Annotated in this window: 99 protein-coding genes and 3 tRNA genes (2 of these 102 cut by a window edge); 56 read left to right on the top strand and 46 right to left on the bottom strand. The window is 65.0% G+C overall.

Annotated elements, in window-relative coordinates; translation table 11 throughout:
- Positions 1-492, bottom strand: partial view of a flagellar protein MotY gene (locus V0R62_RS04945; RefSeq protein WP_330102964.1) — the 5' portion only. Its footprint begins 486 nt before the window's first position; the window shows 492 of its 978 coding nt (coding positions 1-492); its start codon is at positions 490-492; the stop codon falls past the left edge of the window.
- A 130-nt stretch (positions 493-622) separates the two neighbouring features.
- On the opposite strand from V0R62_RS04945, the gene pyrC reads away from it, so the two are divergent.
- Positions 623-1,669 carry a dihydroorotase gene (pyrC, locus tag V0R62_RS04940; protein WP_050704025.1) on the top strand — a complete coding sequence of 349 codons (1,047 nt, stop codon included), beginning with the start codon at positions 623-625 and terminating at the stop codon, positions 1,667-1,669.
- Between the two features lie 59 nt (positions 1,670-1,728).
- Positions 1,729-2,340 (top strand): ribonuclease T, encoded by a 612-nt coding sequence (gene rnt, locus V0R62_RS04935; protein WP_225933324.1) that lies wholly within the window; start codon positions 1,729-1,731, stop codon positions 2,338-2,340.
- Between the two features lie 75 nt (positions 2,341-2,415).
- On the opposite strand, the gene V0R62_RS04930 is transcribed toward rnt, so the two are convergent.
- Positions 2,416-3,018: a peroxiredoxin gene (locus V0R62_RS04930; RefSeq protein WP_023629028.1), complete on the bottom strand. Its 603-nt coding sequence runs from the start codon at positions 3,016-3,018 to the stop codon at positions 2,416-2,418.
- A gap of 214 nt (positions 3,019-3,232) precedes the next feature.
- Between V0R62_RS04930 and V0R62_RS04925 the strand changes: the two genes are divergently transcribed.
- Complete coding sequence (locus V0R62_RS04925) at positions 3,233-3,454, top strand: bacterioferritin-associated ferredoxin (RefSeq protein ID WP_046854452.1); 222 nt, start codon at positions 3,233-3,235, stop codon at positions 3,452-3,454.
- Between the two features lie 202 nt (positions 3,455-3,656).
- On the top strand, positions 3,657-4,130 hold the full coding sequence (gene bfr, locus V0R62_RS04920) for a bacterioferritin (RefSeq protein ID WP_028690081.1): 474 nt from the start codon (positions 3,657-3,659) through the stop codon (positions 4,128-4,130).
- 65 nt (positions 4,131-4,195) lie between these two features.
- On the opposite strand, the gene grxD is transcribed toward bfr, so the two are convergent.
- Both grxD and V0R62_RS04910 read right to left on the bottom strand, forming a co-directional pair.
- A complete protein-coding gene (gene grxD, locus V0R62_RS04915) occupies positions 4,196-4,531 on the bottom strand; it encodes a Grx4 family monothiol glutaredoxin (RefSeq protein ID WP_016713741.1) in 336 nt (111 codons plus the stop codon).
- 91 nt (positions 4,532-4,622) lie between these two features.
- Positions 4,623-6,731, bottom strand: coding sequence for a molybdopterin oxidoreductase family protein (locus V0R62_RS04910; RefSeq protein ID WP_330102963.1), 2,109 nt, complete (start codon positions 6,729-6,731; stop codon positions 4,623-4,625).
- A 364-nt stretch (positions 6,732-7,095) separates the two neighbouring features.
- Here V0R62_RS04910 and argF point away from each other — a divergent pair, with 364 nt between their 5' ends.
- Both argF and V0R62_RS04900 read left to right on the top strand, forming a co-directional pair.
- Complete coding sequence (argF, locus tag V0R62_RS04905; protein WP_050704023.1) at positions 7,096-8,016, top strand: ornithine carbamoyltransferase; 921 nt, start codon at positions 7,096-7,098, stop codon at positions 8,014-8,016.
- Complete coding sequence (locus V0R62_RS04900; protein ID WP_330102962.1) at positions 8,013-9,122, top strand: ABC transporter ATP-binding protein; 1,110 nt, start codon at positions 8,013-8,015, stop codon at positions 9,120-9,122. The genes argF and V0R62_RS04900 overlap by 4 nt, the downstream gene beginning before the upstream one ends.
- A gap of 131 nt (positions 9,123-9,253) precedes the next feature.
- Here V0R62_RS04900 and V0R62_RS04895 read toward each other — a convergent pair whose 3' ends face one another.
- Together V0R62_RS04895 and ybaK are read right to left on the bottom strand one after the other, a co-directional pair.
- Positions 9,254-10,033: a PhzF family phenazine biosynthesis protein gene (locus V0R62_RS04895; RefSeq protein ID WP_330102961.1), complete on the bottom strand. Its 780-nt coding sequence runs from the start codon at positions 10,031-10,033 to the stop codon at positions 9,254-9,256.
- A 99-nt stretch (positions 10,034-10,132) separates the two neighbouring features.
- Positions 10,133-10,603, bottom strand: coding sequence for a Cys-tRNA(Pro) deacylase (ybaK, locus tag V0R62_RS04890; RefSeq protein ID WP_050704020.1), 471 nt, complete (start codon positions 10,601-10,603; stop codon positions 10,133-10,135).
- A 306-nt stretch (positions 10,604-10,909) separates the two neighbouring features.
- Here ybaK and V0R62_RS04885 point away from each other — a divergent pair, with 306 nt between their 5' ends.
- The 4 genes from V0R62_RS04885 (at position 10,910) to glpD (ending at position 16,005) form a co-directional block, all read left to right on the top strand.
- The gene (locus V0R62_RS04885) at positions 10,910-11,761 is read left to right on the top strand and encodes an MIP/aquaporin family protein (RefSeq protein WP_330102960.1); all 852 of its coding nucleotides are present in this window, start codon (positions 10,910-10,912) and stop codon (positions 11,759-11,761) included.
- Positions 11,762-11,840: 79 nt separating this feature from the next.
- On the top strand, positions 11,841-13,340 hold the full coding sequence (gene glpK / locus V0R62_RS04880) for a glycerol kinase GlpK (RefSeq protein WP_050704018.1): 1,500 nt from the start codon (positions 11,841-11,843) through the stop codon (positions 13,338-13,340).
- A gap of 113 nt (positions 13,341-13,453) precedes the next feature.
- Positions 13,454-14,209 carry a DNA-binding transcriptional repressor GlpR gene (gene glpR / locus V0R62_RS04875; protein ID WP_198744026.1) on the top strand — a complete coding sequence of 252 codons (756 nt, stop codon included), beginning with the start codon at positions 13,454-13,456 and terminating at the stop codon, positions 14,207-14,209.
- A 257-nt stretch (positions 14,210-14,466) separates the two neighbouring features.
- On the top strand, positions 14,467-16,005 hold the full coding sequence (gene glpD, locus V0R62_RS04870) for a glycerol-3-phosphate dehydrogenase (RefSeq protein ID WP_330102959.1): 1,539 nt from the start codon (positions 14,467-14,469) through the stop codon (positions 16,003-16,005).
- On the opposite strand, the gene V0R62_RS04865 is transcribed toward glpD, so the two are convergent.
- Both V0R62_RS04865 and V0R62_RS04860 read right to left on the bottom strand, forming a co-directional pair.
- Entirely contained in the window at positions 16,006-19,395 is a 3,390-nt protein-coding gene (locus V0R62_RS04865; protein WP_330102958.1) for an NEL-type E3 ubiquitin ligase domain-containing protein, read from the bottom strand.
- A 99-nt stretch (positions 19,396-19,494) separates the two neighbouring features.
- On the bottom strand, positions 19,495-20,139 hold the full coding sequence (locus V0R62_RS04860; RefSeq protein ID WP_330102957.1) for a dermonecrotic toxin domain-containing protein: 645 nt from the start codon (positions 20,137-20,139) through the stop codon (positions 19,495-19,497).
- A gap of 330 nt (positions 20,140-20,469) precedes the next feature.
- On the opposite strand from V0R62_RS04860, the gene V0R62_RS04855 reads away from it, so the two are divergent.
- From V0R62_RS04855 to V0R62_RS04825, 7 genes are all read left to right on the top strand, one after another.
- Positions 20,470-21,387, top strand: a complete 918-nt coding sequence (locus V0R62_RS04855) for a glutamate/aspartate ABC transporter substrate-binding protein (protein WP_186713046.1) — start codon at positions 20,470-20,472, stop codon at positions 21,385-21,387.
- A 147-nt stretch (positions 21,388-21,534) separates the two neighbouring features.
- On the top strand, positions 21,535-22,281 hold the full coding sequence (locus V0R62_RS04850) for an amino acid ABC transporter permease (RefSeq protein ID WP_023629014.1): 747 nt from the start codon (positions 21,535-21,537) through the stop codon (positions 22,279-22,281).
- The gene (locus V0R62_RS04845) at positions 22,282-22,953 is read left to right on the top strand and encodes an amino acid ABC transporter permease (protein WP_011532506.1); all 672 of its coding nucleotides are present in this window, start codon (positions 22,282-22,284) and stop codon (positions 22,951-22,953) included.
- Positions 22,950-23,684, top strand: a complete 735-nt coding sequence (locus V0R62_RS04840) for an amino acid ABC transporter ATP-binding protein (RefSeq protein WP_038706667.1) — start codon at positions 22,950-22,952, stop codon at positions 23,682-23,684. The genes V0R62_RS04845 and V0R62_RS04840 overlap by 4 nt, the downstream gene beginning before the upstream one ends.
- Positions 23,685-23,744: 60 nt before the next feature.
- The gene (gene aauS, locus V0R62_RS04835; protein ID WP_330102956.1) at positions 23,745-25,649 is read left to right on the top strand and encodes a two-component sensor histidine kinase AauS; all 1,905 of its coding nucleotides are present in this window, start codon (positions 23,745-23,747) and stop codon (positions 25,647-25,649) included.
- A complete protein-coding gene (aauR, locus tag V0R62_RS04830; protein WP_050704012.1) occupies positions 25,646-26,974 on the top strand; it encodes a two-component response regulator AauR in 1,329 nt (442 codons plus the stop codon). Before aauS ends, aauR begins: the two co-directional genes overlap by 4 nt.
- Positions 26,975-27,001: 27 nt before the next feature.
- Complete coding sequence (locus V0R62_RS04825; RefSeq protein WP_050704011.1) at positions 27,002-27,337, top strand: GlpM family protein; 336 nt, start codon at positions 27,002-27,004, stop codon at positions 27,335-27,337.
- Between the two features lie 244 nt (positions 27,338-27,581).
- On the opposite strand, the gene V0R62_RS04820 is transcribed toward V0R62_RS04825, so the two are convergent.
- Positions 27,582-28,577, bottom strand: coding sequence for an alpha/beta fold hydrolase (locus V0R62_RS04820; RefSeq protein ID WP_330102955.1), 996 nt, complete (start codon positions 28,575-28,577; stop codon positions 27,582-27,584).
- Between the two features lie 197 nt (positions 28,578-28,774).
- Between V0R62_RS04820 and metR the strand changes: the two genes are divergently transcribed.
- The gene (gene metR, locus V0R62_RS04815; RefSeq protein WP_050704009.1) at positions 28,775-29,692 is read left to right on the top strand and encodes a transcriptional regulator MetR; all 918 of its coding nucleotides are present in this window, start codon (positions 28,775-28,777) and stop codon (positions 29,690-29,692) included.
- Here metR and V0R62_RS04810 read toward each other — a convergent pair.
- Positions 29,676-30,089 carry an NUDIX hydrolase gene (locus V0R62_RS04810; protein ID WP_330102954.1) on the bottom strand — a complete coding sequence of 138 codons (414 nt, stop codon included), beginning with the start codon at positions 30,087-30,089 and terminating at the stop codon, positions 29,676-29,678. The two genes, metR and V0R62_RS04810, sit on opposite strands and share 17 nt — an antisense overlap.
- Before the next feature lie 175 nt (positions 30,090-30,264).
- Here V0R62_RS04810 and V0R62_RS04805 point away from each other — a divergent pair, with 175 nt between their 5' ends.
- The gene (locus V0R62_RS04805) at positions 30,265-34,551 is read left to right on the top strand and encodes a DEAD/DEAH box helicase (protein ID WP_330102953.1); all 4,287 of its coding nucleotides are present in this window, start codon (positions 30,265-30,267) and stop codon (positions 34,549-34,551) included.
- 186 nt (positions 34,552-34,737) lie between these two features.
- On the opposite strand, the gene V0R62_RS04800 is transcribed toward V0R62_RS04805, so the two are convergent.
- Positions 34,738-34,995, bottom strand: a complete 258-nt coding sequence (locus tag V0R62_RS04800) for a type B 50S ribosomal protein L31 (RefSeq protein WP_330102952.1) — start codon at positions 34,993-34,995, stop codon at positions 34,738-34,740.
- A gap of 180 nt (positions 34,996-35,175) precedes the next feature.
- Between V0R62_RS04800 and V0R62_RS04795 the strand changes: the two genes are divergently transcribed.
- Positions 35,176-36,795 (top strand): FMN-binding glutamate synthase family protein, encoded by a 1,620-nt coding sequence (locus V0R62_RS04795; RefSeq protein ID WP_330102951.1) that lies wholly within the window; start codon positions 35,176-35,178, stop codon positions 36,793-36,795.
- Positions 36,796-36,881: 86 nt separating this feature from the next.
- Here V0R62_RS04795 and V0R62_RS04790 read toward each other — a convergent pair whose 3' ends face one another.
- The 6 genes from V0R62_RS04790 to V0R62_RS04765 all read right to left on the bottom strand — a co-directional run bounded on the left by V0R62_RS04790 (position 36,882) and on the right by V0R62_RS04765 (position 41,188).
- Entirely contained in the window at positions 36,882-37,385 is a 504-nt protein-coding gene (locus V0R62_RS04790; RefSeq protein ID WP_330102950.1) for a hypothetical protein, read from the bottom strand.
- Positions 37,386-37,411: 26 nt separating this feature from the next.
- Entirely contained in the window at positions 37,412-37,900 is a 489-nt protein-coding gene (locus V0R62_RS04785) for a hypothetical protein (protein WP_330102949.1), read from the bottom strand.
- A 12-nt stretch (positions 37,901-37,912) separates the two neighbouring features.
- Positions 37,913-38,317: a glycosyltransferase family 39 protein gene (locus V0R62_RS04780; protein WP_330102948.1), complete on the bottom strand. Its 405-nt coding sequence runs from the start codon at positions 38,315-38,317 to the stop codon at positions 37,913-37,915.
- Complete coding sequence (locus V0R62_RS04775; protein WP_330102947.1) at positions 38,314-39,279, bottom strand: glycosyltransferase family 2 protein; 966 nt, start codon at positions 39,277-39,279, stop codon at positions 38,314-38,316. Before V0R62_RS04775 ends, V0R62_RS04780 begins: the two co-directional genes overlap by 4 nt.
- Positions 39,264-39,647 (bottom strand): GtrA family protein, encoded by a 384-nt coding sequence (locus tag V0R62_RS04770; protein ID WP_330102946.1) that lies wholly within the window; start codon positions 39,645-39,647, stop codon positions 39,264-39,266. The genes V0R62_RS04775 and V0R62_RS04770 overlap by 16 nt, the downstream gene beginning before the upstream one ends.
- A 119-nt stretch (positions 39,648-39,766) precedes the next feature.
- Positions 39,767-41,188, bottom strand: a complete 1,422-nt coding sequence (locus tag V0R62_RS04765; protein WP_330102945.1) for an amino acid permease — start codon at positions 41,186-41,188, stop codon at positions 39,767-39,769.
- Between the two features lie 425 nt (positions 41,189-41,613).
- Here V0R62_RS04765 and V0R62_RS04760 point away from each other — a divergent pair, with 425 nt between their 5' ends.
- The 3 genes from V0R62_RS04760 to V0R62_RS04750 all read left to right on the top strand — a co-directional run bounded on the left by V0R62_RS04760 (position 41,614) and on the right by V0R62_RS04750 (position 46,129).
- The gene (locus V0R62_RS04760) at positions 41,614-44,733 is read left to right on the top strand and encodes a transglycosylase domain-containing protein (RefSeq protein WP_330102944.1); all 3,120 of its coding nucleotides are present in this window, start codon (positions 41,614-41,616) and stop codon (positions 44,731-44,733) included.
- Positions 44,734-44,837: 104 nt separating this feature from the next.
- Positions 44,838-45,371, top strand: coding sequence for a PadR family transcriptional regulator (locus V0R62_RS04755; RefSeq protein WP_330102943.1), 534 nt, complete (start codon positions 44,838-44,840; stop codon positions 45,369-45,371).
- Positions 45,368-46,129 (top strand): siderophore-interacting protein, encoded by a 762-nt coding sequence (locus V0R62_RS04750; protein WP_330102942.1) that lies wholly within the window; start codon positions 45,368-45,370, stop codon positions 46,127-46,129. The genes V0R62_RS04755 and V0R62_RS04750 overlap by 4 nt, the downstream gene beginning before the upstream one ends.
- Positions 46,130-46,301: 172 nt before the next feature.
- On the opposite strand, the gene V0R62_RS04745 is transcribed toward V0R62_RS04750, so the two are convergent.
- Complete coding sequence (locus V0R62_RS04745) at positions 46,302-46,928, bottom strand: Pr6Pr family membrane protein (protein ID WP_330102941.1); 627 nt, start codon at positions 46,926-46,928, stop codon at positions 46,302-46,304.
- Positions 46,928-47,149: a VF530 family protein gene (locus V0R62_RS04740; protein ID WP_028690109.1), complete on the bottom strand. Its 222-nt coding sequence runs from the start codon at positions 47,147-47,149 to the stop codon at positions 46,928-46,930. Before V0R62_RS04740 ends, V0R62_RS04745 begins: the two co-directional genes overlap by 1 nt.
- A gap of 293 nt (positions 47,150-47,442) precedes the next feature.
- On the opposite strand from V0R62_RS04740, the gene V0R62_RS04735 reads away from it, so the two are divergent.
- The 7 genes from V0R62_RS04735 (at position 47,443) to cmoB (ending at position 58,526) form a co-directional block, all read left to right on the top strand.
- Positions 47,443-49,494, top strand: coding sequence for a TonB-dependent receptor (locus tag V0R62_RS04735; protein WP_330102940.1), 2,052 nt, complete (start codon positions 47,443-47,445; stop codon positions 49,492-49,494).
- Between the two features lie 248 nt (positions 49,495-49,742).
- Complete coding sequence (locus V0R62_RS04730; protein WP_050703999.1) at positions 49,743-51,089, top strand: carbohydrate porin; 1,347 nt, start codon at positions 49,743-49,745, stop codon at positions 51,087-51,089.
- A gap of 31 nt (positions 51,090-51,120) precedes the next feature.
- A complete protein-coding gene (locus V0R62_RS04725) occupies positions 51,121-53,532 on the top strand; it encodes a glucose/quinate/shikimate family membrane-bound PQQ-dependent dehydrogenase (RefSeq protein ID WP_330102939.1) in 2,412 nt (803 codons plus the stop codon).
- Between the two features lie 167 nt (positions 53,533-53,699).
- The gene (gene lon, locus V0R62_RS04720; RefSeq protein ID WP_186732052.1) at positions 53,700-56,120 is read left to right on the top strand and encodes an endopeptidase La; all 2,421 of its coding nucleotides are present in this window, start codon (positions 53,700-53,702) and stop codon (positions 56,118-56,120) included.
- Positions 56,121-56,346: 226 nt separating this feature from the next.
- Positions 56,347-56,739, top strand: coding sequence for a protease inhibitor I42 family protein (locus V0R62_RS04715; protein WP_330102938.1), 393 nt, complete (start codon positions 56,347-56,349; stop codon positions 56,737-56,739).
- 90 nt (positions 56,740-56,829) lie between these two features.
- Positions 56,830-57,573, top strand: coding sequence for a carboxy-S-adenosyl-L-methionine synthase CmoA (gene cmoA, locus V0R62_RS04710; RefSeq protein WP_050703993.1), 744 nt, complete (start codon positions 56,830-56,832; stop codon positions 57,571-57,573).
- Positions 57,570-58,526 carry a tRNA 5-methoxyuridine(34)/uridine 5-oxyacetic acid(34) synthase CmoB gene (gene cmoB / locus V0R62_RS04705; protein WP_330102937.1) on the top strand — a complete coding sequence of 319 codons (957 nt, stop codon included), beginning with the start codon at positions 57,570-57,572 and terminating at the stop codon, positions 58,524-58,526. Before cmoA ends, cmoB begins: the two co-directional genes overlap by 4 nt.
- 70 nt (positions 58,527-58,596) lie before the next feature.
- Here cmoB and V0R62_RS04700 read toward each other — a convergent pair whose 3' ends face one another.
- On the bottom strand, positions 58,597-58,800 hold the full coding sequence (locus tag V0R62_RS04700) for a hypothetical protein (protein ID WP_062364203.1): 204 nt from the start codon (positions 58,798-58,800) through the stop codon (positions 58,597-58,599).
- A gap of 311 nt (positions 58,801-59,111) precedes the next feature.
- On the opposite strand from V0R62_RS04700, the gene V0R62_RS04695 reads away from it, so the two are divergent.
- Together V0R62_RS04695 and V0R62_RS04690 are read left to right on the top strand one after the other, a co-directional pair.
- Positions 59,112-59,786 carry a heavy metal response regulator transcription factor gene (locus V0R62_RS04695; protein ID WP_050703990.1) on the top strand — a complete coding sequence of 225 codons (675 nt, stop codon included), beginning with the start codon at positions 59,112-59,114 and terminating at the stop codon, positions 59,784-59,786.
- Complete coding sequence (locus tag V0R62_RS04690) at positions 59,783-61,168, top strand: heavy metal sensor histidine kinase (RefSeq protein ID WP_330102936.1); 1,386 nt, start codon at positions 59,783-59,785, stop codon at positions 61,166-61,168. The genes V0R62_RS04695 and V0R62_RS04690 overlap by 4 nt, the downstream gene beginning before the upstream one ends.
- A gap of 74 nt (positions 61,169-61,242) precedes the next feature.
- Here V0R62_RS04690 and pdxJ read toward each other — a convergent pair whose 3' ends face one another.
- From pdxJ to rpoE, 10 genes are all read right to left on the bottom strand, one after another.
- The gene (pdxJ, locus tag V0R62_RS04685) at positions 61,243-61,965 is read right to left on the bottom strand and encodes a pyridoxine 5'-phosphate synthase (protein WP_189656959.1); all 723 of its coding nucleotides are present in this window, start codon (positions 61,963-61,965) and stop codon (positions 61,243-61,245) included.
- A gap of 62 nt (positions 61,966-62,027) precedes the next feature.
- Positions 62,028-62,711 carry a DNA repair protein RecO gene (recO, locus tag V0R62_RS04680; protein ID WP_330102935.1) on the bottom strand — a complete coding sequence of 228 codons (684 nt, stop codon included), beginning with the start codon at positions 62,709-62,711 and terminating at the stop codon, positions 62,028-62,030.
- A 167-nt stretch (positions 62,712-62,878) separates the two neighbouring features.
- Complete coding sequence (gene era, locus V0R62_RS04675) at positions 62,879-63,781, bottom strand: GTPase Era (protein ID WP_028690122.1); 903 nt, start codon at positions 63,779-63,781, stop codon at positions 62,879-62,881.
- Positions 63,774-64,463, bottom strand: a complete 690-nt coding sequence (gene rnc / locus V0R62_RS04670; protein ID WP_028690123.1) for a ribonuclease III — start codon at positions 64,461-64,463, stop codon at positions 63,774-63,776. Before rnc ends, era begins: the two co-directional genes overlap by 8 nt.
- A gap of 161 nt (positions 64,464-64,624) precedes the next feature.
- Positions 64,625-65,479, bottom strand: a complete 855-nt coding sequence (gene lepB / locus V0R62_RS04665) for a signal peptidase I (RefSeq protein ID WP_110739523.1) — start codon at positions 65,477-65,479, stop codon at positions 64,625-64,627.
- Between the two features lie 5 nt (positions 65,480-65,484).
- Positions 65,485-67,284 carry a translation elongation factor 4 gene (gene lepA, locus V0R62_RS04660; RefSeq protein ID WP_110739522.1) on the bottom strand — a complete coding sequence of 600 codons (1,800 nt, stop codon included), beginning with the start codon at positions 67,282-67,284 and terminating at the stop codon, positions 65,485-65,487.
- Positions 67,285-67,590: 306 nt separating this feature from the next.
- Positions 67,591-68,997, bottom strand: coding sequence for a DegQ family serine endoprotease (locus V0R62_RS04655; RefSeq protein WP_408005628.1), 1,407 nt, complete (start codon positions 68,995-68,997; stop codon positions 67,591-67,593).
- Between the two features lie 200 nt (positions 68,998-69,197).
- Entirely contained in the window at positions 69,198-70,163 is a 966-nt protein-coding gene (locus tag V0R62_RS04650) for a MucB/RseB C-terminal domain-containing protein (RefSeq protein WP_330102933.1), read from the bottom strand.
- A gap of 13 nt (positions 70,164-70,176) precedes the next feature.
- Positions 70,177-70,767 carry a sigma-E factor negative regulatory protein gene (locus tag V0R62_RS04645; protein WP_050703985.1) on the bottom strand — a complete coding sequence of 197 codons (591 nt, stop codon included), beginning with the start codon at positions 70,765-70,767 and terminating at the stop codon, positions 70,177-70,179.
- Between the two features lie 31 nt (positions 70,768-70,798).
- The gene (gene rpoE, locus V0R62_RS04640) at positions 70,799-71,380 is read right to left on the bottom strand and encodes an RNA polymerase sigma factor RpoE (protein WP_010220971.1); all 582 of its coding nucleotides are present in this window, start codon (positions 71,378-71,380) and stop codon (positions 70,799-70,801) included.
- A gap of 436 nt (positions 71,381-71,816) precedes the next feature.
- On the opposite strand from rpoE, the gene nadB reads away from it, so the two are divergent.
- Complete coding sequence (nadB, locus tag V0R62_RS04635) at positions 71,817-73,418, top strand: L-aspartate oxidase (protein WP_330102932.1); 1,602 nt, start codon at positions 71,817-71,819, stop codon at positions 73,416-73,418.
- A 59-nt stretch (positions 73,419-73,477) separates the two neighbouring features.
- Here nadB and V0R62_RS04630 read toward each other — a convergent pair whose 3' ends face one another.
- Positions 73,478-74,440: an NAD(P)H-quinone oxidoreductase gene (locus V0R62_RS04630; RefSeq protein ID WP_330102931.1), complete on the bottom strand. Its 963-nt coding sequence runs from the start codon at positions 74,438-74,440 to the stop codon at positions 73,478-73,480.
- A gap of 144 nt (positions 74,441-74,584) precedes the next feature.
- On the opposite strand from V0R62_RS04630, the gene V0R62_RS04625 reads away from it, so the two are divergent.
- Positions 74,585-76,666: a carboxy terminal-processing peptidase gene (locus tag V0R62_RS04625; RefSeq protein WP_330102930.1), complete on the top strand. Its 2,082-nt coding sequence runs from the start codon at positions 74,585-74,587 to the stop codon at positions 76,664-76,666.
- Positions 76,667-76,774: 108 nt separating this feature from the next.
- A complete protein-coding gene (locus V0R62_RS04620; RefSeq protein ID WP_330102929.1) occupies positions 76,775-78,532 on the top strand; it encodes a GGDEF domain-containing protein in 1,758 nt (585 codons plus the stop codon).
- Between the two features lie 70 nt (positions 78,533-78,602).
- Here the strand turns inward: V0R62_RS04620 and V0R62_RS04615 are convergent, their stop codons facing one another.
- The 6 genes from V0R62_RS04615 to V0R62_RS04590 all read right to left on the bottom strand — a co-directional run bounded on the left by V0R62_RS04615 (position 78,603) and on the right by V0R62_RS04590 (position 82,017).
- Positions 78,603-78,971: a hypothetical protein gene (locus V0R62_RS04615; RefSeq protein WP_050703980.1), complete on the bottom strand. Its 369-nt coding sequence runs from the start codon at positions 78,969-78,971 to the stop codon at positions 78,603-78,605.
- The gene (locus V0R62_RS04610; RefSeq protein ID WP_330102928.1) at positions 78,968-79,312 is read right to left on the bottom strand and encodes a helix-turn-helix domain-containing protein; all 345 of its coding nucleotides are present in this window, start codon (positions 79,310-79,312) and stop codon (positions 78,968-78,970) included. Before V0R62_RS04610 ends, V0R62_RS04615 begins: the two co-directional genes overlap by 4 nt.
- Before the next feature lie 90 nt (positions 79,313-79,402).
- The gene (locus tag V0R62_RS04605) at positions 79,403-79,843 is read right to left on the bottom strand and encodes a YkvA family protein (RefSeq protein ID WP_028690135.1); all 441 of its coding nucleotides are present in this window, start codon (positions 79,841-79,843) and stop codon (positions 79,403-79,405) included.
- Between the two features lie 279 nt (positions 79,844-80,122).
- Positions 80,123-80,845 (bottom strand): FKBP-type peptidyl-prolyl cis-trans isomerase, encoded by a 723-nt coding sequence (locus tag V0R62_RS04600; RefSeq protein ID WP_050703977.1) that lies wholly within the window; start codon positions 80,843-80,845, stop codon positions 80,123-80,125.
- 192 nt (positions 80,846-81,037) lie between these two features.
- Positions 81,038-81,817, bottom strand: coding sequence for a type I methionyl aminopeptidase (map, locus tag V0R62_RS04595; protein WP_330102927.1), 780 nt, complete (start codon positions 81,815-81,817; stop codon positions 81,038-81,040).
- A complete protein-coding gene (locus V0R62_RS04590) occupies positions 81,814-82,017 on the bottom strand; it encodes a ParD-like family protein (RefSeq protein WP_050703975.1) in 204 nt (67 codons plus the stop codon). Before V0R62_RS04590 ends, map begins: the two co-directional genes overlap by 4 nt.
- A 308-nt stretch (positions 82,018-82,325) precedes the next feature.
- On the opposite strand from V0R62_RS04590, the gene V0R62_RS04585 reads away from it, so the two are divergent.
- The 6 genes from V0R62_RS04585 to V0R62_RS04560 all read left to right on the top strand — a co-directional run bounded on the left by V0R62_RS04585 (position 82,326) and on the right by V0R62_RS04560 (position 93,874).
- On the top strand, positions 82,326-86,306 hold the full coding sequence (locus tag V0R62_RS04585; protein WP_330102926.1) for a bifunctional nitrate reductase/sulfite reductase flavoprotein subunit alpha: 3,981 nt from the start codon (positions 82,326-82,328) through the stop codon (positions 86,304-86,306).
- A gap of 273 nt (positions 86,307-86,579) precedes the next feature.
- Positions 86,580-89,132, top strand: a complete 2,553-nt coding sequence (gene nirB, locus V0R62_RS04580) for a nitrite reductase large subunit NirB (RefSeq protein WP_330102925.1) — start codon at positions 86,580-86,582, stop codon at positions 89,130-89,132.
- Entirely contained in the window at positions 89,132-89,494 is a 363-nt protein-coding gene (nirD, locus tag V0R62_RS04575) for a nitrite reductase small subunit NirD (protein WP_330102924.1), read from the top strand. The genes nirB and nirD overlap by 1 nt, the downstream gene beginning before the upstream one ends.
- 49 nt (positions 89,495-89,543) lie before the next feature.
- The gene (pcaQ, locus tag V0R62_RS04570; RefSeq protein WP_330102979.1) at positions 89,544-90,476 is read left to right on the top strand and encodes a pca operon transcription factor PcaQ; all 933 of its coding nucleotides are present in this window, start codon (positions 89,544-89,546) and stop codon (positions 90,474-90,476) included.
- A 63-nt stretch (positions 90,477-90,539) separates the two neighbouring features.
- Positions 90,540-91,232, top strand: coding sequence for a DUF1266 domain-containing protein (locus V0R62_RS04565; RefSeq protein WP_028690154.1), 693 nt, complete (start codon positions 90,540-90,542; stop codon positions 91,230-91,232).
- Complete coding sequence (locus tag V0R62_RS04560) at positions 91,229-93,874, top strand: molecular chaperone DnaJ (RefSeq protein ID WP_330102923.1); 2,646 nt, start codon at positions 91,229-91,231, stop codon at positions 93,872-93,874. The genes V0R62_RS04565 and V0R62_RS04560 overlap by 4 nt, the downstream gene beginning before the upstream one ends.
- Here V0R62_RS04560 and V0R62_RS04555 read toward each other — a convergent pair.
- From V0R62_RS04555 to V0R62_RS04545, 3 genes are all read right to left on the bottom strand, one after another.
- On the bottom strand, positions 93,868-95,574 hold the full coding sequence (locus V0R62_RS04555; RefSeq protein WP_330102922.1) for a molecular chaperone HscC: 1,707 nt from the start codon (positions 95,572-95,574) through the stop codon (positions 93,868-93,870). The genes V0R62_RS04560 and V0R62_RS04555 overlap by 7 nt on opposite strands.
- 157 nt (positions 95,575-95,731) lie before the next feature.
- Positions 95,732-95,808, bottom strand: a tRNA-Asp gene (locus tag V0R62_RS04550).
- Between the two features lie 13 nt (positions 95,809-95,821).
- Positions 95,822-95,897: transfer RNA gene (locus V0R62_RS04545), tRNA-Val, on the bottom strand.
- 216 nt (positions 95,898-96,113) lie between these two features.
- Between V0R62_RS04545 and rdgC the strand changes: the two genes are divergently transcribed.
- The gene (gene rdgC / locus V0R62_RS04540; protein WP_232855770.1) at positions 96,114-97,034 is read left to right on the top strand and encodes a recombination-associated protein RdgC; all 921 of its coding nucleotides are present in this window, start codon (positions 96,114-96,116) and stop codon (positions 97,032-97,034) included.
- 3 nt (positions 97,035-97,037) lie between these two features.
- Here the strand turns inward: rdgC and V0R62_RS04535 are convergent, their stop codons facing one another.
- Positions 97,038-97,490, bottom strand: coding sequence for a protein YgfX (locus V0R62_RS04535; protein ID WP_330102921.1), 453 nt, complete (start codon positions 97,488-97,490; stop codon positions 97,038-97,040).
- Entirely contained in the window at positions 97,474-97,728 is a 255-nt protein-coding gene (locus V0R62_RS04530; protein ID WP_028690159.1) for an FAD assembly factor SdhE, read from the bottom strand. Before V0R62_RS04530 ends, V0R62_RS04535 begins: the two co-directional genes overlap by 17 nt.
- A 133-nt stretch (positions 97,729-97,861) precedes the next feature.
- Here V0R62_RS04530 and ygfZ point away from each other — a divergent pair, with 133 nt between their 5' ends.
- Both ygfZ and V0R62_RS04520 read left to right on the top strand, forming a co-directional pair.
- Positions 97,862-98,803, top strand: coding sequence for a CAF17-like 4Fe-4S cluster assembly/insertion protein YgfZ (gene ygfZ, locus V0R62_RS04525; protein WP_330102920.1), 942 nt, complete (start codon positions 97,862-97,864; stop codon positions 98,801-98,803).
- Positions 98,804-98,858: 55 nt separating this feature from the next.
- A complete protein-coding gene (locus tag V0R62_RS04520; RefSeq protein WP_050703963.1) occupies positions 98,859-99,665 on the top strand; it encodes an HDOD domain-containing protein in 807 nt (268 codons plus the stop codon).
- 23 nt (positions 99,666-99,688) lie between these two features.
- Here V0R62_RS04520 and V0R62_RS04515 read toward each other — a convergent pair whose 3' ends face one another.
- Complete coding sequence (locus V0R62_RS04515) at positions 99,689-101,068, bottom strand: sensor histidine kinase (RefSeq protein ID WP_096048587.1); 1,380 nt, start codon at positions 101,066-101,068, stop codon at positions 99,689-99,691.
- The gene (locus V0R62_RS04510) at positions 101,061-101,732 is read right to left on the bottom strand and encodes a response regulator (protein WP_028690163.1); all 672 of its coding nucleotides are present in this window, start codon (positions 101,730-101,732) and stop codon (positions 101,061-101,063) included. The genes V0R62_RS04515 and V0R62_RS04510 overlap by 8 nt, the downstream gene beginning before the upstream one ends.
- 199 nt (positions 101,733-101,931) lie before the next feature.
- On the opposite strand from V0R62_RS04510, the gene V0R62_RS04505 reads away from it, so the two are divergent.
- The 5 genes from V0R62_RS04505 (at position 101,932) to V0R62_RS04485 (ending at position 107,404) form a co-directional block, all read left to right on the top strand.
- A complete protein-coding gene (locus V0R62_RS04505; RefSeq protein ID WP_330102919.1) occupies positions 101,932-103,221 on the top strand; it encodes an OprD family porin in 1,290 nt (429 codons plus the stop codon).
- A 31-nt stretch (positions 103,222-103,252) separates the two neighbouring features.
- On the top strand, positions 103,253-104,233 hold the full coding sequence (locus V0R62_RS04500) for a Bug family tripartite tricarboxylate transporter substrate binding protein (protein WP_028690165.1): 981 nt from the start codon (positions 103,253-103,255) through the stop codon (positions 104,231-104,233).
- A 170-nt stretch (positions 104,234-104,403) separates the two neighbouring features.
- The gene (locus V0R62_RS04495; RefSeq protein ID WP_186713085.1) at positions 104,404-104,862 is read left to right on the top strand and encodes a tripartite tricarboxylate transporter TctB family protein; all 459 of its coding nucleotides are present in this window, start codon (positions 104,404-104,406) and stop codon (positions 104,860-104,862) included.
- 3 nt (positions 104,863-104,865) lie between these two features.
- Positions 104,866-106,380, top strand: coding sequence for a tripartite tricarboxylate transporter permease (locus V0R62_RS04490; RefSeq protein WP_330102918.1), 1,515 nt, complete (start codon positions 104,866-104,868; stop codon positions 106,378-106,380).
- On the top strand, positions 106,373-107,404 hold the full coding sequence (locus tag V0R62_RS04485) for an AbrB family transcriptional regulator (RefSeq protein WP_330102917.1): 1,032 nt from the start codon (positions 106,373-106,375) through the stop codon (positions 107,402-107,404). Before V0R62_RS04490 ends, V0R62_RS04485 begins: the two co-directional genes overlap by 8 nt.
- Positions 107,405-107,451: 47 nt before the next feature.
- Here V0R62_RS04485 and ung read toward each other — a convergent pair whose 3' ends face one another.
- Positions 107,452-108,144 (bottom strand): uracil-DNA glycosylase, encoded by a 693-nt coding sequence (ung, locus tag V0R62_RS04480; protein WP_330102916.1) that lies wholly within the window; start codon positions 108,142-108,144, stop codon positions 107,452-107,454.
- 128 nt (positions 108,145-108,272) lie between these two features.
- Here ung and V0R62_RS04475 point away from each other — a divergent pair, with 128 nt between their 5' ends.
- Positions 108,273-109,379 (top strand): enoyl-CoA hydratase/isomerase family protein, encoded by a 1,107-nt coding sequence (locus V0R62_RS04475; protein WP_330102915.1) that lies wholly within the window; start codon positions 108,273-108,275, stop codon positions 109,377-109,379.
- Between the two features lie 13 nt (positions 109,380-109,392).
- Here the strand turns inward: V0R62_RS04475 and V0R62_RS04470 are convergent, their stop codons facing one another.
- Positions 109,393-109,830, bottom strand: a complete 438-nt coding sequence (locus V0R62_RS04470) for a hypothetical protein (protein ID WP_062572988.1) — start codon at positions 109,828-109,830, stop codon at positions 109,393-109,395.
- 212 nt (positions 109,831-110,042) lie between these two features.
- Between V0R62_RS04470 and V0R62_RS04465 the strand changes: the two genes are divergently transcribed.
- The 6 genes from V0R62_RS04465 to V0R62_RS04440 form a co-directional block, all read left to right on the top strand.
- Positions 110,043-111,533, top strand: coding sequence for a sensor domain-containing diguanylate cyclase (locus V0R62_RS04465; protein ID WP_330102914.1), 1,491 nt, complete (start codon positions 110,043-110,045; stop codon positions 111,531-111,533).
- Positions 111,526-111,747 carry a cysteine-rich CWC family protein gene (locus V0R62_RS04460; protein WP_330102913.1) on the top strand — a complete coding sequence of 74 codons (222 nt, stop codon included), beginning with the start codon at positions 111,526-111,528 and terminating at the stop codon, positions 111,745-111,747. The genes V0R62_RS04465 and V0R62_RS04460 overlap by 8 nt, the downstream gene beginning before the upstream one ends.
- Before the next feature lie 34 nt (positions 111,748-111,781).
- Positions 111,782-112,474 (top strand): pseudouridine synthase, encoded by a 693-nt coding sequence (locus tag V0R62_RS04455; RefSeq protein ID WP_330102912.1) that lies wholly within the window; start codon positions 111,782-111,784, stop codon positions 112,472-112,474.
- Between the two features lie 379 nt (positions 112,475-112,853).
- Positions 112,854-113,738: an alpha/beta fold hydrolase gene (locus V0R62_RS04450; RefSeq protein WP_330102911.1), complete on the top strand. Its 885-nt coding sequence runs from the start codon at positions 112,854-112,856 to the stop codon at positions 113,736-113,738.
- Positions 113,739-113,853: 115 nt separating this feature from the next.
- Positions 113,854-113,927, top strand: a tRNA-Gly gene (locus V0R62_RS04445).
- Positions 113,928-114,115: 188 nt separating this feature from the next.
- A protein-coding gene (locus V0R62_RS04440) for a SulP family inorganic anion transporter (RefSeq protein WP_330102910.1) crosses the window boundary here: on the top strand, positions 114,116-115,343 show its 5' portion. 473 nt of this gene lie beyond the right edge of the window; 1,228 of the gene's 1,701 nt are visible here — the first part of the coding sequence; it begins with the start codon at positions 114,116-114,118; the stop codon falls past the right edge of the window.

The following is a 115,343-nucleotide window of genomic DNA, read 5'->3' as shown; positions in this document are numbered from 1 at the left end:
CAGCTTGGCGGCGCACAGCTGGTAGTCGCTGTAGGCCTTGGCGAAACTGACCGGCATCACATGCACTTCCATCGGCCGGCCACCTTCGCCGCGGTAGTTGCGCACCACGGTGCTGCGACCATCGAGCAGGCCGTTGATCAGGCGGCTGGCCTGGCCCTGGCTGGAGGTGAACAGCACGCCGGTACGGGCCATGTGCACCGCACCGAGGTTGATGTCACCGCGCCCGGGCTGCCAGGGCGCGGCGGCGGCCAGCAGGGTGGCGGAGCCGGCGCCCAGGACATTGCTGTCCGAACGCAGCTGGAAGGTCGGCTGCTCGCCAGCGCGACGCACGAACTCGCCGCTGCCGAAACCGTCGATCGGCTGGATCAGGCGACATTCGAACTGGTCACCCTCGACTTTCCAGGCGACGTTCTCCACGCGGGTCTGGAAGGTCATTGCCCCGGCCGGCAGGCTGGCAACGAGGGTGAACAGGGCTAGGTAACGCTGGCGCACGGGCGGCTCCACAAATTTCGACGGCTTACCTGAACGCTATCGGTCGCCCGCCGGAAAACTTGATAGCCGTGCTCCAACAGGGGTTTTCCGGTAGCATTGGCTTCTGAGTTCGACCCGCCTGGAATCTCCAATGTCCGATCGCCTGACCCTCCTGCGCCCCGACGACTGGCACATCCATCTGCGCGATGGTGCCGTCCTGCCCCACACCGTCGGTGACGTGGCGCGCACCTTCGCCCGCGCCATCATCATGCCCAACCTGGTTCCGCCGGTGCGCAACGCCGTCGAAGCCACTGCCTACCGCGAGCGCATCCTTGCCGCACGCCCTGCCGGCAGCCGCTTCGAGCCGCTGATGGTGCTCTACCTCACCGACCGCACCAGCGCCGACGATGTGCGTGCCGCCAAGGCCAGCGGGATCGTGTACGCCGCCAAGCTCTACCCGGCCGGCGCCACCACCAACTCCGATTCGGGCGTGACCAGCATCGACAATATCTTCCCGGCGATCGAGGCCCTGGCCGAAACCGGCATGCCCTTGCTGGTGCACGGTGAAGTCACACGCAGCGAGATCGACGTGTTCGACCGCGAGAAACGCTTCATCGACGAGCACATGCGCCGCCTGGTCGAGCGCTTCCCGACCCTGAAGGTGGTGTTCGAACACATCACCACCAGCGACGCCGCGCAGTTCGTCAGCGAAGCGCCGGCCAACGTCGGTGCGACCATCACCGCCCAGCACCTGCTGTACAACCGCAACCACATGCTGGTCGGCGGTATCCGCCCGCACTTCTACTGCCTGCCGATCCTCAAGCGCAATACCCACCAGGTGGCGCTGCTGGATGCCGCCACCAGCGGCAACCCGAAGTTCTTCCTCGGCACCGACTCGGCGCCCCACGCCAAGCATGCCAAGGAAGCCGCCTGCGGCTGTGCCGGCTGCTACACCGCTTACGCCGCCATTGAGATGTACGCCGAGGCGTTCGAACAGCGCAACGCGCTGGACAAGCTCGAGGGCTTCGCCAGCAAGCACGGCCCGGACTTCTACGGCCTGGCGCGCAACACCGACACCATCACCCTGGTGCGTGAGGAATGGACCGCACCGGACAGCCTGCCATTCGGCGACAATACCGTGATCCCCCTGCGCGCCGGTGAGAAGTTGCGCTGGCGCCTGCTGGAGGACAACGCGTGAGCGAAGATCTTTACGAAGACGACCAGGACAGCCAGGTCAGCAGCGGCTCACGCCACCCGATGGCCGAGCGTTTCCGTGGCTACCTGCCGGTGGTGGTGGATGTCGAGACCGGCGGTTTCAACAGCGCCACCGACGCACTGCTGGAGATCGCCGCCGTCACCATCGGCATGGACGAGAAGGGCTTCCTGTTCCCCGAGCACACCTACTTCCACCGGGTCGAACCGTTCGAAGGGGCCAATATCGAGGCGGCAGCACTGGAGTTCACCGGCATCAAGCTGGACCATCCGCTGCGCATGGCGGTGAGCGAGGAAAGCGCGCTGACCGATATCTTCCGCGGCGTGCGCAAGGCGCTGAAGGCCAATGGCTGCAAGCGGGCGATCCTGGTCGGGCATAACAGCAGCTTCGACCTGGGCTTCCTCAATGCCGCGGTGGCGCGCAACGACATCAAGCGCAACCCGTTCCACCCGTTCTCCAGCTTCGATACCGCCACCCTTGCCGGCCTCGCCTACGGCCAGACCGTGCTGGCCCGGGCCTGTCAGAGCGCGGACATCGACTTCGACGGTCGCGAGGCGCATTCGGCGCGCTACGACACCGAGAAGACCGCCGAGCTGTTCTGCGGGATCGTCAATCGCTGGAAAGAAATGGGCGGCTGGCGCGATTTCAACGATTGAGCCCGCCTACCGCGACATGCTCGCAGGGCATAAAAAAACCGGCCACCAGGGCCGGTTTTTTTATGCGCGTGGCAATTACAGCTTGCCAGCGTTCTCGCTCAGGTAGGCGGCAACGCCTTCCGGCGAAGCGTTCATGCCCTTGTCGCCTTTCTTCCAGTTGGCCGGGCAGACTTCGCCGTGCTCTTCGTGGAATTGCAGGGCGTCGACCAGACGCAGCAGCTCGTCCATGTTACGGCCCAGTGGCAGGTCGTTGACGATCTGCGAACGAACGACACCATTGGTGTCGATCAGGAAGGCGCCACGGAAGGCCACGCCGCCTTCGGACTCGACGTCGTAGGCCTTGCAGATTTCGTGGGTCATGTCGGCCGCCAGGGTGTACTTGACCTGACCGATACCGCCGTTGTTGACCGGGGTGTTGCGCCAGGCGTTGTGGGTGAAGTGCGAGTCGATCGACACGCCGATCACTTCCACGTTGCGCGCCTGGAAGTCAGGGATGCGGTTGTCCAGGGCGATCAGCTCGGACGGGCAGACGAAGGTGAAGTCCAGCGGGTAGAAGAATACCAGGCCGTACTTGCCCTTGATGGCCGAGGCCAGGTTGAAGCTGTCGACGATCTCGCCGTTGCCCAGCACGGCTGGAACGGTGAAGTCCGGGGCTTGTTTGCCAACGAGTACGCTCATTCGATCTCTCCTGATGAGGGGTGATAAACCTTGCCCGGGCGGAACACGTTCCCCCGGATCCAGCAAAGGCCGACCATCATACACAGCTTTGCGTGACAGGCCGAATCTCGACCGCCGGTCGCTCTGGGGCGCACCTTACACAAAGTGTTTTGACAAGCATTCTCATTACCATTACTCTCCAACGCATCGACTCAACCCGCGACGGTCAGCCTTTATGTATGTGTGTCTCTGTGTCGGTGTCACCGATGGACAGATCCGCGATGCGATCTACGAAGGATGCTGCAGCTACAAGGAAGTGCGAGCCGCCACCAATGTGGCCAGCCAGTGCGGCAAGTGCGCCTGCCTCGCCAAGCAGGTGGTGCGCGAAACCCTCACCGAACTGCAACTGAGCCAGCAGGCCGCCCTGCCCTACCCCGTTGAATTCAACGCGGCGTAATTTCCCCAAATTCGAAGAACCGGACCCCGTGTCCGGTTTTTTTATGCCTGCAATTCAATAAGTTAGCGCTCGAACGCGGTTCACAAACATTCTTATTCCGATTAATTTTCACTTATTATTCAATAACTTAGGTTTGACATAGGGATAGGTCGGGCTCAAACTTCTCTGTATTGGCTCAACTTCTACAGGGCAGGACCCCATCATGAAAGGCGACGTAAGCGTCATCCAGCATCTCAACAAGATCCTCGGAAACGAGCTGGTCGCAATCAACCAGTACTTCCTGCACGCGCGCATGTATGAAGATTGGGGCCTGAACAGAATCGGCAAGCTGGAGTACAAAGAGTCCATCCAGGCGATGAAGGACGCTGACAAGCTGATCAAGCGCATCCTCTTCCTCGAAGGCATCCCCAACGTCCAGGACCTGGGCAAGCTGATGATCGGCGAGCACACCAAGGAGATGCTCGACTGCGACCTGAAGCTTGAGAAAAAGGCCCATGCCGACCTCAAGGCTGCCATCGCCCACTGCGAAACCGCCGGCGACTTCGGCTCGCGCGATGTGCTCGAAGACATCCTCGAAGACCAGGAAGAACACATCGATTGGCTGGAAACCCAGCTGGGCCTGATCGACAAGATCACAATCGAGAACTACCTGCAGTCGCAGATGGGCGAAGAATAAGTTTCGCCAGCAACGAAAAAGCCCCGCCTAGGCGGGGCTTTTTGCTACCTGCGGCAAGCGCCGGATCAGGCCTCGGAAGCCTTGGCCTTGGCGGCCGCTTCCTTGATCAGGGTCTGCAGCTCACCCTTTTCGAACATTTCCAGCATGATATCGCTGCCGCCGACCAGTTCACCGGCCACCCACAGTTGCGGGAAGGTCGGCCAGTTGGCGTACTTGGGCAGGTTGGCGCGGATTTCCGGGTTCTGCAGGATGTCGACGTAGGCGAACTTCTCGCCGCAACCCATCACTGCCTGCGAAGCCTTGGCCGAGAAGCCACACTGCGGCGCATTCGGCGAACCTTTCATGTAAAGCAGAATGGTGTTGTTGGCAATCTGCTCTTTGATTGTATCGATGATATCCATGAAGCACCTCGGCTGAACTTTCCGACAGGGTCGTCGGCACGGTGACGCATTGTATCGGAAAGCCGAGCAGCGTGCTCGGCCTTGCCGTGCTTCATGCGGCCTCGACCTGTACCGGGACGCCATTGAGGGCGGCATTGCCGGAAACGCCATCACGCAGGTGTTCGTCGGTCAGGTCATTGGCACTCGCCCCCGGCTGCGCACCGGCTACCTGCAAGCGCGCGCCCTGGCGTCCATGGCCATAGCCATGGGGCAGGCTGACCACGCCCGGCATCATTTCCTCGCTGGCCTGCACCGTCACCTCGATCACCCCCGTGCGCGAGCGCACCCGCACCATCTGGCCGTCCTGCAACTGACGCCGGCGCAGGTCGTCCGGGTGCATCAGCAACTGGTGGCGCGGCTTGCCTTTGACCAGCCGATGGTAGTTGTGCATCCACGAATTGTTGCTGCGCACGTGTCGACGGCCGATCAGCAGCAACTGGTCATCCGCAGGCACGGTCATACGGGCGAGGCGCCGCAGGTCCTCGAGCAGTACACCCGGGGCCGCCTCGACCTTGCCGCTGGCCGTGCGCAGGCGCGTCGCAAGGTTGGCGCGCAGCGGTCCGAGGTCGAGGCCATGGGGATGCGCGTCCAACACGCCTAACGAGAGCTTCCAGGGCGTCTCCTCGCCATAAGGCCCCTTGCGCAGGGCGAAGTCGATCATCTGGGCCGGTGGCACGGTGGCCTTGAGCTCTACCTGGCCGCGCTCAGCGAAGGCCCTGGCCAGGCCCACGAAGATCTCCCAGTCGTGCAGCGCGCCTTCGGGCTTGGGCAGGATCGCCCGGTTGAAGCGGGTGACATTACGTACCGCCAGCAGGTTGAAGGTGGAATCGTAGTGATCGTTCTCCAGGGCCGAGGTCGACGGCAGGATCAGATCGGCATGGCGCGTGGTCTCGTTGATGTACAGGTCGATGCTGAGCATGAAGTCGAGGCCGGCCAGGGCGTCGTCCAGGCGACGCCCGTTGGGTGTGGACAGCACCGGGTTGCCCGCCACGGTCACCAGCGCCCGCACCTGCCCGTCGCCGGGCTCGAGGATCTCTTCGGCCAGGGCCGAGACCGGCAGCTCGCCACCATACTCGGGCAGACTCGAAACGCGGCTACGCCACTGATCGAAATGCCCGCCAGAGGTGCTGGCGACCAGGTCGACCGCAGGCGCCGTACACAGGGCGCCACCCTCGCGATCGAGATTGCCGGTGACCAGGTTGATCAACTGCACCAGCCAGTGGCACAGCGAACCAAAGGCCTGGGTCGATACCCCCATCCGGCCATAGCACACTGCCTTGTCGGCAGCGGCGAAATCCCGCGCCAGCTGGCGGATCGACTCGGCCGGAATACCGCACAACGCACTCATGGCAGACGCATCGAACGGCAGGATGGCTTCGCGCACCTGCTCCAGCCCCGCGACCGGCAGATGCGAGCCCCGGGCCAGGTTCTCGCTGAACAGCGTATGCAATAGCCCACACAGCAGCGCCGCGTCGCCACCGGGGCGAATGAACAGGTGCTGGTCGGCAAGCGTCGCCGTCTCGCTGCGTCGCGGATCCACCACCACCAGTTGCCCGCCCCTGGCTTTGAGCGCCTTGAGGCGCTTTTCCACATCCGGCACGGTCATGATGCTGCCATTGGAGGCCAGGGGATTGCCGCCCAGGATCAACATGAACTGCGTTTGGTCGATGTCCGGAATCGGCAGCAACAAGCCATGGCCGTACATCAGGTGGCTGGTCAGGTGCTGCGGCAACTGGTCCACCGAGGTCGCCGAGAAACGATTACGGGTCTTGAGCAGGCCGAGGAAGTAGTTGCTGTGGGTCATCAGCCCATAGTTGTGCACGCTGGGATTGCCCTGGTACACGGCGACCGCGTTGCGCCCGTGGGCCTGCTGGATCGCCCACAGCCGCTCGGCGGCCAGGGCGAAGGCTTCGTCCCAACTGATTGGCAGCCACTGGTCACCGATGCGCCGGTGGGGCTGGCGCAGGCGGTCGGGGTCATCCTGGATGTCCTGCAGGGCGACCGCCTTGGGGCAGACATGGCCGCGGCTGAACGGATCCTGCGGGTCGCCCTTGATCGAGCTGATCCGCGCCGGGCCTTCGGCTTCGTGGGTGACTTCGATGTTCAGGCCGCAGATGGCCTCGCACAGGTGACAGGCTCGGTGATGCAGGGTCTTGGTCATGGCCGCCTCTGCCTTGTTATTGTCGAGATTCGACTATGCGCCTGGCGACCGGGGCTCGCCAGCGAGGTTCGCGTCGTGAATCGGACGACATCAGGCGGGCGATTCGCGACAACGGGTTTGCCAAATACGCTCCGAGCCGTGTACAACCGCTGTAGCAAATAAAAAACAGCCAGCCGGCAAGGGCTTACGACACCCTTTGACACAGTGGCGCTGTTTCCCCTCTTGGTTTTAGGCGACATTTAATTATAGTATTGCGCCTTCCCCTATTCCGTCCGCCCCGTGCGGCTTACGCCGCAGGTCACCCCCGTTGTCAACAAAACCCATACGGTCGACCTGCAGAACGTTGCAGATAAGGTAGTCAATCATGAGCGCAAGGCACTTTCTCTCCCTGATGGATTTCACCGCTGACGAATTGCTCGGCGTGATCCGTCGAGGCATCGAGCTGAAGGACCTGCGCAAACGAGGCGTGCTGTTCGAGCCACTGAAGAACCGCGTGCTAGGCATGATCTTCGAGAAATCCTCGACCCGCACCCGGGTGTCCTTCGAAGCCGGCATGATCCAGCTCGGCGGCCAGGCCATCTTCCTGTCGCCACGTGACACCCAGCTGGGCCGCGGCGAGCCGATCGCCGACAGCGCCATCGTGCTGTCGAGCATGGTCGACGCGGTGATGATCCGCACCCACGCCCACAGCACCCTGACCGAATTCGCCGCCAACTCGAAGGTGCCGGTCATCAACGGCCTTTCCGACGAGTCGCACCCCTGCCAGCTGCTGGCCGACATGCAGACCTTCTTCGAGCACCGTGGCGCGATCCAGGGCAAGACCGTGGCCTGGGTCGGCGACGGCTTCAACATGTGCAACTCCTATATCGAAGCTGCCGTGCAGTTCGATTTCCAACTGCGTATCACGTGCCCTGAAGGCTACGAGCCTGATCAACGCTTCCTGGCGCTGGGTGGTGACCGTGTGCAGATCATCCGTGATCCGAAAGAAGCCGTGCGCGGCGCTCATCTGGTGACCACGGATGTCTGGACTTCCATGGGCCAGGAAGAGGAAACTGCACGGCGCCTGGCGCATTTCGCGCCTTACCAGGTCACCCGCGAACTGCTCGACCTGGCGGCACCCGATGCCCTGTTCATGCATTGCCTGCCCGCCCACCGTGGCGAGGAAATCAGCCAGGACCTGCTCGACGACCCCCGTTCGGTCGCATGGGACGAAGCTGAAAACCGCTTGCATGCGCAGAAGGCCCTTCTGGAATTCCTTGTAGAACCGGCTTACCACCACGCATGAGTCAACAGCTACTGCTCAACCTGCGCAACCTCGCCTGCGGCTATGGCGAGCAGCGCATCGTCCAGAACCTCAACCTGCACCTGAACGCAGGCGACATCGGTTGCCTGCTTGGGTCCTCCGGTTGCGGCAAGACCACCACGCTGCGCGCCATCGCCGGCTTCGAGCCAGTGCACGACGGCGAGATCCAGCTGGCCGGGGAAGTCATTTCCCGCGCCGGGTTCACCCTAGCCCCGGAAAAGCGCCGGATCGGCATGGTGTTCCAGGACTACGCCCTGTTCCCCCACCTCACCGTGGCGCAGAACATCGCCTTCGGCATTGGCAAGCACCCGCGCCAGGCGGCGGTAGTCGACGAGATGCTCGAGCTGGTCAAGCTCGGCGGCCTGGGCGGGCGCTACCCGCACGAGCTGTCCGGCGGCCAGCAACAGCGCGTGGCCCTGGCCCGGGCACTCGCGCCCGAGCCGCAGCTGCTGCTGCTCGACGAGCCGTTCTCCAATCTCGATGTGGAGCTGCGTCGGCGCCTGAGCCATGAGGTGCGCGACATTCTCAAGAGCCGCGGCACCAGCGCCATCCTGGTCACCCACGACCAGGAGGAAGCCTTTGCCGTCAGCGACCATGTCGGCGTTTTCAAGGAGGGTCGCCTGGAACAGTGGGACACGCCTTACAACCTCTACCACGAGCCACAGACCCCGTTTGTCGCCAGCTTCATCGGCCAGGGTTACTTCATTCGCGGCCAGATGAGCAGCCACGAGGCGGTAACCACCGAACTCGGCGAGCTGCGCGGCAACCGCGCCTACACCATGGCTCCTGGCAGTTCGGTGGACGTGCTGCTGCGTCCGGATGACATCATCCATGCCCCCGACAGCCCGTTGCGGGCGCGGATCATCGGCAAGAGCTTCCTCGGCGCCTCGACGCTGTATCGCCTGCAACTGCCCACCGGCAGCCAGCTCGAGGCGATTTTTCCCAGCCACAACGACCATCAGGTCGGCCAGGACGTCGGTATCGCGGTAGCGGCGGACCACCTGGTACTGTTCGCGGTGCCCGGCAGCGTCGCCGCGCAGCTGGCCAGTCATGAGCAGGGCGTGCGACGCGTGAGTTCCGCGCATTGATGCAGGCGGCCTGACATCACTCTGTAGGAGCGGCTTGTCCCGCGATTGCGCAAGATCTGGCTACAACTGTGCCGGATCGGACGCAATCGCGGGACAAGCCCGCTCCTACAGGGACACATGCCTATGCAGGTTCACAGCATCAGCGTACCGCTGGCCACCCGCCGAGCCATCCCACCGATCTTCACCCGCTCCCCTTCTAGGCGACAGAACAGCTCACCACCCCGGGCCGAACACTGGAAGGCCTGCAATTCGTGCTTGCCCAACCGCGCCGCCCAGTAAGGGATCAGCGAGCAATGGGTGGAACCGGTGACCGGGTCCTCCGGGATGCCGATCCCCGGTGCGAAATAGCGCGACACGAAATCATGCCGCTCGCCAGGAGCCGTCACGATCACCCCCAAGCCCGGCAGGCGAGCCAGCGCCGCCATGTCCGGCGCGCAATCGCGTACCGCCTGCTCCGAGTCGAGCACCACGAACAGCTCGCGGGTCTGGTAGACCTCGCGCACCTCGCACCCCAGCGCCTCGGCTACCGACACTGGCTCGGCCAGCGGCTGCGGGTCGATGCGCGGGAAGTCCAACCACAGGCGATCGTTCTCACGACTGACGCTGAGCAGGCCCGAACGGCTCTGGAAGTCCAGGCGCGGCGCCTGCTCACCATAGACGTCGAACAGGACATGGGCGCTGGCGAGGGTGGCGTGGCCGCACAGGGGGACTTCGGTGCTCGGGGTGAACCAGCGGATCCGATAGCCATCACCCTCGGCCACCACGAAAGCGGTTTCGGCGAGGTTGTGCTCGGCGGCCACCTGCTGCATCAGGCTATCGTCGAGCCACTGTTCCAGGTGGTAGACCATGGCCGGGTTGCCAGCGAAGGGACGGTCGCTGAAGGCGTCCACCTGATGAAAATGCAACTGCATGCCACGACTCCTGTATCTGGCGGGAAAGGCCCCGAGCATGCGGCATGCCGCCAGGACCCGACAGTGACAGAGTCGTGGAATTTCAATCAGTACAGATGATCAGCCGCGACCGATCTCGGCGAACTGTCCCTGGGTATGGGTGGCCAGCACCACGGCGGCCAGTTCCACTTCGAGACCACGGCGACCAGCACTCACATGAATCGTTTCATGTTGTTGCGCGGATTGATCGATAAAGGTGCGCAGGCGCTTCTTCTGCCCCAGCGGGCTGATCCCTCCGACCAGGTAGCCCGTGGCGCGCTGGGCGGCCTGCGGATCGGCCATTTCGCACTTCTTCACCCCCGCCGCGTGGGCCAGTGCCTTGAGGTCGAGCGTGCCGACCACCGGCACCACGGCCACCAGCAGCTCGCCCTTTTCACTGCTGGCGAGCAGGGTCTTGAACACCCGCAGCGGGTCAAGGCCCAGCTTTTCCGCCGCCTCCAGGCCATACGAGGCAGTTTTCGGATCATGTTCGTAACTGTGCACGCGGTGCTCGGCGCGCGCCTTCTTCAAGAGGTCCAGGGCGGGGGTCATCAACGGCTCCAGTCGATCACAAGTCGCCCGGTACTTTAGGGCAATTCCACCCGTGCAGCCAGCGCAGGTCCCAGGCTAGAGCAGCGGCCATGAATTCACGACCCGGCGTGCCAGTCAGATTATGGCCAGGCGTTCATTTTCGACCTTTGACATCAGCGTTTCTTGTCTATATTTTTTCGTTTATGAATACAAGGTGCACCTATAAGGTGCACTTCCTGTACCCGCCCGGCGTCAATGGGGATCGACTCCGGGCTTTTTTGCTGTCGAGCGCCCAGCGCCTCACAACAACAAGAACCGAGGTCACACATGACAACTGCTCTACGCGAACCCACGTTATCCGCCCAATGCCTGGCCGAGTTTCTCGGCACCGCCCTGCTCATCTTCTTCGGCACCGGTTGTGTCGCCGCGCTCAAGGTCGCTGGCGCCAGCTTCGGCCTGTGGGAGATCAGCATCATCTGGGGGGTCGGCGTGAGCATGGCGATCTACCTGACCGCCGGTGTCTCCGGCGCGCACCTGAACCCGGCAGTCAGCATCGCCCTGGCCGTATTCGCCGGTTTCGACAAGCGCAAACTGCCGTTCTACATGCTGGCCCAGGTGTGCGGCGCGTTCTGCGGCGCCGCCCTGGTGTACTTCCTGTACAGCAACCTGTTCTTCGATTTCGAACAAAGCCACGCCATGGTACGCGGCAGCCAGGCCAGCCTGGAGCTGGCCTCGGTGTTCTCCACCTACCCGCACCCGGCGCTGTCCACCGGCCAGGCCTTCCTGGTCGAAGTGATCATCACCGCCATCCTGATGGCCGTGATCATGGCCCTGACCGACGACAACAACGGTCTGCCACGCGGCGCCACCGCCCCCCTGCTGATCGGCCTGCTGATCGCCGTGATCGGCAGCGCCATGGGCCCGCTGACCGGCTTCGCGATGAACCCGGCGCGGGATTTCGGGCCTAAACTGATGACCTTCCTGGCCGGCTGGGGCGAAGTCGCCTTCACCGGCGGGCGCGATATTCCATATTTCCTGGTGCCGGTGTTCGCGCCGATCCTCGGTGCCAGCCTGGGCGCGGCCCTGTACCGCGGGCTGATCGCCCGCAACTTGCCAGCCACCCAGGCCGCGACCCAACAGACAGACGATAATCCTCAGGGCGATACCCAGGTTTCCTGATGCCCGCGCCGGGCCCGGACCGCAAGGCCGGCGCCCGCCACGCCCTGACCTACCCCCTTATTCGTGCAAGGCTACCGACATGACCGATACCCTGGACAAGAACTACATCATCGCCCTGGACCAGGGCACCACCAGTTCGCGCGCCATCATCTTCGATCGAGACGCCAATGTGGTGGGCACCTCGCAGCGTGAATTCGCCCAGCACTACCCACAAGCGGGCTGGGTCGAACACGACCCGATGGAAATCTTCGCCACCCAGAGCGCGACCATGGTCGAGGCCCTGGCCCAGGCCGGCATCAGCCACGCCCAGGTCGCCGCCATCGGCATCACCAACCAGCGTGAGACCACCGTCGTCTGGGACAAGGAAACCGGCCGCCCGGTGTACAACGCCATCGTCTGGCAATGCCGCCGCAGCACTGACATCTGCGCCCAGCTCAAGCGCGACGGCCATGAGCAGTACATCCGCGAGGCCACCGGCCTGGTCACCGACCCGTACTTCTCCGGCACCAAGCTCAAGTGGATCCTCGACAATGTCGAAGGCGCCCGCGAACGCGCCGAACGTGGCGAGCTGCTGTTCGGCACCATCGATACCTGGCTGATCTGGAAATTCTCCGGCGGCAAGGTGCATGTCACCGACTACACCAACGCCTCGCGTACGCTGATGTTCAACATCCATACGCTGCAGTGGGACGAGAAACTGCTCGATATCCTCGGCATTCCGCGTCAGATGCTGCCTGAGGTACGCCCATCGTCCGAAGTCTATGGCAAGACCAAGAGCGGCATCGACATCGCCGGTATCGCCGGCGACCAGCAGTCGGCGCTGTTCGGCCAGATGTGCGTGGAACCGGGCCAGGCCAAGAACACCTACGGCACCGGCTGCTTCCTGCTGATGAACACCGGCGACAAGGCGGTCCAGTCGTCCCACGGCCTGCTCACCACCATCGCCTGCGGCCCACGCGGCGAGGTGGCCTACGCCCTCGAAGGCGCAGTGTTCAATGGCGGCTCCACCGTGCAGTGGCTGCGCGACGAACTGAAGATCGTCAACGACGCCTACGACACCGAATACTTCGCCAGCAAGGTCAAGGACAGCAACGGCGTCTACCTGGTGCCGGCCTTCACCGGCCTGGGCGCGCCCTACTGGGATCCTTACGCCCGTGGCGCGCTGTTCGGCCTGACCCGTGGCGTCAAGGTCGACCACATCATCCGCGCCGCCCTGGAATCGATCGCCTACCAGACCCGCGACGTGCTCGACGCCATGCAGCAGGACTGCGGCCAGCGCCTGAGCGAACTGCGGGTGGACGGTGGCGCGGTGGCCAACAACTTCCTCATGCAGTTCCAGGCCGACATTCTCGGCACCTGCGTCGAGCGCCCGAAAATGCGCGAGACCACGGCGCTGGGCGCGGCCTACCTGGCAGGCCTGGCCTGCGGCTTCTGGAGCGGTCTGGACGAGCTGCGCGACAAGGCGATCATCGAACGCGAGTTCAGCCCGCAGCTGGATGAAGCGGCGAAAGAAAAGCTGTACAAGGGCTGGCGCAAGGCTGTCGATCGCACCCGCGACTGGGAAGATCACGACGCCTGATTGAGGAAGGCCGGGGCTGCTGCGCAGCCCCAGTTGACCAAAGGCCTACTGGTCGTCATCCCCTTCCTACGGCATCATTGCAGAATTTGTCCGGCTGCCCCAAAGGACCGCCCATGAATCTGCCCCCACGCCAACAACAAATCCTCGAGCTCGTCCGCGAACGCGGCTACGTCAGCATCGAGGAGATGGCGCAGTTGTTCGTCGTCACCCCGCAGACCATCCGCCGCGATATCAACCAGCTCGCCGAGGTCAACCTGCTACGCCGTTATCACGGTGGCGCGGCCTACGACTCGAGCATCGAGAACACCGCCTACGCCATGCGCGCCGACCAGATGCGCGACGAGAAGCAGCGCATCGCCGAGGCCGTGGCCCGGCAGATTCCCGACCATGCCTCGCTGTTCATCAACATTGGCACCACCACCGAATCCATCGCCCGCGCCTTGCTCAACCACAACCACCTGAAGGTCATCACCAACAACCTGCACGTGGCGGCGATCCTGGCGGCCAAGGACGATTTCGAGGTGCTGGTGGCCGGCGGCACGGTTCGTCGCGACGGCGGCGTGGTCGGCCAGGCAAGCGTCGACTTCATCAACCAGTTCAAGGTCGATTTCGCCGTGGTCGGCATCAGCGGTATCGACGAGGACGGCAGCCTGCTGGACTTCGACTACCAGGAAGTACGGGTATCCCAGGCGATCATCACCAACGCCCGTCAGGTGCTGCTGGCGGCGGACTCGAGCAAGTTCGGTCGCAATGCCATGGTTCGCCTCGGGTCTATTAGCTTGATCGACTGCCTGGTGACCGATCAGGCCCCCTCTCCTGCCCTGACTCAGTTGCTCAACCAGTACAAGATTCGTCTCGAGGTGGTTTGACGCCTTTGGCTTGACCGCATGCCTCCCCCCTTGTGTCACCCATGAGATCGAGCGCCACCCGCGCGGCGCTCGATTTCGGCGACCCTGAAGATCACCTACTTTTCACCCCACCTTTTTCACAAATGTTCATTTCCCTGTCATCCGATCAGTTTTTTCTATAAAGACTGACTGGCAGCCGCCTGTTCATTGCGCTAGTATTTTCGAAAACGAACATCAATGTTCATATTCGATGTGAACAGCCTCAGGAGGCCTTGCCCGTGTCCCAGCCCGTTTCGTCCCAGCCACCGCTCCAGGATTGCTACGACCTCGCCGTGATCGGCGGTGGCATCAATGGCGTCGGTATCGCTGCTGATGCCGCCGGGCGCGGCCTGAAGGTGTTCCTTTGCGAAAAGGACGACCTGGCGCAGCACACCTCCTCGGCCAGCAGCAAGCTGATCCACGGCGGCCTGCGCTACCTGGAGCATTACGAGTTCCGCCTGGTGCGCGAAGCACTGGCCGAGCGTGAAGTCCTGCTGGCCAAGGCGCCGCACATCGTCAAACCCATGCGCTTCGTGCTGCCGCACCGCCCGCACCTGCGCCCGGCCTGGATGATCCGTGCCGGCCTGTTCCTCTATGACCACCTGGGCAAGCGCAAGCGCCTGGGCGCCTCGCGCGGCCTGCGCTTCGGCCCGGGCTACCCGCTCAAGCCGGCCATCACCCGCGGCTTCGAATACGCCGACTGCGCGGTGGACGATGCGCGCCTGGTGGTAGTCAACGCCATGGCCGCACGGGAAAAGGGCGCGCACATCCACACCCGCACCCGCTGCCTGCGCGCCGAGCGCGTCGACGGCCTGTGGCAGGTGGAACTGCAGCACGCCGATGGCAGCCTGCAGAGCATCCGCGCCCGGGCACTGGTGAACGCGGCCGGCCCCTGGGTCGCCAGCTTCATCAAGGACGACCTCAAGCTCGACGCGCCGTACGGCATCCGCCTGATCCAGGGCAGCCACCTGATCGTGCCGCGCCTGTACGAAGGCGAGCACGCCTATATCCTGCAGAACGAAGACCAGCGCATCGTCTTCTGCATCCCTTACCTGGACCGCTTCACCCTGATCGGCACCACCGACCGCGAATACAGCGGCGACCCGGCCAAAGTGGCAATCACCGATCAGGAAACCGACTACCTGCTCAAGGTGGTCAACGAGCACTTCAACCATCAGCTCAGCCGTGCTGACATCCTGCATACCTATTCCGGCGTGCGCCCGCTGTGCAACGACGAGTCGGACAACCCGTCGGCCGTGACCCGCGACTACACCCTGGCACTGTCCGCCGCCCAGGGCGAGGCACCGCTGCTGTCGGTATTCGGCGGCAAGCTGACCACCTACCGCAAGCTGGCCGAGTCGGCCATGGCCGAACTGCAACCGTTCTTCACCCAGATGCGTGGCAGCTGGACTGCCGGTACCCCCCTTCCGGGCGGCGAAAGCATGACTACCGTCCAGGCCCTGGTCGATGCCGTGCTGGCACGCCATGACTGGTTGCCGGTGGACATTGCCAAGCGTTGGGCCGTGACCTATGGCAGCCGTGTATGGCGTCTGCTCGAAGGCGTGGAAGGTCCAGAAGGCCTGGGGCAATCCATCGGTGGTGGCCTGTTCAGCCGTGAGGTGGACTACCTGCGCGAACAGGAATGGGCGGTCGACGCCGCCGACATTCTCTGGCGCCGGACCAAGCTCGGCCTGTTCACCTCGGCCGCCGAGCAACAGGCACTTGAGGAGTACCTGCAACAGGCGCGACTGAATCAGGCCCGGGGCCAGGCCGCCTGATCAGGCCTCGGTAACCACAGCAGGCTGCAGGAAGCGCGCATAGGCTTCCTGCGCCAGCTTCAGGCGCAGAGCCTGCAAGGACGTCTCGTACTTCGCCCGCAACGCCTCGGACTGGATCAGATACATCTGCTCGGAGAGCATCTCGGCATGGGTGAGCTGCTCGTCAAGCGCAGCAACCAGGGCATCGACCTGCTCGGGATAACGAACGTGCACATATCGATCCCAGAACGATCGCTGTGCCAAGGCGGCACTCAGTCTTCCGGGCGTCTCCTCCCGCAGTATCTGGAGCATCGCCGTGTTCAGATCGCCTGAAGTCACCCTGGAATCCATCATGTAGTACATGCCATCTGGCTGACCTGGAAGCGCCAATGCTTCGGCGAGATGCGTCCGATAGGCCAGGTAGACCTCGACAGGATCGACTTCACCGCCCTTGCGCTCAAGCACCTCGACCTTTCTTGCGGCAATGGTGTTGACCTCGTCCAGGCGATACAACCCCTGGCCAGCTTTCATCAGGGCCGCTTCACGCTCGGCAAGATTCTGCCCCGCCGCCAGGCGTTCCACGTAGAGCGTGGTCTCCAGCTCGCTGAGTACCAGAAGCAGGCGATCTTCGCAGGTGCGCTCCCCACCGGCCTGGGTGAACAGGATCGTACGCAGTTCGGTGTTTCGATCACAGGCGTCCAGCATCCGCCAGATTCGTCTTCGATAGAAATCGGCATGCTCGCGAAAGTCGGAAGTTTCTGCAAAATCCGCAATGAACTGGAACAGATCCGTCGAATCAGGTTCTTCACGCAACCTCAGCCACTGGGCTTCACGTCGGCTACGCAGCTTGCCCGCACTGCCCGCCAGCCACCGTTCCCGCGCAGCACTGTCGATCAACTGATGATCAACCGGACGCAGATTGTGGGGCTCATGCGCAGCCAGGTTCACCAACGCCTGACTGGTTTCATCCAACGGGTTGTCGTGCAGCACCATCCGCCGCAGGCGCAGTTGCAGGTTGTGCAGATCCTGGCGCACATGCTGGATGCTGTTGTTGCGCAAATCGGCGATACCTTGCCAGGGCAGTTGCTCGACCCGCTCGGGCAGCGCGTCCAGCTCAGTCGAGTTCAGCGAAAGATGACGCAGGTGGCGCAACCCATCCACATCAGGCGCATAGCCCAGCGGGTTGTGGCCCAGATCAAGCGTTCGCAAGTTGAGTAACGCCAGCAGGCGCCGGTTGCCCGCAGTGCTCATGACAATCTGGTTATGACCCAAGCGCAAGTAACGGAGCGAAACCAGTTGCTCAATGCCCGCCGGAATTTCGGTGAGCTGGTTGTACCGAAGGTCAAGCTCCTGCAATTCAGGGAAGCATGCGAGGAAATCCGCATCAAGCCAGGTAAGGTCCATGTCTCGCAAGGTCAGGCGTGTGACATGGTCGTACATTACGCCCGTCGGCAGGCTTGGCAGACTGCCGACATGCTCGCCCCGGATCAACAGCCAATGACCACCGTCACCAAGGGTCGAGCTCTTGCGCCGCCAGCAGCGGCGCAAGGCATTGACCACGCGCTGGCGTCGGTGCCTGTCCAGCACTCCACGCCCCGCTCCCTGCCAGGCTTGCAAGGCTTCCCGCAGACGCGCCAGATGACGTCTCAAGCGGTTGTAGTGCAACCACGGATCCACGCGTTTGGCCAGCAGGTCCTCCATGTAGCGCTCCAGTTGCTCCCTGCCGAGGGTGGGGTAGATCTGCTGAATGCCTCGCCGACTCGCCTCCCGGCTGCTGGTCACGCGCACATTCAACGGATACCCCACTCGCCCGTCGGCAAAGCGCACGGGAGGGCGAATGCCCTCGCCAACCGGCGCCTGCCCGATCAAGGTGGCGGACAGCGTCCGCTGAGCGCTGGCGGACGACGCCAGCTTTTCGATCAATGCCTGCTCATCGAGTGCCGCGTCCCCCAGCAGCAGCTTTTGCGAGGGTTCGAGTGTCAGCAGCAGGGCCTGGACCAGACTGTCCTGAACCGATGCCTGTGCCAATGGGAGACCCTCGCCGTTTTCGACGAGATAACCCTGTTCGCCACGAACCAGGCAAAGCGTGCTTTGTGCGACTGCAGCCTCCCTCCCGATCCCGATGCGGGCCTTGCCCTGGATGGAGCCTTCCCGAACTTCCACACGCAACGTCTCGGCCCAAGGCGCCAATTGGTCGATCAACCCCAGCGCCAGACGCTCGGTGTCCTGATTGGCCGCGTTGGCTTGATGAAGGCCGGCAATGGCCCTGTCCACCCGACTGTCGCGCAGGCACCAATGTGCTTGCTCGGCGAGATTCAAGGGCACTCGCTGCTTGTTGAGCATATCCGCGAGTTGCGCCGAGCTGGCCTGCTCTACGATTTCTTTCGCGCTGCGCTGGCTCAAGCCAGGGAAATCCCGTTTCAGCAGCAGCGCATGCGGCGAGTCGGATGCCTGCCTGGAACGGACTTGCGCCTCGAGGGCATCATCTCGTAGCGTGGGAAAGGCTTCGTGAACCTGATAACGTTCCCAGGCATCCAGCAGGCGCGCAGGTGGCGGTGCCTGCTCCAGATGCAAGAAGCGCAGATGCTCTTCTCCAAACCCCGTGCTCTCGACCAGCCTGGCAGCCTGCTCGTCGGTGACATTACCCAACTCGCCGCCCAACTGGCGCATCAACAACCCTGCGCCACTCCACTCATGCGCCGGAGTCTGATGGTGCAATTTCAGGTGCCCCGCATCAGTCACTAGCGGCGCCAGTCCATCGACAAAGGGCGCACGCTCCAGCACCTTGCCCACGGCGACCCCTCCTGCGGCAATGAGAGCGCCCACGGCGACGTTCTCGGCAACCCCGAACAAGTGCTGCAAAGCAGCCTGGCGATCACCCAGCTTCCAGGCTTCATACCCCTCGTATACCTCGTTGGCAACCTGCACCGCCGCCACCCCAAGCATCACCTGCCCCAGCACCGGCAAGAACAACCCTGCAAGATTCAACACACTCAGCCCAGTCTCAATGTACAGCTCGAAACGCTCCCTGCGCAGCGCACTGTCCTCATCGCCGGTCGGCACCGCCAGCACGCGTGCATCATCGAGAGTCTTCTCGATACGCAGGCGGCGCAAGTAAACGAACAATGTGCCTTCGACAGCGGCATGACGGCCATCGAGCTCGATCGACTTGCCGTTGTCGGCGCCCACCCGCTGCTTGTTCAGGGCACTGGTGAATGACGGCCTTTCCCGCTCGCGAATAAAGCGCATGAAGAACTCGGCGAAGGGCACCTGCCGAAGCCGCCCCGCCAACGTCTCGTACAAAGCTGCCCAGGACACATGACGCTGGACGGGCTGAACCGGGTCGCCCGGAATCCAGCTGATGACACCAGCGACGGGGCCGCCGGCCTGCTCCCGCACTTCAAGGGTCACCACCCCTTCCACACGCTTGCCCAGCACGCTCAGTTGTCGACACGTCAAAACAGCCGTATCGCCAGGAACGATAGGTTGTGGTGAACAGAGTGGTAACACCTACAGGTACGAGCGCTCATCGATGTGTGCCTCCAGCATCGCGCTACGCACGGCAACCTCGAAACGTGCTCGCAAGTCCTCTTCAAGCTGCGCATGCACTGCCGACAGCAATATCGAATCGCTTGGCTGCAAACGGCTTTTCAAAAGGGCCTGGTACTGGCCTCCGATATCCAGGCTGCGACAGAGCTGGGCGAATTGAGTGAAAGGAAGCGCCAGGCGCTTTTGGTTGGCATCGAGCAACTTCGCTTCGGTCCCCAGGTCGGCATGTGTTTCCCTTTCCGTATAATTGTGAAGGGCCGCCGTCAGTAATTCTCGACTGGACACATGCCGATAGCTCGGCTTGACCGCCGAATTGATCAGGCTGGGTAAATACACCTTCTGTGCAATCCGCACCCTGTTGGTACGCACATCGACATCGAGCTTGTATTGCTTGAGCAACGCCTGCTTAAGCAAGGGTTCTGCAAACTCATCGAGCGCAGGCACTGGTGCCAGCAGCTCATGTATCTTCTGCGCGCTACTCTGTTGCGCCTCGAACGCGCGCTGCAGTGCCGCCAGGCGATCTATCGCGGCAGTTCGCATCCAAGCCGGAAGTCGCTTGGCTATCAATGCATCAATGGAGTCTGGGGGTATCTCATGAACACTCATGGGGGCTTCATCTGAGGGGGGAAAGCCCTAGTTGGCCAGCGCCCATGCCTACGGTGTCGGTAGATAGTTACGGATCGCGCCAGCACTCATTCGGATTTCCGAACGCCAGCTCACAACGCGTTCGGTTTGACGGACATCAAATGACACCTAAAAACTTTCAACAAACAGTAATCCCCAGCATTTTCGCGGCGTTATGATCGAAGTTGGAGCTTGGCACGACTCATGCTCTACACTTGAACGCCGAATGCACCACGCTTCATGCTGTATTCGTTGAACGAAAGAGTCCGCCAACGGCTCCATAAGAAAAACAAACACGTCGAGGTAAATTTGATGCGCATCGTTCGTCAATTGCTGGGCGCCGCCATCGCGGCAGCCGTCATTTCGTCGCCCGTCATGGCCGAGGAACTGACCGGCACCCTGAAGAAGATCAAGGACTCCGGCACCATCACCCTGGGCCATCGCGACTCCTCCATCCCGTTCTCCTACCTGGCCGGCAAACCGGAACCAGTGGGCTACTCCCACGACATCCAGCTGGCCGTCGTCGAAGCCCTGAAGAAGCAACTGGGCACCGACATCAAGGTCAAGTACAACCTGGTCACCTCGCAGACCCGCATCCCGCTGGTGCAGAACGGCACCGTGGACCTTGAGTGCGGCTCCACCACCAACAACGTCGAGCGTCAGCAGCAGGTCGGCTTCTCGGTGGGCATCTTCGAAGTCGGCACCCGCCTGCTGACCAAGGTCAAGGATGGCCAGCCCTCCTATAAAGACTTCGCAGACCTGGCCGGCAAGAACGTGGTGACCACCGCCGGCACCACTTCCGAGCGCATCCTCAAGGCGATGAACGCCGACAAGCAGATGAAGATGAACGTGATCTCCGCCAAGGACCACGGTGAAGCCTTCAACATGCTCGAAAGCGGCCGCGCCGTGGCCTTCATGATGGACGACGCCCTGCTGGCCGGTGAAATGGCCAAGGCCAAGAAGCCTGCCGACTGGGTCATCACCGGCACGCCACAGTCGTACGAAATCTACGGCTGCATGGTGCGCAAGGACGACCCGGCCTTCAAGAAAGCGGTCGACGAGGCCATCGTTGCCTACTTCAAGTCGGGTGACGTCAACAAGAGCTACGACAAGTGGTTCCAGCAGCCGATTCCGCCAAAGGGCCTGAACCTGCAGTTCCCGATGAGCGACGAGCTGAAGAAGCTGATCGCCGAGCCGACCGACAAGGCGGCGGACGAGAAGAAGTCCTGACCTCCGGCAAATAGTGGCCTGAAGCGCATCCGCGCGAATCCATCCAACAGGCCACTTAGTTAGTGTCTAACCTTTACATCCGAGGGCGTCGAACGCCCCCGGATGTATCGAGGTGCCCGTGAAACAACCGTCTGAGGGGAAATCCCGATGAATTACAACTGGGACTGGGGCGTGTTCTTCAAGTCCACCGGCGTGGGCAGCGAAACCTATCTGGACTGGTACGTCACCGGCCTGGGCTGGACCATCGCCATCGCCATCTCCGCCTGGATCATCGCCTTGCTGCTGGGCTCGCTGCTCGGCGTGATGCGTACCGTACCCAATCGTCTGGTGTCAGGGATTGCCACCGCCTACGTCGAGCTGTTCCGCAACGTGCCGCTGCTGGTGCAGCTGTTCATCTGGTACTTCCTGGTACCGGACCTGCTGCCCGAAGGCCTGCAGGAGTGGTTCAAGCAGGATCTCAACCCGACCACCTCGGCGCTGATCAGCGTGGTCATCTGCCTCGGCCTGTTCACCGCCGCCCGTGTCTGCGAGCAGGTGCGCACCGGCATCCAGGCGCTGCCCCGCGGCCAGGAGTCGGCCGGGCGCGCGATGGGCTTCAGCCTGCCGCAGATCTACATGAACGTGCTGCTGCCCCAGGCCTACCGAATCATCATTCCGCCGCTCACCTCGGAATTTTTGAACGTGTTCAAGAACTCCTCGGTGGCCTCGCTGATCGGCCTGATGGAGCTGCTGGCGCAGACCAAGCAGACCGCCGAGTTCTCCGCGAACCTGTTCGAAGCATTCACCCTGGCCACCCTGATCTACTTCACCCTGAACATGGGCCTGATGCTGCTCATGCGCATGGTCGAGAAGAAAGTCGCGGTACCGGGCCTGATTTCCGTGGGAGGCAAGTAAATGGACATGGATTTCAGTGAAATCATCCCGGCCCTGCCTGCCCTCTGGGACGGCATGGTCCTGACCCTGCAACTGATGGTCATGGGCGTGGTCGGCGGCATTGCCCTGGGTACCATCCTCGCCCTGATGCGCCTGTCGTCGAACAAGCTGCTGGCCAATATCGCCGGCACCTACGTCAACTACTTCCGCTCCATCCCGCTGCTGCTGGTGATCACCTGGTTCTACCTGGCGGTGCCGTTCGTGCTGCGCTGGATCACCGGCGAAGACACCCCGGTGGGTGCGTTCACCTCCTGCGTCGTGGCCTTCATGATGTTCGAGGCGGCCTACTTCTGCGAAATCGTCCGCGCCGGCGTGCAGTCGATCTCCAAGGGCCAGATGGGCGCCGCGCAGGCGCTGGGCATGAGCTACGGCCAATGCATGCGCCTGATCATCCTGCCCCAGGCGTTTCGCAAGATGACCCCGCTGCTGCTGCAGCAGAGCATCATCCTGTTCCAGGACACCTCGCTGGTCTACACCGTCGGCCTGATCGACTTCCTCAACTCGGCCCGCTCCAACGGCGACATCATCGGACGCTCCCATGAGTTCCTGATCTTTGCCGGTGTCGTCTACTTCCTCATCAGCTTCTCCGCTTCCTGGCTGGTCAAGCGCCTGCAAAAAAGGATCACCGTATGATTTCCATCAAGAACGTCAACAAGTGGTACGGGGACTTCCAGGTACTGACCGACTGCAGCACCGAGGTCAAGAAGGGTGAAGTGGTGGTCGTGTGCGGTCCTTCCGGCTCGGGCAAGTCCACCCTGATCAAGTGCGTCAACGCGCTGGAGCCGTTCCAGAAGGGCGACATCGTGGTCGACGGCACCTCCATCGCCGACCCGAAGACCAACCTGCCCAAGCTGCGTTCGCGGGTCGGCATGGTGTTCCAGCACTTCGAGCTGTTCCCGCACCTGTCGATCACCGAGAACCTGACCATCGCCCAGCGCAAGGTGCTCGGCCGCAGCGAGGCGGAAGCGACCAAGAAGGGCCTGGCCCTGCTCGACCGCGTGGGCCTCGGCGCCCACGCCAAGAAGCACCCCGGCCAGCTGTCCGGCGGCCAGCAGCAGCGCGTGGCGATCGCCCGCGCCCTGTCGATGGACCCGATCGTCATGCTGTTCGACGAACCGACCTCGGCGCTGGACCCGGAAATGGTCAACGAAGTACTGGACGTGATGGTCGAGCTGGCCCACGAAGGCATGACCATGATGTGCGTGACCCACGAGATGGGCTTCGCGCGCAAGGTCGCCAACCGGGTGATCTTCATGGACAAGGGCAACATCATCGAGGACTGCCAGAAGGAAGACTTCTTCGGCAACCCCGAAGGCCGCCACGAACGCACCCAACACTTCCTCAGCAAGATCCTGCAACACTAAGCAGGCACCGCTGCCCGGCCCTGCCGGGCAGCGGATGCTGGTGGTGACAAGGCCACTGTGATGAAATGCGACCCCTCGCTCCTTCGCCCTGCCCAGCCCGCCGTGAAATCCCGTCTGATCCGCCAACTGCTCGTCCCGCCCCTGGTCATCCTGCTGATGGTCGGGCTGGGCTTCGCCGCCTTCCTGATCAGCGAGAGCAACGGCATCCGCACCCTCAGCGAGAATGGCGAACGCCAGCTGGAGCTGCACGCCCGCACCGTCGAAAGCGAAATCAGCAAGTACACCTACCTGCCCAGCCTGCTGGAGCTGGAAGACAGCGTCTCGCGCCTGCTCACCGACCCCGAGGCCGGTGATCGCCAGACCGTCAACGAATACCTCGAAGGTCTGAACCGGCGCAGCCGCAGCCGGGCGATCTTCGTCCTCGACACCAATGGCCGGGTCCAGGCCACCAGCAACTGGCGCGACGCCGACTCCTTCCTCGGCGAGGACCTGGCGTTTCGCGCCTACTTCCAGGTCGCCGTGCGCGGCGAGCCGGGACGCTTCTACGGCATCGGCAGCACCACGGGCGAGGCCGGCTACTACCTGGCCCACGGGCTGGAGGAACACGGCAAGATCATCGGCGTGGCGGTGATCAAGGTGCGCCTGGACACCCTCGAGGAGCGCTGGCAGCGCGCCCGCCTGGAGGCCTTCGTCAGTGATGAGAACGGCATCATCATCCTCTCCAGCGACCCGGCCCGGCGCCTGAAATCGGTACGCCCGTTGACGCCGCAGATCAAGGAACGCCTGGCGCGCAGCCTGCAGTACTACTGGTGGCCGCTCAACGAACTGCAACCGCTGGCCCGCGAAACCCTGGCCGACGGCGTGGAGAAACTCACCTTCCCGGCCAACAGCGAGACCGACCAGGGCAAGCAACGTGAAGTGTCCTACCTGGCCCAGACCCGCCGCCTGGTCGACACCCCCTGGCATTTCACCCTGCTCACCCCGCTGCAGGACCTGCGCCGCGAATCGATGATGCAGGGCATCCTGGTGGGCGTGGCCTTCGCCCTGCTGGCGATCCTGGCCATCGCCTGGAACGAACGGCGCAAGGTGATCGCCACCCGCCTGGCCGCCCGCGAGGCGCTGGAAGAAGCCAACAGCCAGCTGGAGCGCAAGATCACCGAGCGCACCGTCGACCTGCGCGCCAGCAACGAGCGGCTCAAGGGCCAGATCCGCGAGCGCCGCCACGCCGAACAGACCCTGCGCCACGCCCAGGACGAACTGGTCCAGGCCGGCAAGCTGGCAGCCATCGGGCAGATGTCCACCAGCATCGCCCACGAGCTGAACCAGCCGCTGGCGGCCCTGCGCACCCTGTCCGGCAACACCGTGCGCTTCCTCGAGCGCGGCGCGCTGGAAACCGCCAGCGCCAACCTGCGCACCATGAACGACCTGATCGACCGCATGGGCCGCATCACCGCCAGCCTGCGCTCGTTCGCCCGACGTGGCGACGACAGTGGCCAGGCCTCGTTGGAAAAGGCCGTGGAGGCCACCCTGCAGGTACTGGCCAACCGCATCAGCGCCTGCCACCTGCAACTGCACCGGCAGTTCGATGACCAGCTGCTGGCCATCGACCAGACCCGCCTGGAACAGATCCTGGTTAACCTGATCGGCAACGCCCTAGACGCCATGGCCACCCAACCCCTGCCGCAACTGTGGCTGGAAGGCGAGGTGCAGGGCGACAAGTACCGCCTGCGGGTGCTCGATAACGGCCATGGCATCGATGCCGAGGCACGCAAGCACCTGTTCGAACCCTTCTTCACCACCAAACCGGGCGAGCATGGCCTGGGCCTGGGCCTGACCCTGTCGGCGAGCCTGGCCACCGCCGCCAAGGGTACACTGAGCGTCGAACATCCCGCCGGTGGCGGCACCGCGTTCGTCCTTGCCCTGCCCCTGGTCACGCCCCCTAGCGAATTGGCTGAGCCTCTATGAAACAAGCACCTCTCACCGTCCTGATCGTCGAAGACGACCCGCACGTGCTGCTCGGCTGCCAGCAGGCGCTGGCCCTGGAAGACATCGCCTGCGAAGGCGTCGGCAGCGCCGAACAGGCCCTGGAGCGCATCGGCGACGACTTTGCCGGTATCGTCGTCAGCGATATCCGCCTGCCGGGCATCGACGGCCTGGAACTGCTCAACCGCCTCAAGGCCCGCGACCGCAGCCTGCCGGTGGTGCTGATCACCGGCCACGGCGACATCGACATGGCGGTGGGCGCCATGCGCAACGGCGCCTACGACTTCATGGAGAAGCCCTTCTCGCCCGAACGTCTGGTCGAGGTGGTACGCCGGGCCCTGGAACAGCGCGGCCTGTCTCGCGAGGTATTCGCCCTGCGCCGCCAACTGGCCGAGCAGAGCAGCCTGGAAGGACGCATCATCGGCCGCTCGCCGGCCATGGAACAGTTGCGCGAACTGATCGCTAACGTCGCCGACACCTCGGCCAACGTACTGATCGAAGGCGAGACCGGCACCGGCAAGGAGCTGGTCGCCCGCTGCCTGCACGACTTCAGCCGGCGCCAGGGCCAGCCGTTCGTGGCGCTGAACTGCGGCGGCCTGCCGGAGAACCTGTTCGAAAGCGAGATCTTCGGCCACGAGGCCAACGCCTTCACCGGTGCCGGCAAGCGTCGCATCGGCAAGATCGAGCACGCCAATGGCGGCACGCTGTTCCTCGACGAGGTCGAGAGCATGCCGATCAACCTGCAGATCAAGCTGCTGCGCGTGCTGCAGGAGCGCACCCTGGAACGTCTGGGCTCGAACCAGAGCATCCCGGTGGACTGCCGGGTGATCGCCGCGACCAAGTCCGACCTTGCCACGCTCGGCCAGAGCGGCCAGTTCCGCAGCGACCTGTACTACCGGCTCAACGTTGTAACCCTGGAGCTGCCGCCGCTGCGCGAGCGCCGCGAAGACATCCTGCAACTGTTCGAGCACTTCCTGCAGCAATCGGCCCTGCGCTTCGACCGCGAGGCGCCGGAGCTGGACAGCCAGACCCTGTCGCGGCTGATGGCCCACGACTGGCCGGGCAACGTGCGCGAGCTGCGCAACGTCGCCGAGCGCCATGCCCTGGGTCTGCCCGCGTTCAAGAAGGGCCCCAGTGGTGGCGCCAGCCAGGGCCTGGGCTTTGCCGAGGCGGTCGAAGCGTTCGAACGCAACCTGCTCAGCGACGCTTTGCAGCGCACCGGCGGCAACCTGAGCCAGGCCAGCCAGGAGCTGGGCATGGCCAAGACCACGCTGTTCGACAAAGTGAAGAAGTACGGCCTCGGCTGATCGGCAACCTGACCCTGGAAGTTCAACGTGGACCTGGTATTCAAAGCGGCCCTGGGCGCCGGCGTGGTGGTGCTCCTGGCAATCCTGTCGAAGACCCGCAACTACTACATTGCCGGCCTGGTGCCGCTGTTTCCCACCTTTGCCCTGATCGCCCACTACATCGTCGGCAAGGGGCGATCGCTGGAAGACCTGAAGACCACCATCCTGTTCGGGATGTGGTCGATCATTCCGTACTTCGTGTACCTGGCAACCTTGTACGTGCTGGTCGACCGCCTGCGCCTGGAAGCGTCGCTGGCACTGGCCACGGTGGCCTGGCTGGTGGCGGCGACGGTGCTGGTAAGCGTTTGGGTGCGCATGCATTGAACGAATCGCGGGGGGGGGCCCCCCCCCCCCGCCGGGCGGGGGGGGGGGGGGGGGGGGGGGGGGGGGGCCGGCGGGGGGGGGGGGGGGGGGGGGGGGGGGGGGGGGGGGGGGGGGGGGGGGGGGGGGGGGGGGGGGTGGGCTGGCTGGGGGCGGCCTTTCTTCTGCCCCCCCGGCGCCCCCCCCCCCCCCCCCCCGGGGGGGGGGGGGGGGGGGCGGGGGGGGGGGGCCCCCCCCGCGATGGGTTCTAGAGCCGGGCGATATGCGTGACATCCTGCCGATGCGCCTGTAGGTAGGGTAGGACCGCCCCCAGCAACGGCGCCTTGAACGGCTCCTGGAAACGATGCGCCAGCCCCGGAATCAGCCGCAACTGACTGCCCCGGATATGCGCCGCCAGATGCACCCCGTGCATCACCGGCAGCAACGGATCGGCGGTGCCGTGCACCACCAGCGTCGGGACCCGCAGCTGGTTGAGCAACTCGACCCGACTGGGTTCGGCAAGGATCGCCATGATCTGGCGCTTGACCCCTTCCGGATTGAACGCCCGGTCATAAGCCACGGCGGCCTGTGCCAGCAACACGGCACGGTCGTCCCGCACCTCCGGACTGCCCAGCGCCGCCAACAGGTCGGCCTGCTGCTCGATGGCCACCTCGCGGCTCGGCGCGCTGCGCCGCGCCAGCAACTGCACCAGCGCCGGATCCGGCGCCGGCAGGCCGGCGGCACCCGAACTGGACATCACCAGGGTCAGGCTGCTCACCCGCTCCGGGGCCATGGCCGCCAGGTGCTGGGCGATCATGCCGCCCATGCTCACGCCCAGCACATGGAACTGGCGGATCCCCAGGGCATCCATCAGGCCCAGGCCGTCACCGGCCATGTCGGTGAGGGTATAGGGCGCCGACACCGGCAGGCCCAGCTTGTAGCGCAGCAGTTCGACGGTCAGGTTGGCCGAGGCCGGCAGCTGGTTCCAGCGCGACAGGCCGACATCGCGGTTGTCGTAGCGAATCACCCGAAAACCTTGGCGGCACAGCGCCTCGACCACGTCGTCCGGCCAGTGGATGAGCTGCCCGCCCAGGCCCATGACCAGCAACAGCGCCGGATCGCGAGACGCGCCGACGCTCTGGTAAACCAGGCTCAGTTCACCCAGTTCGGCCCGTTGCACCGGCACATGGACGTCGCAGCGACCCTCGGCGAAGCTCGCCGGCACGCTGACCAGCAGCAAGAAGAAAAGTAGTAAAGCCCGCATGAAAGAAACACCAGAATGCAGATCCCCAGTAGAGCGCGAGTCTGATGAAATCCGTTCGGGCGCGCTGCCACAAAACCGTGACAGTTTCATGAACCTTGCCGAGCGGTCGTGTGCATCCTGTTGTCGACAGCGCAGGGTAACATGAGGGAAACTCAACGCAACCTCGTTTTAGCTCAAAGAATGCTCACGGAGCCGTCGTGCTGGAAATCCGCCACCTGAAAACCCTTCATGCCCTACGCGAAGCCGACAGCCTGGTGGAGGCCGCCGAGCGCCTGCACCTGACCCAGTCGGCGCTGTCGCACCAGTTCAAGGAGCTGGAGGAACGCCTGGGCCTGCCGCTGTTCGTGCGCAAGACCAAGCCCATCCGCTTCACCAGCGCCGGCCTGCGCCTGCTGCAACTGGCCGACGCCACCTTGCCACTGCTGCGCGGCGCCGAGCGCGACATCGCCCGCCTGGCCGGCGGCACCGCCGGACGCCTGCACATGGCCATCGAGTGCCACAGCTGCTTCCAGTGGCTGATGCCGACCATCGACCAGTTCCGCGACGCCTGGCCGGAGGTGGAGCTGGACCTGGCCTCGGGCTTCGCCTTCGCCCCGCTGCCGGCCCTGGCCCGTGGCGACCTGGACCTGGTGGTGACCTCCGACCCGGTGGATCTGGCCGGCATCACCTACGTGCCGCTGTTTACCTACGAGGCCATGCTCGCCGTGGCCAACCAGCACCCGCTGGCCAGCAAGCCATACATCGTGCCCCAGGACCTGCTCGACCAGACCCTGATCACCTACCCGGTGGAACGCGACCGCCTGGACATCTTCACCCGCTTTCTGGAGCCGGCCGACATCGAGCCGGCCGCGGTACGCACCTCGGAGCTGACGGTGATGATGATGCAACTGGTGGCCAGCGGCCGCGGCGTGTGCGGCATGCCGCACTGGGCGCTGCACGAGTACAGCTCGCGGGGCTACGTGAAGGGCAAGCGCCTGGGCGAGAAAGGGCTGTTCGCCACGCTCTACGCCGCGGTACGCACCGACATGCTCGATGCGCCGTACATGCGTGACTTCCTGCTGACCGCCAAGGACACCTCGTTCGCCACCCTGGACGGGGTCAGCGCGGTGCGTTGAGGCCTTCGCGCCACAGCGGCAGGATCAGGTCGCGAGTCAGGGGGGCCAGATCCAGGTCCGTCGCCTGGTCGGCGGACAGCCAGGCCACCTCTTCGATTTCCGCCGCCGGGCTTACCATCGCGGTGCATTGGACGCGAAACAACTCGGCCTGCACTTCGAAGCCCGGTTCGTTGGCGGCCGGGGCACTGAAACGGCCCAGGTGAATGGCCTGGGCCGGATCGACGCGCAGCCCCAGCTCCTCGTGCAACTCGCGCACCAGCGCCTGGGCCGGCGACTCGCCCGCATCGATCTTGCCGCCGGGCTGCATGAACGCCTGGGTACCGCGCTTGCGTACCAGCAGGGTGCGGCCTTGCGCGTCGATGAGCAGGGCGGCGGCGATGCGGATGGTGTTGGACATGGTGGACTCACGGGCGGATGAAGAGGCGCAGGATACCTGACAAGGCCCTATCGCGGGGCAAGCCCGCGCCCACCAGAGCCCTGCCGGGTACGCGTGGGAGCGGGCTTGCCCCGCGATAGGCTTCCCGGACGAACGGCCCCTTGCCAATCCACCGGCAACCCGCCATAACCAACCCATGAACCTCCCCGCCCACCAACACCCGGTGCTCGGCCTGTTCCACCCCGCCGTCGCCACCTGGTTCCGCCAGCGTTTCGCCACGGTCACCGAGGCCCAGGCCGACGCCTGGCCGTTGATTCACCGCGGCCAGTCGATGCTGCTGGCCGCGCCGACCGGCTCGGGCAAGACCCTCAGCGCCTTCCTCGCCGTGCTCGACGAGCTGTTCCGCCAAGGCCTGGCGCAGGGCGGCGAACTGCCGGCGCAGACCCAGATCGTCTACGTCTCGCCACTCAAGGCGCTGTCCAACGACATCCGCCTGAACCTCGACGTGCCGCTCGAAGGTATCGGCCGGCAGATCGAACAGCTTGGCCTGAAGGCCCCACGCATCACCACCGCCGTGCGCACCGGCGACACCCCGCAGAAGGAGCGCGCGGCCATGCGCAAGCTGGCGCCGCATATCCTGGTGACCACGCCGGAATCGCTCTACGTGCTGATGGGCTCGGCCTCGGGCCGCGAGGGGCTGGCCAGCGTGCACACGGTGATCGTGGACGAAATCCACGCGCTGGCCGGCAACAAGCGCGGCTGCCACCTGGCGCTGACCCTGGAGCGTCTGCAGGCCCTGGCCGGTCGCCCGCTGCGACGTATCGGCCTGTCCGCCACCCAGCGCCCGGTGGCGCGGGTGGCGCGGTTCCTGGTTGGGCAGGAGCGCCCCTGCGCCATCGTCGATATCGGCCATGTCCGCCATCGCGACCTGGCCCTGGAAGTGCCGCCCGTGCCGCTGGGCGCGGTGATGGCCACGGATGTCTGGGAGCTGGTCTACGACCGCCTCGCCAGCCTTGCCCGCGAGCACCGCACTACCCTGGTGTTCGTCAACACCCGGCGCCTGGCCGAGCGCCTGACCCGCCACCTCGGCGAGCGCCTAGGCAACCACGCCGTGGCCGCGCACCACGGCAGCTTGGCCAAGGAGCATCGCCTGGCCGCCGAGCAGCGTCTCAAGGGCGGCGAACTGCAGGTGCTGGTGGCCACCGCCTCGCTGGAGCTGGGCATCGATATCGGTGAGGTCGACCTGGTCTGCCAGATCGCCTCGCCGGGCTCGATCGCCGCCTTGCTGCAACGGGTCGGGCGCTCCGGCCACCAGGTCGACGGCGTGCCCAAGGGGCGCCTTTTTCCCACCTCGCGGGACGATTTGATCGAATGTGTCGCCCTGCTCGACTGCGTGCGCCAGGGTGAGCTGGACGAACTGCACATCCCGGCGGCGCCACTGGATGTGCTGGCCCAGCAGATCGTCGCCGAGGTCAGTAACCAGCCCTGGGACGAACGAGCGCTGTTCGACCTGCTGCGCCGGGCCAGTCCCTACGGCCAGCTCGACGAAGACCATTACCAAGCCTTGTTGCGCATGCTCACCGAAGGCTTCAACGGCCGCCAGGGCATCCGCAGCGCCTACCTGCACCGGGATGCGGTGAACCACACCCTGCGCGGGCGCCGCGGCAGCCAGCTGACCGCCCTGACCAGCGGCGGCACCATCCCCGAGACCGCCGACTATGCGGTGCTGCTCGAACCCCAGGCGCTGAACATCGGTAGTGTCAACGAAGACTTCGCGGTGGAGAGCATCGCCGGCGATATCTTCCAGCTGGGCAACGCCTCCTATCGCATCCTGCGGGTCGAACCGGGACGTGTACGGGTCGAGGACGCCCACGGCCTGCCGCCGACCATCCCGTTCTGGCTGGGCGAGGCGCCGGGGCGCAGTGACGAGCTGTCCGTCGCGGTGGCCCGCCTCCAACAGCGGATCGACCAGCAATTGCAGGCCGGCGATGGCCAGCAGGTTCACGCCTGGCTGCAAACGACCTACGCCCTGGATGAAGGCTGCGCCGAGCAGCTGCTCGACTACCTGGGCCGCACCTGGCAGGTACTGGGCGCCCTGCCCTCGCAGCAGACGCTGGTGATGGAACGTTTCTTCGACGAGTCCGGCGGCACCCAGCTGATCATTCACTCCCCCTACGGCAGCCGGATCAACCGGGCCTGGGGCCTGGCCCTGCGCAAGCGCTTCTGCCGTGCGTTCAATTTCGAACTGCAGGCGGCGGCCAGCGAGGACGCCATCGTGCTGTCGCTGTCCACCAGCCATAGCTTCGCGCTGGACGAAGTATGGCGCTACCTGCACAGCCGCAGCGCAGAGCCGATTCTGGTCCAGGCCCTGCTCGATGCGCCGCTGTTCGGCGTGCGCTGGCGCTGGAACGCGGCGGTGGCGTTGGCCTTGCCGCGCTATGTGGGCGGACGCAAGGTGGCGCCGCAGATCCAGCGGATGAAGAGCGAGGACCTGGTGGCCGCCGTGTTCCCCGACCAGATCGCCTGCCTGGAGAATATCGTCGGAGAGCGGCAGATCCCCGACCACCCGCTGGTGCAACAGACCCTCGACGACTGCCTGCACGAGGCCATGGACAGCGAGGGCTGGCTGGCGTTGCTGCGGCGCATGGAGAACGGCGAGGTACGCCTGCTCAGTCGCGACCTGCCGGCCCCTTCACCGCTGGCTTCGGCCATCCTCAACGCCCGCCCCTACACCTTCCTCGACGACGCGCCGCTTGAAGAGCGGCGTACCCAGGCCGTGCTCAACCGACGCTGGAACGACGTGCACAGCGCCGACGACCTGGGTGCGCTGGACGGCGATGCCATCGCCGCAGTGCAGGCCGAGGCCTGGCCACAGGCGAACAATGCCGACGAAATGCATGAGGCGCTGATGAGCCTGGGCGCCATTACCCAACCTGAAGTCGAGGGCAATCCCGGCTGGCCGCAACTGCTGCTGCAACTGGCCAAGGCCGGTCGCGCCTGTCATCTGGATGCCGGGGAGCGACGCCTGTGGTTCGCCCGCGAGCGCCTGCAGACGATGCTGATCCTGTATCCCGACGCCCGCCCGCACCCGGACGTTGCGGTGTTGCCGGGCTTCGCCGATCCGCCCGACCTCGATTCGGCCCTGGTAGAGTTGCTGCGCGCCCGGCTCAGTGGCTTCGGTCCATTGACCTTGGCCGAGATCATCGACCCGCTTGCACAGGCGGCGGGTAATGCTGAACAGGCCTTGGCCCGCCTGGAAGGCGAAGGCTACGTGATGCGCGGCCACTTCAGCCCAGGCCAGACTGGTCTGCAGTGGTGCGAGCGACACCTGCTGGCACGCATCCACCGCTACACGGTCAAGCGCCTGCGCCAGGAAATCGAGCCGGTCAGTCTGCAGGTCTTCATGAGGTTTTTGTTCGACTGGCAGCACCTGGGCGGCGAAACCCGCCTGCGCGGGCCGCAGGCGCTGAGCGAAGTGCTCGCCCAGCTGCAAGGCTTCCCCGCTGCCGCCGGCGCCTGGGAAAGCGACCTGCTGCCGGCACGGATCAAGGACTACAGCCCGCACTGGCTGGACGATGCCTGTCGCAGCGGCCAGTGGGCCTGGAGCCGGCTGGCCGCCACACAATCAGCCAGTACCCTGACCAGCACGCCATTGGTGCTGCTGCCACGCGAACACCTGGGGCTGTGGCGCAGCCTGGCGCCCACAGCCGACCTCGAACAACTGGGCGCACGCGCACGACGGGTATTGCAGACGTTGCAGGAACAAGGCGCCTTGTTCTTCGATGAACTGGCCCACGAAGCTCATCTGCTACCCAGCGAGCTGGAGGCAGCCCTGCAGGAACTGGTAGGTTCGGGCCTGGCCAGCGCCGATGGTTTCAGCGGCCTGCGCAGCCTGATCACGCCGGCGGCCAAGCGCACTTCACGTAACAGCCGCCGCGGCCATCCCGCGCTGTCGAGCAGCATGGTCCACGCCGGACGCTGGGCGCTGTTGCGCCGTTCGAGCATTGCAGTGGACGCCAACCTGCGCCTGGAACATGTGGCACGCAGCCTGCTGCGTCGCTATGGCGTCGTCTGCTGGCGCCTGCTGGAGCGCGAGAGCGATGTGCTGCCGCCATGGCGCGACCTGTTGCGCTGCTACCACCGCCTCGAGGCCCGTGGCGAAATCCGTGGCGGGCGCTTTATCGCCGGGCTGGCGGGTGAGCAGTTCGCCTTGCCCGAAGCCGTGGGGCTGTTGCGCCAGGTACGCAGACGCTCGCCGCAAGGCGAGCTGGTGATGGTCAGCGGCTGCGATCCGTTGAACCTGGTGGGTACCTTGTTGCCTGGGGCCAAGGTACCGGCGGTGGCGAGTAACCGCGTGCTGTACCGGGAGGGTGTCGCGGTAGCCACCCGCGTGGCGGGCAAGTACCAGTTTCTTGTCGACTCGACAGCCACCGAACAGACGCAATGGCGCCAGCATCTGTTGCGCGACAAACCTCTGCTGTAGGAAATCGTGCAGGAAACGAAGTTGCAAGCATCACCATCGTGGGAGCGGGTTTGCCCCGCGATGGGAGGGAATGGCACCGGCTTCGCCGGTGATCGCGGGGCAAACCCGCTCCCACGATGGTGATGCTTGCAACGCTGCTCCCTGCGCGACAGCGCAGCCCAAAAGGCCAGGTGATCGCCTACACGATCAACGCTTGGCCTGGAAACCGGCGAAGCGCTTGTTGAACCCGGCCACTCGCCCTTCGACCGTGGTCTTGCGTTGCTGCCCTGTGTACACCGGATGCGAGGCACTGGACACATCCAGCGCCACATACGGATAGGTCTGCCCATCGCTGTGCTCCAGGGTGCGATCAGTTTCGACCGTCGAGCCGATCAGAAAGAACACATCGGCGGCAGTGTCGTGGAACAACACGGGACGATAGGCGGGGTGGATACCTGCTTTCATGGGGGCAATCTCCTGCGAGCTATAGTTACTTTATAACATATCTCATCACGAATGATTTTCAATACCCCAATTTTCATTTTTCTCGTCCGCCCCACGCTGGCATAGCGGCGCCCAACCGGGCTATGGTCGGGCTTTGCCCCAGGCCCCTGAGCCTGACCGAGCCATTCGCAAGGACACCGTATGAGCCTGTCACTCCTCAGCCGTTACGCCTTCTTCGCCGCCTGCGTGCTGTTCACCCTCGCCAGCCTGCCGTTCCTCGCCCACGACTGGTTGTGGCCGTTCACCCTGACCACCGGGGTGATCAGCCTGATCGGTGTGTTCGACCTGCTGCAGCAACGCCACGCGGTCCGCCGCAACTACCCGATCCTGGGCAACATCCGCTACCTGGTCGAGGGCATCCGCCCGGAGATCCGCCAGTACCTGCTGGAATCCGACAGCGACGCGCTGCCCTTTTCCCGCGCCCAGCGCTCGCTGGTCTACGCCCGGGCCAAGAACGAAGCCTCGGACAAACCGTTCGGCACCTTGATCGACGTCTACGAGTCGGGCTTCGAGTTCATCGGCCACTCCATGCGCCCGGCGCCGTTGGCCGACCCGGCGAGCTTTCGCGTCAGCGTCGGCGGCCCGCAGTGCACCCAGCCGTACTCGGCATCGATCTTCAACATCTCGGCCATGAGCTTCGGCTCGCTCAGCGCCAACGCCATCCGGGCCCTCAACCAGGGCGCCAAGCTGGGCAATTTCCACCACGACACCGGCGAAGGCAGCATCAGCCCCTACCACCGCGAACACGGCGGTGACCTGGTCTGGGAACTGGGCAGCGGCTACTTCGGCTGCCGCACCGCGGACGGCCGCTTCGACCCCGAGCGCTTCGCCGCCCAGGCGCAGAACCCGCAGGTGCGAATGATCGAGATCAAGATGAGCCAGGGTGCCAAGCCCGGCCATGGCGGCATCCTGCCCAAGCACAAGGTGACCCGGGAAATCGCCGAGACCCGTGGCGTCATGATGGGTGAGGACTGTATTTCGCCATCACGCCACAGTGCCTTCTCGACCCCGATCGAGATGATGCAGTTCATCGCCCAGTTGCGTGAACTGTCCGGCGGCAAGCCGGTGGGCTTCAAGTTCTGCCTGGGTCACCCGTGGGAATTCATGGGCATCGCCAAGGCCATGCTGGAAACCGGCATCCTGCCCGACTTCATCGTCGTCGACGGCAAGGAAGGCGGCACCGGCGCCGCCCCGGTGGAGTTCACCGACCATATCGGCGTGCCGCTGCGCGAGGGCCTGCTGTTCGTGCACAACACCTTGGTCGGCCTGAACCTGCGCGACAAGATCAAGCTCGGCGCCAGCGGCAAGATCGTCAGCGCCTTCGACATCGCCAGCGTGCTGGCCATCGGCGCCGACTGGGCCAACTCAGCGCGCGGCTTCATGTTCGCCATCGGCTGCATCCAGTCGCAGAGCTGCCACACCAACAAGTGCCCAACCGGCGTGGCCACCCAGGACGCCCTGCGCCAGCGTGCGCTGGTGGTGCCGGACAAAGCCCAGCGGGTGCTCAACTTCCACCACAACACCCTGCGCGCCCTGGCCGAAATGCTCGCCGCGGCGGGCCTGGAGCATCCGGCGCAACTGGAGGCCAAGCACCTGGTGCGGCGGATCTCGGCCACCGAGATCAAGCTGTTCTCGCAGATGCACGTGTTCCTCAAGCCGGGCGAGTTGCTGACCGGCGAGGTCAATGGGCAGTTCTATTCGCGGATGTGGCAGTTGGCCCGGGCGGATAGCTTCGAGCCACACAGCGAGGTCGCGGCCTGAGGCTTGGGTGGAGTTGTCTGGCTGAATAGCAGAGCAAAGGCGACTCCACCATCAAAACGCTCGATCTGATGCCAGCCCCTAGGCCATTACTGCTCAGTATTTTCGACCATCCCGACACCAATCCACCAGACACGCCCAGAGGGAGCAAATAGTTTATTCAAGTCGGTAACATACAACTGTTCTGATTTTGGGAATATCAATGAGAGCCAGCCATAAGTCGCAGGTGACTGTCCAGAGTTGTCGCCATGCTGACCGCGTTCATAGACGAGAGGTTCATGACCAGTGGCATTGTAGTAGTTTGCGGTGTAGTACCCAAAAAGCCCATTTACAACAATCAAATCTCCAGGCAGCCATAGCTCATTGACCTTGCCGAGGACGCTGTCCAGTCTGACATGCCGCCAGTCCGAGTTATTGGTATTTACCTGCCCTTCGTACAAATGATGCAGTGCTGCGATCTGCCCGGCCAGGCAGGCCAGCAACAGTAGAGTCCAGTAACGAGAGCGAGCGACTGCATTTTCCAGCCCCAGCCCTATCAGAATCGGTAATCCGCTGGCGGCGAAGGAAAGGTAACGAATGAAGTACAGCGACATCAAGCACAAGCCCAACCAGGTCAGAATCAATGGCACAAAGCTGAAAGAATCAACCAAGTAGGCCGCGATGGCCTTTTATCGCTGAGCGCAATCTTTACGCATGCGACAACCAGCACCATCGGCGCCAGCCAGAATAGCCACTTGGAATACCCCAGCCCATCATTCAAGGTGAGGAACACCCACAAGGTAGAGGGCAACGTATTAAACGTCACCGCCGGTAGCCATCCAACCCATGTCACGTTTGCAAGCTGCGCGATCAATGATGGCAGCCAGGGTAGGTACGCGAAAGCAATCATAACATTGCACACCCACCACCCACGCTGTCGGATCAGCCGTCCAGCAGATATGAGGAAGAATAACAATAGATAGAACCAGTGAGCCGCCACGGCCAACATCGTGAAATAGTGAGTGTACAGCCCAATAGTGATCAACAGGCCATAGCCAATCAAATGGCGATAGCGCTTCGGTTGCTGAGTCCAATGCAATAGCATCGATGTCGCGGCAAGCAGCAACAAAGCCAGCAGCGCCTACATGCGCGTTTCCTGACCATAACGCACGGAGATGGGCAGCAGGGCAAACAAAACGCCCACTAACAACGCAGCCCTTCGATTTGCCAACTGAACAGCGATGAGCATGGCAACTGTCACGCTGAGGCTTGAGCAGAGAACACTCAGCCCCCGCACGGCCAGCAAACCATTGCCAAAGAGTTCGATCCAGTAATGCAGCAATAAGTAGTAAAACGGCGGATGGACGTCTCGGATAGTGTGGAATAAGATCTGCGAAGGTGACATGCCAGCGATTGTCACGGAATACGCCTCATCGAGCCAAAGCACTGGCCCTGGTACGTGATACAGACGTGCAGCACTCGCGAGCAGCGCTATCCCAAGGCAAACCAATAACCAGCCGCCAGGTGTATCCAGGACTTTCTTCATTTTCTGCCCTCCAGAGAGGGCTTACTCTCTGTCGTACTGGCACGGCGGATAGCTTGCCGGACGATGTAACGAGGCCGACGCTTGGACTCCATGTAAATGCGTCCGATATATTCGCCCAGAACGCCAATACCGATCAGTTGCACCCCCCCCAGAAACAGGGTGGCAGTCATCAACGAGGGATATCCCGGCACCGAATTGTCGTATAGCCACTTGTCCACGACCTGATAGGCAGCAAAGGCAAGTGTGACGAGGGAGATGGCGCTCCCTACGTAGGTCCACACACGTAGCGGCACAGTACTGAACGAAGTAATCCCGTCCAGCGCCAGGTTCCATAGTTTCCAACCGTTGAAATGACTCTCCCCTGCCGAGCGCGAAGAGCGGTCATATTCGACCACCGTGGTCCTGAACCCTGCCCACGACAGCATGCCCTTCATGAACAGTTGCTGCTCAGGCATCAACTTGATCACCTCTACGACCTTGCGATCAAGCAGGCGGAAGTCGCCGACATTTTCCTCGATGCGAATCTGCGAAATCCGGTTCAACAGGAAGTAGAAGGCCGACGCCGAGTACCGCTTCAAAAAACTGTCACAAGAACGATCCCGTCGTTTGGCCAGCACCACGTCGAACCCCGCACGCCATTGTTCAATCAGCTGCGGAATGACCTCGACCGGGTCCTGCAGATCGACGTCGATCGGAATGACCGCGTCGCCACTGGCCTGTTCGAGCCCGGCAAACAAAGCCGCCTCCTTGCCGAAGTTGCGCGACAGATCGATCAACGCGACATCAGGATCGCCGGCGATCAGTTGGCGGATCTGTCTTTCAGTCCCGTCCTGACTGCCGTCGTTGATGAATATCAACTCGACCCGCACGGTTTCATTGGCCAGCGCGCTGCGAACCGCGTCATAGAACGGCCTGATCGCCTGCTCCTCATTGAACACCGGCACTATCAGCGAAATGTCCATTTGCGCCTCTGCGTGAACAACCATTTCGAAAACAGGAACCCGAGCAGCAGGCTGATGAGGGAAAACACCAGAACGGTAACGATCGAAGGCCAACCGAGAAGGTCGGCAGCACAACCCACGGTAAAGCTGAGGCTGCCCATGACGATCACGAACGTCAGGTAGCGAATGAGCGAGATGGGCGCCTGGAAGGTGAACCAGGCATTGGCGACGAAGGAGAACGACAACGCGGCGAAGAACGCGATCAGGTTGCTGGTGGCCTGGTCGGCGCCTGCGAACACGCGCATCGCCGTGAACACGACGATATGGAGCGTCGTATTGAAAAGGCCAACGACCACGTACCTGAAGAATGCTGGAACGCTGCCACGCATATGCGACGCACCTTCCTTGTCTGCCCTGCAGGCAAGTTAGATGAAGGTGGCGAGGGGGAGCTACTGGTAAAAGTGCCAGTTGACACAGACAGGGGCCGCGACGCGGCCCCCGCAACACATCAGCAAGCCGTGCTTGTCACACGTTGCTCCTGACCTTTGGGCGCCAACCGGAAGGTGTGATACAGCACCGTCAGCAGCACCAGGAACGCCGGGCCGATGTACAGGGCCACGCGGGTATCCGGGAAGTACGCCATCAGCCCCACCACCAGCACCAGGAACGCCAGCGCCAGGTACGAGCTCAAGGGCCACAGCCACATGCGGTACTTCAGCGCGTTGCGCTCGGCGGTGCTCAGCCCGGCGCGGAACTTGAGCTGCGCCAGCAGGATCATCACCCAGGTCCAGATCGCGCCGAAGGTGGCGATCGAGGTCACCCAGACGAACACCTTTTCCGGCACCAGGTAGTTGGCCAGCACGCCCAGCAGCAGTGCGGCGATCGACAGCAGCAGCGCGTTGCGCGGTACGCCGTTCTTCGAAGTGCGGGCGAAAGTGGCCGGGGCCTGGCCGTTCTGCGCCAGGCTGTAGAGCATGCGCCCGGTGCTGAAGATACCGCCGTTGCACGACGACAGCGCGGCGGTGATCACCACGAAGTTGATGATGCCGGCGGCGGTCTTGATGCCCAGGCGCTCGAAGGTCATCACGAACGGGCTGCCCTGGCTGCCGATCTCGTTCCACGGGTAGATCGACAGGATCACGAACAGCGCGCCCACGTAGAACAGCAGGATGCGCCAGAACACCGAGCCGATGGCCTGGGGGATGGTCTTCTGCGGGTTGCGCGCTTCGCCGGCGGTCAGGCCGATCATTTCCACGCCCAGGTAGGCGAACATCACCATCTGCAACGACATCAGCACGCCGGTCACGCCGTTGGGCATGAAGCCGCCGTTGCTCCACAGGTTGGAGATGCCCATGGCGACACCGTCGTTACCGAAGCCGAAGGCGATGATGCCGATACCGCCGAGCACCATGGCAATGATGGTGACGATCTTGATCAGGGCGAACCAGAACTCGAACTCGCCGAATGCCTTGACCGCGATCAGGTTGATCGCGCCCATGCTGCCCAGGGCCATCAACGCCCAGATCCAGCGCGGCACGTCGGGGAACCAGATGCCCATGTAGATGGCCACCGCAGTGATCTCGGCGACACAGGTCACCAGCCACAGGAACCAGTAGTTCCAGCCCGTGAGGAAGCCCGCCAGGGGGCCGAGGTAGTCTTGCGCGTAGCGGCTGAAGGAGCCTGCCACTGGGTTGTGCACGGCCATCTCGCCGAGGGCGCGCATGATCACCAGGATGGCCAGGCCACCGATGATGTAGGAGAGCATGATGGCGGGGCCGGCCATTTCGATGGCCTTGGCCGAACCCAGGAACAGGCCGACGCCGATACAGGCGCCAAGGGCCATCAGACGGATGTGCCGTTCGCCCAGCTCGCGCTTGAGCGGGCCGCCTTGGACGGACTCGTCGGGGGCAGGATGGTTGCCGACTGGCATAGCAATACAACCTCATTTTGTTATTGGATTTGACCTTCGTGCAGCACCGGCCGCGCCGATAGGCGGGGCGTCGTCTCGCCAGGCCGCCTTGTGGGCGGGCCTGTCCACCGGACGCGGGGCGCCGGCGGGTCGAAGGGGGCGAGCAGTATAGGAAGCCACTTGCAGGGCTTTTCACTATATACAGCGGGATATTTGGCGAGAATTCTCGGCAAAAAGCCCTTCATCGGAGGGGCATTCTGGCCTCGCTCCACCCATGCACAGGAATGGGGCAGCTACATTAACAACATTGCCGAAGAATGGAAGTCGCACCAAAGGCGCATGTTCATACGCGATTGCTCGAAGCTTCTTACAAATTTTTCACCAAACTGGGCCAGCGTCTAAGCTTCAGACAAGTAACGCGAAAACACTTGGCCGGACTTAAGACTATGGGCGCACTGTGGCAATCGGAACCAACCGGAACGGAAGCACCCAAAGCACCTCAGGCTGAAGCCCCCTTGCCCAAGACCCCACGTCAGCGCCGCCTGTGGTGGCGCCTGATCCTGCTCATCCTGCTGATCGGCCTGGTCGCGGTGGGCCTGGCAGCCTACGACGAGTTCCAGACCTCACGCCTGCAATCGCGCGAGTTCAGCCGCCTGGCCGGCACCCTCACCTACGCCCTGGAGCCCGGCCCGAGCGACGCCATCGTCTACCCGGGCGAGGGCCCCTTCGACAGGCGCCTGGGCTACAGCGCCCTGGGCGAGTTCCTGCCGCGACTGCTCAAGCGCGACTACCTGATCAACCAGCAGGTGCGCTTCTCCCCGGCGCTGATGAACTACGTCGATCACGGCCTGTTCGTGCCCTACGTGGAGAAGATCCAGGCCGGCCTGTCGATCACCGACTGCCGCGGCGACATGCTCTACCAGTACAACTACCCGCAGCACCTGTACCCGAACTTCGCGGCGATCCCGCCGGTGATGGTCAACAGCCTGCTGTTCATCGAGAACCGCGACCTGCTCGACCCGAAAGACCCGCAGAACAACCCGGCGGTGGACTGGCCGCGCTTCGCCAAGGCCGCCTACAGCCAGGTAGCCAAGTACCTGGCGCTGCCCGGGCAGTCGGCCGGCGGCAGCACCCTGGCCACCCAGCTCGAGAAGTACCGGCATTCGCCCGACGGGCTGACCGTCTCGGGCGCCGAGAAGATCCGCCAGATGATTTCCGCCAGCGTGCGTGCCTACCAGGGCGGCCCGGACACCACCGAGGCCCGCGAACGCATCGTGCGCGACTACCTCAACAGCGTGCCGCTGTCGGCGGTGCCCGGCCACGGCGAGGTGCACGGCATGGCCGAAGGCCTGCGGGTGTGGTACGGCGCCGACTTCGACCAGGTCAACCAGGCCCTCACCTCCACCGCCAGCGATGAAAAGAGCATGGCCGAACGCGGCCTGGCCCTGCGCCAGGTGCTGTCGCTGATGATCGCCCAGCGCCGCCCTTCGCACTACCTGTCCAAGGGCCGCATCGAACTGGCCGAGCTCACCGACTCGCACATCCGCGTACTCGCCGCCAACGGCATCATCGAGCGCCCTCTGGCCGACGCCGCCCTGGCCAGCAAGGCGGTGTACCGCGATTGGGTGGCCCAACCGACCATCGTGCCGATCATCACCAACAAAGGCATCAGCCTGGCCCGCAATCGCCTGGCGGCCATGCTCAACCGGCCGCTGTACGACCTCGACCGCCTCGACCTGTCGGCCACCAGCACCCTGCAGGCCGACCTGCAGGTGCAGGTCAGCCAGTACCTGAAGAACCTCGCCGACCCGGAGTTCGCCGCGCAGATCGGCCTGATCGGCGAACGCCTGCTCACCGCCAAGACCACCGACCAGGTGAGCTACAGCTTCACCCTGTTCGAACGCACCGCCGACGGCTCGCGGGTGCGGGTGCAGACCGACAGCACCAACCAGCCCTTCGACATCAACGAAGGCAGCAAGCTCGAACTGGGCTCCACCGCCAAGCTGCGGGTGCTGACCACCTACCTGGAAATCATCGCCGAGCTGCACGACAAGTACGCCGGCAAGCCGGCGGCCGAGCTGAAGAAGGTCCCGGTGGCCGAACTCGACCGCCTCACCCAGTGGTCGCTGGAATGGCTGATGCAGAACAGCAAGAACCAGAGCCTGGACGCCATGCTCGACGCGGCGCTCGAACGCAAGTACTCGGCCAACACCGGCGAGGCCTTCTTCACCGGTGGCGGCATGCATGTGTTCAACAACTTCCGCAAGGAAGACAACAACCGCAACCCGACCCTCAAGGATGCCCTGCGCGAGTCGATCAACCTGCCGTTCATCCGCCTGATGCGCGACATCGTGCGCTACGTCACCTACCAGCAGCCGTTCAACCGCGAACCACTGCTCAGGGACGACAGCGACCCGCGCCGCCAGGAGTACCTGGCGCGCTTCGCTGACCGCGAAGGCTCCAACTACACCATGCGTTTCTGGAAGAAGTACCAGCGCAAGACCTCGCAGCAGCGTCTGGACACCTTCCTCGACAGCATGCGCGTGACCCCGCAGCGCCTGGCCGCGGTGCACCGCTACCTGTTCCCCGAGGCCGGCCAGGAAACCTTCAACGCCTTCGTTCGCGCCCACAGCAAGGAAGACAAGAAGGCCATGGCCAAGCTCACCGACGGCCGCCTGGTGGAGATGTACGAAGCCTACGGCCCGGGCAAGTACGACTTGCCTGACCAGGGCTACATCGCCAAAGTCCACCCGCTGGACCTGTGGCTGCTCGGCTACCTGCTAAAGAACCCCGGCGCCTCGCTCAAGGACGCCCTCAACGCCAGCCGCTTCGAGCGCCAGGAGGTCTACAGCTGGCTGTTCAAGAGCCGCCACCAGGGCGCCCGCGACAGCCGCATCCGCACCATGGTCGAGATCGAGGCGTTCACCGATATCCACCAGCGCTGGAAGCGCGTCGGCTACCCGTTCGACCACCTGGTACCGTCGCTGGCCACCGCCATCGGCAGCTCCGGCGACCGTCCGGCCGCGCTCTCCGAACTGGTCGGGATCATCCAGAACGACGGCGTGCGCCTGCCCACGCTGCGCATCGACACCCTGCACTTCGCCCAGAACACCCCCTACGAAACGCAGCTGATCAGCGACCCGGACCGTGGCCAGCGGATTCTCCCGGTGGAAGTCGCCCGGGCGCTCAAGGGCGCCATGTCGCAGGTGGTCGACGCCGGCACCGCGCGGCGCATCTCCGGCAGCTTCAAGCTGCACGACGGCACCCCGCTGGTGATGGGCGGCAAGACCGGCACCGGCGACAACCGCATCGAAAGCTTCGGCGCCGGCGGCCGGTTGATCGGCTCGCGTTCGCTGAACCGCACCGCGACCTTCGTGTTCTTCCTCGGCGACAACCACTTCGGCACCCTCACCGCGTTCGTCCCCGGGCGCTCGGCTGAAGCCTTCAAGTTCACCTCGGCGCTGCCGGTGCAGGTGCTCAAGGGCATGGCGCCGATCCTCATGCCATACCTGGAGCCGGGCAACCCCACCGCCTGCAAGGCGCCGCAGGTGACGGGCCAATCCTGAACCATCAAAAAATTAGATGATAATCATCTGCATTTGAAGGCTTGTCTTTAGATATATCTTGAGTAATATCTTGCGATATATCTAAACAGACGGAGCCCTTCCCCATGCGCGACCACGACCCCTTCGAACGCCGCCCAGGCCGCGGCGAGCGTGGCCCGCGGGTATTCGCCCCGGGCGACCTGAGGCTGCTGATGCTGTCGATGCTGGCCGAGCAACCCGGCCACGGCTACGACCTGATCCGCCAGATCGAGACCCTCTTCGACGGCAGCTACAGCCCCAGCCCCGGGGTGATCTACCCCACCCTCAGCTATCTCGAGGAAGCCGAGTTGGTCACCGGCGCCATCCAGGGCAGCAAGCGCCTCTACGCCATCACCGATGCCGGCCGCAGTGCCTTGCAGGAACAAGCCGTCGCTCTCGACGGCGTGCGCATGCGCATCGAGGTGAGCAAGCGCGCCCTGCGCGGCCACGACCGTCCACCGGAAATCCACGAAGCCGTCGGCAACCTGCGCCACGCCCTGCACATGCACAGTGGCCGCTGGACCAGCGAAGAGATCGAGCGGGTGCGCAACCTGCTCAACGACACCGCCAAGGCCATCGCCTCCGGGCCGGCCACCCCTGTTACGGAGAACACCCCATGAGCGACACCATTCATCGCGTCAACCACGAGATCCGCCAGCGCCGCCTCGAAGTGCTGCGGGTCACCGACCTCACCCCGCGCATGCGCCGCATCACCCTCGGTGGCGCGGAGCTGGCCGGCTTCACCAGTGTCGGCACGGACGACCACATCAAGCTGCTGTTCGCCCTCACCGCCGAGGAACAGCAAGCCATCGACGCGCGCAACCTGGGCCGCGACGGCGGCGCCCGGCCGACCATGCGCGAATACACGCCACGGCGCATCGACCTGGTGAACAACCAGCTGGATATCGATTTCGTCCTGCATGGCGACGGCCCCGCCTCTACCTGGGCGGCCCAGGCCGCGCCTGGCCAGACCCTGGACATCGCCGGCCCGCGGGCCTCGATGGTGGTGCCGGATATCTTCGACAGCTACCTGCTGATCGGCGACGAGACGGCGATCCCCGCCATTGCCCGGCGCCTGGAGGAACTGCCGGCGGGCCGCCAGGTGCTGGCGGTGATCCAGATCGAGGACGAGCAGGAGCGCCAGGCGCTGACGAGCAAGGCCCAGGTCGAGGTGATCTGGGTGCGCCGGCACCAGGAGGATGTGCTGGAGCGGGTCAAGCACCTGGCGTTGCCCCAAGGCCGGTTGTATGGCTGGGTGGCGCTGGAAAAAGCACTGACCCGCCAGGCCAAGGCGCTGCTGCTGGAAAAAGGCGTGCCCGAGGATACCCTCAAGGCAGCGGCTTACTGGCGAGCTGACGGTACCGCCGACGACGAATGATCGGGCTCTGCACACCCCGGTGTAGGAGCGGCCTTGTGCCGCGAAAGGGCCACGCAGCGGCCCCAGCAATTTCTGACCTGACGCTGAGACCCCGGGGCCGCTGCGCGGCCCTTTCCGGCCGGTCCGACGCCTCGGCAAGGCCGCTCCTACACCGGATTGCATATCGGCAACCTCACGACAGCCTGCGCCAGCGATCCAACCCCAGCAATACCAACCCGATCCCCCAGAACCCCGCCAGCACCATCAGGGCATTGCCCAGCACCTGCCCATATCCCAACCGTGCCACATCGATGAACGGATAGGGATAGACCCCGATCTCATGCCCGCGCAACAGCACGAAGGCGAAATACAGCGCCGGGTACAACGTCCAGGCCGCCAGGTGCCAGAGCCGCAACCGCCCCTTGGGCACCTCCAGCCACCAGTACAGGACGAACACCAGCGGCATCACATCGTGCAGCAGTTCGTCCGCCAGCCACTGCCAGCCCTGGGGTTGCCACAGGTGGCGCAGCAACAGGCTGTAGGCCAGCGCCACCAGCAGGATGCTCGCGGCGATGCACGAGCTCACCGCCGGCGACAGGAACCAGCGCCTGGCCGCCGACTCGCGGCCGAACGCGGCCTGGCTGAGCACGGTGGCCACCAGTGTGTTGCTCAGCACGGTGAAATAACAGAACAGGTTGACCAGCCCGCCGATCAGGCTGGCCTGCTCCTGCCAGCGCGCCAGCAGCACCAGGTACAACTGGATCGCCAGGCCGGTCCAGCCGAGGACGGCCGCCAGGATCAGCCAGGGGCGGCGCGGCATCAGCCTTTGCGCTGCAGCTTCACATACAGCTGCTCGACCTTTTCCCGTGCCCACGGGGTCTTGCGCAGGAAGGTCAGGCTCGACTTGATGCTCGGGTCGCTCTTGAAGCAGCGGATGTCGACGCGCTCAGCCAGGCCTTGCCATTGGTAGTGCGCCACCAGCTCGGTGAGGATCTGCTCAAGGGTCTTGCCGTGCAGCGCGTTGTGATTGGCCGTGCTCATGCCAGTGCTCCAGGTTCGGGAAGGTGCGCACCTTACACGAGTGTAGTGGCATCTACAGCCTCTTCCGCTGTGCCCTGTAGGAGCGGCCTTGTGCCGCGAAGGGCTGCAAAGCAGCCCCGACGACATAGGTCATGGCCACGATCCTGGGGCCGCTTTGCGGCCCTTTCGCGGCACAAGGCCGCTCCTACAGGGTAAATGCGTCACCTCACAAAGTACTGGCCAGTGGCAAACAGCTTGTGATGAAATGTTATAAAGTAACTGATGACAATTCTGCCAAGGAACGCCACATCCCCATGCGTCACACGCCGCTGCACCTCTCCCCCCTTGCCGTCGCGCTCTGGCTGGCCTCCACCTCCAGCCAGGCCGTCGAACTGCAACCCCAGGTGATCACCGCCAACCCGCTGGGCAACGCCCAGCTGGCCGCGCCCAGCACCGTCCTCGAAGGCGACGACCTGCTGCAACAGCAGCACGGCAGCCTCGGTGAAACCCTCAACAAACAGCCCGGCGTCGCCTCCACCTGGTTCGGCCCCGGCGCCAGCCGCCCGGTGATCCGCGGCCTGGACGGCGACCGTATTCGCATCCTGCGCAACGGTGTCGGCGCCCTGGACGCCTCGTCACTGTCCTACGACCACGCCGTGCCACTGGACCCGGTGACCGTCGAGCGGGTCGAGATCGTCCGCGGTCCGGCCGCGCTGCTGTATGGCGGCAATGCCATCGGCGGCGTGGTCAACACCTTCGACAACCGCATCCCCAACTCGCCCATCGACGGCATCCACGGCGCGGGCGAGCTGCGCTACGGCGGCGCCGACACCACCCGCAGCAGCGCCGGCAAGCTGGAGGCCGGCAACGGCGCCTTCGCCCTGCACCTGGACGCCAACAGCCGCCAGTTCAACGACCTGCGCATCCCCGGCTACGCCCGCAGTTCGAAGGTCCGCGATGCCGATGAGCCCGGCAGCAAGCATCGCCTGAAAAACAGCGACGGGCGTCAGGACGGCGGAGCGATCGGTGGCTCCTACCACTGGGACCATGGCTATACCGGCCTGTCCTACAGCCGCTACGACAGCAACTACGGCTCGGTGGCCGAGCCCGGCGTGCGCCTGGACATGCAGCAGGACCACTACGGCTTCGCCTCGGAGCTGCGCGACCTCGACGGGCCGTTCAGCTCGGTCAAGGTCGATGCCGGCTACACCGACTATCAGCACCGCGAGATCGAAAGCGGCGAGGTGCACACCACCTTCAAGAACAAGGGCTACGAGGCGCGCATCGAAGCCCGTCACCAGCCGCTGGGCCCGGTCGAGGGCGTGGTCGGCGCCCAGGTCAGCCGCAACGAATTCTCCGCGTTGGGCGAGGAAGCCTTTGTCCCGCACACCGACACCGACAGCCTGGCGCTGTTCCTGCTCGAGCAATGGCAGGCCAGCGAACGCCTGAACCTGAGCCTGGGCGCGCGCCTGGAACACACCCGGGTCGATCCGGACGCCAAGGGCAACGAGAACTTCGCCGGAGCCGACAGCGCCAGCAGCTTCAACGCCTTCAGCCTGTCCTCGGGCGCGGTGTACCAGCTCGACCCGGTCTGGTCGCTGGCCGCCAACCTCGGCTACACCGAGCGCGCGCCGACCTTCTACGAGCTGTACGCCAACGGTGCCCACGTGGCCACCGGCGCCTACGAGATCGGCGATCCGAACCTGAACAAGGAAAAGGCCATCTCCACCGACCTGGCCCTGCGCTTCGACAACGGCACCCACAAGGGCAGCGTCGGCGTGTTCTACAGCCACTTTCGCAACTACATCGGCCTGATCGGCACAGGCAACCTGCGTGAAGGCCATGATCACGACCACGACGATCATGACCACGATCACGACCATGATCATGATCACGGCGATATCCCCGAGTATGCCTACCAGGGCGTGCGGGCACGCTTCTACGGCATCGAGGCCCAGGACCGCTGGCAACTGCTGGAAAACCGCTACGGCAGCTTCGCCCTGGAACTGTCCGGCGACTACACCCGGGCCAAGAACCTCGACAGCGGCGAGCCACTGCCGCGCATCGCCCCGCTGCGCCTGAACAGCGGCCTGGTCTGGGAGCTGGACCGCTGGCAGGCGCGGGTCGATGTACAGCATGCCGCGTCACAGCACCGCAAGCCGGCCAACGAGACCCGCACAGACGGTTACACCACCCTCGGCGCCAGCCTGGGGTATCGCTTCGACATCGGCCAGAGTGAATGGCTGGCCTTCGTGCGCGGCGAGAACCTCACCGACCAGACCGTGCGCTATGCCAGCTCGATCCTGCGCGATATCGCGCCGGCGCCGGGGCGCAGTGTGCAGGTCGGCTTGCGCACCTCGTTCTGACGTCATCGCGGGGTAAGCCTTCTCCCACCGTGGGAGCGGGCTAGCCCCGCGATGGGCCGATTGACTGTTACCCCATCAGCAACAATCCCCTGCGACATTTTGTCTTTTTTTCTTACAACTTCCCCTATATCCTCCCCGCCGCAAGCTGAATCGCTTCACTCAATATCCAACGCAGTCATTTCCCTTCGAAGATCTCGCACTTCGTTGCGCTTGCCGTTTCCTCAACAATCAAAAGATAGCGCTATCTCATGCTCCAGCTGCCCAATACCCGCTACTCCGGCCTCGCCCTCGCCACCCTGCTCGGCGCCCTGTCCCCCACCACCAGCGCCAGCGAGATGTTCGCCAAGGACTCGCCGTGGATGCTCGGCGACTGGGGCGGGACCCGCAGTGAGCTGCTGGAGAAAGGCTATGACTTCACCCTCGGCTACACCGGCGAGATGGGCAGCAACCTGCACGGCGGCTACAGCCATGACCGCGCGGCACGCTACAGCGACCAGTTCACCTTCGGCGTGAACATGGACCTGCAAAAGATCCTTGGCTGGCACGACACCGAGTTCCAGCTGACCGTCACCGAACGCCATGGCGACAACATCAGTAACGACCGCATCAACGACCCACGCGTCGGTGGCTTCACCTCGGCCCAGGAAGTTTGGGGCCGTGGCGAGACCTGGCGACTGACGCAGATGTGGATCAAGCAGAAATACTTCGATGGCGCGCTGGACGTGAAATTCGGCCGCTTCGGCGAAGGCGAGGACTTCAACAGCTTCCCCTGCGACTTCCAGAACCTGGCGTTCTGCGGCTCGCAGGTGGGCAACTGGGTCGGTGGCATCTGGTACAACTGGCCGGTCAGCCAGTGGGCCCTGCGCGTGCGCTACAACCTGAACGACGAACTCTACGCCCAGGTCGGCGTGTTCGAGCAGAACCCCTCCAACCTCGAGAGCGGCAACGGCTTCAAGCTCAGCGGCAGCGGCACCCAAGGCGCGGTGATGCCGATCGAACTGGTCTGGAGCCCGCGGGTCAATGGCCTGAAAGGGGAATATCGCGCCGGCTACTACTACAGTAATGCCAAGGCACAGGATGTACTCAAGGACAGCAACGGCGCGCCAGCCGCCATCAGCGGCGCCGCCTACCGCAGCAGCTCGAGCAAGCATGGCCTGTGGCTGGGCGCCCAGCAGCAGGTGACCGCGCTGGCCTCGGACCAGTCGCGCGGCCTGAGCCTGTTCGCCAATGCCACGGTGCACGACAAGAAGACCAATGCCATCGACAACTATGTGCAGGCAGGTGTGGTTTACAAGGGGCCCTTCGATGCCCGCGCCAAGGACGACATCGGTTTCGCCCTGGCCCGCGTGCACGTCAATCCCGGCTACCGCAAGAACGCCCGCCTCATCAACCAGGCCAACGGCCTGGACGACTACGACAACCCCGGCTTCCTGCCCGTGCAGGACACCGAGTACAGCGCCGAACTCTATTACGGCATCCACCTGGCCGACTGGCTCACCGTGCGCCCGAACCTGCAGTACATCCGCCATCCGGGCGGGGTGTCGCGGGTCGATGACGCCCTGATCGGCGGCCTGAAGATCCAGAGCAGTTTCTAACCCGACCCTTTCACACTACGGAGAACAGACGATGAGCACTGACGGTGCCAAGAATGGAACCCGCTGGCTACCGCGCCTGATGGGCGTATTGCTGCTGCTGATGGGCCTGGCCCTGCTGGCGGGCGGCATCAAGCTGAGCCAGCTGGGTGGCTCGCTTTATTACCTGATTGCCGGTATCGGCTTCGCCCTGTCCGGCATCCTGCTGCTGGCCAAGCGCCGCATCGCCCTGGGCCTGTATGGCCTGGTGCTGCTGGGCAGCACCGCCTGGGCACTGCTGGAAGTCGGCCTGGACTGGTGGCAGCTGGTGCCGCGCCTGGCCATCTGGTTCGCCATCGGCGTGGTCCTGCTGCTGCCGTGGGCGCGCCGCCCGCTGGTCGGCCCCGCGTCGAAGGTCAACACCGCCCTGCTCAGCGTCGCCGTGGTCGCCTCCGGCGCCACCGCCGTGGCCAGCCAGTTCACCCACCCGGGCGAGATCCGTGGCGAGTTCACCCGCGACAACAGCGAGATGGGCAGCGCCGCCCCGGCCATGCCGGACGGTGAATGGCAGGCCTACGGCCGCAGCGAACACGGTGACCGCTACTCGCCGCTGCGCCAGATCACCCCGCAGAACGCCTACCGCCTGGAAGAGGCCTGGCGCATCCGCACCGGCGACCTGCCGACTGAAAACGACCCGGTGGAGCTGACCAACCAGAACACCCCGCTGAAGGTCAACGGCATGCTCTATGCCTGCACCGCCCACAGCCGCCTACTGGCGCTGGACCCGGACACCGGCGCCGAGATCTGGCGCTACGACCCGCAGGTCAAGAGCCCCACCGGCACCTTCAAGGGCTTCGCCCACATGACCTGCCGCGGCGTCTCGTACTATGACGAGAACAGCTACGTCAGCCGTGACGGCAGCCCCGCGCCGAAGATCACCGACGCAGGCCAGGCCGTGGCCCAGGCCTGCCCGCGCCGCCTGTACCTGCCCACCGCCGACGCCCGCCTGATCGCCATCAACGCCGACACCGGCAAGGTCTGCGAAGGCTTTGCCAACCAGGGCGTGATCGACCTGACCCGCGGCATCGGCCCGTTCACCGCCGGTGGCTACTACTCCACCTCGCCGGCGGCGATCACCCGCAGCCTGGTGATCATCGGTGGCCACGTCACCGACAACGAATCGACCAACGAGCCGTCCGGCGTGATCCGCGCCTACGACGTGCACGACGGCCACCTGGTGTGGAACTGGGACAGCAACAACCCGGACGACACCAAGCCCCTGGCCGACGGGAAAATGTACAGCCGCAACTCGGCCAACATGTGGTCGATCGCCAGCGTCGATGAAGACCTCGGCATGATCTACCTGCCGCTGGGCAACCAGACCCCCGACCAGTGGGGCGCCGACCGTACCCCGGGCGCGGAGAAGTACAGCGCCGGCATCGTCGCCCTGGACCTGGCCACCGGCAAGGCGCGCTGGAACTATCAGTTCACCCACCACGACCTGTGGGACATGGACGTCGGCAGCCAGCCGACCCTGGTTCACCTGAAGACCGACGACGGCGTCAAGCCGGCGGTCATCGTGCCGACCAAGCAAGGCAGCCTGTACGTGCTCGACCGCCGCGACGGCACGCCGATCGTGCCGATCCGCGAGATCCCGGTACCGCAGGGCGCCGTGAAAGGCGACCACACCGCGCCGACCCAGGCCCGCTCCGACCTCAACCTGCTCGGCCCCGAGCTGACCGAACAGGCCATGTGGGGCGCCACGCCGTTCGACCAGATGCTCTGCCGCATCCAGTTCCGCAGCCTGCGCTACGAAGGCCAGTACACCCCGCCGTCCGAGCAGGGCAGCCTGGTCTACCCGGGCAACGTCGGCGTGTTCAACTGGGGCAGCGTGTCGGTCGACCCGGTGCGCCAGATCCTCTTCACCTCGCCGAACTACATGGCCTTCGTGTCGAAGATGATCCCGCGCGAGCAGGTGGCCGAAGGCAGCAAGCGCGAAAGCGAGACCAGCGGCGTGCAGCCGAACGCCGGCGCACCGTACGCGGTAACCATGCATCCGTTCATGTCGCCGATCGGTATCCCGTGCCAGGCGCCAGCCTGGGGCTATGTGGCGGCCATCGACCTGTTCACCAACAAGGTGGTGTGGAAGCACAAGAACGGCACCACCCGCGACAGCACCCCGGTGCCGATCGGCATGCCGGTGGGCGTGCCGAGCATGGGTGGCTCCATCGTCACCGCCGGTGGCGTGGGCTTCCTCAGCGGCACCCTGGACCAGTACCTGCGCGCCTATGACGTGAAGAACGGCCAGGAGCTGTGGAAGGGCCGCCTGCCGGCAGGCGGCCAGGCCACGCCGATGACCTACACTGGCAAGGACGGCAAGCAGTATGTGCTGGTAACCGCCGGCGGCCATGGCTCGCTGGGCACCCGCATGGGTGATTACATCATCGCTTACAAACTAGCCGAGTAAGCCTCATCGCGGGACAAGTCGGGGCGCCGAACCGCCGCTCCCACGCAGCCTGTATAGGGCTCGTGGGAGCGGGCTTGCCCCGCGATGGTTTCACCCCGTTCGTCTACCATTGAAACCCATCCTCCCCTGCCCCATCTAAGCACCATAGCCATTCACGCAGGTGCCCCATGAGCGACCAGCAGGATTTCCCGGAACATCCCGACGAACACAGCGAAGTCGAACACCTCGATCCCCAGGCCGCCCCCGGCCACCACCTCGCCCTGCCCGGCCAGCAGCTGCCGGACAAGGTCTACGTGATCCCGATCCACAACCGCCCGTTCTTCCCCGCGCAAGTGCTGCCGGTGATCGTCAACGAAGAACCCTGGGCCGAAACCCTCGACCTGGTCGCCAAGACCCCGCATCACTCCCTGGCGCTGTTCTTCATGGACACCCCGCCGGAAGACCACCGCCACTTCGACACCAAGGCCCTGCCCGAGTACGGCACCCTGGTGAAGGTGCACCACGCCAGCCGCGAAGGCGGCAAGCTGCAGTTCGTCGCCCAGGGACTGACCCGGGTGCGCATCCGCACCTGGCTCAAGCACCATCGCCCGCCCTACCTGGTGGAAGTCGACTACCCACGCCAGCCGGCGGAACCCACCGACGAGGTCAAGGCCTACGGCATGGCCCTGATCAACGCGATCAAGGAGCTGTTGCCGCTCAACCCGCTGTACAGCGAAGAGCTGAAGAACTACCTCAACCGCTTCAGCCCCAACGACCCGTCGCCACTGACAGACTTCGCCGCCGCCCTCACCTCGGCCACCGGCAACCAGCTGCAGGAAGTGCTCGACTGCGTGCCCATGCTCAAGCGCATGGAAAAGGTCCTGCCGATGCTGCGCAAGGAAGTCGAGGTGGCCCGGCTGCAGAACGAGATCTCCGCCGAGGTGAACCGGCAGATCGGCGAGCACCAGCGCGAGTTCTTCCTCAAGGAGCAGCTCAAGGTCATCCAGCAGGAGCTGGGCCTGACCAAGGACGACCGCAGCGCCGACCTGGAGCAGTTCCAGCAGCGCCTGGAGGGCAAGACCCTGCCTGACCAGGCGAAAAAACGCATCGACGAGGAGATGGGCAAGCTGGCCATCCTCGAGACCGGCTCGCCAGAGTACGCAGTCACCCGCAACTACCTGGAATGGGCCACGGCCCTGCCTTGGGGCGTGTACGGCAAGGACAAGCTCGACCTCAAGCACGCGCGCAAGGTACTCGACCGTCACCACGCGGGCCTGGACGACATCAAGGAGCGCATCCTCGAGTTCCTCGCCGTGGGCGCCTGGAAAGGTGAGATCAGTGGCTCCATCGTGCTGCTGGTGGGTCCGCCGGGCGTGGGCAAGACCAGCATCGGCAAGTCCATCGCCGAATCCCTGGGCCGGCCGTTCTACCGCTTCAGTGTCGGCGGCATGCGCGACGAGGCCGAGATCAAGGGCCACCGCCGCACCTACATTGGCGCCCAGCCAGGCAAGCTGGTGCAGGCGCTGAAGGAAGTCGAGGTGATGAACCCGGTGATCATGCTCGACGAGATCGACAAGATGGGCCAGAGCTACCAGGGCGACCCGGCCTCGGCACTGCTGGAGACCCTCGACCCCGAGCAGAACGTCGACTTCCTCGACCATTACCTGGACCTGCGCCTGGACCTGTCCAAGGTGCTGTTCGTCTGCACCGCCAACACCCTGGACTCGATCCCCGGCCCGTTGCTCGACCGCATGGAAGTGATCCGCCTGTCCGGCTACATCACCGAGGAAAAGCTCGCCATCGCCAAGCGCCACCTGTGGCCCAAGCAGCTGGACAAGGCCGGCGTGGCCAAGACCAGCCTGGGCATCAACGACGCCGCCCTGCGCGCGGTGATCGAGGGCTATGCCCGCGAAGCCGGTGTACGCCAGCTGGAGAAACAGCTGGGCAAGCTGGTGCGCAAGTCGGTGGTCAAGCTGCTGGAGGATCCGCAGGCCAAGCTCAAGATCGGCACCAAGGACCTCGAGCCCGCCCTGGGCATGCCGCTGTTCCGCAGCGAGCAGGTGCTGGCCGGCAAGGGCGTGATCACAGGTCTGGCCTGGACCAGCATGGGCGGCGCCACCCTGCCGATCGAGGCCACGCGCATCCACACCCTCGGCCGCGGCCTCAAGCTCACCGGCAAGCTGGGTGATGTGATGAAGGAGTCGGCGGAAATCGCCTACAGCTATGTCAGCTCGAACCTCAAGCAATTCGGCGGCACGCCGGGCTATTTCGACGAGGCCTTCATCCACCTGCATGTCCCTGAAGGCGCGACGCCCAAGGATGGCCCCAGTGCCGGCGTGACCATGGCCAGCGCCCTGCTGTCCCTGGCCCGGGACCAGGCGCCGAAGAAAGGCGTGGCGATGACCGGCGAGCTGACTCTGACTGGCCAGGTACTGCCGATCGGCGGGGTGCGCGAGAAGGTGATCGCGGCGCGCCGGCAGAAGATCTTCGAACTGATCCTGCCGGAGGCCAACCGCGGCGATTTCGAGGAGTTGCCGGAGTACCTGAAGGACGGCTTGACCGTGCATTTCGCCAAGCGCTTTGCCGACGTGGCGAAAGTACTGTTCTGACCGTCCAGCCGGGCCACTGTAGGAGCGGCCTTGTGTCGCGATAGGGCCGCACAGCGGCCCCGGCTATCTCAAAGTAGGCCAGAGACCCTGGGGGTGCTTCGCACCCCTTTCGCGACGCAAGGCCGCTCCTACAGGGATCGTGCATGGCAATGAGACGCCAACACTGCCATCACAAACTTCCATCTGCTTCGGTTATCCTCAGGTTAAATCAGCCTCAGGAGCCACCATGTCCGCCCCTCGCCTGCTCGTTCCCCTGGGCCTGGCCCTGCTCACCGCCTGCGCCCAGCAACCGCAACGCACCGTCGAACTGGACGGCGAAAGCGAATGCCCCACGCGCCTGGTCGTCGGCCAGAGCATGACCCTCACCCTGCCCAGCAACCCCACCACCGGCTACCGCTGGCTACTGCAGAACCCGGCTCCGGAGATCCTGCGCAGCCTCGGCCCCGAGGTGTACAGCTCCCCGGAACAGGCCGGCATCGTCGGCAGCGGCGGGCTTTCTTCCTGGCGCTTCCAGGCCAAGGCCGCAGGCGAGGGTCACCTGATCCTGGTCTACCAGCAGCCCTGGGCCCCTGAAGTGCGGCCGGTGCAGACCTTCGATTGCGCCATCCGGGTGAAGTGAGCGGACGGCGCCGGTCAGTGAGTCATGCAAGCTTGCCGTGGTTTGGCTAGAATGCCGCCCCTGTAGATTGCCAGCCGCCTGGACCCACCCGTGAGCAAACAACCCGACCGCCTTTTCGCCCAACCCCTGGAGCAGGTGCCCGACTTCGTCTTCAACGAAGACGTGGTGCAGGTGTTCCCGGACATGATCAAGCGCTCGGTGCCCGGTTACCCGACCATTGTCGAGAACCTCGGCGTGCTGGCCGCGCGCTTCGCCCAGCCGAACTCCGCGCTGTACGACCTCGGCGCCTCGCTGGGCGCGGTGACCCAGGCGCTGCGCCGCCATGTACGCACGGACGGCTGCCGGGTAATCGCGGTGGACAACTCCGCGGCCATGGTCGAGCGCTGTCGTCAGTACCTCACCGCCCAGGACTCGATGTTCCAGGAGTTGCTGCCGGTGCAGGTGCTGGAGGCCGACATCCTCGCCCTGCCCTTCGAGCCAGCCTCGGTGGTGGCGATGAACTTCACCCTGCAGTTCGTCGCCCCCGAGCAGCGCCTGGAGCTTCTGGGCCGCATCCGCCAGGCCCTGTTGCCGGGCGGTGCGCTGATCCTCTCGGAAAAACTGCGCTTCACCGATGCGCAGGAGCAGGACCTGCTCAACGAACTGCACCTGGACTTCAAGCGTGCCAATGGCTACAGCGAACTGGAAATCGCCCAGAAACGCAGCGCCATCGAGAACGTGATGAAGCCCGACACCCTGGAAACCCATGAGCAGCGCCTGCGCGCCGCCGGCTTCTCCAAGGTCGTGCCCTGGTTCCAATGTCTCAACTTCGCCTCGCTGATAGCCCTGCCATGATCGATCTGTCTCCCCTCGTCCGCCGCCTGGCGGGCACGCCCCTTGCCACTTGGTCCCAGGGCCTGCAGGCGCAACTCGAAGCCAAGCTGGAAAAGGGCCACGGCGACCTCGACCGCTGGCGTGGCGCCCTCGAGGCTCTGCCGCGGCTGACTCCCAGCGAGATCGACCTGGTCGACGGCCTGCGCCTGGACTGCGCCTGCGACGACGCCACCCGGGCGCAGATGCGCCAGGCACTGATGGGCTTGTCGCCCTGGCGCAAGGGCCCGTTCGACCTGTTCGGCGTGCATGTCGACACCGAGTGGCGCTCGGACTGGAAATGGTCGCGGGTCGGCCCGCACCTGGACCTCAAGGGCAAGCGCGTGCTCGACGTGGGCTGCGGCAATGGCTATTACCAATGGCGCATGCTCGGCGCCGGCGCCGACATGGTCATCGGCGTCGACCCCAACTGGCTGTTCTTCTGCCAGTTCCAGGCCGTGCAGCAGTACCTGCCTGAACTGCCGGCCTGGCACCTGCCATTCGCCCTCGAAGAGCTGCCGGCCAACCTCGAAGGCTTCGACACCGTGTTCTCCATGGGCGTGTTCTACCACCGCCGCTCGCCCATCGAGCACCTGCTGGCGCTCAAGGACTGCCTGGTCAAGGGCGGTGAACTGGTGCTGGAAACACTGGTGATCGAGGGTGACGAAAACCAGGTGCTGGTACCCGAGGACCGCTACGCGCAGATGCGCAACGTCTGGTTCCTGCCGTCGGTGCCGGCCCTGGAGCGTTGGTTGCGCCGCGCCGGCTTCAGCGATGTGCGCTGCGTCGATGTCAGTGTCACCAGCGTCGAGGAGCAGCGCAGCACCGAGTGGATGCGCTACCAGTCGCTGGGCGACTTCCTCGACCCGAACGACCACGGCAAGACCGTCGAAGGTCTGCCGGCCCCACGCCGCGCCACGCTGCTGGCACGCAAATAAAAAATGGCGCCCGTTCGGGCGCCCAGGTTCACCAGCGGCGAGGAGCTGTCGCGGCGCAGGTGTGTAGTACTCAGTCCTTGGCCAGTTCGCGGGCCTTTTCCTCGGCCTTGCGCTCGCGCTCGGCCAGCGCCTGCTGCTTGTCGCCATACAGGCGCGCCTGGTCGTCGCGGAACGCTTGCCAGAATTGCTTCGAACGCTCCGCGCCGCCTTCGGCGAAAACGCTGGTGCTGCCCAGGGCGAGAATCGCCAGCAGCAGGTACTTGGTCAGGTTCATCGTGCTTGCCTCGTGATAACCGTTTCGACAGGGCCATCATCGCAAGCGGGAGCTAACGCGAAGGTGAGGCGGACATTACAGTCTTGCAAGAGAACCGCATCGCGGGGCAAGCCCGCTCCCACGGGATCCTGCTGGTTTTGTGGAAGTGGGCTTGTCCCATGATGGCGGCGGCCCTGTCAGGCACATGACCCGCGTATTACAAATCCGTTATTCCCGCCGCTTGCCCATTCGCATCCAGTAACATCCTCGCCGCTTGACCCTGATGTCACTACAGGGTCGAGAATCGCCCCCTTTCCACACAGAGCCCGACCATGCGCCTACTGATCATCGAGGACGAACCCCGCACCGCCGACTACCTGCAACAGGGCCTGCGCGAGAACGGCTACGTGGTCGACTGCGCCCACACTGGCACCGACGGGCTGCACCTGGCCCGCCAGCAGGCGTACGACCTGGTGATCCTCGACGTCAACCTGCCCGGGCTCGATGGCTGGGGCGTGCTGCAGCGCCTGCGCGCCGAATCCTCGACGCGGATCATGATGCTCACCGCCCATGGCCGTCTGGCCGACCGGGTCAAGGGGCTGGACCTGGGCGCCGACGACTACCTGCTCAAGCCCTTCGAGTTTCCCGAACTGCTGGCGCGCATCCGCAGCCTGTTGCGGCGCAACGACCAGCACCTGCAGCCGAGCACGCTGAAAGTCGCCGACCTTGAGCTCGACCCCGGCCGCCACCGCGCCTGGCGCGGCGGCCAGCGTATCGACCTGACCGCCAAGGAATTCGCCCTGCTGCACCTGCTGATGCGCCAGAGCGGCGAGGTGCTGTCGCGCACACAGATCATCTCGCTGGTGTGGGATATGAACTTCGATTGCGACACCAACGTGGTGGAAGTGTCGATCCGCCGCTTGCGGGCAAAGATCGACGACCCGTTCGAGGACAAGCTGATCCACACCCTGCGCGGCGTCGGCTACGTCCTCGAGGCACGGACGTGAAGCGCCCCAGCCTGTCGCTGCGCCTGGGCCTGACCGTCACCTTGCTGGGGGCAGCGCTGGTCTTGCTGCTGGCGTGCCTGGCGGTATTCGCCCTCGATCATGAGCTGGACAGCCGGGCGCGCAAGGACCTGGCGCGCAAGATGCAGCAGGTCGAACACAACCTGCGCGTCGATCTGCGCAGCGATGACCTCGGCGCCCGCGCCCACCCCCTGCTCGACCTGGTCATGGGCCACGACAACCTCAGCCTCAGCGTGCTGGCCGTCAACGGCCGCCACCCCGCCCTGCTCAGCCTGGGGCCGGCGCTGCAGTCACAGCACCTGTTGAACCAGGAGGCCGACAACCGGCTGACCTTCCACACCTGGCGCGACGACGATGGCAACCAGATTCTCACTGCCAGCCGTCTGATGCGCCTGCGCGACGACACCCCGGTCAAGGTCCTGATGTCGCTCAACCGCAGCGACGACAACAGCCTGTTGCAGGCCTACCTGCACTCGACCCTGCTGGCCCTGCCGCTGCTGCTGGTGCTGATCGGCATCGCCGCGTGGAAGCTGGTGCAGCGCGGCCTGCGCCCGCTGCGGCACTTTCGCCGGATCGCCGGGCAGGTTTCGACCCAGGACCTGGAGCATCGCCTGCCGGGCGAGGGCCTGCCCGCCGAACTGGCCGACCTGGCCCGCGCCATCAACGTCATGCTCGACCGGCTCGACCAGGGCGTGCGCCAGCTGTCGCAGTTCTCCGATGATCTGGCCCACGAACTGCGCACGCCCATCGGCAACCTGATGGGCAAGGCCCAGGTGACCCTGGCCCGCGAGCGTGATGGTGACAAGTACCGCGAGGCACTGGAAGACAGCGTCGAGGAGCTGACCCGGCTCAACCGCATCATCAACGACATGCTGTTCCTGGCCCAGGTCAGCCAGCCGCAGACCCAGGTGGCCCTGGTTCCCGTGGCGCTGGCGGACGAAGTGGCGCGGGTGAGCGAGCTGTTCACCTTCAGCGCCGAACTCAAGGGCATTTCCCTGCACCTGCAGGGCTGGGGAACGGCACTGGCGGACAAGCTGATGTTCCAGCGGGCGCTGTCGAACCTGCTCAGCAATGCGATTCGCCATGGCCCTGAAGGTCAGCCGGTGGCCGTGGGCATCGAGCGAATCGGCGACCAGATCGGCGTGTGGGTGGAAAATCGCGGGCTGGGGATTAGCGAGGCGCACTTGCCGCACCTGTTCGAGCGGTTCTACAGGGCGGGGGCCGGGCGTTCGCGATTGGAAGGCGGGACGGGGTTGGGGCTGGCGATCGTGAAATCGATCATGCAGCTGCATGGGGGGCGGGTCGAGGTGAGCAGCCAGGTCGAAGGGCCGACTCGGTTTACCTTGGTGTTCAAGGCCGAGTAAAGCTATCACGGGGCAAGCCCGCTCCCACAGAAGCTCAAACAAATGCGTGGGAGCGGGCTTGCCCCGCGATCGACTCAGCGCGAAGCGGCGACGATCAGCGCCTTCATCTCCGCCACCGCCGCCTTGAAGCCGACGAACAGCGCATGGGCCACCAGCGCGTGGCCAATGTTCAGTTCATTGATGCCCTTGATTGCCGCGACGGCCTCGACGTTGTGGTAGTGCAAGCCATGGCCAGCATTGACGATCAGCCCCTGGCCAACACCAAATGCCACGCCATCGACAATACGCTTGAGCTCCTCGGCCACCTCGGTCGGCGTCTCGGCGTCAGCGTAGCGCCCCGTGTGCAGTTCGATGGCCGGCGCGCCGACGCGACGCGAAGCCTCGATCTGACGTTCGTCGGCATCGATGAACAGCGACACTTCAGCGCCGGTGCGCGACAGGCGCTCGACCGCCGCCTTGATCCGTGCCTCCTGGCCGGCCACATCGAGGCCGCCCTCGGTGGTCAGTTCCTGGCGGGTTTCCGGTACCAGGCAGATATGCGCCGGGCGAATCTTCTCGGCGAAGGCCATCATCTCTTCGGTGACGCCCATCTCGAAGTTCATGCGGGTCTGCAGCACGTCCTTGAGCAGCAGCACGTCGCGCTCCTGGATATGCCGGCGGTCTTCGCGCAGGTGCACGGTGATGCCGTCGGCACCCGCCTCCTCGGCGTCCAGGGCGGCCTTGACAGGGTCCGGATAGCGGGTGCCCCGGGCCTGGCGCAGGGTCGCCACGTGGTCGATGTTGACGCCGAGAAGCATGCGGTTGCTGTGAGTCACGAAGGGGCACTCCTGAAGGTTGAGGGCCACAGCATACGTGCTGATCAGCGCTTGCGAAACAGTTCCCGGCTGACCAGCGGCTTGGGCCCCAGATGCACCGCCAGGGCCTGGCGCATCAGGCGCTTGGCGGCAAGCAAGGCACCGGGCGCCTCCCAGTCGGCCTGGGCCAGGGCCAGCAGCTCGCTGCCCTTGAACAGTCCCGGCTGGAACAGCTCGACCCGCTCAAGGCCTGCGTCCACCTGCAGGCGATAGAGCCCTTCGGCGACAACGACACTGTCGTTGACGTCATGGTCCAGGGCAAAGGCATAGCCCAACTCGTCCAGCAGGCGCCATTCGAAGGAGCGCAGCAGCGGCTCCAGCGGACGTCCGGCGGCCAGGGCCTGCAAGGTCAGGGTGTAGTGCTCGAACAACGCCGGATGCGGCGCCTCGGCGGGCAGCAGGCGCATCAGCAGCTCGTTGAGGTAGAGCCCGCTGAACAGTGCATCGCCATGCAGCCAGGCCGCGATACCGATGCTGTCCAGGCGACCGACGTTCTTCAGTTCACCGCGCCCGCGCAGTTCGACTTCCAGCGGCACGAACGGCCGTACCAAGCTGCCACCCTTGCCCCGCGCCCGGCGCAGCACCGCGCGCATCCGCCCCTGGGGGGTGAGGAAGTCCACCAGCGCACTGGTTTCCTTGTAGGCGCGGCTGTGCAGCACATAGGCGGGTTGGGGGGTGGGTTGTTCCATGACGAATCTCGTAACCCAGATTTGACAGAATCCCCTGTAGGAGCGGCCTTGTGTCGCGAAAGGGCCGCGCAGCGGCCCCAGGGATCTACGTATCAGTCGAGATCTTGGGGGCTGCTGCGCAGCCCTTTCGCGACACAAGGCCGCTCCTACAGGTGAAGTGCTTGGGCTTACAGGTCGCCGTAACCCAGCGAACGCAGGGCGCGCTCGTCGTCGGACCAACCACCCTTGACCTTGACCCAGAGGTTGAGCATGACCTTGGAGTCGAACAGCACTTCCATGTCCTTGCGCGCCTCGGAACCGATGCGTTTGATACGCTCGCCCTTGTCGCCAATGATGATCTTCTTCTGCCCGTCACGCTCGACCAGGATCAGCGCATGGATGTGCAGCACATGACCCTGCTGCTTGAACTCCTCGATCTCCACGGTGATCTGGTACGGAAGCTCCGCACCGAGCTGGCGCATGATCTTCTCGCGCACCAGTTCGGCGGCGAGGAAGCGGCTGCTGCGGTCGGTGATCTGGTCTTCCGGGAAGAAGTGTTCGTTCTCCGGCAGGTGCTTGGCGATCTGGGCTTCCAGCGCTTCGAGGTTGTGCCCCTGCTGCGCGGAGATCGGCATCACTTCGGCGTTCGGCAGTTGTTCCTGCAGCCATTGCAGATGCGGGATCAGCTCGGCCTTCTCTTCCATGCGGTCGGTCTTGTTGACCGCAATGATCAGAGGGCCGGTGACGTACTGTACCCTCTCCAGCACAAGCTGGTCCTCGTCGGTCCACTTGGTGCGGTCGACCACGAAAATAACCACGTCGACGTCCTTGAGGGCCGCCGATGCGTTGCGGTTCATGTAGCGGTTCAGCGCCTTGTCGTTGGCCTTGTGCATGCCAGGGGTATCGACATAGATCGCCTGCACGTCACCCTCGGTCTTGATACCGAGCATGTTGTGACGGGTGGTCTGCGGCTTGCGCGAGGTGATCGCCAGCTTCTGCCCGAGGATATGGTTGAGCAGCGTGGACTTGCCCACGTTCGGGCGACCGACGATGGCCACGTAGCCGCAGCGGGTCGAAGTGTTCTCAGTCATTGCCATTCTCCACGCCCAGGGCGATCAATGCGGCGGCGGCGGCGACCTGCTCGGCGATACGCCGGCTCACGCCCTGGCCGCGGCTTTTCTTGTTCAGCAGGACCACTTCGCATTCGACGAAGAAGGTCCGGCAGTGCGGTTCGCCCTGAATGTCCACCACTTCGTAACGTGGCAGCTCGCAGGCACGCGACTGCAGGAACTCCTGCAGGCGGGTCTTGGGGTCCTTATTGGTATCGACCAGGGTCAGTCCGTCGAATTCATCGGTCAGCCAGGCCAGGATACGCTCGCGGGCGGTCTGCATGTCGGCGTCCTGGTAGATGGCGCCGATCAGGGCCTCGAGGGCGTCGGCGAGGATCGACTCGCGACGAAAGCCCCCGCTCTTGAGTTCGCCCGAGCCCAGGCGCAGGTACTCGCCCAGGTCGAAGCCACGGGCCAGGCGGGCTAGGGTCTCGCCCTTGACCAGGCGGGCACGCAGACGCGACAGCTGGCCTTCGCGGGCCTGCGGGAAGCGCTCGAACAGCGCCTCGCCGACCACGAAGTTGAGGATGGCATCGCCGAGGAATTCCAGGCGCTCGTTATTGCGCCCGGCATAGCTGCGATGGGTCAGGGCCAGCAGCATCTGGTCCTGGTTCTTGAAGGTGTAGCCGAGCTTGCGCTCCAGGCGGGCCAGGGAAGCGCTCATGGGGCCACCCGTGCAATGTTCAACGCGTTGTTCAAATCAACATCCTGAAAGACGGTTTGACTGCGGTCTGTCGCCGGAAACGGCGAAAGCTCTCGCTCCCTGAGAACACAGCCTATGTCAGAAATGCAATCGGCGCTGTCCGTGGACAGCGCCGTCGTTACTCAATGGATCAGCCCGACCCGCGACAGGTTCGGGAAGTGGCTGAGTTTCGGCTCCGGCCAGCTCATCCACACCGCGAACGCCTTGCCGACGATGTTGCGGTCCGGAACCATGCCGTGCAGCTCCTTGGGAATGTTCGGGTCATCCCAGAAACGGCTGTCGTTGGAGTTGTCGCGGTTGTCGCCCATCATGAAGTAATGACCCGCCGGCACGGTCCATTGCTGGTCCGGCGGCATGCGGTAGCGGGTCATTTCCTTGCGGATCAGGTGCTCGGCTTCACCGAGTTTTTCCTTGTACAGCTCGGCGCTGCCCAGAGTGCCCGGCTCGCTGCCGACCAGTTGCTCGGCGATCGACTGGCCATTGACGAACAGTCGCTTGTCGCTGGTGTAGCGCACCACGTCGCCCGGCAGGCCGACCACACGCTTGATGTAGTTGACGTTGGGGTCGCTCGGGTAGCGGAACACCATCACATCCCCGCGTTGCGGATCGCCCACCTCGATGACCTTCTTGTCGATCACCGGCAGGCGAATGCCGTAGGAGAACTTGTTCACCAGGATGAAGTCGCCCACTTCCAGCGTCGGCTTCATCGACCCCGACGGGATCTGGAACGGCTCGACCAGGAACGAACGCAGCACCAGCACGATGAACAGCACCGGGAAGAACGACTTGCCGTATTCAACCAGCAAGGGCTCCTTGTTCAGACGTTCAACCACGGCCATTTCGGGCTGGCTGACGCTGCCCTGGTAGTTGGCGATCGCCGCCCGCCGGCGCGGGGCCAGGAACAGCAGGTCGATCAGACCCAACAGACCGCAGACGGCGACGGCGATGACGAGCAACAGCGGGAAATTTAGCGACATAGGACCTAGCTATCCAACCTGAGCACGGCAAGGAAGGCTTCCTGTGGAATCTCCACGTTACCCACCTGCTTCATGCGTTTCTTACCGGCCTTCTGCTTCTCCAGCAGCTTTTTCTTACGGCTGACGTCACCACCGTAGCACTTGGCCAGTACGTTCTTTCTGAGCGCCTTGACGGTTGTCCGCGCGATGATCTGGCCGCCAATGGCTGCCTGGATCGCCACATCGAACATCTGCCGAGGGATCAGTTCCTTCATCTTTTCGGTCAACGCACGGCCTTTGTAGGCGGCGTTGTCGCGGTGCACGATCAGGGCCAGGGCATCGACCTTGTCGCCGTTGATCAGCACGTCCAGCTTGACCAGGTTGGCCGACTGGTAGCGGTCGAAATGGTAGTCCAGCGAGGCGTAGCCGCGGCTGGTGGACTTCAGGCGGTCGAAGAAGTCCAGCACCACTTCGTTCATCGGCAGGTCGTAGCGCACCTGCACCTGGCTGCCGAGGAACTGCATGTCGCGCTGCACGCCACGCTTCTCGATGCACAAGGTGATGACGTTGCCCAGGTGCTCCTGTGGCACCAGGATGGTCGCGGTGACGATCGGCTCGCGGAAGTCGTTGACCGCCGAGACGTCCGGCAGCTTCGACGGGTTGTCGACGGTGATGGTCTCGCCGGTCTTGAGTTCGAGCTCGTAGATCACGCTTGGCGCGGTGGTGATCAGGTCCAGGTCGTATTCGCGCTCCAGGCGCTCCTGGATGATCTCCATGTGCAGCATGCCGAGGAAGCCGCAACGGAAGCCGAAGCCCAGGGCGTCGGAGCTTTCCGGCATGTACTGCAGCGACGAGTCGTTCAGCGTGAGCTTCTGCAGGGCGTCGCGGAAATCCTCGAAGTCGTCGGAACTGACCGGGAACAGGCCGGCGTAGACCTGCGGCTGGATCTTCTTGAAGCCTGGTAGCACTTCGACTTCAGGGGTGTTGGACAGGGTCAGGGTGTCACCCACCGGCGCGCCGTGAATGTCCTTGATGCTGGCGATGATGAAGCCCACTTCACCGGCTTTAAGGTCGGCGGTCTGGGTGTGCTTGGGCGTGAACACGCCGACACTGTCGACCAGGTGCACCTTGCCGGTGGACTTGACCAGGATCTTGTCGCCTTTCTTGACGCGGCCCTGGCGCACGCGCACCAGCGAGACCACGCCCAGGTAGTTGTCGAACCAGGAGTCGATGATCAGCGCCTGCAGCGGCGCATCGATCTCGCCTTCCGGCGCGGGGATGGTCTGCACCAGGCGCTCGAGTACCTCGTCGACGCCCATGCCGCTCTTGGCGCTGCAGGCCACGGCGTCGGTGGCGTCGATGCCGATGATTTTCTCGATCTCGTCCTTGACGCGGTCCGGGTCGGCCTGGGGCAGGTCCATCTTGTTCAGCACGGGCATGACTTCCAGGCCCTGCTCGATGGCGGTGTAGCAGTTGGCCACGGACTGGGCCTCGACACCTTGACCGGCATCGACCACCAGCAGCGCACCTTCGCACGCCGCCAGCGAGCGCGAGACTTCATAGGTGAAGTCGACGTGGCCGGGGGTATCGATGAAGTTCAGCTGGTAGGTCTTACCATCCTGAGCCTTGTAGTGCAGCGTGACGCTGTGGGCCTTGATGGTGATACCGCGCTCGCGCTCGAGATCCATGGAGTCGAGAACCTGAGCTTCCATTTCGCGCGCAGTCAGGCCACCGCACATCTGGATGAAACGGTCGGCCAGCGTCGACTTGCCATGGTCGATGTGGGCGATGATGGAGAAATTGCGGATATGACTCAAATCACTCACGGGTCAACACTCGAAAAGGCTGCGAGCCGGACGCCCGCCGAAAAATAGCCGGGAATTGTACCTCAAGCCGGAGGGATATGGGAGATTCCTCTATCGGGTGTACTCACGCACTGTAGGAGCGGCCTTGTGCCGCGATCGGGCGCGCAGCGGCCGCAATATCCAGCATGCGCTGCACCTGGCGAGCGGTGACAGCGCCTCTGCGGCCGCTGCGCACCCGATCGCGGCACAAGGCCGCTCCTACAGGGAATTGTGAAATTTCATGAAAAAAGGCAGCCGAAGCTGCCCTTTCCCTACCGTTCAACCCGCTTATTCAGCCAGCTTGAAGGTGATAAAGCTCGCACGCCCCTGACGCAGCACGCGCATGGACACCGAACGGTTCTTCGGCAGCTCCTTGGCGATCTCGGTGAACTGCTTGGCCGAGGCGATGGCCTGGTTGTTCAGGTGGCTGATGACATCACCCGGACGCAGGCCGATCATGGCCGCCGGACCATCCTGGACTTCCTTGATGACCACGCCGCCCTTGAGCTCCAGCGACTTCTTCTGCTCGGCGGTCAGGTCGGACACGGATACGCCCAGGCGGTTGCTGCTGCGCTCGGCGCTGCCATCGGCACCCGCGCCCAGGCCGATGTCGGCGTCATCCTCTGGCAAAGCGCCAATGGTGACATCCAGGTTCTGGCGCTTGCCGTTGCGGATGATCTCCAGCTTGGCCTTCTCGCCGTCCTTGAGGCTGCCAACCAGGTGCGGCAGGTCGGCGGACATGACGATCGGCTGGCCATTCATGCTCAGGATCACGTCACCCACCTGCAGGCCGCCCTTGGCTGCCGGGCCGTTTTCCAGGACCTGGGCCACCAGGGCGCCGGCCGGCTTGTCCAGGCCGAAGGATTCGGCCAGGTCCTTGTTGACCTCCTGGATCACCACGCCCAGCCAGCCGCGGCTGACCTTGCCGTCTTTCTTCAGCTGGTTCGACACATCGATCGCCACGTCGATCGGGATGGCGAACGACAGGCCCATGAAGCCGCCGGAACGGGTGAAGATCTGCGAGTTGATACCCACCACCTCGCCCTTCATGTTGAACAGCGGACCACCGGAGTTGCCCGGGTTGATGGCCACGTCGGTCTGGATGAACGGCACATAGGTGTCGTTGGGCAGGGTGCGGCCCTTGGCGCTGACGATACCCTTGGTCACCGAATGGTCGAAGCCGAACGGCGAGCCGATGGCCAGCACCCACTCACCAACCTTGAGCTTCTCCGAGTCGCCCAGTTTGACGATCGGCAGGTTCTTGCCTTCGACCTTGAGCAGGGCCACATCGGTGCGCGGGTCGGTGCCTACCAGCTTGGCCTGCAGTTCGCTGCGGTCGGACAAACGGACGATGATCTCGTCGGCGTCGGCCACCACGTGGTTGTTGGTCAGCACATAGCCATCGCTGGAGATGATGAAGCCCGAGCCCAGCGACTGCGCCTCGCGCTGGCGGTCGCCACGGGGCGAACGCGGCTGCTGCGGCATATTGCGCTCGAAGAACTCGCGGAACATCGGCGGCAGGCCTTCGAGGTCCGGCATCTGCCCGGCGGCGATGCGGCGATCCGGCAGCTTCTGCTTGGTACTGATGTTGACCACCGCTGGCGAGGCCTGCTCGACCAGGGTGGTGAAGTCCGGCAGGGACTCCTCGGCCTGGGCGCTGAGCACCTGGCCGAGCATGAGCACGGCGGCGAACATCGATAGGTAGGTTTTCAAGCGTGGTATTGACATACGGCTCCCGTCACAACGAGCGTAGTTAGCAGTAAGGTTCCCGCAGACGCAGGAAAGGCCAGACTCCGAGAAGCCTGACCTATAGAAAATTTGCGGCAGGATTGCAAATGACAATGCCTTAATTTCATGTCAGCTCTGTGTAACAAGAGCTGTCAGAAGGCGCGCCGTCATTGACGCGTCTGGGCATCCTGGGCCCGCATCGACAGGGCGACACGCTCGGCGGTGCCCAGCGGGATCTCGCCGACCACGGTGACCATTACCTTGCCCTTGGGTGTGTTCAGGCGCCGCGACACCGCGACGGTGGGGCCGAGTTGGGCACGGGTATCGACACCGGCCTCGTTGCCGATCGGCTCGAGGAACACCGAGAAACGGGCCAGGCCGTCGTCATACATGAGGCTGCTGACGTTGCTCTTGCGCTCAGGGTCGCGGCGAACCGAACTGTTGACCAGCTCGAACCCCGGCGGCAGCCAGTCCGAACGCCATCCGGCGACGGTTTCGGCTGTGCCGGCCACCGGACGTTCGACTGGCTTGCAGCTGGCACCGGCAGCCAGTTCGGCGTCGGTTGGCACAGCGTCGGTGTCCAGCCGGGTCATCTGGAAGCGCTCGAGCAACTGGCCCTTGTCGTTGAGCATCAACGAACGCAGGGGCAGGCCGGTGCGGCGGTCCAGGTGCAATTCGAAGGCATAGCGATGCTGGTCACGCGGGGTGAGCGCGACAATCACCGCGTCGCGCCCGGCGACGCGTGACTTGCCTGCCACGCTCAGGTCGTACCAGCTCATGAGCTTCAGGGGATCGAGCACCCGCGGGGCGCTGTCCGGCGGTGTGCCCACGCTGCTGACCAGGTTGCCACTGACGCACTGCACCTTGCCATCGACCCGCACGATTTCCTGGGCCGAGCCGTCGAGCTGCAGCAGCCGCTCGCTGACCTTGCCATCCTGGACGCGATGCCAGATATCGTGGGATGAGAAGCTGCCGTTGCGTTCGTAGACGAAGGATCCCTGGTAACTCTGCTGCTGCTCGGCCCGTGCCAGCTTGTTCAGCCACTCGCTCGCCTCAGGCGAGGAATTGGCGGCCAGGGCCTGCACCGTCAGGCTGCTGCCAAGCAGCAGCGACAGGAGAGGTAGCGCGCGCATGATCCTCCTTAACTTAGCGGTTTTCCAGGCTGGCGGCGCGGGCGTAAGGCAGCGCGGTCTCGTTGCCTTTCAGCGCGGACTCCTGGGCGTGCTGGCGCAGGTAGCCCGGCAGGCGTTGATCCCAGCCGGCCTGGTTCTGCAGCACACCGTTGGCCATCGGCCCGGTCGGTTGCTCGTTGCCTTCACTATAGCCTGCCAATACGGCTGGGCCTTGCGCCTGTGGCATGCTCAGGCCCTGCTGGGCAGGCTGCTGGGCGGCCAGCTCGGCACCGGTGATCTCGTCCTGGTTGTAGAAACGCACGCCGGCCAGCACGGCAACGGTCACCGAAGCGGCCACGGCCAGGCGGCCGAGGCTGCGCCACGGGCCCTGCTTGACCTTGGCCGGCACGGCCTCGTCGGCCAGTGCCGCGGAAACCGCCGAGGCGATGTCCAGCTTGGGCAGCAGCAGCTCCTTGTGCATGGCTGCGCGGGCGACCTGGTAACGCGACCAGGTGGCACGGGTTTCGGCATCGTCGACGGCGTTCAGCACGCGACGCAGTTCCAGTTCGTCCGCTTCGTTATCCATCACCGCGGACAGCGATTCCTGCAAAGCTTCACGACTCATGGCGGTTCCTCTCTTGGCTGTCGCCGCTGTCTCAGGTTTCCTGCAACAAGGGTTGCAGGGCTTTGTCTATGGCCTCCCGAGCGCGGAAGATTCGAGAGCGCACGGTACCCACTGGACATTGCATGACGCTGGCAATGTCCTCGTAACTCAGTCCATCGAACTCGCGCAGCGTCAATGCTGTACGCAGGTCTTCCGGCAGTTGCTGGATGGTGCGATGGACAGTGCCTTCGATTTCATCCCGCAACAACGCGCGCTCTGGGGACTCGAGATCCTTGAGACCATGATCGCCGTCGTAAAACTCCGCATCCTCGGAGCTCACATCGCTGTCTGGTGGCCGTCTGCCGCGGGACACCAGGTAGTTCTTCGCCGTGTTGATAGCGATTCGGTACAGCCAGGTATAGAAAGCACTGTCACCGCGAAAATTCCCAAGCGCTCGGTATGCCTTGATGAAGGCTTCCTGCGCCACGTCCTGCGCCTCATGGGTGTCGTGTACGAAACGCACGATCAACCCGAGAATCTTGTGCTGATACTTCAGCACCAACAGATCGAAAGCTCGCCTGTCGCCACGCTGCACGCGCTCGACAAGCTGCTGATCCTCTTCCTGGGTTAGCATGAACACTCCTCAGTGATCTCGAAGGAGCGCTGCAACAGCCATCGTTCAGGCTTGCAACCATAGACTCGGGCTTTGCGCAAAAGTTCTCCCCTCCAAGCAAGTTTCCTGCGGCCCTTGGTCGGCTCGCACGAAAGACGCAGCGCGGTCACGGCCGGCTGCGTCGATAATCTGGTTTCGTTACGCAGGTGTCAGCCCAAGATAGAGCTGCCGCCTTGCGTCGCCGCGGCAATCTGTGGCGTACGGGCAGCCTTCATAGGATTTCCAAGAGTATCGGAAAGTTCCTAAAAAGATCGCCACCACCCCATATGCGCCATTGGAAATCAGGCGCCCGGGGCTGCTATAAAGGCATCCCGGCCAGGTTTCACGATAGTTTCACAGTGCCATCTGCGCTTGACTATTGTGCCGTGCCCCTTCCAAAGATTACTAGTGTCCCGACATGAGCCAACAATTCCAACATGATGTCCTGGTGATCGGCAGCGGTGCAGCCGGTCTCAGCCTGGCACTGAACCTTCCGCGCCACCTGCGCATCGCCGTGCTGAGCAAGGGCGACCTGGCCAACGGCTCGACCTTCTGGGCCCAGGGCGGCGTCGCCGCGGTACTCGACGACACCGACACCGTGCAGTCCCATGTCGAAGACACCCTCAACGCCGGTGGCGGGTTGTGCCACGAGGACGCCGTGCGCTTCACCGTCGAGCACAGCCGCGAGGCCATCCAGTGGTTGATCGAGCAAGGCGTGCCGTTCACCCGCGACGAGCACTACAGCGTCGACGACGGCGGCTTCGAATTCCACCTGACCCGCGAGGGCGGCCACAGCCACCGGCGCATCATCCATGCCGCCGATGCCACCGGCGCCGCGATCTTCACCACCCTGCTGGAACAGGCCAGGCAACGCGCGAACATCGAACTGCTCGAGCAGCGCGTGGCGGTCGACCTGATCACCGAGCGCCGCCTGGGCCTGGACGGCGACCGCTGCCTGGGCGCCTACGTGCTGAACCGCAACTCCGGTGAGGTGGACACCTTCGGCGCACGCTTCACCGTGCTGGCCACCGGCGGCGCGGCCAAGGTCTACCTGTATACCAGCAACCCCGACGGCGCCTGCGGCGACGGCATCGCCATGGCCTGGCGCGCCGGCTGCCGGGTGGCGAACCTGGAGTTCAACCAGTTCCACCCGACCTGCCTGTACCATCCGCAGGCCAAAAGCTTCCTGATCACCGAGGCCCTGCGCGGCGAGGGCGCCCTGCTGCGCCTGCCCAATGGCGAGCGCTTCATGCCGCGCTTCGATCCGCGCGAGGAGCTGGCGCCACGGGACATTGTCGCCCGCGCCATCGACCACGAAATGAAGCGCCTGGGCGTGGACTGCGTCTACCTGGACATCAGCCACAAGCCGGCCGATTTCATCACCAGCCACTTCCCGACAGTCTACGAACGCTGCCTGACCTTCGGCATCGACATCACCCGCCAGCCGATCCCGGTGGTGCCGGCGGCCCACTACACCTGCGGCGGGGTGATGATCGACGAGCACGGCCACACCGACGTGCCCGGCCTGTACGCCATCGGCGAGACCAGTTTCACCGGCCTGCACGGTGCCAACCGCATGGCCAGCAACTCGCTGCTCGAATGCTTTGTCTATGGTCGCGCCGCCGCCGCCGACATCGAGGCGCGCCTGGACCAGGTGGCCATGCCCCGCGCCCTGCCCTGCTGGGACGCAAGCCAGGTGACCGACTCGGACGAGGACGTGATCATCGCCCACAACTGGGACGAGCTGCGGCGGTTCATGTGGGACTATGTCGGCATCGTGCGCACCAGCAAGCGCCTGCAACGCGCCGAGCACCGGGTGCGCATGCTGCTGGACGAGATCGACGAGTTCTACAGCAACTACAAGGTCAGCCGCGACCTGATCGAGCTGCGCAACCTGGCGCAGGTGGCCGAGCTGATGATCCGCTCGGCCATGCAACGCAAGGAAAGCCGGGGCCTGCACTACACCCTGGACTACCCGGGGATGCTGCCCGAGGCCCGGGACACCATCCTGGTGCCGTAGGCAGTCTGCGCGATCCCTGTAGGAGCGGCCTTGTGCCGCGAAAGGGCCATGCGCCCAGATCAAACGAGCGTCGGATCAATCACCAACACCAGCTTGCCGGACACCTGGTTGCTCGCCAGTTCCGCATAGGCCGCCTCGGCGAACGCCACCGGATAGGTGTCGACCAGCTGTGGCGACAGGCGCCCCTCGGCGAACAGCGGCCACACCTGCTGGCGCAGCTCGCGCAACAACTCTGCCTTGAACGCGTCATCACGATTGCGCAAGGTCGAACCGGTAATCTCCAGGCGCTTGCCCAGCACCAGCGCCAGGTCCAGCTCGACCTTGCGACCGCCCATCAGGCCGATGATCACCCAACGCCCGTCACGGGCCAGCAGCTTGAGGTTGAGCGGGCCATAGCTGGCGCCCACCGGATCGAGGATCACATCGAACGGCCCAAGCAGTTCCAGGTCGTCGAGGTTGCCATTGCGCACCACGCCGCCCGCGGCGCCAAGGGACTGACAATAGGCCAGGCGCTCCGTTGAGCCAACGCTGACCCACACCGGGTTGCCGAACGCCTTGCACAGCTGGATCGCCGCGGAGCCCACGCCACTGGCACCGGCATGCACCAGCACCTTCTCACCGGCTTTCAATGCGCCCAACTGGAAGATGTTCAACCAGGCCGTGGCATACACCTCGGGCACCGCCGCCACCTCGTGCAGGCTCAGGCCCTCAGGCACCGGCAACACATGCCGGGCGTCGACCACGACCTCCTCGGCCATGCCGCCACCGGCCAGCAGCGCGCAGACCCGGTCGCCCACGCGCCAGTCGGCGCCGGCCCCGACCTCCTCGATGATCCCCGAGCACTCCAGGCCCATATAAGGGCTGGCGCCGGGCGGTGGCGGGTACAGCCCGGCCCGCTGCAGCAGGTCGGCACGATTCAACCCGGCGGCGGCCACGCGAATGCGCACCTGCCCGGCATCGCAGGCCGGGCGCTCGGCCTCGACCCACGCCACATGTCCGTCAACGCCTTGCAATGCCTTCACAGTGCCTCCATAGTTGAATCATATGACCGAGCCTGGGAACGCCAAGTCCCAGGCTTTTTGCAGTATGCGTCCGGCTCCGATGGAACCGGCGAACGGATAAGACGGCCTACTATGCGTGATCAATTGCCTCCACGTCGAATCAGCATGAAGCATTTCCTCCCCAGCACCGCCCTCGCCCTCATGATCGGCCTGGGCAGCCTCACGCTCGGTGGCAATGCGGCCGCCGCCAACAAGTGGGACAGCCTGCAGCCGGACCGCGACGAAGTCGTGGCCAGCCTCAACATCGTCGAGCTGCTCAAGCGCCACCACTACAGCAAGCCGCCGCTGGACGACGCCCGCTCGGTCATCATCTACGACAGCTACATCAAGCTGCTCGACCCGTCGCGCAGCTACTTCACCGCGGCCGACATCGCCGAATTCGACAAGTGGAAGACCCAGTTCGACGACTTCCTCAAGAGCGGTAACCTCGAACCCGGCTTCACCATCTACAAACGCTACCTGGACCGCGTGAAGCAGCGTCTGGACTATGCCCTGGGCGAGCTGAACAAGGGCGTCGACAAGATCGACTTCACCGTCAAGGAAGACCTGCTGGTCGACCGCAAGGACGCGCCGTGGATGAAGAACCAGGCCGAACTCGACGACCTGTGGCGCAAGCGCGTGAAAGACGAGGTGCTGCGCCAGAAGATCTCCGGCAAGGAACTCAAGCAGGTCCAGGAAACCCTGATCAAGCGCTACAAGAACCAGCTGGCGCGCCTGGACCAGACCCGCGCGGAAGACATCTTCCAGGCCTACATCAACACCTTCGCCCAGTCCTACGACCCGCACACCAACTACCTGTCGCCGGACAACGCCGAGAACTTCGACATCAACATGAGCCTGTCGCTGGAAGGCATCGGCGCGGTGCTGCAGAGCGACAACGACCAGGTCAAGATTGTGCGCCTGGTGCCGGCAGGCCCTGCCGCCAAGACCAAGCAGGTCGCCCCGGCCGACAAGATCATCGGCGTGGCCCAGGGCAACAAGGAAATGGTCGACGTGGTCGGCTGGCGCCTGGACGAAGTGGTCAAGCTGATCCGCGGCCCGAAAGGCTCGGTGGTGCGCCTGGAGGTGATTCCGGCCAGCAACGCGCCGAACGACCAGACCAGCAAGATCGTCTCGATCACCCGCGAAGCGGTCAAGCTCGAAGAGCAGGCGGCGAAGAAGTCGGTGCTCAAGCTCAAGCAGGACGGGCGCGACTACAAGCTGGGAATCATCGAGATCCCGGCCTTCTACCTGGACTTCAAGGCCTATCGCGCTGGCGATCCGGACTACAAGAGCACCACTCGCGACGTGAAGAAGCTGCTCACCGAGCTGCAGAAGGAAAAAGTCGACGGCGTGGTCATCGACCTGCGCAACAACGGTGGCGGCTCGTTGCAGGAAGCCACCGAGCTGACCAGCCTGTTCATTGAAAAGGGCCCGACCGTACTGGTGCGCAACGCCGACGGCCGTGTCGACGTGCTCGAGGACGAGAACCCGGGCGCCTTCTACAAAGGCCCACTGGCGCTGCTGGTAAACCGCCTGTCGGCCTCGGCCTCGGAGATCTTCGCCGGTGCCATGCAGGACTACCACCGCGCGCTGATCATCGGCGGCCAGACCTTCGGCAAGGGCACCGTGCAGACCATCCAGCCGCTCAACCACGGCGAGCTCAAGCTGACCCTGGCCAAGTTCTACCGGGTTTCCGGGCAGAGCACCCAGCATCAGGGCGTGCTGCCGGACATCGCCTATCCGTCGATCATCGACACCAAGGAAATCGGCGAAAGCGCCCTGCCGGAGGCCATGCCGTGGGACACCATCCGCCCGGTGGTCAAACCGGCTTCCGATCCGTTCAAGCCGTTCCTGGCCCAGCTCAAGGCGCAGCATGAGGCGCGCAGTGACAAGGATGCCGAGTTCGTCTACATCCGCGACCGCCTGGCGCTGACCCAGAAGCTGATGAACGAGAAGACCGTCAGCCTCAACGAGCAGCAACGTCGTGCCCGCCACGATGAGATCGAGGCCAAGCAGCTGGCGCTGGAGAACATCCGCCGCAAGGCCAAGGGCGAAGAGCCGCTCAAGGAACTTAAAAAGGAAGACGAGGACGCCCTGCCCGCCGAGCCGGACGATACCAAGCCCGAGGACGATGCCTACCTGTCCGAGACCGGCCGCATCCTGCTCGACTATCTGGGCCTCAGCACCTCGGTGGCCAAGCACTGAAATGATGGCGAAATAATGTGACCTGTCATCAAACAGTCACCGGACTGTCGTGAAATGGAAGGGCCGGACGTGCAAGCGTCCGGCCTTTTTCACTTCAGGAAGCAGTCCATGACCGTCACCGAACAGCTCAGCGCATTGAGCGCCATCCTGGCTCAACGCAGCGTCCACTGTCTGTTCCAACCCATCGTCTGCCTTTCCGAACGGCGCATCCTCGGCTACGAGGCCCTGAGCCGCGGGCCATCCAACAGCCCGCTGCACTCGCCATTGAACTTGTTCGCCATCGCCCGCCAGGCCGGCCGCCTCGCCGAACTGGAGGTGCTGTGCCGTGAGACCGCCTGCCGCCGTTTCAGCGAGCTGAACCTGCCGGGACAGTTGTTCCTCAATGTCTCACCCGAGTCCCTGGTCGAACCCAACTACCCGTCCGGGCGCACCCTGAAAATGCTCGAACAGCTTGGCCTGGCGCCCAGCCGGGTAGTCATCGAACTGACCGAGCAGACACCCACCGAAGACTTCCAGCTGCTGTACAACGCCCTGCACCACTACCGCGACATGGGCTTTTCCATTGCCCTGGACGACCTGGGCGCCGGCTATTCGAGCCTGCGTCTGTGGTCGGAGTTGCGCCCGGACTATGTGAAGATCGACCGCCACTTCATCGACGGCATCCACCAGGACCCACTCAAGCGCGAGTTCGTCGGCTCCATCCTGCAGATCGCTCGCGCCTCCCGCGCCCAGGTGATCGCCGAGGGCATCGAACTGGCCGAGGAACTGGCGGTACTGGGCGACATGGGGGTGACCCTGGTCCAGGGCTACCTGCTCGGCCGCCCCCAGGAGTTTCCGGTCGTGGACAGCCCTGGCCTGCCGCCCCCAACGCCAGGCTCAGGCGTTGCGTTGTGCGAGGACAGCCGCGACCTCAGCGCCCTGCTTATCCAGCAACCCTCGGTCACCCTCGACACCGCCACGCAGCAGGTGCTCGACGCTTTCCGTCGACAGGCCAACCTCAATTCCCTCGCCGTGCTGGACGAGCAAGGCCGCCCCTGTGGCATCGTCCACCGCCACTCGCTCGCCGACGCCCTACTACAACCCTTCGGCACCGACCTGTTCGCGCGCAAGCCGATCAGCCGGCTGATGAGCCAGGACTTTCTCGCCGTCGAGCGTGGCCAGTCGCTGCAGCAGGTCAGCCGCCTGCTTACCAGCCGTGCGCGCCAGCGTATCGAGGAGGACTTCATCATCACCCAGAATGGGCGTTACCTGGGGCTCGGGCGGGTGATCGACGTGCTCAAGCTGATCACCGAGCAGAAGATCCAGCAGGCACGGCATGCCAATCCGCTCACCTTGCTGCCGGGCAACGTGCCGATCCAGCAGTGCCTGGCGCGCCTGCTGTTGCAGCGGCGCAAGGCGGCTGTGTGCTACGTGGACATCGACAGTTTCAAGCCCTTCAACGATATCTATGGCTACGCCCGAGGCGATGAAGTGCTGTTGTGCCTGGCCCAGTGCCTGAACGACTGCGTCGATCCGAGCCGAGATTTCGTCGGCCATATCGGCGGCGACGACTTCATGCTGGTGCTGGGCTCGACGAACTGGCGCGAGCGCCTGCAATTGCTGCTGGAGGCCTTTGGCCGGCAATGCCGGCGCTTCTACCGCAGCGAACACCTGGAGGCCGGGTGCTTCATCGCCCACAACCGCCAGGGGCAGCGGGAAACGTTCGCCTTGCTGTCACTGTCGATCGGCGTGGTCTGGCTGGAGCCGGGCAGCAGCGACGGGCTGGATGCCGGTCAACTGGCCGAGCTCGCCTCCCAGGCCAAGCGCCAAGCCAAGGATGGCGGTGGCTCAGGCCTGAGCCTGATCGATACCACCGTGTTGCCATGATCGCCCGTCGACTCGCCGGAAAATGCGTGGGAGCGGCGGTGCGCCGATGCGACTTGCCCCGCGATGCCTGTCAGGCTTCTTCCGGGTAGCGATACTCGAACACCCGCACCACTTCCGAGGCATGCCAGGATGCCGCCTCCATGCCATCCACCGGCCCGGAAAACCGCCCCAGGCGCTCGACACATTCGAAGAACCCGGTGCGCGGCAGGCGGCTGGCCCCCTGGCTGATCACCAGCGAACTGCGCAGCGGCTGCTCGGCGCGGGCGTCGAGGGTCGCCAGGTACTCGAGGGCCGCAGTCAGGGTCTGCATGGCCGGGCTGGGCAATTGCAGACGCTCGAGCAGCGCACGGTACGTGAGCAGGTGGCGTTGACGGCGGGCCAGGTCGAGCTCGGTCAGCAGGCTCTGCCACTGCTGACGGCTGATCCTGACCTGGCTCATGACGGCTCGCTCCAGCCGGCTACGCCCAGGTGCCAGGCCAGGCTGCGCAGGATCGCAGCGTCCGGGCGTCGCTCCCCGGACTCGATCATCGCCAGGTAGGCCGGGCTGATGCCGACACTGCGTGCCAGTTGCTCCGGGGCCAGGCCCTTGGCCTGACGCAAGGACGCCAGCTGGTCCAGGGAAGACAGGCTGGCGCTCGGTTGAGTGCTCTCGTTGTGACTGACTGAGTCGGGAGCTACGGCCGGCGCCTGGCCTGCGGCCGCCAGCAACTTCTGATAGTGCTCCCAGGGAACCACTGCGTACTCGGGCTGACCGTCCCGGCTGATGACCTGAATACCCATACAACCCCCTTGACGTTGGATTACGGCATGTAATCCGTAGGCATAACCCTTATGCCAATTATATTACCAACCTCGGGGGTCTGTGCGGAATCAACTGCCGGGCCGTTCGAGACGCAGCGCCTCGGGGGTGTCCGGCAGGCGCTCGACCACCCGCAGCCGCTCCGGCGCTTGGGCGTCGCGCCAGGCCTTGAAGCGGCCCAGTTCATCGGCCACGGTCTTGAGCACCCAGCCCAGCACGGCGATGTCGTCGAGCAGGCCGACACCCAGCAGCCAGTCGGGGATGGCGTCCAGGGGGCTGACGAAGTACAGCAGCCCGGCGACGATGGTCACCAGCGCCTTGGGGCTGACGGCGCGGTACTCGCCACGCCACCAGGCCAGGCACAGCGCCTGCATCAGGCGCAGGTCCTCGCGTAATTGGCCCAGCTTCGGCCCCTTGCGGGCCACCGCGAACAGCAGGGCCGGCAGCCGGCCACGACTGAGCAGGCGCTCGGCCAAGGGCAGGAAGCGGGCGAAATTCCAGGGTGCGCTCATGGGACCTCCAGAGGAGCAGGGGTTATCCACATTTATTGTGGATAACCTTGTGAACAGGGCGACATTGGCGCCGCGTGGTGCCCGCCGGGCAAGGGCCAGGTACGAATCGGGCGTTTTTTACACAACCGTTTCAACCGCGCAAACGTTTTGCGACACCGGCACCCGCGTCTGCGCGGCTACTGCTTGCGACAGTGAATGACGCCGACGGTTCGCGTCAAGCCGGACTGAAAACGACGACGCCCCGTCGAAACGGGGCGTCTTCTTGCAACGGGCCGGGTATTACTTGGCCGGTGCCTGGTCGGCCTTGGCCGGATCCTTGATGGCAATCAGCTCCAGGTCGAAGACCAGGACCGAGTTGGCCGGGATCAGCGGGCTCGGGCTCTGGGCGCCATAGGCCAGCTCAGCCGGGATGTACAGCTTGTACTTCTCGCCGACGTGCATCAGTTGCAGGCCTTCGACCCAACCCGGGATCACGCCGCTGACCGGCAGGTCGATCGGGCTGCCGCGCTCGACGGAGCTGTCGAAGACCTTGCCGTCGGTCAGCTTGCCTTCGTAGTGGACGGTGACCACGTCGGTCGGCTTGGGTTGCGGGCCGTCGGCCTTCTTGACCACTTCATACTGCAGGCCCGAGGCGGTGGTGATCACGCCAGGCTTCTTGGCGTTTTCCTCGAGGAATTTCTTGCCGGCGGCGGCAGCTTCCTCGCTGGCCTTGGCCAGGCGTTCTTCGGCGCGCTTCTGCAAGGCGGTGAAGGCTTCGACCAGCTCTTCGTCCTTGATGCGCTGCTCTTTCTTGCCTACCGCGTCCTCGATGCCCTGGGCGACGGCTTTCGAGTCCAGGTCGTCCATGCCTTCCTGGGCCAGGCTCTTGCCCATGTTCAGGCCGATACCGTAGGAGGCCTTCTGTGCCGGAGTCTTCAGCTCGACGCTGCTGGTCTGGGCGTCGCAGCCCGCGAGGACCAGGCCTACCAGGGCAACCGCGGCCGCCAAACGATGCTGTTTCATGTAATTTCCTTGTTCATGCGCCATGAGGGCAATCAGGGTAAAGCCGCGAGCTTAGCAGGCGGCCGCGACCAATGGCTACCGGCATAAGAGCGGGTTGCGCGCAGGAAGTTCCTGGGTGAAAGGTTGTTCATCCTCGGCTCTTGAAGCCAATGGCCAGTATTGACGGTTCAAGGGCGTGTTGCCGGAAGAATTTCATACAGGCCGCTGCTCTTCCTCTCTCAGCGTCAGCACCTCGAACCCGCTTTCGGTCACCGCCACCGTGTGCTCCCACTGCGCCGACAGGCTGTGGTCGCGGGTGATCACCGTCCAGCCATCGCGCAACCCGCGCGTGCCGCGCCCACCCTGGTTGATCATCGGCTCGATGGTGAACACCATCCCCGCTTGCAGCTGCATGCCCAGGCCGCGCTGGCCGTAGTGCAGCACCTCCGGCGCCTCATGCATCTGCCGGCCGATGCCGTGCCCGCAGTACTCGCGCACCACGCTGTAGCCGGCGGCCTCGGCGTGGGCCTGGATGGCATGGCCGATATCGCCGAGCGTCGCGCCGGGGCGCACCTGCTCGATGCCCTTCCACAAGGCGGCATAGGTGGTGTCGACCAGGCGTCGGGCCTCATCGCCGATCTGGCCGATGCAGTACATCTTCGACGAGTCGGCAATGTAGCCGCCCTGCTCCAGGGTGATGTCGACGTTGACGATCGAGCCTTCCTTGAGCACCTCGTCGACCTTGGGCATGCCGTGGCAGACCACATGGTCCACCGAGGTGTTCAGCGAATAGGGGAAACCGTACTGGCCCTTGCTCGCCGGTCGGGCCTTGAGGGTTTCGACGATAAAGGCCTCGGCGCGGTCGTTGATCTGCATCGTGCTCACCCCGGGGCGGATGAAACCGTCGAGGTCGGCGAACACCCGGGCCAGCAGTTGGCCGGCGTTGCGCATCAGCTCGAGCTCGGCGGCGTCCTTGAGAATGACCTTGCTCATTGCAGCAATTCCTTGAGGTTGGCCTGTTCCTGGCGCAGCAACTGGCGCAGCAGTTCCTGGTAGGTCGCTTGCGGGTGCAGTTCGGCCAGCATGCCGATGCGGATCCAGTGCTCGGCCTGGGCGTTGATCGAACGCGACAGCGCGGCGCTGGCCACGCGCAGGTCTTCGTGGAGGTCGTCGGAGATTTTGACGATGCCCATGGTGCAGTTACTCGCATATATGAAACGTAAGCGAATCATATATTCATCCGTTTGCATGTGCCATCCGTTGGTGCGCGACTCCCCGTATCGGTGCACACCCGTCGCAGGTCAAGTCCATGCCACCTCGCTGAGCGTGGGAGCGGGCTTGCTCCGCGATGACATGGCCCGGGATTTGCTGCCCATTCGCCATCGAGACCATCAACGCCGATGGTCCCCTCTCATCACGACGAAGGCGCCGTGTTGCCCCGCTTGCCGTTTGCAGGCCGGGCAGCCGGCGCCTTTGTCGTTTCATCAGCAGGAGATCGCCGATGAGCGACAGCCAAGTGCGCAGTGTGTGCCCATATTGCGGGGTCGGCTGCGGCATCGTCATGCACGTGAGCGATGGCAAGGTGGTCAAGGTCAGTGGCGACAAGCAGCACCCGAGCAACTTCGGTCGCCTGTGCACCAAGGGCCAGAGCGCCCATGTGCCGCTGCAGGCTGGGCGCATGACCCATGCCTTCGTGCGCGACCGGCGCAGCCAGGAGCCGGCGCGCTGCAGCCTGGACACGGCCATCAGCGAAACCGCCACGCGGTTGCGCGCGATCATCGACACCCATGGCGCGGATGCCGTGGCCTTGTACGTGTCCGGGCAGATGTCGCTGGAAGCCCAGTACCTGGCCAACAAACTGGCCAAGGGCTTCATCCGTACCCGCCATATCGAGTCCAACTCGCGGCTGTGCATGGCCAGTGCCGGCAGCGGCTACAAGCAGTCGCTGGGGGCAGACGGACCGCCGGGCAGCTACCAGGACTTCGAGCGCGCCGAGGTGTTCCTGGTGATCGGCGCGAACATGGCCGACTGCCACCCGATCCTGTTCCTGCGCCTGCTCGACCGGCTCAAGGCCGGGGCCAGGCTGATCGTCGTCGATCCCCGGCGCAGCGCCACCGCCGACAAGGCCGAGCTGTTCCTGCAACTGCGCCCGGGTACCGACCTGGCGCTGCTCAATGGCCTTTTATACCTGCTGCATGCCAACGGCCACACCGACGCGGATTTCATCGCCCGCCACACCGAGGGCTGGGAGGACCTGCCGGCGTTTCTCGAGGACTACACCCCGGACCGGGTCGCGGCCATCACCGGGTTGGACGAGGCCGACATCCGCGAAGCCGCCCGCCTGATCGGCGAGGCCGGTGAATGGATGAGCTGCTGGACCATGGGCCTGAACCAGAGCATCCACGGCACCTGGCACACAAATGCCCTGTGCAACCTGCACCTGGCCACCGGCGCCATCTGCCGCCCCGGCAGCGGGCCGTTCTCGCTGACCGGCCAGCCCAACGCCATGGGCGGCCGCGAGATGGGCTACATGGGGCCGGGCCTGCCGGGCCAGCGTTCGGCACAGGTGGCGGCGGACCGCGCCTTCGTCGAGCGGCAATGGCAACTGGCGCCCGGCACGTTGCGCAGCGAGGGCGGCGAAGGCACCGTGGCGCTGTTCGAACAGCTCAAAAGTGGCGAGGTAAAGGCCTGCTGGATCATCTGCAGCAACCCGGTGGCCAGCGTCGCCAATCGCCAGCAAGTAATCGACGGCCTGAACCAGGCGCAACTGGTGATCAGCCAGGACGCCTTCCTCGACACCGAGACCAACCGCTACGCCGACATTCTCCTGCCGGCGGCGCTGTGGGCCGAGGGTGAAGGGGTGATGGTCAACAGCGAACGCAACCTGACCCTGATGCCCCGCGCCGTCGAGCCGCCCGGCGAGAGCCTGGAGGACTGGCGCCTGATCGCGCGTATCGCCTGTGCCCTGGGCTACGCGCATGCCTTCGACTACCCCGACGCCGAGGCGGTGTTCGATGAGATCCGCCGCTTCCATAACCCGGACACCGGCTACGACCTGCGCGGCATCGACTATGCCAGGCTTCGCGCCAGCCCCCGGCAGTGGCCCTGTGCGCCGGGGCGCGAGGATGACCGCAGCCCGCTGCGCTATCGCAACGACGAACACGGCCAGCCAGCGGCGCTGGCCTTTCCGACCGCCACCGGCAAGGCGCGCTTTCATGCGCGGCCCTGGCTGGCGCCCGCCGAGCTGCCGGACGACGCCTACCCCTTCGTCCTCAACACCGGCCGCGTGCAACACCAGTGGCACACCCTGACCAAGACCGGCAAGGTCCCGAGCCTGAACCGCCTCGAACCCGGCCCCTTCGTCGAGATCCATCCCGCCGATGCCCGGCGCCTGGGCATCGGCGACAAGGACCAGGTGGCGATCCGCTCACGCCGTGGCCAGGCGCTGCTGCCGGCCCGCCTCAGCGACCGGGTGCTGCCCGGCGGCTGCTTCGCGCCGTTCCACTGGAACGACCTGTACGGCGAGCAGTTGGCGATCAACGCGGTGACCTGCGACGCCGTCGACCCCACCTCGCTGCAACCGGCCTTCAAGTACTGCGCCGTGACCCTCGAACGGGTCGCGGGCGAACGCATCGAGGTCCTCGACCTGGACGTCACCATTCCTGCGGAGCCCGTCCCCATGCCGACCGCTACCCTCGCCCGCCTTCTGGGCCTGGAGACACAACCTGCCCCGGTGCTTGCCGAAGAAGAGCGGCATTACCTGCAAGGTTTCCTGCTTGGCCTGCAACAGACACGCGCCGAGGGTGTGCCAAGCCTCCCGGCCACCGCACCATTGGCGCCGGCCCGGCGCCTGTTCGTCGATGGCCTGCTGGCGGGGCTGTTTGCCCAGCCCCAAGCACAGGCGGCAGTACCGTGCCATCGTGTGTTGTGGGCCTCGCAGACCGGTAATGGCGAGACGCTGGCCGAGCGCTGCGCCCAACGCCTGCGCGAGGCGGGGCTGAAGGTGGAGCTCAGCAGCATGGAAAGCGTCAACCCGGCGCAATTGCGCGGCTGCGCCAGCGTACTGCTGATTGCCAGCACCTTCGGCGACGGCGACGCCCCGGACAGTGGCGCCGCGTTCTGGCAGGCCCTGCAGGGCGCGAGCGACGCCGACTGCGCCAAGCTGCCCTATGCGGTGCTGGCCCTGGGCGACTCCAGTTACGACCAGTTCTGCGGCTTCGGTCGCAAGCTCGACCAGCGCCTGGCGGAACTGGGCGGCCAGCGCCTGCTGGAGCGGGTCGACTGCGAGCCGGATTTCGATGCCGCATTCAGCGCTTGGCTCGAGGCCCTGCTGGTGGCCCTCGGCACAAACACCCACGCGACATCGGCACCAGCAACCGCCGAATCTCATGGCAGACACCAGCCATGGCAAGCGCGCCTGGTGCAGAACCGCCTGCTCAATGGCCCCGGCTCGACCAAGGAGACTCGCCAACTGGTGTTCGACCTCGCGGGTAGCGGCCTGGATTATCAGCCCGGCGATGCGCTGGGCGTATGGCCGCGCAACTGCCCGACACTGGTCGAGGAACTGCTGGGCCTGATGCAACTCGATGGCCATGCCGTGGTCGAGCTCGAAGGCCTGGCACCAATGCCCCTGAGCCTGGTGCTGGAGCGGCAGTTGGACATTACCCGTGTCACGCCACGACAGCTCGAGGCGCTCAGCGAAAACGCAGCGTCTCTGCGACAACTGCTGCGACCTGAATGCAAGACCGAACTCAAGAACTGGCTGTGGGGCAGGCAACTGGCCGACGTGCTGCGCGAGTTCCCCCAGCAATGGCCGCTGACCCGCTGGCTGAGCCTGCTCAAGCCCTTGCAGCCACGGCTGTACTCGATCAGCTCCAGCCCCAAGACGCATCCGGGGCAGGTGCACCTGACGGTGTCCACGGTGCGCTTCGGCGAACGTAAGGGGGTCTGCTCGGCCTTTCTCGCCGACCGTGCGGCAGACGTCGAAGTGGCCATCTTTGCCCAACCGTCGAAACACTTCCGCCTGCCCGACGACGACGGCACGCCCATCATCATGATCGGTCCCGGCACCGGCATCGCGCCCTTCCGGGCCTTCCTCGAAGAGCGCCAGGCACGCGCTGCGCGTGGCCGCAACTGGCTGTTCTTCGGCGAGCAGCACGAGGCACACGACTTCTACTATCGCGAGCAGTTGCTGGCCTGGGAAGCACAGGGCCATGTACGCCTGAACACCGCGTTCTCCCGCGACCAGCCGGAGAAGATCTATGTGCAGCAACGCCTGCTGGAACAGGGCGCCGAACTGTGGCGCTGGCTGCAGGACGGCGCGCATGTGTATGTCTGCGGCGATGCCCAACGCATGGCCCGGGATGTGGATGCGGCCTTGCGCCAGGTGGTGGCGCAGCACGGCGGCCTGGACGAGAGCGCGGCAGCGGCCTATGTCGAAGGCTTGGGACGGGACAAGCGCTACCGGCGGGATGTGTATTGATGCACCACGGTGGTGAGGGCTGCACCCTGCTTGTGCGACCGCACCACCTGGGCAGCTCATACCTAAAGGCAGCCTGACACGCGGCAACCCTCATGGGAGCTGGCTTGACCAGCGATGAGCGGGAGCCTGGCACACTCCCTGCTTCACATAATGCACAACAGCCCCAACGACCAACGGCGGTCGACAGGGGCCTCACACTGATGAGTACAGGCAAAGGCGCCTGGAGCTTCGGCTCCAGGCGCCTTTTTCGTTTTCCGTGATCGAGGATCGGCTATGCAGGCAACAGCGAACGGGGCACAACGAGCACGACTGGTCATCGTCGGCAATGGCATGGTCGGCCATCACTGCGTCGAGCAGCTGATCGAACGCGGCGCCACGGCACACTTCGAGCTGCATGTGTTCGGCGAGGAACGCCAGCGCGCCTACGACCGGGTGCACCTGTCGGAGTATTTCACCGGCAGCTGCGCCGAGACCCTGGCCCTGTGCGCCCCGGACTACTACAGCCGCCACGGCGTGCACCTGCACCTGGGCGAGGCGGTGCTGGACATCGATCGCGAGCGCCGGGAAGTGATCACCACTGAGGGGCGGCTGGGTTACGACCAGTTGATCCTGGCCACCGGCTCCTATCCGTTCGTGCCGCCAATCGAAGGTTCCAGCGGCAATGCGCGCCTGGTCTACCGCACCCTCGAGGACCTCGACGCGATCCGCGCCGCCGCCGCGGATGCCCGCCGTGGCGTCGTGGTCGGCGGTGGCCTGCTCGGCCTCGAGGCGGCCAACGCCCTGAAGTCCCTGGGCCTGGAGGCGCATGTGGTGGAGTTCGCCCCACGCCTGATGCCGGTACAGCTGGACAGCGAAGGCGGCGCGGCGCTCAAGGCGCGGATCGAGGCCCTCGGCGTGGGCGTGCACCTGTCCCGCGCGACCCAGTCGATCAGCGCTGGTGAGCAGTACCGCTACCGGATGAACTTCGACGGTGGCGAACACCTGGAGACCGATCTGATCGTGTTTTCCGCCGGCATCCGCCCACAGGACGCCCTGGGCCGGGCCAGTGGCCTGGAGATCGCCGCGCGCGGAGGTGTTGTGATCGATGGCCAGTGCAGGACCAGCGATCCGCGGATCTTCGCCATCGGCGAGTGCGCGTCGTGGAACGGCAGCGTGTTCGGCCTGGTCGCCCCCGGCTACGCCATGGCGCGCAACCTGGCCACACGACTGCTGGGCGGGACGGCGGATGATTTCACTGGCGCCGACATGTCGACCAAGCTCAAGCTGCTGGGCGTGGATGTCGGCTCGATCGGCGATGCCCACGGCGCCACGCCCGGCTCACGCAGCTACCGCTTCATCGACGAGGCCAACAGCGCCTACCGCCGGCTGGTGGTGGATGCCAGCGGCAAGCACGTGCTCGGCGCGGTGCTGGTAGGCGACAACAGCTACTACGACACCCTGCTGCAGTATGCCCAGAACGGCATCGCCCTGCCGGCCGACCCGGCCGCGCTGATCCTGCCCCAAGGAGGCGGCGCGCCGGCCCTGGGCGCTGATGCGCTGCCCGACAGCGCGACCATCTGCTCCTGCCACAACGTCAGCAAGGGCGCGGTGTGCGCCGCCATCGACAGTGGTTGCGGCGACCTTGCCGCCGTCAAGGGCTGCACCAAGGCCGCCAGCGGCTGTGGTGGTTGCGCGGCGCTGCTCAAGCAGGTGTTCGAGCACGAACTGACCACCCGTGGCGTGACGGTCGACAAGAGCCTGTGCGAGCACTTCGCCTACACCCGCCAGGAACTCTACGGGCTGGTGCGGGTGGAAGGCATCCGCACCTTCGGCGAGCTGCTCGAACGCCATGGCAAAGGTCACGTAGGTTGCGACATCTGCAAACCGGCGGTGGGCAACATCCTCGCTTCATGCTGGAACCAGCCGATCATGGACCCGGCGCTGGTGCCGCTGCAGGACACCAACGACACCTTCATGGCCAATATGCAGAAGAACGGCACCTACTCGGTGGTGCCGCGCATTCCCGGTGGCGAAATCACCCCGCAGAAGCTGATCGTGATCGGCCAGGTGGCGCAAAAATACGACCTCTACACCAAGATCACCGGCGGCCAGCGCATCGACCTGTTCGGCGCCCAGCTGCATGAACTGCCACTGATCTGGGGCGAACTGATCGCCGCCGGCTTCGAGACCGGACACGCCTACGGCAAATCGACGCGCACGGTGAAGTCCTGCGTCGGCAGCACCTGGTGCCGCTATGGCGTGCAGGACAGCGTGGCCATGGCACTGCGCCTGGAGGATCGCTACAAGGGCCTGCGCTCACCGCACAAGCTCAAGTTCGCGGTGTCCGGCTGCACCCGCGAATGCGCCGAAGCGCAAAGCAAGGACATCGGCGTGATCGCCACCGACAAGGGCTGGAACCTGTACGTGTGCGGCAACGGCGGCATGCGCCCGCGCCACGCCGAACTGTTCGCCACCGACCTCGACGACGAAACCCTGGTACAGCTGATCGACCGCGTGCTGATGTTTTACATCCGCACCGCCGACAAGCTGCAGCGCACCTCGGTGTGGCGCGAGGGCCTCGACGGCGGCCTCGACTACCTCAAGCAGGTGGTGATCAACGACAGCCTGGGCCTGGCCGCCGAACTCGAGGCACAGATGCAGCAGGTGGTCGATCGCTACGAATGCGAATGGGCCAACGCCCTGGGCGATCCGGAAAAGCTCAAGCGCTTCCGCACCTTCGTCAACGACCAGCGCGCCGATCCGGATGTGCACTTCGTGCGCGAGCGTGGCCAACGCCGGCCGGCTGCGCCCCTGCAACTGATTCCCACCCATGAGGAGGCGATGTGATGAGCCTGTCCAACACGGCTGTAGCAAGTGAAACCCGCTGGCAGGCGGTGTGTCTGGCCAGCGACCTGGTCGCCGACTCCGGCGTGGTGGTGTGGCACGAGGGCGAGCAGGTGGCGTTGTTCTACTTGCCGGGACAGGGGCGGGAGCTGTATGCCATCGGCAACCGTGACCCACGCTCGGGCGCGAACATTATCGGCCGTGGGCTGGTGGGCAGCCTGCATGGCGAAATGGTGGTCGCGGCGCCGTTGTACAAGCAGCATTTCTGCCTGGACAGCGGCCGCTGCCTGGAGGATCCGGGCCAGGCACTGCGGGTGTGGCCGGCGCGCCTGAGCGCAGGTCGTGTTGAACTATCGCTCGATTGAGGCCCATGCGGACGTTGCAGGTCTGGCCCGCATGGATACACTGCCGGGCATGAACCTCGATACCCGCATCAAGTTCCGCCACCTGCTGTGCTTCCTGGAGATTGCCCGGCAGGGCAGCCTGGCCAGGGCCGCCGATGTGCTTGCGATCAGCCAACCGGCGATCTCCAAGACCCTCAAGGAACTGGAGGACCTGCTCGAGGCACGCCTGTTCGAGCGCGGCCACAACGGCGTTACCCTGACCCCGGCCGGCACGCGCTTCATGCGCTACGCCGGCCCCAGCGTGCAGGCCTTGCGCGACGGGGTCGGCAGTGTGCGCGGCGAGGCGCGGGCGCCGTCACAAGTGCGCATCGGCGTGCTGTCGACAGTCGAAGGATTGCTGATGCCCGAGGTGCTGTGCCGCCTGCACCAGCGTCACGAGGCGTTGCTGATCAGCGTGGTGACCGGGGCCAGCGCCCAGTTGCTCGGCCAGTTGCACCTGGGGGAACTGGAGCTGGTGGTCGGACGGATGACCGACAGTCCGCAGATCCAGGGGCTGTCGTTCGAGCACCTGTACAGCGAGTCGATGACCCTGGTGGTGCGGCCCGGGCATCCGCTGCTGGCACAGCGGCCCGTCGAGCGCAGATTGGTTGGTGATTATCCGCTGGTGCTGCCGCCGCCGGGGACGACCATTCGCCAGCATGCCGACAGCCTGTTCGTGCAATGCGCCATCCCGCTGCCGGCACAGCGCCTGGAAACCCTGTCGCTGGCCCTGAGCAGGCGCTATGTGCTGGGCAGCGAGGCGGTCTGGGTAGCGCCACGGGACGCCGTGCTGATCGACCTCGGGCGTGGCGAGCTGGCCGAGCTCGACCTGGGCGTGCTTGAGCCGGGCGGATCGGTGGGCATCTGCCGCAACGCGGCCTTGCCCCAGAGCCTGCCGGCGCAATGGGTGTGCGAAGTGCTCCGCGAGGTGGCCGAGGCCTATCGACTCGGCACCTACCCCTGATAGCCCAGCCGAGTTCTTCCTATACAATCCCCACCAGTTCCCAGCGCCTCCAGGACCCCTTTCATGGACGAAACCGCGCAGCACTGGCTGCATGCCCTCTCCGCCCCCATGGCCGCCCTCAACGGTGCCAGCTATACCGCACCCGACTATTTCGAGGGCGAAGACCAGACCGACCTCGAGCGCTGGTGGGGCATCAGCAACCGCGCCCAGTTGCTGGACATGCTCAGCATGGCCGACAACGGCCACGCCACCGAGATGAGCGAGGCCTACTGGCAATACCAACGCTGCCTGCCCAGCCAGTGGCAGGCCCTGCTCGACACCCTGCCCCCACGCGAGCGCATCCGCCACGAATACGCCGCCCGCACCTTCCCCGACTGCGGCCCGGGCGGCACCCGGGCCTGGGACCTGGGGCGCATGGGTTTCCTGCTGCGTGCCGGGGTCAAGAAGGGCCTGATCGATCGCGACGAGAGCCTCTACCTGCATTACCGCCTGGCCCTGCGCGCCCGCCATTACTACAACCGCTGGGACGGCTACCTGGCCGGCTACCTGTTCGGCAAGGCACTGTGGAATGCCAGCGACAGCAGCGACGAGACCCTGGCCGCCAACCTCGAGCGCCAGGGCTGCGAGCACTGGAACCGCTGCATCGTGCTCAACCTGCGCCTCGGCGCCCATGACCTGCTGGCCGGACTGCCCTGGGACATGCCCCTGCCCGAGCCCGCACGGCCCACCACGCTGGAAGAGGACTGCTGGTCATGAGTTGCTGGATTCGCCTGGGAATCGAACCGACCCAGGACCTGGACACCATCCGCCTGGCCTATCGCGGCCGCCTGCCCTCGCACCACCCGGAAACCGACCCCGAAGGGTTCCAGGCATTGCGGGCAGCCTACGAGGAAGCGCTGCGCCTGGCCCGCGATCAGGCGCCCCGGGAGGCCGAGCCCGCCGCCGGGGAAGACGCCCCCCATCCGGCACTCAAGCAGTTCCACACCCTGCTCGAGGAGCCGTCCCTGCGCTTCGACCCGCAAGCCTGGCAGCGCTTTATCGCCGAACTGGACGAGTTGCCGCTGGACGAACTGGACGACCTCGGCTGGCAACTGCTGCACACCCTGCGCGACTGCGGACCGCTGTCCCACCACTGCGCGAACCTGCTGGCCCGGCGCCTGGGCTGGGCCGAACAGCTGCTGCGCCTGGACGATCGCCACGAAGTGGAAGCTTTCCTCGACCGCCTGGAAGAACCCGACCCCTTCGACACCGCCTGCATGCGCGACTGGCCGGCCAGCGCACAGATGGAAAGCCTGTGGTATTTCCGCAGCCTCGAGTACTGCTACCAGCAGCGCCCACTGTTCGAATACGAGCAGTTTGCCGGCGTGCATACCTGCCTGGGCATGCCGGATGACCCCGCCCTGGTGCAACGCCTGCTGGTGCAGTTCAGCCAGGCCGGCATCCCCAGCCGGACCTTCCACGACCTGCTCCAGACACGCCAGCAACAGGCCCCGGACGATGCCGACCTGCTCTACCTGCTGGCTCGCCAGGCCGATGCCCTGGGCGCCGAGCAACAGGCTCTGGACTGCTGGCTGCGGCTGTATCGCGAACACCATCACCCACAGGCCGAACGCTGGCTGATCGACCTCTGCGCCCGTCACCAGCCCCAGCGACTGCCGTTGCTGATCCAAGCCTTCGACCGCCTGCACACCCCGGCCGGCTGGCCCGCCGAGCTGGACGACCCCGCGCAGAACTGGGGCAGCCCCGGGCAGTCCCCGCAGACCCTGGCGCGCTGGTCCGAAGCCTCGCGCCTGGAACTGCAAGGCATCGCCACGACCTTCATCGACTGGCGGCTGGACGGCGACGACGAACTGCCGCTGCTCGCCTGGCTGCTGCAGGACCAGCAGGACCACGACCTGCACCGCCTGTACTGGCAGGCCTGGGCGCTGCAACGTGGGGAAGCCGGCCTGCTGCGCCAGGTGCTCGCCCAGCCGCTCGCCGAAGATGCCCTCGACGCGCTGATCCTCGAAGGCTTCCAGCGCCAGGCCAGCCAGCAACTGCACTGGCTTGAACAGTCTCCCGTGGTCAAGGCGCTGGTAGACTTCTGCGCCAGCGACGACCCGGTGGCGGTCCTGCCCGAGGCCTTGACCGAAGACGCCATTCGCCCGGTCTGCCGCGAATGGCTGCGGCGTATGCGGGTCTACCCGGCCCACGCCCTGCACGCCCTGAATGCGCAATTCGACATGCGCCGCCTGTTCACCACGCCGTTCGCCCTGCAACTGCAGGACACGCTCGCCGAGACCGGCGTACTGCTACCGGCAATGCCCGAGGGTGACGCGTTGTGGAACTGGCACCGCCAACACTTGTTCATGCTTGCCCTGCTGGAGCAGCCCTCGCGCTGGCTGGCACTGATCGATCCCGTGCTGCCCGGGCAATTGCACTACCCGGTAGAACACCCGTTCGCCGCGGCACATGCCCTGCTCTGCCAACAATTGGCCAGCCCGGACGGCAGCATAGGGCTGCTCGGCAGCCTGGACAGCCGCGACCCTGTGCAGGCGATGATCTCGGCTCGCCTGCTGACCCTGCAGCAGGCGCTCAACAGCACCCGCCTGCCAAGCGCCCAACAACTGCTGGCCTGCCTGGAAAACGACGATGGCACCCTGCGCAGCGACTATCCGTTGGGCTACCTGCTGTTCTGCGCGGTGCTGTACCACGACCGATCACTGGACGAACAACAACGCACACGGTTGCGCCAACGCATTGAAGCCGCACAGCTTGAGGATGCCTGGTTCGACGCATGGCGCCAGGCATTGCTGGACGGCCGACCCAGGCGGCCGCCGATCGGCGTGCTTGGCGCTCTAGGCATCGACAGCCGTGCGTTCACCGACGTGCAGGATGCGCTGCGCAGCCTGCTCGACGAGTGCACGCCACCCAGGACGCGGTTGCTGCGCGCCCTGCAGAAGGTCAAGGATGATCCCGAGCAGGATCCCGGCCTGCGCTGCGCGATCATGGCCGTGCTGTCCTGGAGCGAACGTATGCTGCTCGATGAGATCAAGGAGCCGCCAGCACCGATGTGGGCCTTCTGGAAGCTCAAGAGTCGCCTGAACCGCACCGGCCTGGCGGCGCATGTCGCGGTCATCGCCTTGAGCGCCAACCTGATGCTTCATGTCCCAGGCGTGATGGTCGTGATCTGCATATTGGCGATCAGCGGGTTCCTGCGTCGCCTGCGCGATCTCGGCCACGGTGTGCCGACCCTGATGGTGGTGATGCTGCTGAGCCGGGTGCTGCCCTTCTCGTCACTGGTGCTGCTGGGCCTGCCCGGGGACAAGCTGCCGAACCGCTACGGCCCGGTACCCGGCAAGGGCCCAGCGCTGGAGGGTGGCCTGCAGGCCACCCTGCGCCGGCTCAACGGTCAGTAGCGCAGCTCGTCCAGCGCCTGGCTCAGCGCCAGGCGTTCACGGCTGATCTCGCCGGCCTGCTGCCCGGCGAGCACGGCGTTGAAGGCGTCCAGCCAGCTACCGATCAGCTCGCGCTCGTCGCCCAGGCTCTGCATCCAGGCCCGCTCCAGGCGGGCCAGCAGAGTCCGGTTGGGCAGCGTGTCACGCGGGTGGATCTTCAGCCGCGCCAGGCGTTCCTCGCTGGCCAGGCGCGCCTCGGCATCAAGGCCGGCGGGGCTGCGGTCGATGCTGTGACTGTGCTTCTGGCCGCTTTCGAGGAAGGTCACATCCACTTCCAGCAGACCGTTGATGTCGTAGCTGAAACGCACGTCCAGCGACTGGATCTCGCCGGTTGGCTGCAACGGGACCTCGAAACTGTCCACCAGGATGTTGTCCCGCACCCACGGCCGCTCACCTTGGTACACGGCGATGCGCACGAACTTCTGTTCCGGGTGGCTGCTGTAGAAGCGCTGCACCTTCGAGGTGGGGATCACCGTGTTGCGCTCGATGATCGGCGAGAACGCTCCGGTGACGTCATCGCCCCGGGACGAGGCCACGCCAAGGGTGTAGGGGCAGACATCGGTCAGGATCAATTCGTCGATGGCCGCGTCGCGGGCCTTGCAGGCGGCCTGGCTGGCGGCGCCGAGGGCGACGATGGTGTCCGGGTCCAGGTGCCGGTACGGCAAGCGGCCGAACAGCTTGGCCACCAGTTGCTGCACTTGCGGCATGCGCGTGGCGCCGCCGACCAGCACCAGGCTGTCCAGTTCGCGCGGGCTCAACCGGGCATCGCGCAGGGCCTGTTCGATCGGGGTACGTATCCGCGTCAGCAAAGGCGCCCAGATCGCCTGTAGCTTCAACTCGTCCAGAACCCATTCACGGGGCTGGCCGCCGGCGCTCCACTGCAATGTCCGGCTGCCCTCGCCCGCCTCGCGCTTGAGCTGTTCGATGGCGTCATGCAGGCTGGCCAGGGCCTGGGGTGCAAGCTCCTCGGCCTTGAGATTCCAGTCGCGCAGGCAGGCCTGCAACAACGCGTCGGTAAAATCCTCGCCGCCCAGGTAATTGTCGCCAGTGGAAGCATGCACCTCGATCAGCGGCAAGGCGTACTCCAGCACGGTGACATCGAAGGTGCCGCCGCCCAGGTCGAACACCAGGGTGCGCTCGAACTTCTGCTCGTGCAGGCCATAGGCCATGGCCGCGGCGGTCGGCTCGTTGATCAGCCGCTGGACCTTCAGCCCGGCCAATTCAGCCGCGAACACCGTGCGCTTGCGCTGCTCGTCGCTGAAATACGCCGGCACCGATATCACGGCTTCATCGACCGCGCAGCCCAGGTACGCCTCGGCATCCTGCTTCAACGCGCCCAGCACCAGTGCCGACAATTCTTCAGGCGTGAATCGATGCTCCCCCAGCGCATAGCGCTTGTCGCTACCCATGAAGCGCTTGAACGCCGCCGCGGTACGCTCGGGGTGCGTGGTCAATCGCGCCCGGGCGGCCTGGCCGACCAGGATCGAGCCGTCGTCATCGACACTGACCACCGAGGGGGTGAGCACTTCACCCACGGCATTAGGGATCAGCCGGGCTTCACCATCCTGCCAGACGGCAATCAGGCTGTTGGTGGTGCCGAGGTCGATACCGAGCAGTGGCGTGGAATAGGTGGGGGCGTTGGAGAGGCTGGCATCCTGCATGATCGGTCTCTGGCTTGCGATAGGAACCGACGCGGGGCCTGCTGGCCACATGCGGCGGACAGGGGCATTCTGGCGCAATGCCAGAAACAAAAAAAGCGACCCTAAGGTCGCTTTCTCTGTTGCTTCCGGGTGTTCAGTGGGCCCTGGAAGCTAAATATGGCGCGGCGGACGGGACTCGAACCCGCGACCCCCGGCGTGACAGGCCGGTATTCTAACCGACTGAACTACCGCCGCGCTATACATCGAGTGGTGGGTGATGACGGGATCGAACCGCCGACCCTCTGCTTGTAAGGCAGATGCTCTCCCGGCTGAGCTAATCACCCTTCGTCTCGGTGTGGCGCGCATTCTACGGAGGACCTCCCACCCTGGCAAGCACTTTTTTCAAAATTTTTGAAAAAAATTTCCAGGCCTTTCAAAGACCTAGCTGCGCGGCGATTTTCTTCCTCTATATAGGACTGCTGGCCCTATGACAGGGTTGGCCTGGAAGCGCCCCTCGGAGAATAATGCCCGCCTTATGTATTAAGGAGAGATTCCCCCTCATGTGGTTCAAGAACCTGCTGTCCTATCGCCTGACCCAGGAAGTACCGTTCGAGGCCGAGGCCCTGGAGGCCGCCCTGGCCAGCAAGCCGGCCCGCCCCTGTGCCAGCCAGGAACTGACCACCTACGGTTTCGTCGCGCCGTTCGGCAAGGGCGAGGACGCGCCCCTGGTCCACGTCAGTGGCGAGTTCATGCTGATCGCCGCACGCAAGGAAGAACGCATCCTGCCCAGCAGCGTGGTCAACGACGCGGTCAAGGAGAAGGTCGAGGAGATCGAGACCGAGCAGATGCGCAAGGTCTATAAAAAGGAACGCGACCAGATCAAGGACGAGATCATCCAGGCCTTCCTGCCGCGCGCCTTCATCCGTCGCTCGATGATCTTCGCCGCCATCGCCCCACGCCTGGGCATGATCCTGGTCAACTCGGCCAGCGCCAAGCGCGCCGAAGACCTGCTGTCGACCCTGCGTGAAGTGATCGGCTCGCTGCCGGTGCGCCCGGCCACCGTGAAGATCGCGCCGAGCGCGACCATGACCGACTGGGTCAAATCGCAAAAGGCCGCCGAGGGCTTCTTCGTCCTCGACGAGTGCGAACTGCGCGACACCGCAGAGGACGGCGGCATCGTGCGCTGCAAACGCCAGGACCTGACCAGCGAAGAGATCCAATTGCACCTGAGCACCGGCAAGCTGGTCACCCAGCTGGCCCTGGCCTGGCAGGACAAGCTGTCGTTCGTGCTCGACGACAAGATGGTAATCAAGCGCCTTAAGTTCGAGGAGCTGCTGCAGGAGCAGGCCGAACAGGATGGCGGCGACGAGGCCCAGCAACAGTTCGACGCCAGCTTCCAGCTGATGATGATGACCTTCACCGAGTTCCTGCCGGTACTGTTCGAAGCCCTGGGCGGCGAAGAGATCCCGCAGGGGGTCTGAGGGTCAGGCCGGCGCGGCCCAGCGGCGCCGGCTGAACTTCAGGCGCACCCGCAATCGCCGGTGCGCCTCACGATCCAGTGCATCCCTGGGGATGCACTGGCTCTGGCTGAACCTGCGCCCCTTGGGCACGAACCGCAACACCACCAAGGTCGGCAGGGCGACGCTATCCCGGCACAGACGCGCCGGCTGCCAGCCCCGGGCACGGCTATAGAGGTGCCAACCACGCAGGTCACGGCGCAGACCGGTGATGGCCTCGGGGTGGGTCAGCAGGATTCGCCGGGGAACGGCCCAGCAGGCGTGGGCAAGACAGGCGACGGCCAGCAGGCCGCGCAGCCATCCGGGCAGTGCCATCAGCGCGAGGGAGAGCAATGCCAGCGCAAGGCTGGCGAGGTAGGCCGTCAGCAGCAGGCGCGAGCCTTGCCAACGGCACTCGAAGCATTCACTTGGGCTGGACACGGTCCAGGATGATGCGGACCATGCGCTGCAGCTCCGGGTCCTCAGACTCGCTGCGCTCCATGAACCAGCCGAACATGTCCTGATCCTCGCAGGTCAGCAGGCGACGATACAGCTCGCGGTCCGCTTCGCTCAGGCTCGGGTAGACCTCCTGGGTGAAAGGTACCAGCAGCACGTCCAGTTCCAGCATGCCGCGGCGGCTGTGCCAGAAAAGCCGGTTGAGTTCAGTTTGTTCGACCATGGGGCCCTCCTCGAGTGGTCGCGCAGTATACCGCGCAGCGAACGAAGCGGCACAAGGCGTTGGTCTAGTCACCTACCTATTTTGTTACCGGCGTTCTATGATGGCCGCCAGTCTTTAGCTACCGCGATGACCCATGGCCGATTCCGCTTTCTTCTGTACCCTCTCCCATGAGGGCATCCTCGCCGTCCGCGGCTCCGACGCCGGCAAGTTCCTGCAAGGTCAGCTGACCTGCAACATCGGTTACCTCAGTGACCAGCACGCGAGCCTTGGCGCCCGCTGCATGGTCAAGGGCCGCATGCAGTCGAGCTTCCGTATCCTGCCCGAGGGCAATGGCTATCTGTTGGCCATGGCTAGCGAGCTGCTCGAGGCGCAGCTGGCCGACCTGAAGAAGTACGCGGTGTTCTCCAAGGCCACGCTGAGCGACGACAGCGCCGCCTGGACGCGCTTCGGCCTGCAGCAGGGCGACGCCGCCCTGCAGGCGCTGAGCCTGTCCGTGGCGGACGAGGCCGGCGCGACCGCCCGTCATGATGGCCTGATCGCTGTCCGCGCCTCGGCCGGCCGGGTCGAACTGTGGGTACCCGCCGATCAGGCTGGCGCCGTTGGCGAAAAACTCGCCGCCACACTGCCCGAGGGCACGCTCAACGACTGGCTGCTGGGCCAGGTCCGCGCCGGCATCGGCCAGGTCATGGGCCCGACCCGCGAGCTGTTCATCCCGCAGATGATCAACCTGCAGGCCGTCGATGGCGTGAGCTTCAAGAAAGGCTGCTACACCGGCCAGGAAATCGTCGCCCGCATGCAGTACCTGGGCAAGCTCAAGCGCCGCCAATATCGCCTGGCGCTGGCCGAGACAGCGGTACCCCAGCCGGGCGCCGAGATCTTCTCGCCGACCCACGGCTCGTCGGTCGGCGAAGTGGTGATCGGGGCCAGCACCGGTAGCGCCGTCGAACTGCTGGCCGTGCTCAGCGCCGAGGCGGTGGCGGACGACAACCTGCACCTGGGCAGCCTCGAAGGCCCGCGCCTTGAGCTGCTCGACCTGCCTTACGAACTGGACCGCGACCGGGAAATCCAGCGCTGACCAGCCCGCCCCGGCGACATGCCGGGGCTGCACCACCTTTGCCGTAGAGAAGTCCATGAACAAGCTGGCCGAGAAGGTCCAAGCGCAACTGCTCGCCGCCATCGACCGGGACGACCTGGTCCTGCCGACGCTGCCGGAAGTCGCCCTGAGCATCCGCGAAGCCGCCGAAGACAGCGAGATCAGCGTTTCCGCCCTGAGCAAGGTGATCGGCCGCGACGCCGCGCTGTCGGCCCGCCTGATCAAGGTGGTCAACAGCCCGCTGATGCGCGCCGCCGTCGAAGTCACCGACCTGCACACCGCCATCACCCGCCTGGGCATCAACTACAGCTGCAACCTGGCCATCGGCCTGGTGATCGAGCAGATCTTCCATGCCCGCGCACCAGCGGTGGAACACAAGCTGCGGGATATCTGGGCCAACAGTCTGGAAGTCGCGGGCATCAGCTATGAACTGTGCCGGCGCTACACCCAGCTCAAGCCCGACCAGGCCACCCTCGGCGGCCTGGTGCACCAGATCGGCGCCTTGCCGGTGCTGATCTATGCCGAGGAGCACAACGAGCTGCTGTCCGATCCGATCTGCCTGCATTTCGTGATCGAGCAGATCCAGCCGGTGCTGGGCGACAAGATCCTCAGCGCCTGGGAATTCCCCGAGCAGTTGGTCAACGTGCCCAGCCAGGTGCAGGACCTGGACCGGCGCACCGACCAGATCGACTACATCGACATCGTGCAGATCGCCCGTTGCATCAGCCAGCGCGAGCGCAGCCGGCCGCTGGCCGCCCTACCCGCCTACCGCCACCTGGGGCTGCCCTACGGCACCGAGCTGGATATCGCCGAGTTGCTGGATGCGCGGAGCATGCTGCGCTGAATCGACTTGCCCCACGATGACCTTCAATCCGCGATAAAACTCACCCGCACCTTCAGCCCGCCCCGCTCGCCATCGTGCAGGCTGATCTGCGCCAGGTGCGCCCGGCAGATCTCGCCGACGATGGCCAGCCCCAGCCCACTGCCCTGGGCGCTGCGTCGGTAGAAACGCTCGAACACCCGCTCACGCTCGTCCTCGGGAATCCCCGGCCCGTCGTCCTCGACTTCGAGCACGGCCGGCGCCAGTACCCGCAGGACCACATCGCCGCCGGGCGGGGTGTGCGCCAGGGCGTTGTCCACCAGGTTGCTGAGCAGCTCGTTGAGCAGGGTCGGCTCGCCCTTGAGCCACACCGGCGCCTCGGCCTCCAGCGCCAGGGCGACGCCACGGGCATGGGCCAGGGGCGCCATGGCCATACCCAGTTCACGGGCCAGCTGGCTCAGGTCCAGGCGCTGGGCACCACCCTCGGCGATGGCCCGGGCGCCGTTCTCCACCCGCGCCAACGACAGCAGCTGATTGGCCAGGTGGGTCAGCCGGTCGGTGCCCTGGGCCGCTGCCTCCAAGGTCTTGCGCCATTCATCCGGCTCCCGTGAGCGCAGCCCCAGTTCGACACGTGCCTTGAGCGCCGCCAGCGGCGTGCGCAGCTCGTGGGCGGCGTCGGCGATGAACTGCGCCTGGCGCTCAAACTGCCCCCGCAAGCGCTCGGTGAAGTGATTGAGGCCGCGCACCAGCGGCCCCAGCTCGCGCTGCACCTGGACCACCGGCAGGGCGCGCAGGTCATCCGGCTGGCGCTCCTCCACCGCCGTGCGCAAGCGCTCCAGCGGGCGCAGCGCGGCACTCACCGCGAACCACACCATCACCAGCGCGCCGAAGGCCAGCATACCCAGGCGCAGCAGGGTGTCGGCCATCAACCCGCGGGCCATGCGCACCCGTGCCTCCTCGGTCTCGGCCACGCGGATCTCGGCCATGCCGTTCATGTTCGGTTCGCTCACCGCCTTGAGCAGGCTGACCACACGCACGTCCTGGCCCAGGTAGGTGGCGTTGTAGAAGCGCGCTAGCGCCGGATAATCGTCGGTGCGCGGCGTGCCCGGTGGCGGGGGCGGCAGGTTCTCGTAGCCGGAAATCAGCTTCTGGTGGATGTCCAGCACCTGGTAGTAGATGCGCCCGGCGCTGTCGTAGGCGAAGGTGTCCAGGGCCACGTAGGGCACGTCGGCGCTGAGGGTGCCGTCGCGCTGCGACAGGCCGGCGGCGATGGTTCGCGCCGACGCCAGCAGGGTCCGGTCATAGGCGGTGTCGGCGGCTTCGCGACCGTTCCAGTAGGCGCTCAGGCCGCTGGCCAGCATCAGCACCACCAGCAGCAGCGCCAGGTTGCCCAGCAAGCGCCCGCGCAGGCTGCCGTTGTCACGCATCGCGGTGCTCGAGCAGGTAGCCCAGGCCACGGAAGGTGACGATGGCCACCGGGTGGCCGTCGAGCTTCTTGCGCAGGCGGTGGATGTAGATCTCGATGGCGTCAGGGCTGGCCTCCTCGTCGAGGCCGAACACCTGGGCCGCCAACTGCTCCTTGCTCATCACCCGGCCAGGGCGGGCGATCAGCGCCTCGAGCACGCTCTGCTCGCGCTGGGTCAGGGTCAGCGGCTCGCTGCCCAGGCTGAAGCGCCGTGTATCCAGGTCGTAGACCAACGGTCCGCAGCGCTGCTGCCGCTCGCCGCCGAGCACGCTGCGGCGCAGCAGGGCCTTGACCCGCGCCTCCAGCTCGGTCAGCTCGAAGGGCTTGGCCAGGTAGTCGTCGGCGCCCAGGTTCAGGCCGTGCACGCGGTCCTTCACATCGCTGCGGGCGGTGAGCATCAGCACCGGCAGGGTCTTGCCGCGCCCGCGCAGGCGCGCCAGCACCTCGAAGCCGTCCAGGCGCGGCAGGCCGACATCCAGCACCGCCACGGCGTAGTCCTCGCTGGCCAGGGCCAGGTCGGCGGCCACGCCGTCATGCAGCACGTCCACGGTCAGGCCCTGGCTCTTGAGGGCCTGGGCCACGCTTTCGGCCAGTTGCAGATGGTCTTCGACCAGCAGCACACGCATCGGATTCTCCCTGTTCGGCTGGGCTTTTTGCGCGGAGTGTAACCCCGTGGCGGGTGCTGTGAAGCCCTCGCCGGAAACCTTTCACGCTGAAAGGTTAGCGAAAGGTTGGTTGCCTAGCATCGCACCACGGTCGCCCCGCGCGCCGCAAAAAGCACCAGCAAGGTGCAACACATAAGAACAATAATTGGAGTCACCGACGATGCTGTCCATGCAGCCGCAGGCGTTCGCGCCTACCCGTTCGTTCGCCGCCCGACCTTCCGCCCTCGCCAGCGCCGTCGCCCTTGCCGGTGTCGCGCCCATCAGCCAGGCCGCCTTCTTCGAAGACAGCACGGCCACCTTCGAAACCCGCAACATGTACTTCAACCGCGACTTCCGCGACGGCACCAGCGCGCAGCAATCCAAGCGCGACGAATGGGCCCAGGGGTTCATGCTCAATTTCGAGTCCGGCTACACCGAGGGCACCGTGGGCTTCGGCCTGGACGCGCTGGGCATGGTCGGGGTCAAGCTCGACTCCAGCAAGGACCGCACGGGCACCGGCCTGCTGCCCACCCACGACGACGGCAAGGCAGCCGACGAGTACTCCAAGCTGGGCCTCACCGGCAAGGTCAAGGTCTCGCAGACCGAGCTGAAGATCGGCACGCTGATCCCCGAGCTGCCGACCCTGCAGCCCAACGACGGGCGCATCCTGCCGCAGACCTTCGAAGGCGGCCTGGTCACCTCGAAGGAAATCAAGGGCCTGACCTTCACCGGCGGACGCCTGGAAAAGGCCAAGGACCGCGATGACAGCAACTGGGAAGACCTGGCCCTGAACAACAAGAACGGCCGCTTCGGCGGCACCTTCAGCGCCGACAACTTCGACATGGGCGGCCTGGACTACCAGTTCACCGATCGCATCACCGGCAGCTACCACTTCGCCCAGCTCGACGACATCTACCGCCAGCACTTCATCGGCCTGCTCGCCACCCAGCCCTGGGGCCCGGGCACCTTCGGCGCCGACCTGCGCCTGGCGGTCAGCGACGACACCGGCGCGGCCAAGGCCGGCAAGATCGACAACACCACCGTCAACGGCATGCTCAGCTACACCCTGGGCGGGCACAAGGTCAGCGGCGCCTGGCAGCAGTTGTCCGGCGACAGCGCCTTCCCCTACGTCGATGGCGCCGACCCGTACCTGGTCAACTTCGTCCAGATCAACGACTTCGCAGGCGCCGACGAGCGCTCCTGGCAGGCACGCTACGACTACAACTTCGCCGCCCTCGGTATCCCCGGCCTGACCTTCATGACCCGCTACATCAGCGGCGACAACGTCAGCCGCGCCGCCGGTGGCGAGGGCAAGGAGTGGGAACGCAACACCGAACTGAAGTACGTGGTACAAAGCGGCCCGTTGAAGAACGTCGCCGTGCGCCTGCGCAACGCCACCTTCCGCTCCAACTTCACCCGCGACGCGGACGAGGTGCGGCTGCTGGTGAGCTACAGCGTGGCTCTGTGGTAACCCATAACAACAACGCTCACGGAGATAGACGATGACCTTTTCACTGCGCCGCCTCGTCCTGGCCACCGGTTGCCTGCTGCTGGCCGGCAACGCCCTGGCCGCCGAACCGAAACGCCCCGAATGCATCGCCCCGGCCTCGCCCGGCGGCGGTTTCGACCTGACCTGCAAGTTAGTGCAGAGCGCCCTGGTCAACGAGAAGATCCTCAGCAAGCCCATGCGCGTGACCTACATGCCCGGCGGCGTCGGCGCGGTGGCCTACAACGCCGTGGTCGCCCAGCGCCCGGCCGACGCCGGCACGCTGGTGGCCTGGTCCAGCGGCTCGCTGCTGAACCTGGCCCAGGGCAAGTTCGGCCGTTTCGACGAGAACGCGGTGAAGTGGCTGGCGGCGGTCGGCACCAGCTATGGCGCCATCGCGGTGAAGAGCGACTCGCCCTACAAGACCCTCGACGACCTGGTCGCGGCGCTGAAGAAAGACCCGAGCAAGGTGGTGATCGGCTCCGGCGGCACCGTCGGCAGCCAGGACTGGATGCAGACCGCGCTGATCGCCAAGGCCGCCGGGATCAACCCGCGCGACCTGCGCTACGTGGCACTCGAGGGCGGCGGCGAGATCGCCACCGCGCTGCTGGGCGGGCACATCCAGGTCGGTTCCACCGACATTTCCGACTCCATGCCGCACATCCAGAGCGGCAACATGCGCATCCTCGCGGTGTTCTCCGACAAGCGCCTGGACGAGCCGGAGATGAAGGACATCCCCACCGCCAAGGAACAGGGCTACGACATCGTCTGGCCGGTGGTACGCGGCTTCTACCTGGGGCCGAAGGTCAGCGACGAGGACTATGCCTGGTGGAAGGCTTCGTTCGACAAGCTGCTGGCCTCGGAAGACTTCGCCAAGCTGCGTGACCAGCGCGAGCTGTTCCCGTTCGCCATGACCGGCGAGGAGCTGGACGGCTATGTGAAGAAGCAGGTGGCGGACTACAAGGCGCTGGCCCGTGAGTTCGGGCTAATTCAGTAAGCCTCCCACGATCCCTGTAGGAGCGGCCTCGTGTCGCGAAAGGGCTGCGCAGCAGCCCCAGCGATTCATGCGCTGACGCTCAGAACCTGGGGCTGCTTCGCAGCCCTTTCGCGACACGAGGCCGCTCCTACAGAGGACGCGTCATGCCGATGAACCATGAGGATTCTCCCATGATCCTGCAACGCCTCTTCGCCCTGGCCCTGCTGGCGCTGTGCGCCGTGCTGGCCGTGATGGCCTGGCCCTACCAGGCCGCCTTCTCCTATGAACCGGTGGGCCCGCGCGCCTACCCGCTGCTGATGCTCGGCCTGATGAGCCTGGGCCTCTTGTACCTGGCGATCCGCCCCACGCCCATCGTGCGCAAGGACGACGAACCGGAACTGGACCGCGAAAGCCTGATCAAGATCGTCGCCTGCGTCGGCCTGCTGCTCGTCTTCGCCAGCACCTTCGAAGCCCTGGGCTTCATCCTCAGCGCCATTCTGGTCGGTGTGCCCATGGCCCGCCTGTACGGTGGCCGCTGGCTGCACAGCGCCCTGGTGGTGGTGGGCATGAGCCTGTTCCTCTACTGGCTGTTCGACCGCGTGATGGACGTGCCTCTGCCCCTCGGCCTGCTCGACGTACTGGAGAACTGACACATGGATACCTTGAGCTACCTGGGCCAGGGCTTCGGCGTCGCCCTGAGCCCATACAACCTGGTCACCGCCCTGACCGGCACCTTGATCGGCACCGTGGTCGGTCTGCTGCCGGGCCTGGGCCCGATCAACGGCGTGGCCCTGCTGATCCCCATCGCCTTCGCCCTCGGCCTGCCGCCGGAGTCGGCGCTGATCCTGCTGGCCGCGGTGTACCTGGGCTGCGAATACGGCGGGCGGATCAGTTCGATCCTGCTGAACATCCCCGGCGAAGCCTCCACCGTGATGACCACCCTCGACGGCTACCCCATGGCTCGCCAGGGCCTGGCCGGCGTGGCGCTGTCGCTGTCGGCATGGAGTTCGTTCATCGGCGCCTTCATCGCCACCTGCGGCATGGTGCTGTTCGCCCCGCTGCTGGCGAAATGGGCGATCGCCTTCGGGCCGGCGGAGTACTTCGTGCTGATGGTGTTCGCCATCGTCGCCCTCGGCGGCATGGCCGGCGACAAACCACTGAAGACCTTCATTGCCGCGCTGATCGGCCTGTTCCTCTCGGCGGTGGGCATCGACGCCAACAGCGGCGTGTACCGTTTCACCGGCGACAGCGTGCACCTGGCTGACGGCATCCAGTTCGTGGTGCTGGTGCTGGGCCTGTTCTCCATCAGCGAAATCCTCCTGCTGCTGGAAAAGACCCACCACGGTCACGTGGCGGTCAAGGCCACCGGGCGCATGCTGTTCAACTTCAAGGAAGCAGCCTCGGTGTTCTTCGTCAACATCCGTTGCGGCCTGCTGGGCTTCTTCATGGGCGTGTTGCCGGGCGCCGGCGCGACCCTGGCCAGTGCCGTGGCCTACATGACCGAAAAACGCATCGCTGGCGACAAAGGCAAGTTCGGCAAGGGCGACACTCGTGGCCTGGCCGCGCCGGAAACCGCCATCGGCGCCTCCTGCTGCGGCGCCCTGGTGCCGATGCTGACCCTCGGCGTGCCAGGCTCAGGCACCACCGCGGTGATGATCGGCGCGCTGACCCTGTACAACATCACCCCCGGTCCGCTGCTGTTCGAACAACAGCCGGACATCGTCTGGGGCCTGATCGCCTCGCTGTTCATCGCCAACCTGATGCTGATCATCCTCAACGTGCCGATGATCCGTGTCTTCACCCGCATCCTCGCCGTGCCGAACTGGGCGCTGGTGCCGGTGATCGCGATCATCACCGCGATCGGCGTGTACGCGGTGCATGCCACCACCTTCGACCTGTTCCTGATGGTCGGCATCGGCATCATGGGCTACATCCTGCGCAAGCTGGACTTCCCGCTGTCGCCGATCCTGCTGGGTTTCATCCTCGGCGGGCTGATGGAACAGAACCTGCGCCGCGCGCTGTCGATCTCCAACGGTGAACTGGGCATCCTCTGGTCGAGCCCGATCAGCATGGGCGTGTGGGTGCTGGTGGTGTGCATGCTGAGCCTGCCGCTGCTGCGCATCTGGCGCAAACGTGCCCTGCAGCGCCGGGCCATGGCCGATGCCTGATCGGTCGTTGCCTCTGTTCTGGGCCACCGGGCTGGTCGGTCTTGCGGGCGGTTTCGCCGCCAGCAAGGTCGGCTGGCCCTTGCCGTGGATGGTCGGCTCGTTGCTGGCGATCATCCTGGTGCGCTGCCTGACCCCCTGGCAGCTCAGCGAAATCCCCAACGGCCGCAAATGCGGGCAATGGATCATCGGCATCGGCATCGGCCTGCACTTCACCCCGGCGGTGATCGAGCAGGTGGCCAGCCACTTCGCGCTGATCTTCTTCGGCGCGTTGTTCACCACCCTCTCCAGTGTGATCAGCGTGTGGCTGCTGCGGCGCACCGGTGAAGACCGCGCCACGGCGTTCTTCGCCAGCATGCCGGGCGGCTCGGGCGAGATGGTCAATCTTGGCGCGCGCAACGGCGCGGTACTAAGCCAGGTGGCCGCGGCGCAGAGCCTGCGGGTGCTGGCGGTTGTGCTGTGCGTGCCGGCACTGTTCAAGTTCCTGCTCGGCGATGGCGTGCCGTTGAACCATGCCGGCAGCGTGAGCTGGGGCTGGCTGGCGTTGATCGCGCCGCTGGGGGTGCTGGTGGCGCTGCTCTGGCAGCGCCTGCGCCAGCCCAATCCCTGGTTGTTCGGGCCGTTGCTGGTGGCAGCCAGCGTGAGCCTGGCGGGCAACCTGCAGATCGGTCTGCCCAACGGCGCCAGCCAGATTGGCCAGTGGCTGATCGGTAGCGGCCTGGCCTGTCATTTCAATCGTGCATTCTTCCGCCGGGCGCCGTCGTTCCTTGGCCGAACCTTGCTCGCCACGGCGCTGTGCATGCTGATCGCGGCAGGCGCGGCCTGGGCGTTGAGCCTGCTGACGCACCTGGACCTGCGCTCGCTGACGCTGGGGATGATGCCCGGGGGCATCGCCGAGATGAGCCTGACGGCGGAGACCCTGCAACTGTCCGTGCCGCTGGTGACGGCGTTGCAGGTGATGCGCTTGTTGTTCGTGCTGTTCCTGGCCGAACCGTTGTTCCGGCGCTGGAATGCCAGCCAGTCATGATGTGCTGGCCTCTTCGCGGGTAAACCCGCGAAGAGGCCCTCAGCCAATCACAGCGGCGGCAACGCCCAATCGATCGGCGCCATGCCGCGTTGCTCCAGGAAGCTGTTGGTGCGGCTGAAATGCCCGCAACCAAAGAACCCACGGTAAGCCGACAGCGGTGACGGATGCACCGACTTGAGCACCAGGTGCTTGCTGGCATCGATCAGCTTCTGCTTGCTCTGTGCATGGGCACCCCAGAGCAGGAACACCACGTTCGGGCACTGTTCGCTGACCACCTGGATGATCCGGTCGGTGAAGAACTCCCAGCCTTTCTTCGCGTGGGACGCGGCATTGGCGCGCTCCACGGTCATGGTGGTGTTGAGCAGCAGCACGCCCTGCTCGGCCCAGCTCTGCAGGTAGCCATGCGCGGGGATCGGCAGGTTGAGGTCGCGATGCAGCTCCTTGTAGATGTTGACCAGCGACGGCGGCGTGGGGATGCCCGGCTGCACCGAGAAGCACAGGCCATGGGCCTGGCCGGGGCCGTGGTACGGGTCCTGGCCAAGGATAACCACCTTGACCTGCTCCAGCGGCGTGGAATTCAGGGCGTTGAAGATCAGCGGCCCGGGTGGGTAGATCTCCTTGCCGGCGGCGTACTCCGCACGCAGGAACTCGCGCAGCTGCTGCATGTAGGGCTGGTCGAACTCGGCGCGCAGCGCGGCTTTCCAGCTGGGTTCGAGTTTGATGCGATCGTCGTCGGTCATGGGGGCTTCCAAAAGCAAAGTGCCGCGACACTAGGAAAGCCGGGCCGGCTTGTCAATCGATCCGACCGACGACCGGCAGCTTCGCCGCGGCAGGCCATACTGAGGGGATGACCTGCGCGAGGTAGTCCATGTCCATTCAATGCGAGGTACTGACCGGCGCCGACGGCGCCCGTATCGGCATCGCCACCCTGGACGCGCCCAAGGCGCTCAACGCCCTGACGCTGCCCATGATCGAAGTGCTCGACGAACGGCTGCACGCCTGGGCCAGCGACCCCGGGATCGTCTGCGTGCTGCTGCGCGGCAACGGGCCGAAGGCCTTCTGTGCCGGCGGTGATGTCCGCGCCCTGGTCGAGGCCTGTCGCGAACACCCCGGCAGCGTGCCACCGCTGGCCGCAACGTTCTTCGCCAGCGAATACCGCCTCGACCATCGCCTGCACACCTATCCCAAGCCCTTGTTGTGCTGGGGCCACGGCCATGTGCTGGGCGGCGGCATGGGCCTGCTGCAGGGCGCCGCGGTGCGTATCGTCACCCCCAGCAGCCGCCTGGCCATGCCGGAAATCAGCATCGGCCTGTACCCGGATGTCGGCGCCAGCTGGTTCCTCGCCCGCCTGCCGGGCAAGCTCGGCCTGTTCCTCGGGCTGACCGGGGCCCCGCTCAATGCCCGCGACGCGCTGGACCTGGACCTGGCCGATCGCTTCCTGGGCGAGCACCAGCAGGAGGCGCTGATCGAAGAACTGCTGCAATTGAACTGGCAAGAGCAGACCGCCCTGCAGCTCAACAGCCTGCTCAAGGCCGAGCAGCACCGCGCCTGCGCCGAACTGCCGCAAGGCCAGTGGCTGACGCGCCGCGCCGTGATCGACGAAGTGCTCGACGTGGCCGATCCGGTGGCGGCCTGGCGGGCCCTGGCCGGCCTGGCCACGCACGCCGATCCCTTGCTGGCGGCGGCCGGCCAGCGCCTGCACGAGGGTTGCCCGCTGACGGCGCACCTGGTGTGGGAGCAGATCCGTCGGGCGCGGCACCTGTCGCTGGCGCAGGTATTCCAGATGGAGTACACCCTGAGCCTGAACTGCTGCCGTCACCCGGAGTTCAGCGAAGGGGGGCGCGCCCGTCTGCTAGACAAGGACAGTACACCGCGCTGGCACTGGCCGGATGTGGCGCAGGTGCCAGCGGCGGTAGTGGAGGCGCACTTCAGCAAGGTCTGGGAGGGACGGCATCCGTTGGCGGAACTGGGATGAAGTCAGTGCCCTGTCAACGCGACCAGCCCCGCTCACCACCCCGGCCCCCATCGGGTCGACGGTCACGGTTGCCCTGCCCGTTGGAATGCCAGCGATCACCCCGGCGATCGTCATTGCGGTAGTCGTGGCGGTCGCGATCCCGACCGTAGTCGTAGCGCTGGCGGTTGCCATAGTCGTAACGCGGATTCCCGTGCCAGCGCGGTTGCATGCCGGGCGCTGGATAAGGTCGGTACTGCGGCACCGGCGCCGGCCTGTAGTAACGCGGCGCAGGCTGGTAGTAGTAACGGGTCTGCGGTACCACGTAATAGCGGTCCTGGCGGTAGTAGCCTGGGTAAACGTAGCGATCGCTGGTGTAGTAGTCGCTGCGGTAATAGCCGCCGCTCTCGTAGTAAGGGGCGCAGGCGGAGGTCAGCAGTCCGAGCAGGACGACGAGCAGGATTCGTGGGTACATGGCGGCCTCCTGGACCGCAGGGGTGCCCGGCACAGCGACGCTGGCGGGCGTCGACGACAAGCAGTAGGTCGACACAGGATAAGACCGTCGCAACAAGGTTCAGTGCCATTTTCGCAACAAATTGAAACAGGTCCTATACCCCTGAAAAACATGCAGTCATTTTTCAGTCATCTCACTAGAATGTGGCCACCGGCACACCTCACGGGACGATCATGCCCTCGCCTTCCGCCCTGTTCTCGCAACGCTCGCTGATCTTCGCCCTGCTGCTGTTGCTGGCCGGCGGCTTCCTCGCCACCTCACTGCTCGGCTACTACGCCTCGCGCGGTGCGATCCGCGACGGCATCATCAATACCGAGCTGCCGCTGACCTCCGACAACGTCTACTCGGAGATCCAGAAGGACCTGATCCGCCCGGTGCTGATCGCCTCGATGATGGCCCAGGACACCTTCCTGCGCGACTGGGTGCTGGCCGGCGAGCAGGACACCGGGCGCATCACCCGCTACCTGGGCGCGGTGATGGGCAGCCAGGCCACCTGCACCAGCTTCTTCGTCTCCGACCGCAGCCTCACCTACTACCAGGCCAAGGGCGTGCTCAAGCAGGTGCGGGCCGACGCCTGGCGCGACGCCTGGTACTTTCGCCTGCGCCAGTCGAGCAAGCCCTACGAGATCAACGTCGACCTGGACATGGCCAACCAGGACAAGCTCACCGTGTTCATCAACCACCGGGTGCTCGACTACCAGCAGCGTTTCATCGGCGCCGCCGGCGTGGGCTTGAGCGTGGAGTCGGTGGTCCGCCTGATCGACGACTACCAACGGCGCTACCAGCGCTCGGTGCTGTTCACCGACGCCCAGGGCAAGGTCCTGCTGACCGGCTCCGACGGCGGCCCTCATGGCCTGCGCGCCGGACAGCAACTGGCCGACAGCAGCCAGTGGCAGGACCTGCTGGCACGCATGCCGACACCGGCCAGCGGCAGCCACGAGTACACCGACAACGACGGCCACAGCCATTTCCTCAATGTGCGCCTGCTGCCGGAGCTGGACTGGTACCTGCTGGTGGACAAGCGCGAGACCGGCGCCCTGGACCGCATCCGCCAGTCGCTGTACCTGAACCTGGCGATCTGCGCCATGATCACCCTGGTGGTCTTGTCGCTGCTCAACGCCATGATCAAGCGGCACCAGGACAACGCCGAGGCACTGGCCACCCTCGACAGCCTCACAGGCCTGCCCAATCGCCGCAGTTTCGACCTGCTGGCCGGCCAGGCGCTCATCGAAGCCCAGCGTGACAGCGCGCCGCTGGTCGCCCTGCTGATCGACCTCGACCACTTCAAGACCCTCAACGACACCCATGGCCACCTGGCCGGCGACGAAGTGCTGCGCCAGTTCGCCAATGTGTTGCAGGGCAGCCTGCGCCAGTCCGATATACTGTGCCGCTGGGGCGGCGAGGAGTTCGTCGTGCTGCTGCGCGAAGCCGAAGGCCGCCAGGCCATCGAGGTGGCGGAAAAGATCCGCCGGCGCACCGAGCAACTGACCTTCAGCCACGCCGACCAGCCACTGCGCCTGACCGTGAGCATCGGCCTGTCCGCCCTGCAGCGCGACGACAGCCTGCACAGCCTGCTGACCCGCGCCGACCACGCGCTCTATCGTGCCAAACAAGGCGGACGCAACCGCGTCTGCAGCGAAATGCCCGGACCCGACCATGCCTGATCCTCAACGCTGCCCCGCCTGCGGCGCCCTCAACCAGTGCGGCCTGGCCGACCCGCGCAGCGCCACGCAAGGCTGTTGGTGCTTCGACGTGGCCATCGACCCGGCGCTGATCGAGGCCCTGCCTGCCGAACTGCGCGACAAGGCCTGCCTGTGCCCGCGCTGCGCGCAGGTGGATGAGCAGCTCAATGCAGCACCAGCACGCACGATCCGCTAGACTGCGCGCCGATTTCCCGCAAGCGACCCGTCCCATGCGCCTCGACCGATTCCTCGGCAACCTGCCCTGCTACAACCGCCAGCAAGTGCGCCTGCTGCTGGCGCAGCGGCGCGTGCGCGTGGATGGCCTGCCGACCGGAGACCCGCTGCTGGAGGTGCGTGAATTCAGCCGGGTCGAGGTCGATGAGCAAGTGCATCAGGCCGGGCGTCCGGCGCGCTACCTGATGCTGTACAAGCCCGCCGGGTGCGTCAGCGCCACCCAGGACCCGCAGCACCGCACCGTGCTCGACCTGCTGCCGGCAGCGCTGCGCGATGACCTGCACATCGCCGGGCGCCTGGACTACAACACCACCGGGCTGATGATCCTGACCAACGATGGCCAGTGGTCGCGGCGCCTGACCCAGCCACGGACCAAGCAGCCCAAGACCTATCTGGTGCACACCGAGGACGAAATCGGTGCACATTACATCGATCGGTTCCGCGAAGGGTTCTACTTCGCCTTCGAAGACCTCACCACCCTGCCCGCGCAGCTGGACATCCTCGGCCCGCGCAGCGCGCGCCTGGTCATCGTCGAGGGCCGCTATCACCAGGTGAAGCGGATGTTCGGGCACTTCCAGAACAAGGTGGTGGGACTGCACCGGGAAAGCATGGGGTCGATCACACTGGACCCGATATTGCATCCAGGAGAGTTCAGGGCGCTGACCGCCGAGGAAATCGCCTCGGTCTGAGCGGACCCGCCATTCGGCGGTTTCCCACGAAAGATTGCCTGAACGGCACTTGCGCGATCCTGCCCTCCCTGCTTGACTGCTAACTCGTCGGTCTGCATGTGACTCATCAGTCACGACAGCAGTCCAAGACGCCCTTTACCGGCCACCCGGGGTCTCGATGCCCTGGGGCACGGTAATCGCCCGCACAACAATACCGTCGTCTACAAGCGTCAAGGATCGACACAAGGGCCCACCGGTTTCAGTTCCAGGCGAATGCCTACCTGTCATAAAGCACGTGCACCCTAATGGCCTGTCCGGTCGATTCGGCGCCTAGCCCGCCTGCCGATCGCACACGCCACCAGGTGACGCGAATACCCTTTTTGCGCCAGGAGTCGATGACATGAGGCCAGAAATCGCTGTACTTGATATCCAAGGGCAGTACCGGGTTTACACGGAGTTCCATCGCGCGGAAGGCGCCGAGAAGACGATCATCCTGATCAATGGCTCATTGGCCACCACGGCGTCCTTTGCACAGACAGTGCGCAACCTGCACCCACAGTTCAACGTGGTGCTGTACGACCAGCCGTACGCCGGCAAGTCCAAACCCCACAACCGCCATGAACGGCTGCTGACCAAGGAAGCCGAGGCGCACATCCTGCTCGAGCTGATCGAACACTTCCGTGCCGACCACGTGATGTCGTTCTCCTGGGGCGGCGCCTGCACCCTGCTGGCGCTGGCGCACCAGCCGCGGCTGGTGAAGAAGGCCATCGTCAGCTCGTTCTCGCCGGTGATCAACGAACCGATGCGCGACTACCTGGAGCGCGGTTGCCAGTACCTGGCCGCCTGCGACCGCTACCAGGTGGGCAACCTGGTCAACGACACCATCGGCAAGCACCTGCCGTCGCTGTTCAAGCGCTTCAACTACCGGCACGTCAGCAGCCTGGACAGCCACGAGTACGCGCAGATGCATTTCCACATCAACCAAGTGCTCGAGCATGACCTGGAGCGGGCGCTGAAGGCCGCGCGCAACATCGACATCCCGGTGCTGTTCATCAACGGCGACCGTGACGAGTACACCACTGTCGAGGATGCCCGCCAGTTCAGCCGCCATGTCGGGCGCAGCCAGTTCAGCGTGATCCGTGACGCCGGCCACTTCCTCGACATGGAGCACAAGGCCGCCTGCGAGGACACCCGCAGCGCAATGCTCGGTTTCCTCAAGCCGGCGCTGCGCGAAGCCCGCCAGCGCTACACACAGGAAGCGGGGCAGCATGCACTGGCCATCTGAGCGCATCGGCGCCCTGTAGCCCTCGATACCCGCAGGCTACGGGTCGCCGACAGGCTTTTTTACAGCCATGGGCTTCTCATTCGGGGAGGGTTCTGGTAAAAAGTCGTGCTTCGAAGCGGGTATAGTTTATTGGTAAAACTATAGCTTCCCAAGCTATTGAGGAGGGTTCGATTCCCTCTACCCGCTCCAACTCGCATTCCCCGCACGACGTTCCAGCAACGTCGTCGCTGTCAAAAGGAGCCTCGGCTCCTTTTTTCGTTCCCAGCGTTCCTTTCTTGATCTGGCCCATGGCCTCCGCCGCGCCGATTGGCTTGAATGCCCAGTGATTCGCGGCACATAACCGCTAAGCTTGCTGAAACAATTTCAAAGGACTGCGCATGTTTCTCTCCCGCTGGCTACCAGGCCTGGCCAACCTGTTGCACTACCGTCGCGAGTGGTTCCACGCTGACCTGCAGGCCGGCCTGTCGGTGGCCGCGATCCAGATCCCCATCGCCATCGCCTATGCGCAGATCGTCGGCCTACCGCCGCAGTACGGCTTGTACGCCTGCGTGCTGCCGATGATGGTCTATGCCCTGGTCGGCAGCTCACGCCAGTTGATGGTCGGCCCGGACGCCGCCACCTGCGCCATGATCGGCGGAGCCGTGGCGCCACTGGCCATGGGCGACCCGCACCGCATCGCCGAGCTGTCGGTGATCGTCACCGTGCTGGTGGGCGTGATGCTGATCGCCGCCGGGGTGGCGCGAGCCGGCTTCATCGCCAGCTTTTTCTCGCGGCCGATCCTCATCGGCTACCTCAACGGCATCGGCCTGAGCCTGCTCGCCGGGCAGTTGTCGAAGGTGGTGGGCTTCAAGATCGAAGGCGACGGCTTCATCCTCAGCCTGATCAACTTTCTCCAGCGCCTGGGCGAGATCCACTGGCTGACCCTGGCCATCGGCCTGGCCGGGTTGGGCCTACTGATCTGGCTGCCGCGACGCTACCCGAGACTGCCGGCGGCACTGGTGACCGTGGTGGTGTTCACCGCCCTGGCCGGACTGTGCGGCCTGGACCGTTACGGCGTGGCGATCCTCGGCCCGGTGCCGGCCGGCATTCCGGAGCTGGCCTGGCCACAGAGCACCCTGGCGGAAACCAAGAGCCTGCTGCGCGATGCCCTGGGTATCGCCACCATCAGTTTCTGCAGCGCCATGCTCACTGCCCGCAGCTTTGCCGCCCGCCACGGCTACGCGATCAACGCCAACCACGAGTTCCTCGCCCTGGGCGTGAGCAACCTGGCCGCCGGCATATCCCAGGGCTTTGCCATCAGCGGCGCCGACTCGCGCACCGCAGTCAACGACATGGTCGGCGGCAAGAGCCAGCTGGTGGGCATCATCGCCGCCCTGGTGATCGCCCTGATCCTGCTGTTCTTCACCGCGCCCATGGCCTGGATTCCCCAGGCCGCGCTGGGCGCGGTGCTGCTGATGGCCGGCTGGGGGCTGATCGACGTGAAGTCGCTCAAGACCATCCGCAAGCTCAGCCGTTTCGAGTTCTGGCTGTGCCTGCTGACCACGGTCGGCGTGCTCGGCCTGGGCGTGTTGCCGGGCATCGTGTTCGCCGTGACCCTGGCCATCC

The organism is Pseudomonas carassii, from assembly GCF_036324045.1.
GTDB classification, from domain to species: Bacteria; Pseudomonadota; Gammaproteobacteria; order Pseudomonadales; family Pseudomonadaceae; genus Aquipseudomonas; species Aquipseudomonas peradeniyensis.
The sequence above is the reverse complement of the archived record's forward strand: the minus strand, read 5'-3'. Positions and strand labels throughout refer to the sequence as shown.

Coding starts and splice junctions, on each gene's coding strand:
- V0R62_RS04765 (WP_330102945.1), bottom strand. CDS start 41,188: ATGCCAGTCGGCAACCATCCTGCCCCCGACGAGTCCGTCCAAGGCGGC.
- V0R62_RS04740 (WP_028690109.1), bottom strand. CDS start 47,149: ATGAGCACGGCCAATCACAACGCGCTGCACGGCAAGACCCTTGAGCAG.
- era (WP_028690122.1), bottom strand. CDS start 63,781: ATGACTGAGAACACTTCGACCCGCTGCGGCTACGTGGCCATCGTCGGT.
- rdgC (WP_232855770.1), top strand. CDS start 96,114: ATGTGGTTCAAGAACCTGCTGTCCTATCGCCTGACCCAGGAAGTACCG.
- V0R62_RS04895 (WP_330102961.1), bottom strand. CDS start 10,033: ATGCAGTTGCATTTTCATCAGGTGGACGCCTTCAGCGACCGTCCCTTC.
- V0R62_RS04750 (WP_330102942.1), top strand. CDS start 45,368: ATGAGCGACACCATTCATCGCGTCAACCACGAGATCCGCCAGCGCCGC.
- V0R62_RS04565 (WP_028690154.1), top strand. CDS start 90,540: ATGGACGAAACCGCGCAGCACTGGCTGCATGCCCTCTCCGCCCCCATG.
- V0R62_RS04810 (WP_330102954.1), bottom strand. CDS start 30,089: ATGTCCAACACCATCCGCATCGCCGCCGCCCTGCTCATCGACGCGCAA.
- V0R62_RS04735 (WP_330102940.1), top strand. CDS start 47,443: ATGCGTCACACGCCGCTGCACCTCTCCCCCCTTGCCGTCGCGCTCTGG.
- V0R62_RS04620 (WP_330102929.1), top strand. CDS start 76,775: ATGACCGTCACCGAACAGCTCAGCGCATTGAGCGCCATCCTGGCTCAA.
- ung (WP_330102916.1), bottom strand. CDS start 108,144: ATGACCGACGACGATCGCATCAAACTCGAACCCAGCTGGAAAGCCGCG.
- V0R62_RS04790 (WP_330102950.1), bottom strand. CDS start 37,385: ATGTCGCTGTACTTCATTCGTTACCTTTCCTTCGCCGCCAGCGGATTA.
- lon (WP_186732052.1), top strand. CDS start 53,700: ATGAGCGACCAGCAGGATTTCCCGGAACATCCCGACGAACACAGCGAA.
- aauR (WP_050704012.1), top strand. CDS start 25,646: ATGAAACAAGCACCTCTCACCGTCCTGATCGTCGAAGACGACCCGCAC.
- bfr (WP_028690081.1), top strand. CDS start 3,657: ATGAAAGGCGACGTAAGCGTCATCCAGCATCTCAACAAGATCCTCGGA.
- V0R62_RS04820 (WP_330102955.1), bottom strand. CDS start 28,577: ATGCGGGCTTTACTACTTTTCTTCTTGCTGCTGGTCAGCGTGCCGGCG.
- ybaK (WP_050704020.1), bottom strand. CDS start 10,603: ATGACCCCCGCCCTGGACCTCTTGAAGAAGGCGCGCGCCGAGCACCGC.
- V0R62_RS04780 (WP_330102948.1), bottom strand. CDS start 38,317: ATGAAGAAAGTCCTGGATACACCTGGCGGCTGGTTATTGGTTTGCCTT.
- lepB (WP_110739523.1), bottom strand. CDS start 65,479: ATGTCGCTAAATTTCCCGCTGTTGCTCGTCATCGCCGTCGCCGTCTGC.
- V0R62_RS04465 (WP_330102914.1), top strand. CDS start 110,043: ATGCCCTCGCCTTCCGCCCTGTTCTCGCAACGCTCGCTGATCTTCGCC.
- V0R62_RS04775 (WP_330102947.1), bottom strand. CDS start 39,279: ATGGACATTTCGCTGATAGTGCCGGTGTTCAATGAGGAGCAGGCGATC.
- V0R62_RS04850 (WP_023629014.1), top strand. CDS start 21,535: ATGAATTACAACTGGGACTGGGGCGTGTTCTTCAAGTCCACCGGCGTG.
- V0R62_RS04615 (WP_050703980.1), bottom strand. CDS start 78,971: ATGAGCCAGGTCAGGATCAGCCGTCAGCAGTGGCAGAGCCTGCTGACC.
- V0R62_RS04475 (WP_330102915.1), top strand. CDS start 108,273: ATGTCCATTCAATGCGAGGTACTGACCGGCGCCGACGGCGCCCGTATC.
- V0R62_RS04755 (WP_330102943.1), top strand. CDS start 44,838: ATGCGCGACCACGACCCCTTCGAACGCCGCCCAGGCCGCGGCGAGCGT.
- V0R62_RS04695 (WP_050703990.1), top strand. CDS start 59,112: ATGCGCCTACTGATCATCGAGGACGAACCCCGCACCGCCGACTACCTG.
- V0R62_RS04840 (WP_038706667.1), top strand. CDS start 22,950: ATGATTTCCATCAAGAACGTCAACAAGTGGTACGGGGACTTCCAGGTA.
- V0R62_RS04500 (WP_028690165.1), top strand. CDS start 103,253: ATGACCTTTTCACTGCGCCGCCTCGTCCTGGCCACCGGTTGCCTGCTG.
- V0R62_RS04650 (WP_330102933.1), bottom strand. CDS start 70,163: ATGCGCGCGCTACCTCTCCTGTCGCTGCTGCTTGGCAGCAGCCTGACG.
- pdxJ (WP_189656959.1), bottom strand. CDS start 61,965: ATGCTTCTCGGCGTCAACATCGACCACGTGGCGACCCTGCGCCAGGCC.
- V0R62_RS04470 (WP_062572988.1), bottom strand. CDS start 109,830: ATGTACCCACGAATCCTGCTCGTCGTCCTGCTCGGACTGCTGACCTCC.
- V0R62_RS04715 (WP_330102938.1), top strand. CDS start 56,347: ATGTCCGCCCCTCGCCTGCTCGTTCCCCTGGGCCTGGCCCTGCTCACC.
- V0R62_RS04855 (WP_186713046.1), top strand. CDS start 20,470: ATGCGCATCGTTCGTCAATTGCTGGGCGCCGCCATCGCGGCAGCCGTC.
- V0R62_RS04485 (WP_330102917.1), top strand. CDS start 106,373: ATGCCTGATCGGTCGTTGCCTCTGTTCTGGGCCACCGGGCTGGTCGGT.
- nirB (WP_330102925.1), top strand. CDS start 86,580: ATGCAGGCAACAGCGAACGGGGCACAACGAGCACGACTGGTCATCGTC.
- V0R62_RS04800 (WP_330102952.1), bottom strand. CDS start 34,995: ATGAAAGCAGGTATCCACCCCGCCTATCGTCCCGTGTTGTTCCACGAC.
- V0R62_RS04745 (WP_330102941.1), bottom strand. CDS start 46,928: ATGCCGCGCCGCCCCTGGCTGATCCTGGCGGCCGTCCTCGGCTGGACC.
- V0R62_RS04450 (WP_330102911.1), top strand. CDS start 112,854: ATGAGGCCAGAAATCGCTGTACTTGATATCCAAGGGCAGTACCGGGTT.
- rnt (WP_225933324.1), top strand. CDS start 1,729: ATGGCCGAGCGTTTCCGTGGCTACCTGCCGGTGGTGGTGGATGTCGAG.
- V0R62_RS04655 (WP_408005628.1), bottom strand. CDS start 68,997: ATGTTCGCCGCCGTGCTCATGCTCGGCCAGGTGCTCAGCGCCCAGGCC.
- V0R62_RS04645 (WP_050703985.1), bottom strand. CDS start 70,767: ATGAGTCGTGAAGCTTTGCAGGAATCGCTGTCCGCGGTGATGGATAAC.
- V0R62_RS04490 (WP_330102918.1), top strand. CDS start 104,866: ATGGATACCTTGAGCTACCTGGGCCAGGGCTTCGGCGTCGCCCTGAGC.
- rpoE (WP_010220971.1), bottom strand. CDS start 71,380: ATGCTAACCCAGGAAGAGGATCAGCAGCTTGTCGAGCGCGTGCAGCGT.
- V0R62_RS04900 (WP_330102962.1), top strand. CDS start 8,013: ATGAGTCAACAGCTACTGCTCAACCTGCGCAACCTCGCCTGCGGCTAT.
- V0R62_RS04770 (WP_330102946.1), bottom strand. CDS start 39,647: ATGCGTGGCAGCGTTCCAGCATTCTTCAGGTACGTGGTCGTTGGCCTT.
- V0R62_RS04885 (WP_330102960.1), top strand. CDS start 10,910: ATGACAACTGCTCTACGCGAACCCACGTTATCCGCCCAATGCCTGGCC.
- cmoB (WP_330102937.1), top strand. CDS start 57,570: ATGATCGATCTGTCTCCCCTCGTCCGCCGCCTGGCGGGCACGCCCCTT.
- V0R62_RS04530 (WP_028690159.1), bottom strand. CDS start 97,728: ATGGTCGAACAAACTGAACTCAACCGGCTTTTCTGGCACAGCCGCCGC.
- glpR (WP_198744026.1), top strand. CDS start 13,454: ATGAATCTGCCCCCACGCCAACAACAAATCCTCGAGCTCGTCCGCGAA.
- V0R62_RS04495 (WP_186713085.1), top strand. CDS start 104,404: ATGATCCTGCAACGCCTCTTCGCCCTGGCCCTGCTGGCGCTGTGCGCC.
- grxD (WP_016713741.1), bottom strand. CDS start 4,531: ATGGATATCATCGATACAATCAAAGAGCAGATTGCCAACAACACCATT.
- V0R62_RS04555 (WP_330102922.1), bottom strand. CDS start 95,574: ATGCAGGATGCCAGCCTCTCCAACGCCCCCACCTATTCCACGCCACTG.
- V0R62_RS04795 (WP_330102951.1), top strand. CDS start 35,176: ATGAGCCTGTCACTCCTCAGCCGTTACGCCTTCTTCGCCGCCTGCGTG.
- nadB (WP_330102932.1), top strand. CDS start 71,817: ATGAGCCAACAATTCCAACATGATGTCCTGGTGATCGGCAGCGGTGCA.
- ygfZ (WP_330102920.1), top strand. CDS start 97,862: ATGGCCGATTCCGCTTTCTTCTGTACCCTCTCCCATGAGGGCATCCTC.
- aauS (WP_330102956.1), top strand. CDS start 23,745: ATGAAATGCGACCCCTCGCTCCTTCGCCCTGCCCAGCCCGCCGTGAAA.
- V0R62_RS04460 (WP_330102913.1), top strand. CDS start 111,526: ATGCCTGATCCTCAACGCTGCCCCGCCTGCGGCGCCCTCAACCAGTGC.
- V0R62_RS04520 (WP_050703963.1), top strand. CDS start 98,859: ATGAACAAGCTGGCCGAGAAGGTCCAAGCGCAACTGCTCGCCGCCATC.
- V0R62_RS04455 (WP_330102912.1), top strand. CDS start 111,782: ATGCGCCTCGACCGATTCCTCGGCAACCTGCCCTGCTACAACCGCCAG.
- V0R62_RS04605 (WP_028690135.1), bottom strand. CDS start 79,843: ATGAGCGCACCCTGGAATTTCGCCCGCTTCCTGCCCTTGGCCGAGCGC.
- V0R62_RS04590 (WP_050703975.1), bottom strand. CDS start 82,017: ATGGGCATCGTCAAAATCTCCGACGACCTCCACGAAGACCTGCGCGTG.
- V0R62_RS04510 (WP_028690163.1), bottom strand. CDS start 101,732: ATGCGTGTGCTGCTGGTCGAAGACCATCTGCAACTGGCCGAAAGCGTG.
- V0R62_RS04725 (WP_330102939.1), top strand. CDS start 51,121: ATGAGCACTGACGGTGCCAAGAATGGAACCCGCTGGCTACCGCGCCTG.
- glpK (WP_050704018.1), top strand. CDS start 11,841: ATGACCGATACCCTGGACAAGAACTACATCATCGCCCTGGACCAGGGC.
- V0R62_RS04730 (WP_050703999.1), top strand. CDS start 49,743: ATGCTCCAGCTGCCCAATACCCGCTACTCCGGCCTCGCCCTCGCCACC.
- V0R62_RS04930 (WP_023629028.1), bottom strand. CDS start 3,018: ATGAGCGTACTCGTTGGCAAACAAGCCCCGGACTTCACCGTTCCAGCC.
- V0R62_RS04860 (WP_330102957.1), bottom strand. CDS start 20,139: ATGAGTGTTCATGAGATACCCCCAGACTCCATTGATGCATTGATAGCC.
- V0R62_RS04760 (WP_330102944.1), top strand. CDS start 41,614: ATGGGCGCACTGTGGCAATCGGAACCAACCGGAACGGAAGCACCCAAA.
- V0R62_RS04515 (WP_096048587.1), bottom strand. CDS start 101,068: ATGCGTGACAACGGCAGCCTGCGCGGGCGCTTGCTGGGCAACCTGGCG.
- V0R62_RS04805 (WP_330102953.1), top strand. CDS start 30,265: ATGAACCTCCCCGCCCACCAACACCCGGTGCTCGGCCTGTTCCACCCC.
- V0R62_RS04505 (WP_330102919.1), top strand. CDS start 101,932: ATGCTGTCCATGCAGCCGCAGGCGTTCGCGCCTACCCGTTCGTTCGCC.
- pyrC (WP_050704025.1), top strand. CDS start 623: ATGTCCGATCGCCTGACCCTCCTGCGCCCCGACGACTGGCACATCCAT.
- V0R62_RS04610 (WP_330102928.1), bottom strand. CDS start 79,312: ATGGGTATTCAGGTCATCAGCCGGGACGGTCAGCCCGAGTACGCAGTG.
- V0R62_RS04845 (WP_011532506.1), top strand. CDS start 22,282: ATGGACATGGATTTCAGTGAAATCATCCCGGCCCTGCCTGCCCTCTGG.
- nirD (WP_330102924.1), top strand. CDS start 89,132: ATGAGCCTGTCCAACACGGCTGTAGCAAGTGAAACCCGCTGGCAGGCG.
- V0R62_RS04585 (WP_330102926.1), top strand. CDS start 82,326: ATGAGCGACAGCCAAGTGCGCAGTGTGTGCCCATATTGCGGGGTCGGC.
- V0R62_RS04700 (WP_062364203.1), bottom strand. CDS start 58,800: ATGAACCTGACCAAGTACCTGCTGCTGGCGATTCTCGCCCTGGGCAGC.
- V0R62_RS04910 (WP_330102963.1), bottom strand. CDS start 6,731: ATGACCAAGACCCTGCATCACCGAGCCTGTCACCTGTGCGAGGCCATC.
- map (WP_330102927.1), bottom strand. CDS start 81,817: ATGAGCAAGGTCATTCTCAAGGACGCCGCCGAGCTCGAGCTGATGCGC.
- pcaQ (WP_330102979.1), top strand. CDS start 89,544: ATGAACCTCGATACCCGCATCAAGTTCCGCCACCTGCTGTGCTTCCTG.
- V0R62_RS04600 (WP_050703977.1), bottom strand. CDS start 80,845: ATGAAACAGCATCGTTTGGCGGCCGCGGTTGCCCTGGTAGGCCTGGTC.
- rnc (WP_028690123.1), bottom strand. CDS start 64,463: ATGAGCGCTTCCCTGGCCCGCCTGGAGCGCAAGCTCGGCTACACCTTC.
- V0R62_RS04560 (WP_330102923.1), top strand. CDS start 91,229: ATGAGTTGCTGGATTCGCCTGGGAATCGAACCGACCCAGGACCTGGAC.
- recO (WP_330102935.1), bottom strand. CDS start 62,711: ATGGAACAACCCACCCCCCAACCCGCCTATGTGCTGCACAGCCGCGCC.
- V0R62_RS04625 (WP_330102930.1), top strand. CDS start 74,585: ATGAAGCATTTCCTCCCCAGCACCGCCCTCGCCCTCATGATCGGCCTG.
- V0R62_RS04925 (WP_046854452.1), top strand. CDS start 3,233: ATGTATGTGTGTCTCTGTGTCGGTGTCACCGATGGACAGATCCGCGAT.
- argF (WP_050704023.1), top strand. CDS start 7,096: ATGAGCGCAAGGCACTTTCTCTCCCTGATGGATTTCACCGCTGACGAA.